Annotated in this window: 105 protein-coding genes (1 of these 105 running past the window's edge); 53 read left to right on the top strand and 52 right to left on the bottom strand. The window is 70.8% G+C overall.

All coding sequences use genetic code 11. The features are described from left to right. Positions 1-516 precede the first annotated feature (516 nt). From HCA58_RS02925 to HCA58_RS02965, 9 genes are all read left to right on the top strand, one after another. Positions 517-912, top strand: a complete 396-nt coding sequence (locus HCA58_RS02925; RefSeq protein WP_169596189.1) for a transcriptional regulator — start codon at positions 517-519, stop codon at positions 910-912. A gap of 304 nt (positions 913-1,216) precedes the next feature. Next, positions 1,217-2,809 (top strand): FtsK/SpoIIIE domain-containing protein, encoded by a 1,593-nt coding sequence (locus tag HCA58_RS02930; RefSeq protein ID WP_169596190.1) that lies wholly within the window; start codon positions 1,217-1,219, stop codon positions 2,807-2,809. Then, positions 2,806-3,054 (top strand): hypothetical protein, encoded by a 249-nt coding sequence (locus HCA58_RS02935; protein ID WP_169596191.1) that lies wholly within the window; start codon positions 2,806-2,808, stop codon positions 3,052-3,054. Before HCA58_RS02930 ends, HCA58_RS02935 begins: the two co-directional genes overlap by 4 nt. A 5-nt stretch (positions 3,055-3,059) precedes the next feature. Next, positions 3,060-3,251: a hypothetical protein gene (locus tag HCA58_RS02940; RefSeq protein ID WP_169596192.1), complete on the top strand. Its 192-nt coding sequence runs from the start codon at positions 3,060-3,062 to the stop codon at positions 3,249-3,251. Continuing rightward, entirely contained in the window at positions 3,248-3,793 is a 546-nt protein-coding gene (locus HCA58_RS02945; RefSeq protein ID WP_169596193.1) for a DUF2637 domain-containing protein, read from the top strand. The genes HCA58_RS02940 and HCA58_RS02945 overlap by 4 nt, the downstream gene beginning before the upstream one ends. Next, a complete protein-coding gene (locus tag HCA58_RS02950; protein WP_169596194.1) occupies positions 3,790-5,538 on the top strand; it encodes a replication initiator in 1,749 nt (582 codons plus the stop codon). Before HCA58_RS02945 ends, HCA58_RS02950 begins: the two co-directional genes overlap by 4 nt. A 2-nt stretch (positions 5,539-5,540) precedes the next feature. Next, positions 5,541-5,720 carry a helix-turn-helix domain-containing protein gene (locus HCA58_RS02955; RefSeq protein WP_169596195.1) on the top strand — a complete coding sequence of 60 codons (180 nt, stop codon included), beginning with the start codon at positions 5,541-5,543 and terminating at the stop codon, positions 5,718-5,720. Further along, entirely contained in the window at positions 5,720-6,916 is a 1,197-nt protein-coding gene (locus tag HCA58_RS02960) for a tyrosine-type recombinase/integrase (protein ID WP_169596196.1), read from the top strand. Before HCA58_RS02955 ends, HCA58_RS02960 begins: the two co-directional genes overlap by 1 nt. 129 nt (positions 6,917-7,045) lie before the next feature. Beyond that, the gene (locus HCA58_RS02965; protein WP_169596197.1) at positions 7,046-7,636 is read left to right on the top strand and encodes an HNH endonuclease; all 591 of its coding nucleotides are present in this window, start codon (positions 7,046-7,048) and stop codon (positions 7,634-7,636) included. Between the two features lie 142 nt (positions 7,637-7,778). Here HCA58_RS02965 and HCA58_RS02970 read toward each other — a convergent pair whose 3' ends face one another. From HCA58_RS02970 to HCA58_RS02985, 4 genes are all read right to left on the bottom strand, one after another. After that, positions 7,779-8,222 carry a hypothetical protein gene (locus HCA58_RS02970; RefSeq protein WP_169596198.1) on the bottom strand — a complete coding sequence of 148 codons (444 nt, stop codon included), beginning with the start codon at positions 8,220-8,222 and terminating at the stop codon, positions 7,779-7,781. Between the two features lie 303 nt (positions 8,223-8,525). Then, positions 8,526-8,996 carry a roadblock/LC7 domain-containing protein gene (locus HCA58_RS02975; RefSeq protein WP_346775856.1) on the bottom strand — a complete coding sequence of 157 codons (471 nt, stop codon included), beginning with the start codon at positions 8,994-8,996 and terminating at the stop codon, positions 8,526-8,528. Further along, on the bottom strand, positions 8,993-9,364 hold the full coding sequence (locus HCA58_RS02980) for a hypothetical protein (protein ID WP_169596199.1): 372 nt from the start codon (positions 9,362-9,364) through the stop codon (positions 8,993-8,995). Before HCA58_RS02980 ends, HCA58_RS02975 begins: the two co-directional genes overlap by 4 nt. A 254-nt stretch (positions 9,365-9,618) precedes the next feature. Further along, entirely contained in the window at positions 9,619-10,128 is a 510-nt protein-coding gene (locus tag HCA58_RS02985; protein ID WP_169596200.1) for an NUDIX domain-containing protein, read from the bottom strand. A gap of 446 nt (positions 10,129-10,574) precedes the next feature. On the opposite strand from HCA58_RS02985, the gene HCA58_RS02990 reads away from it, so the two are divergent. After that, on the top strand, positions 10,575-10,775 hold the full coding sequence (locus HCA58_RS02990) for a hypothetical protein (RefSeq protein WP_169596201.1): 201 nt from the start codon (positions 10,575-10,577) through the stop codon (positions 10,773-10,775). A gap of 115 nt (positions 10,776-10,890) precedes the next feature. Then, positions 10,891-11,589: an NADPH-dependent F420 reductase gene (gene npdG, locus HCA58_RS02995; RefSeq protein ID WP_169596202.1), complete on the top strand. Its 699-nt coding sequence runs from the start codon at positions 10,891-10,893 to the stop codon at positions 11,587-11,589. A 171-nt stretch (positions 11,590-11,760) separates the two neighbouring features. On the opposite strand, the gene HCA58_RS03000 is transcribed toward npdG, so the two are convergent. The 4 genes from HCA58_RS03000 to HCA58_RS03015 all read right to left on the bottom strand — a co-directional run bounded on the left by HCA58_RS03000 (position 11,761) and on the right by HCA58_RS03015 (position 15,901). Beyond that, positions 11,761-12,243 carry a hypothetical protein gene (locus tag HCA58_RS03000; protein ID WP_169596203.1) on the bottom strand — a complete coding sequence of 161 codons (483 nt, stop codon included), beginning with the start codon at positions 12,241-12,243 and terminating at the stop codon, positions 11,761-11,763. 40 nt (positions 12,244-12,283) lie between these two features. After that, positions 12,284-13,045 (bottom strand): hypothetical protein, encoded by a 762-nt coding sequence (locus tag HCA58_RS03005; protein WP_169596204.1) that lies wholly within the window; start codon positions 13,043-13,045, stop codon positions 12,284-12,286. A 76-nt stretch (positions 13,046-13,121) separates the two neighbouring features. Next, positions 13,122-13,967: a 3-methyl-2-oxobutanoate hydroxymethyltransferase gene (gene panB, locus HCA58_RS03010; RefSeq protein WP_169596205.1), complete on the bottom strand. Its 846-nt coding sequence runs from the start codon at positions 13,965-13,967 to the stop codon at positions 13,122-13,124. Positions 13,968-14,110: 143 nt separating this feature from the next. Then, positions 14,111-15,901 (bottom strand): NAD+ synthase, encoded by a 1,791-nt coding sequence (locus tag HCA58_RS03015; protein WP_169596206.1) that lies wholly within the window; start codon positions 15,899-15,901, stop codon positions 14,111-14,113. 205 nt (positions 15,902-16,106) lie between these two features. Between HCA58_RS03015 and glnA (HCA58_RS03020) the strand changes: the two genes are divergently transcribed. Together glnA (HCA58_RS03020) and HCA58_RS03025 are read left to right on the top strand one after the other, a co-directional pair. Then, positions 16,107-17,456 (top strand): type I glutamate--ammonia ligase, encoded by a 1,350-nt coding sequence (gene glnA / locus HCA58_RS03020; RefSeq protein WP_169596207.1) that lies wholly within the window; start codon positions 16,107-16,109, stop codon positions 17,454-17,456. A gap of 140 nt (positions 17,457-17,596) precedes the next feature. Next, positions 17,597-18,022, top strand: a complete 426-nt coding sequence (locus HCA58_RS03025) for a DUF350 domain-containing protein (protein WP_169596606.1) — start codon at positions 17,597-17,599, stop codon at positions 18,020-18,022. Positions 18,023-18,235: 213 nt separating this feature from the next. Here HCA58_RS03025 and HCA58_RS03030 read toward each other — a convergent pair whose 3' ends face one another. Together HCA58_RS03030 and HCA58_RS03035 are read right to left on the bottom strand one after the other, a co-directional pair. Further along, the gene (locus HCA58_RS03030) at positions 18,236-18,793 is read right to left on the bottom strand and encodes a hypothetical protein (RefSeq protein WP_169596208.1); all 558 of its coding nucleotides are present in this window, start codon (positions 18,791-18,793) and stop codon (positions 18,236-18,238) included. 129 nt (positions 18,794-18,922) lie between these two features. Further along, positions 18,923-19,798, bottom strand: a complete 876-nt coding sequence (locus HCA58_RS03035) for an LD-carboxypeptidase (RefSeq protein WP_169596607.1) — start codon at positions 19,796-19,798, stop codon at positions 18,923-18,925. A 213-nt stretch (positions 19,799-20,011) separates the two neighbouring features. Between HCA58_RS03035 and HCA58_RS03040 the strand changes: the two genes are divergently transcribed. Then, the gene (locus HCA58_RS03040; protein WP_169596209.1) at positions 20,012-20,779 is read left to right on the top strand and encodes a type 1 glutamine amidotransferase; all 768 of its coding nucleotides are present in this window, start codon (positions 20,012-20,014) and stop codon (positions 20,777-20,779) included. Further along, the gene (locus tag HCA58_RS03045; protein WP_169596210.1) at positions 20,779-23,868 is read left to right on the top strand and encodes a bifunctional [glutamine synthetase] adenylyltransferase/[glutamine synthetase]-adenylyl-L-tyrosine phosphorylase; all 3,090 of its coding nucleotides are present in this window, start codon (positions 20,779-20,781) and stop codon (positions 23,866-23,868) included. The genes HCA58_RS03040 and HCA58_RS03045 overlap by 1 nt, the downstream gene beginning before the upstream one ends. Before the next feature lie 77 nt (positions 23,869-23,945). On the opposite strand, the gene HCA58_RS03050 is transcribed toward HCA58_RS03045, so the two are convergent. After that, complete coding sequence (locus tag HCA58_RS03050) at positions 23,946-25,598, bottom strand: hypothetical protein (RefSeq protein WP_169596211.1); 1,653 nt, start codon at positions 25,596-25,598, stop codon at positions 23,946-23,948. A gap of 44 nt (positions 25,599-25,642) precedes the next feature. On the opposite strand from HCA58_RS03050, the gene mptB (HCA58_RS03055) reads away from it, so the two are divergent. After that, positions 25,643-27,055: a polyprenol phosphomannose-dependent alpha 1,6 mannosyltransferase MptB gene (mptB, locus tag HCA58_RS03055; RefSeq protein ID WP_346775857.1), complete on the top strand. Its 1,413-nt coding sequence runs from the start codon at positions 25,643-25,645 to the stop codon at positions 27,053-27,055. Between the two features lie 148 nt (positions 27,056-27,203). Further along, the gene (gene mptB / locus HCA58_RS03060) at positions 27,204-28,724 is read left to right on the top strand and encodes a polyprenol phosphomannose-dependent alpha 1,6 mannosyltransferase MptB (RefSeq protein ID WP_169596213.1); all 1,521 of its coding nucleotides are present in this window, start codon (positions 27,204-27,206) and stop codon (positions 28,722-28,724) included. Between the two features lie 79 nt (positions 28,725-28,803). Here mptB (HCA58_RS03060) and glnA (HCA58_RS03065) read toward each other — a convergent pair whose 3' ends face one another. Continuing rightward, complete coding sequence (gene glnA / locus HCA58_RS03065; protein ID WP_169596214.1) at positions 28,804-30,228, bottom strand: type I glutamate--ammonia ligase; 1,425 nt, start codon at positions 30,226-30,228, stop codon at positions 28,804-28,806. A 352-nt stretch (positions 30,229-30,580) separates the two neighbouring features. On the opposite strand from glnA (HCA58_RS03065), the gene HCA58_RS03070 reads away from it, so the two are divergent. Continuing rightward, positions 30,581-30,916: an RDD family protein gene (locus tag HCA58_RS03070; protein ID WP_240955482.1), complete on the top strand. Its 336-nt coding sequence runs from the start codon at positions 30,581-30,583 to the stop codon at positions 30,914-30,916. Between the two features lie 53 nt (positions 30,917-30,969). Here HCA58_RS03070 and HCA58_RS03075 read toward each other — a convergent pair whose 3' ends face one another. From HCA58_RS03075 to HCA58_RS03090, 4 genes are all read right to left on the bottom strand, one after another. Continuing rightward, a complete protein-coding gene (locus tag HCA58_RS03075) occupies positions 30,970-31,659 on the bottom strand; it encodes a DUF4191 domain-containing protein (protein WP_169596216.1) in 690 nt (229 codons plus the stop codon). Positions 31,660-31,816: 157 nt separating this feature from the next. Beyond that, positions 31,817-32,803 (bottom strand): lipoyl synthase, encoded by a 987-nt coding sequence (lipA, locus tag HCA58_RS03080; RefSeq protein WP_169596217.1) that lies wholly within the window; start codon positions 32,801-32,803, stop codon positions 31,817-31,819. Between the two features lie 138 nt (positions 32,804-32,941). Beyond that, positions 32,942-33,586: a lipoyl(octanoyl) transferase LipB gene (gene lipB, locus HCA58_RS03085; protein ID WP_169596218.1), complete on the bottom strand. Its 645-nt coding sequence runs from the start codon at positions 33,584-33,586 to the stop codon at positions 32,942-32,944. A 48-nt stretch (positions 33,587-33,634) separates the two neighbouring features. Beyond that, entirely contained in the window at positions 33,635-35,455 is a 1,821-nt protein-coding gene (locus HCA58_RS03090) for a DUF2079 domain-containing protein (protein ID WP_169596219.1), read from the bottom strand. 73 nt (positions 35,456-35,528) lie between these two features. Between HCA58_RS03090 and HCA58_RS03095 the strand changes: the two genes are divergently transcribed. Then, positions 35,529-35,765, top strand: coding sequence for a hypothetical protein (locus tag HCA58_RS03095; protein WP_205807484.1), 237 nt, complete (start codon positions 35,529-35,531; stop codon positions 35,763-35,765). 319 nt (positions 35,766-36,084) lie between these two features. On the opposite strand, the gene HCA58_RS03100 is transcribed toward HCA58_RS03095, so the two are convergent. The 3 genes from HCA58_RS03100 to HCA58_RS03110 form a co-directional block, all read right to left on the bottom strand. Next, the gene (locus tag HCA58_RS03100) at positions 36,085-36,984 is read right to left on the bottom strand and encodes a TIGR01777 family oxidoreductase (RefSeq protein WP_169596220.1); all 900 of its coding nucleotides are present in this window, start codon (positions 36,982-36,984) and stop codon (positions 36,085-36,087) included. A 136-nt stretch (positions 36,985-37,120) separates the two neighbouring features. Beyond that, positions 37,121-38,446 carry a low temperature requirement protein A gene (locus HCA58_RS03105; protein ID WP_169596221.1) on the bottom strand — a complete coding sequence of 442 codons (1,326 nt, stop codon included), beginning with the start codon at positions 38,444-38,446 and terminating at the stop codon, positions 37,121-37,123. A gap of 45 nt (positions 38,447-38,491) precedes the next feature. Then, the gene (locus HCA58_RS03110; RefSeq protein ID WP_169596222.1) at positions 38,492-39,070 is read right to left on the bottom strand and encodes a TetR/AcrR family transcriptional regulator; all 579 of its coding nucleotides are present in this window, start codon (positions 39,068-39,070) and stop codon (positions 38,492-38,494) included. Between the two features lie 138 nt (positions 39,071-39,208). Here HCA58_RS03110 and HCA58_RS03115 point away from each other — a divergent pair, with 138 nt between their 5' ends. Further along, positions 39,209-40,153, top strand: coding sequence for an SDR family NAD(P)-dependent oxidoreductase (locus tag HCA58_RS03115; protein ID WP_169596223.1), 945 nt, complete (start codon positions 39,209-39,211; stop codon positions 40,151-40,153). 155 nt (positions 40,154-40,308) lie between these two features. Here the strand turns inward: HCA58_RS03115 and sucB are convergent, their stop codons facing one another. Then, positions 40,309-42,114, bottom strand: a complete 1,806-nt coding sequence (gene sucB / locus HCA58_RS03120; protein ID WP_169596224.1) for a 2-oxoglutarate dehydrogenase, E2 component, dihydrolipoamide succinyltransferase — start codon at positions 42,112-42,114, stop codon at positions 40,309-40,311. A gap of 72 nt (positions 42,115-42,186) precedes the next feature. Beyond that, positions 42,187-43,578, bottom strand: a complete 1,392-nt coding sequence (gene lpdA / locus HCA58_RS03125) for a dihydrolipoyl dehydrogenase (RefSeq protein ID WP_169596225.1) — start codon at positions 43,576-43,578, stop codon at positions 42,187-42,189. Positions 43,579-43,758: 180 nt separating this feature from the next. On the opposite strand from lpdA, the gene HCA58_RS03130 reads away from it, so the two are divergent. Continuing rightward, positions 43,759-44,088, top strand: a complete 330-nt coding sequence (locus tag HCA58_RS03130; protein ID WP_169596226.1) for a hypothetical protein — start codon at positions 43,759-43,761, stop codon at positions 44,086-44,088. Positions 44,089-44,145: 57 nt separating this feature from the next. Here the strand turns inward: HCA58_RS03130 and HCA58_RS03135 are convergent, their stop codons facing one another. Continuing rightward, positions 44,146-45,717: a leucyl aminopeptidase gene (locus HCA58_RS03135; protein WP_169596227.1), complete on the bottom strand. Its 1,572-nt coding sequence runs from the start codon at positions 45,715-45,717 to the stop codon at positions 44,146-44,148. 163 nt (positions 45,718-45,880) lie between these two features. On the opposite strand from HCA58_RS03135, the gene gcvT reads away from it, so the two are divergent. Continuing rightward, the gene (gene gcvT, locus HCA58_RS03140; protein ID WP_169596228.1) at positions 45,881-47,005 is read left to right on the top strand and encodes a glycine cleavage system aminomethyltransferase GcvT; all 1,125 of its coding nucleotides are present in this window, start codon (positions 45,881-45,883) and stop codon (positions 47,003-47,005) included. 19 nt (positions 47,006-47,024) lie between these two features. Here gcvT and HCA58_RS03145 read toward each other — a convergent pair whose 3' ends face one another. From HCA58_RS03145 to HCA58_RS03160, 4 genes are all read right to left on the bottom strand, one after another. Continuing rightward, a complete protein-coding gene (locus tag HCA58_RS03145) occupies positions 47,025-48,314 on the bottom strand; it encodes a DUF2314 domain-containing protein (protein WP_169596229.1) in 1,290 nt (429 codons plus the stop codon). A 68-nt stretch (positions 48,315-48,382) separates the two neighbouring features. Beyond that, positions 48,383-49,156, bottom strand: coding sequence for an adenosylcobinamide-GDP ribazoletransferase (locus HCA58_RS03150; RefSeq protein ID WP_169596230.1), 774 nt, complete (start codon positions 49,154-49,156; stop codon positions 48,383-48,385). Then, positions 49,146-50,966 (bottom strand): bifunctional adenosylcobinamide kinase/adenosylcobinamide-phosphate guanylyltransferase, encoded by a 1,821-nt coding sequence (gene cobU, locus HCA58_RS03155; RefSeq protein WP_169596231.1) that lies wholly within the window; start codon positions 50,964-50,966, stop codon positions 49,146-49,148. The genes HCA58_RS03150 and cobU overlap by 11 nt, the downstream gene beginning before the upstream one ends. 77 nt (positions 50,967-51,043) lie before the next feature. Continuing rightward, positions 51,044-51,250, bottom strand: coding sequence for a hypothetical protein (locus tag HCA58_RS03160; RefSeq protein WP_169596232.1), 207 nt, complete (start codon positions 51,248-51,250; stop codon positions 51,044-51,046). Between the two features lie 243 nt (positions 51,251-51,493). Here HCA58_RS03160 and HCA58_RS03165 point away from each other — a divergent pair, with 243 nt between their 5' ends. Both HCA58_RS03165 and HCA58_RS03170 read left to right on the top strand, forming a co-directional pair. Further along, complete coding sequence (locus tag HCA58_RS03165; RefSeq protein WP_169596233.1) at positions 51,494-51,694, top strand: hypothetical protein; 201 nt, start codon at positions 51,494-51,496, stop codon at positions 51,692-51,694. Then, a complete protein-coding gene (locus HCA58_RS03170) occupies positions 51,694-52,485 on the top strand; it encodes a site-2 protease family protein (RefSeq protein ID WP_169596234.1) in 792 nt (263 codons plus the stop codon). Before HCA58_RS03165 ends, HCA58_RS03170 begins: the two co-directional genes overlap by 1 nt. 57 nt (positions 52,486-52,542) lie before the next feature. On the opposite strand, the gene HCA58_RS03175 is transcribed toward HCA58_RS03170, so the two are convergent. The 5 genes from HCA58_RS03175 to nadA form a co-directional block, all read right to left on the bottom strand. Beyond that, positions 52,543-53,541 (bottom strand): aldo/keto reductase family protein, encoded by a 999-nt coding sequence (locus HCA58_RS03175; RefSeq protein ID WP_169596235.1) that lies wholly within the window; start codon positions 53,539-53,541, stop codon positions 52,543-52,545. Positions 53,542-53,699: 158 nt separating this feature from the next. Beyond that, positions 53,700-57,359, bottom strand: a complete 3,660-nt coding sequence (locus tag HCA58_RS23310; RefSeq protein WP_240955466.1) for a WG repeat-containing protein — start codon at positions 57,357-57,359, stop codon at positions 53,700-53,702. Positions 57,360-57,780: 421 nt separating this feature from the next. Next, positions 57,781-58,386: a DUF3043 domain-containing protein gene (locus tag HCA58_RS03185; RefSeq protein WP_169596236.1), complete on the bottom strand. Its 606-nt coding sequence runs from the start codon at positions 58,384-58,386 to the stop codon at positions 57,781-57,783. 95 nt (positions 58,387-58,481) lie between these two features. Next, entirely contained in the window at positions 58,482-59,837 is a 1,356-nt protein-coding gene (murA, locus tag HCA58_RS03190; protein ID WP_169596237.1) for a UDP-N-acetylglucosamine 1-carboxyvinyltransferase, read from the bottom strand. 226 nt (positions 59,838-60,063) lie between these two features. Continuing rightward, positions 60,064-61,239, bottom strand: a complete 1,176-nt coding sequence (nadA, locus tag HCA58_RS03195) for a quinolinate synthase NadA (protein ID WP_169596609.1) — start codon at positions 61,237-61,239, stop codon at positions 60,064-60,066. A gap of 67 nt (positions 61,240-61,306) precedes the next feature. Between nadA and HCA58_RS03200 the strand changes: the two genes are divergently transcribed. From HCA58_RS03200 to HCA58_RS03210, 3 genes are all read left to right on the top strand, one after another. After that, positions 61,307-62,446, top strand: a complete 1,140-nt coding sequence (locus tag HCA58_RS03200) for a glycerate kinase (protein ID WP_169596238.1) — start codon at positions 61,307-61,309, stop codon at positions 62,444-62,446. A gap of 153 nt (positions 62,447-62,599) precedes the next feature. Continuing rightward, positions 62,600-62,968: an iron-sulfur cluster insertion protein ErpA gene (gene erpA, locus HCA58_RS03205; protein ID WP_013735179.1), complete on the top strand. Its 369-nt coding sequence runs from the start codon at positions 62,600-62,602 to the stop codon at positions 62,966-62,968. A 159-nt stretch (positions 62,969-63,127) separates the two neighbouring features. Beyond that, positions 63,128-64,105: a carbohydrate kinase family protein gene (locus HCA58_RS03210; RefSeq protein ID WP_169596239.1), complete on the top strand. Its 978-nt coding sequence runs from the start codon at positions 63,128-63,130 to the stop codon at positions 64,103-64,105. Between the two features lie 89 nt (positions 64,106-64,194). Here HCA58_RS03210 and HCA58_RS03215 read toward each other — a convergent pair whose 3' ends face one another. Then, a complete protein-coding gene (locus HCA58_RS03215; protein WP_169596240.1) occupies positions 64,195-64,419 on the bottom strand; it encodes a sulfurtransferase TusA family protein in 225 nt (74 codons plus the stop codon). Beyond that, positions 64,416-65,567 (bottom strand): aminotransferase class V-fold PLP-dependent enzyme, encoded by a 1,152-nt coding sequence (locus HCA58_RS03220; RefSeq protein ID WP_169596241.1) that lies wholly within the window; start codon positions 65,565-65,567, stop codon positions 64,416-64,418. Before HCA58_RS03220 ends, HCA58_RS03215 begins: the two co-directional genes overlap by 4 nt. Before the next feature lie 193 nt (positions 65,568-65,760). On the opposite strand from HCA58_RS03220, the gene coxB reads away from it, so the two are divergent. Both coxB and HCA58_RS03230 read left to right on the top strand, forming a co-directional pair. Further along, complete coding sequence (gene coxB / locus HCA58_RS03225) at positions 65,761-66,732, top strand: cytochrome c oxidase subunit II (RefSeq protein WP_169596242.1); 972 nt, start codon at positions 65,761-65,763, stop codon at positions 66,730-66,732. 10 nt (positions 66,733-66,742) lie between these two features. Continuing rightward, entirely contained in the window at positions 66,743-67,171 is a 429-nt protein-coding gene (locus HCA58_RS03230; protein ID WP_169596243.1) for a cytochrome c oxidase subunit 4, read from the top strand. 96 nt (positions 67,172-67,267) lie between these two features. Here HCA58_RS03230 and trpD read toward each other — a convergent pair whose 3' ends face one another. The 3 genes from trpD to HCA58_RS03245 form a co-directional block, all read right to left on the bottom strand. Continuing rightward, positions 67,268-68,314, bottom strand: a complete 1,047-nt coding sequence (gene trpD, locus HCA58_RS03235; RefSeq protein ID WP_169596244.1) for an anthranilate phosphoribosyltransferase — start codon at positions 68,312-68,314, stop codon at positions 67,268-67,270. An 83-nt stretch (positions 68,315-68,397) separates the two neighbouring features. Further along, entirely contained in the window at positions 68,398-68,793 is a 396-nt protein-coding gene (locus tag HCA58_RS03240) for a hypothetical protein (protein ID WP_169596245.1), read from the bottom strand. A 178-nt stretch (positions 68,794-68,971) separates the two neighbouring features. Beyond that, complete coding sequence (locus tag HCA58_RS03245; RefSeq protein ID WP_346775869.1) at positions 68,972-69,889, bottom strand: cytochrome c oxidase assembly protein; 918 nt, start codon at positions 69,887-69,889, stop codon at positions 68,972-68,974. A 183-nt stretch (positions 69,890-70,072) separates the two neighbouring features. On the opposite strand from HCA58_RS03245, the gene HCA58_RS03250 reads away from it, so the two are divergent. The 5 genes from HCA58_RS03250 (at position 70,073) to HCA58_RS03270 (ending at position 75,171) form a co-directional block, all read left to right on the top strand. Next, positions 70,073-70,672 (top strand): heme-copper oxidase subunit III, encoded by a 600-nt coding sequence (locus tag HCA58_RS03250; protein WP_169596246.1) that lies wholly within the window; start codon positions 70,073-70,075, stop codon positions 70,670-70,672. A gap of 73 nt (positions 70,673-70,745) precedes the next feature. After that, a complete protein-coding gene (locus HCA58_RS03255; RefSeq protein ID WP_169596247.1) occupies positions 70,746-71,585 on the top strand; it encodes a cytochrome c in 840 nt (279 codons plus the stop codon). 11 nt (positions 71,586-71,596) lie between these two features. Beyond that, positions 71,597-72,682 (top strand): Rieske 2Fe-2S domain-containing protein, encoded by a 1,086-nt coding sequence (locus tag HCA58_RS03260; RefSeq protein ID WP_169596248.1) that lies wholly within the window; start codon positions 71,597-71,599, stop codon positions 72,680-72,682. Continuing rightward, positions 72,679-74,298, top strand: coding sequence for a ubiquinol-cytochrome c reductase cytochrome b subunit (locus tag HCA58_RS03265; protein WP_169596249.1), 1,620 nt, complete (start codon positions 72,679-72,681; stop codon positions 74,296-74,298). Before HCA58_RS03260 ends, HCA58_RS03265 begins: the two co-directional genes overlap by 4 nt. Positions 74,299-74,466: 168 nt before the next feature. After that, on the top strand, positions 74,467-75,171 hold the full coding sequence (locus HCA58_RS03270; RefSeq protein WP_169596250.1) for a DUF4142 domain-containing protein: 705 nt from the start codon (positions 74,467-74,469) through the stop codon (positions 75,169-75,171). Positions 75,172-75,218: 47 nt separating this feature from the next. Here the strand turns inward: HCA58_RS03270 and HCA58_RS03275 are convergent, their stop codons facing one another. From HCA58_RS03275 to HCA58_RS03295, 5 genes are all read right to left on the bottom strand, one after another. After that, positions 75,219-75,506 (bottom strand): Lrp/AsnC ligand binding domain-containing protein, encoded by a 288-nt coding sequence (locus HCA58_RS03275; RefSeq protein WP_169596251.1) that lies wholly within the window; start codon positions 75,504-75,506, stop codon positions 75,219-75,221. 129 nt (positions 75,507-75,635) lie between these two features. After that, positions 75,636-76,523, bottom strand: a complete 888-nt coding sequence (locus HCA58_RS03280) for a sugar phosphate nucleotidyltransferase (RefSeq protein WP_169596252.1) — start codon at positions 76,521-76,523, stop codon at positions 75,636-75,638. After that, positions 76,520-77,062, bottom strand: coding sequence for an NUDIX domain-containing protein (locus HCA58_RS03285; protein WP_169596253.1), 543 nt, complete (start codon positions 77,060-77,062; stop codon positions 76,520-76,522). Before HCA58_RS03285 ends, HCA58_RS03280 begins: the two co-directional genes overlap by 4 nt. 73 nt (positions 77,063-77,135) lie before the next feature. Then, positions 77,136-78,923, bottom strand: coding sequence for an HD domain-containing protein (locus tag HCA58_RS03290; protein ID WP_169596254.1), 1,788 nt, complete (start codon positions 78,921-78,923; stop codon positions 77,136-77,138). Positions 78,924-79,052: 129 nt separating this feature from the next. Then, a complete protein-coding gene (locus HCA58_RS03295) occupies positions 79,053-80,807 on the bottom strand; it encodes a DEDD exonuclease domain-containing protein (protein ID WP_169596255.1) in 1,755 nt (584 codons plus the stop codon). Positions 80,808-80,934: 127 nt separating this feature from the next. On the opposite strand from HCA58_RS03295, the gene HCA58_RS03300 reads away from it, so the two are divergent. The 3 genes from HCA58_RS03300 to HCA58_RS03310 all read left to right on the top strand — a co-directional run bounded on the left by HCA58_RS03300 (position 80,935) and on the right by HCA58_RS03310 (position 84,905). Continuing rightward, on the top strand, positions 80,935-82,365 hold the full coding sequence (locus tag HCA58_RS03300; protein WP_169596256.1) for an NYN domain-containing protein: 1,431 nt from the start codon (positions 80,935-80,937) through the stop codon (positions 82,363-82,365). Positions 82,366-82,524: 159 nt separating this feature from the next. Continuing rightward, on the top strand, positions 82,525-83,784 hold the full coding sequence (locus HCA58_RS03305; protein WP_169596257.1) for a M48 family metallopeptidase: 1,260 nt from the start codon (positions 82,525-82,527) through the stop codon (positions 83,782-83,784). Then, entirely contained in the window at positions 83,781-84,905 is a 1,125-nt protein-coding gene (locus tag HCA58_RS03310; RefSeq protein ID WP_169596258.1) for a glycosyltransferase family 4 protein, read from the top strand. The genes HCA58_RS03305 and HCA58_RS03310 overlap by 4 nt, the downstream gene beginning before the upstream one ends. Positions 84,906-84,927: 22 nt before the next feature. Here HCA58_RS03310 and HCA58_RS03315 read toward each other — a convergent pair whose 3' ends face one another. The 5 genes from HCA58_RS03315 to HCA58_RS03335 all read right to left on the bottom strand — a co-directional run bounded on the left by HCA58_RS03315 (position 84,928) and on the right by HCA58_RS03335 (position 91,824). Beyond that, complete coding sequence (locus tag HCA58_RS03315; protein ID WP_169596259.1) at positions 84,928-86,712, bottom strand: bifunctional diguanylate cyclase/phosphodiesterase; 1,785 nt, start codon at positions 86,710-86,712, stop codon at positions 84,928-84,930. Beyond that, positions 86,663-87,472, bottom strand: coding sequence for an SAM-dependent methyltransferase (locus HCA58_RS03320; protein WP_169596260.1), 810 nt, complete (start codon positions 87,470-87,472; stop codon positions 86,663-86,665). Before HCA58_RS03320 ends, HCA58_RS03315 begins: the two co-directional genes overlap by 50 nt. 167 nt (positions 87,473-87,639) lie before the next feature. Continuing rightward, the gene (locus HCA58_RS03325) at positions 87,640-88,308 is read right to left on the bottom strand and encodes a response regulator transcription factor (protein ID WP_088972416.1); all 669 of its coding nucleotides are present in this window, start codon (positions 88,306-88,308) and stop codon (positions 87,640-87,642) included. 7 nt (positions 88,309-88,315) lie between these two features. Further along, entirely contained in the window at positions 88,316-90,010 is a 1,695-nt protein-coding gene (locus HCA58_RS03330) for a GAF domain-containing sensor histidine kinase (protein ID WP_169596261.1), read from the bottom strand. 14 nt (positions 90,011-90,024) lie between these two features. Then, complete coding sequence (locus HCA58_RS03335; protein WP_169596611.1) at positions 90,025-91,824, bottom strand: long-chain fatty acid--CoA ligase; 1,800 nt, start codon at positions 91,822-91,824, stop codon at positions 90,025-90,027. A 145-nt stretch (positions 91,825-91,969) separates the two neighbouring features. Here HCA58_RS03335 and HCA58_RS03340 point away from each other — a divergent pair, with 145 nt between their 5' ends. From HCA58_RS03340 to HCA58_RS03365, 6 genes are all read left to right on the top strand, one after another. Beyond that, on the top strand, positions 91,970-92,425 hold the full coding sequence (locus HCA58_RS03340) for an SRPBCC family protein (RefSeq protein WP_169596262.1): 456 nt from the start codon (positions 91,970-91,972) through the stop codon (positions 92,423-92,425). Positions 92,426-92,465: 40 nt separating this feature from the next. Next, positions 92,466-93,158, top strand: coding sequence for a hypothetical protein (locus HCA58_RS03345; RefSeq protein WP_169596263.1), 693 nt, complete (start codon positions 92,466-92,468; stop codon positions 93,156-93,158). Positions 93,159-93,225: 67 nt separating this feature from the next. After that, positions 93,226-94,173 carry an ROK family glucokinase gene (locus tag HCA58_RS03350; protein WP_169596612.1) on the top strand — a complete coding sequence of 316 codons (948 nt, stop codon included), beginning with the start codon at positions 93,226-93,228 and terminating at the stop codon, positions 94,171-94,173. Next, a complete protein-coding gene (locus tag HCA58_RS03355) occupies positions 94,174-94,878 on the top strand; it encodes an endonuclease/exonuclease/phosphatase family protein (RefSeq protein WP_169596264.1) in 705 nt (234 codons plus the stop codon). It abuts the gene before it with no gap. 92 nt (positions 94,879-94,970) lie between these two features. Further along, positions 94,971-96,377 (top strand): NAD(P)-binding domain-containing protein, encoded by a 1,407-nt coding sequence (locus HCA58_RS03360; RefSeq protein WP_169596265.1) that lies wholly within the window; start codon positions 94,971-94,973, stop codon positions 96,375-96,377. Further along, a complete protein-coding gene (locus tag HCA58_RS03365; protein ID WP_169596266.1) occupies positions 96,374-97,192 on the top strand; it encodes an alpha/beta fold hydrolase in 819 nt (272 codons plus the stop codon). Before HCA58_RS03360 ends, HCA58_RS03365 begins: the two co-directional genes overlap by 4 nt. Before the next feature lie 44 nt (positions 97,193-97,236). Here HCA58_RS03365 and HCA58_RS03370 read toward each other — a convergent pair whose 3' ends face one another. The 3 genes from HCA58_RS03370 to HCA58_RS03380 form a co-directional block, all read right to left on the bottom strand. Further along, positions 97,237-98,652, bottom strand: a complete 1,416-nt coding sequence (locus HCA58_RS03370; protein WP_169596613.1) for a trehalose-6-phosphate synthase — start codon at positions 98,650-98,652, stop codon at positions 97,237-97,239. Positions 98,653-98,826: 174 nt separating this feature from the next. Further along, on the bottom strand, positions 98,827-99,672 hold the full coding sequence (locus tag HCA58_RS03375; RefSeq protein ID WP_169596267.1) for a DUF308 domain-containing protein: 846 nt from the start codon (positions 99,670-99,672) through the stop codon (positions 98,827-98,829). Between the two features lie 476 nt (positions 99,673-100,148). After that, positions 100,149-103,718 carry an adenylate/guanylate cyclase domain-containing protein gene (locus HCA58_RS03380; protein ID WP_346775870.1) on the bottom strand — a complete coding sequence of 1,190 codons (3,570 nt, stop codon included), beginning with the start codon at positions 103,716-103,718 and terminating at the stop codon, positions 100,149-100,151. Between the two features lie 160 nt (positions 103,719-103,878). On the opposite strand from HCA58_RS03380, the gene HCA58_RS03385 reads away from it, so the two are divergent. Next, positions 103,879-104,088, top strand: coding sequence for a hypothetical protein (locus tag HCA58_RS03385; RefSeq protein ID WP_169596268.1), 210 nt, complete (start codon positions 103,879-103,881; stop codon positions 104,086-104,088). Between the two features lie 68 nt (positions 104,089-104,156). On the opposite strand, the gene HCA58_RS03390 is transcribed toward HCA58_RS03385, so the two are convergent. Continuing rightward, entirely contained in the window at positions 104,157-104,849 is a 693-nt protein-coding gene (locus tag HCA58_RS03390) for a Crp/Fnr family transcriptional regulator (RefSeq protein ID WP_093401197.1), read from the bottom strand. 263 nt (positions 104,850-105,112) lie between these two features. On the opposite strand from HCA58_RS03390, the gene HCA58_RS03395 reads away from it, so the two are divergent. The 5 genes from HCA58_RS03395 (at position 105,113) to HCA58_RS03415 (ending at position 108,984) form a co-directional block, all read left to right on the top strand. Next, on the top strand, positions 105,113-105,625 hold the full coding sequence (locus HCA58_RS03395; RefSeq protein ID WP_169596615.1) for a polyadenylate-specific 3'-exoribonuclease AS: 513 nt from the start codon (positions 105,113-105,115) through the stop codon (positions 105,623-105,625). A gap of 150 nt (positions 105,626-105,775) precedes the next feature. Further along, positions 105,776-106,804, top strand: coding sequence for a 6-phosphofructokinase (locus tag HCA58_RS03400; RefSeq protein ID WP_169596269.1), 1,029 nt, complete (start codon positions 105,776-105,778; stop codon positions 106,802-106,804). 68 nt (positions 106,805-106,872) lie between these two features. Then, entirely contained in the window at positions 106,873-107,691 is an 819-nt protein-coding gene (proC, locus tag HCA58_RS03405) for a pyrroline-5-carboxylate reductase (protein WP_169596270.1), read from the top strand. A 180-nt stretch (positions 107,692-107,871) separates the two neighbouring features. Next, positions 107,872-108,222 carry a DUF2203 domain-containing protein gene (locus HCA58_RS03410; RefSeq protein ID WP_169596271.1) on the top strand — a complete coding sequence of 117 codons (351 nt, stop codon included), beginning with the start codon at positions 107,872-107,874 and terminating at the stop codon, positions 108,220-108,222. Positions 108,223-108,417: 195 nt separating this feature from the next. Continuing rightward, complete coding sequence (locus tag HCA58_RS03415) at positions 108,418-108,984, top strand: GNAT family protein (protein WP_169596272.1); 567 nt, start codon at positions 108,418-108,420, stop codon at positions 108,982-108,984. 277 nt (positions 108,985-109,261) lie between these two features. On the opposite strand, the gene HCA58_RS03420 is transcribed toward HCA58_RS03415, so the two are convergent. Continuing rightward, positions 109,262-109,750 carry a glutathione peroxidase gene (locus tag HCA58_RS03420; RefSeq protein WP_169596273.1) on the bottom strand — a complete coding sequence of 163 codons (489 nt, stop codon included), beginning with the start codon at positions 109,748-109,750 and terminating at the stop codon, positions 109,262-109,264. 213 nt (positions 109,751-109,963) lie between these two features. On the opposite strand from HCA58_RS03420, the gene HCA58_RS03425 reads away from it, so the two are divergent. The 4 genes from HCA58_RS03425 (at position 109,964) to HCA58_RS03440 (ending at position 114,908) form a co-directional block, all read left to right on the top strand. Continuing rightward, a complete protein-coding gene (locus HCA58_RS03425; RefSeq protein WP_169596274.1) occupies positions 109,964-111,577 on the top strand; it encodes a glycosyl hydrolase family 18 protein in 1,614 nt (537 codons plus the stop codon). 154 nt (positions 111,578-111,731) lie between these two features. Continuing rightward, on the top strand, positions 111,732-112,214 hold the full coding sequence (locus tag HCA58_RS03430; RefSeq protein ID WP_169596616.1) for a hypothetical protein: 483 nt from the start codon (positions 111,732-111,734) through the stop codon (positions 112,212-112,214). Positions 112,215-112,301: 87 nt separating this feature from the next. Continuing rightward, a complete protein-coding gene (locus HCA58_RS03435) occupies positions 112,302-113,708 on the top strand; it encodes a 3-deoxy-7-phosphoheptulonate synthase class II (RefSeq protein ID WP_169596275.1) in 1,407 nt (468 codons plus the stop codon). 171 nt (positions 113,709-113,879) lie between these two features. After that, on the top strand, positions 113,880-114,908 hold the full coding sequence (locus HCA58_RS03440) for a GntG family PLP-dependent aldolase (protein WP_169596276.1): 1,029 nt from the start codon (positions 113,880-113,882) through the stop codon (positions 114,906-114,908). Positions 114,909-114,955: 47 nt separating this feature from the next. Here HCA58_RS03440 and HCA58_RS03445 read toward each other — a convergent pair whose 3' ends face one another. Continuing rightward, on the bottom strand, positions 114,956-115,343 hold the 3' portion of the coding sequence (locus HCA58_RS03445; RefSeq protein WP_169596277.1) for a deoxyribonuclease IV. The gene runs 521 nt beyond the window's last position; only the last 388 of its 909 coding nucleotides appear in the window; the start codon falls outside the window, past its right edge — the gene reads right to left on this strand; it ends in the stop codon at positions 114,956-114,958.

The raw sequence follows: 115,343 nt of genomic DNA on the forward strand, positions 1-115,343 counted from the left end.
ATCGAAGAGGTCCAGCTGCTGCGACGCTATGCCCAACGTCATCCCAGCAAACTACCCGAAATAGATTCAAAACGATGGCCGCCACGCCGATGGCAGCCATCGTTTAACACCAGTCACCTAGGGCCTTGCTGAGTTCTCCCAACGCCTCAACCGTCGTGTCGTCGACGCCTGGCGGACGCGAGTGGTCCTTGCCAAAGCTGTCGTTTCCCCACTACCCACGCGCCCATCGCCGCATTCGCTTACCGCAGCCGCGGACGTCAACCCTCCGATGCTTTCGTCCTCTCGCCACTAACCAGTACGAGTAACTGCGTACAGAGTGTGCGATATAGACCGAAGGGGCCATCGGCGTCAGGAAGAGCTGGGCGCGACGTCTCAGGGCGAATCCCGCTGGCCACGTCACTTTGCAGGGCGCCGACCGGCGACCACGTGCGGGAAGCTTGTTGACTTGTCTGCCAAGTGCCGTCTACCTTGGACCTCGCAACTTGGCAGACAAGTCAACAAGTTGGAGGGTGGGCGATGGCTCTGCGTGGCGGTACGAGGTTCGCCGTGCGGTTCGAGGACGTGTTCCCGGCGGGGTGCGCGTTGGTGCCCGAGTCGTTGGGTGAGGTCGAGGACTACGACGAGAAGACGGGCCGGCGGTCCCCGACGAAGGACAAGCTGACTGGCCAGCGGGTGTGGCAGGTCCGGGTGATGGATCTTGACCCTGAGCTGGGCAAACGGTCGCGGGAGACGACGGTGAAGATCTCGGCGGACTACCAGCCGGTGCCGCCGTCGGGTGCGCCGTTCGAGGCGGTGGAGTTCGACGGCATGACGGTGACGCCGTACGTGGCGAACAACGGTCGGATGGCGTATTCGCTGCGGGCGACCGGGTTGCGGGCTCCGGTGGTCGGCGGCAAGAAGGCGGCGGCGTAGCCGTTTCAGGTGGGGGCGGGGCTGTCTGGTCTTGGCGGACGGCAGCCCCGCCCCCTGGTGTCTCTTCCCCTGCTCTGTCGAGAGAGGTCGTGACTGTGTCCAAGGGTAGGCGTCGGGCTGGCCGTGGCTGGCCTCGGTGTGTCGCGTGTCAGGTCCGGTTCGCACCATCCACCGGTGTTGACGGTCGGTGTGGGTGCTGCGCCGGGCAGCTCGTTCTTCCGTTCCCGCCGGTGCGTGACGCTGCGGGCCGGTTCGTGTCGCTGCGGGGTGCCTGATGTTCGGGCGGCCTCGCGGTGACGTAGTGATGACTTCGGCCGGGGACCTGGTGGTGTTCCGGCCGAAGCGGTTCGCGCTGCCGATGTGGGCGGTGCTGCTCGGGCTGGTGCTGCGTTGGTCCGGCCGGGCCATCTGGTGGTGCCTGCGGCATCCGGTGGCCACCGGCTCGGCGGTGCTGGCGTTGTGGCTGTTCGTCGAGTTCGGCTGGTCGGGGCTGGTGATGCCGTTGGTGTTGGGGTCTGCGGCCTCGGCGGTGTGGCGGTGGCGGGACGAGTCGTCCTGGTGGACCTGGCTCGCGGGTCCGCTGCTCGGCGCGTTTCGGCGGGTGTTCGTCTATCGGCGGGTGTGGCGGGAGGCCATGACGCTGTGCGGGCTCGCCGAGACGTACGACCTTCGGCCGGTTCTGCCGCAGTTGCTGCGGGTGCGGTCGGATCAGGCGCTCGACGTGTTGACCGTCCGCATGGTGCGGGGCCAGACGCCGGAGCAGTTCCAGGCGGTCAGCGCCAACCTGGCGTACGCGTTCGGCCGGCGACACGTCCGGGTCTATTCGGAACGTCCCGGCGACCCACCGACCCGTACCGGGCACGCGGCATGGTTGCTGCGTCTGGTGGACCGGGTGCGGTTCCGGGATCGGCCGACGCTGGTTTACCTGGCGGTGGTGCGTACCGACGCGCTGCGCACGGTGGTGCCGCCGTTCGACGTGCCGGCGGTGCCGGACTTCACCGCGCTGCCCCTGGCCCGGCGGGAGGACCTGCGTCCCTGGTCGCTGCACCTGCTCGCCACGCATGTTCTGGTTGGTGGGGCGACCCGTTCCGGTAAGGGGTCGGTGTTGTGGTCCCTGGTGCGGATCCTCGGCGGCGGGATCGCCTCCGGTCTCGTGCGGCTCTGGGTGATCGACCCGAAGGGCGGAATGGAGTTCGCGCTCGGCCGTCCGATGTTCGCCCGGTTCGCCTGCAAGTCCTTCGAGGCCATGGCCGACCTGCTCGACGAGGCCGTCACGGTGCTGAGGGAGCGGCAGACCCGGCTTGCGGGCACGGTGCGGGTGCATACGCCGACGGAGGCTGACCCGCTGGTCGTGGTCGTCGTCGACGAGATGGCCGCGCTGACCGCGTACCTGCAAGATGTCGAGCTGCGGAAGCGCATCGCCTCGTCGCTGGGGCTGCTGCTGTCCCAGGGTGCCGGGGTCGGTGTCCTGGTGGTGGCGGCGTTGCAGGATCCGCGTAAGGACGTGCTGCCGTTTAGGGACCTGTTCCCGACCCGCATCGCGCTCGGCCTTACCGAGGCGTCCCAGGTCGACATGGTCCTTGGTGACGGTGCCCGCACCCGAGGCGCCCTGGCGGACCAGATGCCCCGGTGGGCGAAGGGCGTCGGGTACGTGATCCTCGACGGCACCCCCGACCCGATGCGGGTCCGCTTCTCGTACGTCTCCGACGACGACATCCGCGACATGGCCCGCCAGTACCCGGCCCCCGTCGACGCGGCGGACATCCTCGCCCAAGTCGGCCGGGAAACCGCCCCCGAACCGACTCGGCCACCGCTGCCGCGTACGCCGTCCGGGCCGCTGCTGCCCGAATCGCTGCGCAACCTCCTCGATCGCGACACCAGGGGTGAGGGCCGATGACCGCGCCCGGCCGCCGCTTCTACCGGCTGCGTACCCCCGAACCGGTCACCGCCGTGTCCGTGCGCGTCGACCCGGAGCGGCCTGACCCGTACCCGGTCTATCTCGCGGTCGGTGCGGGCCGACGCCGCATGTCCCTGACCCCCGACGAGGCGTGGGCGCTGTGGCGCTGCCTCTCCGAAGCGGTCGCCTCGCTCGGCACCCCACCTGACTACATCCGTACCGACATCCGACCCGCCCGGAGGTAACCGCCGTGAACACCCTCACCCGCGTCTTCAACCGGCTCCGGCGTCCGCTACACATCCGGCTTGTCGGCCCCGCCCACCAGACCGCCGCCGCACTGCACGGCGTGGCGCAGATGGTCGACCGCCGCCCCGACATGAACGGCCGACGCATCCGCATCGACCTCACCATCCGCGAGACGCCGCTGGAGGAATGGCGATGACCGCCCGCACGGAATCCGCGGTACGCCTGGTGATCCTGCTCGCCATTGGCACCATGGCCGGCGCCGCCGCCTTCACCCACGTTCACGACCTGTCCGTTGCCCACGGCCAACCGCACTGGATCGGCTGGGCCAACGCCGTAGCGGTCGAGCTGATGGCGATCTACCTCGGCCTAGAGATCCGTGCCCGGCGTCGCACCGGCCGCCCGGTTGGTCTGGTCGGCTCGCTCCTGGTGGCGTTCGCGCTGCTCTCCCTCGCCGCCCAAGTAGCGGGCGCTGAACCGTCCGTGTGGGGGTGGATCGTGGCGGCGGTGCCATCGCTGGCGTTCCTCGCCCTGGTCAAGGTCGTTCTCTCCAACAACCCGGTCACCCCACCGGCCGTCGAGCCGAACCCACCGACTGTGTACCGGTCCGATGAACCCGCGCAGGCCACCGAAGTCGAACCCGCTCGCCTGGCCGAACCGACGCCGTCCGTCGTTCCGGCGGTGCTGCCGCCCCGTGCTGTCCAGCCGAATCGGCCGCACGTCGTCGGGATCATCCGATGACCGCTGCGACCTTGCCCGGCCTCGAACCCGCCCCGACCCCGGCTGCATCACCTCGGCCGGGGTCGCGGGCGGCCCGCATGGCACTACCCCGCTCCGTCGACGTCCTCAAGGAAATCGCCGCCGAGTACGGCGTCTGCGTCCGCCCCCTCGCGATGCGTCGCACCGACCTGAACACCGGCCTGACCGAGGTCATCGACCTGCCCTGCGGCGCGACCCGGGAAGACAAGTGCGGCCCGTGCGCAAAGAAGAACCGCCGACTGCGGCAGGCCCAGATCCGGGAAGGCTGGCACCGCGACGACGAACCACTACCCCCACCTGAACCGGCGACCGAGGAACAGAAGGCGTTGGTCCTGCTGCGCGGGCACCTGGAGTTCTCCCGCGACGAGGCATCCCGGGCCAGCCAATGGGACCAGGTTGACGACCTCGACGAGGCGATCCGCGAAGTAGAAGAGGCGATCACGGCCGAAGGACTCCGGGGCCGCGTCGCCCCGCCACACGCCACCGGCGACGACCAGGACGACGAGGACAACGGCCGGCGTCGCAAGCGTTCCACCCGCCGTCGACAGGACGCACCGGACTTGCCTCGGCGCAAGGTCGAGCGACGCACCGTCGGCCGCACCTACACCGCCCCGGACGGCACCGCCTACCGGCCGTCGATGTGGCTCACGCTCACCCTCGACTCCTACGGCCCGGTCCGACCCGACGGCACCCCGCTCAACCCAGACAGGTACGACTACCGCCGCGCCGCCTGGGACGCCGTCCACTTCCCCCGGCTGCTGGACCGGTTCTGGCAGAACCTGCGCCGCTGTGAAGGATGGAACGTCCAGTACGCCGGCTGCGTCGAGCCCCAACGCCGACTCGCCCCCCACGCGCACTTCGCCATCCGGGGCACCATCCCGCGCGACGTGCTGCGTACCGTGGCGGCGGCGACCTATCACCAGGTGTGGTGGCCCAGCGTCGATGTCCAGCGGTACACCCTCGACCGCCTCCCGGTCTGGGACGAGCAGGCTTCCGCGTGGGTAGACCCGGACAGCCGCGCGCCGCTGACCACCTGGTCGGAAGCCCTCGACGCCATCGACGACGACCCGGACGCGGAACCCGTGCACGTCGTGCGCTTCGGCTCCCAGGTCGACGCTCGCGGCGTCATGCCCGGCACCGAGGACGCCGAGCGGACCATCCGCTACGTCACGAAGTACATCACCAAGCACACCGGAGACGTTCACAAGATCACCACCGACCGGCAGCGGGCGCACCTCGACCGGCTCTGGCAGGAACTCCAGATCACCCCCTGCACCGACCGCTGCGCCAACTGGCTGCTCTACGGCATACAGCCACGCAAGGCGAACGCGAAACTCAAGCCGGGTCGCTGCAAGGGCAAAGTCCACCAACGAGACACCCTCGGTATCGGCGGCCGGCGCATCCTCATCTCCCGCGACTGGTCCGGCAAAACCCTCTCCGACCACAAACACGACGTACGCGCCTGGGTACGGGCACTGCTCGGCGTCAGCGTCGGCCTCGAAGGTGTCGACGACCAGGGCGCCACCGTCGAACCCGTCCGCCACGCCTGGGAACTCGCCCGACCCGACGACCCCGACGTCGGACCGCTGGCACATCGGCTGCTTCGGGCGATCGGCGAACGTGCCCGCTGGCGCTCCGAACTCCTCGCCGCCAAGGACCGCGCCGCCCAGCTCCCGGGCACCGAATCGACGTCGGGCACGAACGGCATGACGGGTGAGGGGCAGTGACGGTGGCGCACGATGGGCTCTGGACGATCCGGGACGTGGCGGCGTACCTGCGGATACCGCCCGAGACGCTGTACCGCTGGCGCAAGGTGAAGTACGGTCCGCCGGCGGCTCGCGTCGGTCGACACCTGCGGTACGAGCCGGAAGCGGTCCGATCCTGGGTACGTGAGCAGGCGGCAGCCTGATGGGACACGTAGAGGATCGTTGGTACAAGACGCTGCGCCACCCGGGCGGGCAACGGGAGCGGGTCAAGACGGAACTGTTCGGCAAGGGCCTGCGCTACCGGGTTCGCTACATCGGCCCGGACGGCAAGGAACGCAAGAAGTCGTTCCCGGACCGGGCCAAGCGGGACGCTGAGGCATTCCTCGTCTCCACCGAGTCGGACAAGCTCAGGGGCTCGTACGTCGACCCGAAAGCCGGCCGGATCACCTTCGCGGAGTACGCCGAGAACTGGCTACGGACACGCTCGTTCGACGAGTCGACCAGGGAGAGCACCGAGTTTCGGGTACGCAAGCACCTGCTGCCATTCTTCGGCTCGGAGCACCTGGCGTCGATCAAGCCGGGCCATATCCGAGAGTGGGACGCGAGCATGGTCGGCAAGCTGGCTCCGGCGACTCGGGCCGTGGTCTTTGCTCACCTGCGGACCATCCTCGGCGCGGCCGTCGACGACGAGCGGATCGCCAAGAATCCCTGTTCGGCAAAGTCGGTCAAGCCTCCACGACCGGTTCAGCGTCGGGTGGTGCCCTGGCGGTACGACCAGGTTTCGGCAATCCGCGGCGGCCTCGCCCAGCGCTACCGCCCCATGGTCGACCTGGGGGCCGGCTGCGGTCTGCGGCAGGGGGAGATCCTGGGCCTCGGGGTCGACGACATCGACTTTGACGCCGGCTGGGTCCACGTCTGCCGTCAGGTCAAACTCGTCTGCTCCCGGCTCGTCTTCGGGCTACCCAAGAATGACCGCGACCGTCGGATACCGCTGCCCGACTCCGTCGCCCAGGTGCTACGCCAGCACATCGACGACTTCGCCCCGGTGTCGCTCACCCTGCCGTGGGAGGACCCGGCCACCGACGAGCGGGTCACGGTCCCGCTGCTGTTCACCACCACCCGGCGCGGCGCGATCAACCGACGCACCTTCGACAACAAGAGCTGGCGTCCCGCCGTCGTGGCAGCGGGCATCACGCCGACCCGCGCCACCGGGATGCACGCACTACGCCACTTCTACGCCTCGTCGCTGCTCGACGCGGGGGAGAGCATCAAGGCCCTCGCCTCGTACCTCGGCCACGCCGACCCCGGTTTCACCCTCCGCGTCTACACCCACCTGATGCCCGCCAGCGAGGAACGCACCCGCAACGCGATCGACATGCTGTTCGGCAATGCGTTGTGAGTAGATGCGCCTCCGCTTGCCGCTGCCGCACACCGTTCGCTTACCGAACTGCGTCGTAGGCGTCGGCTAACGTCCCGCCAGGCAATGAACCCACATGGGGAGGATTGGATGAGGCAGAGTCGCGGAGCGATGCCCAGCCTCTATCGAATAGCCGAGCACTGGATGTCGCGATATGAGGCCGTTTTTCCTGATCTGTATGCGCACTGGATCGGCTGGGGCGAGCCGTTCTGCTTTAGGTGTAGTTGGTTGGCACCCGTCGACTACAGGCAGGGAAGCCTTGCTGCGGTGTGGGGCTCGGCAGGTGGATGGCTGGAGAGAGCGCATCTGCACGACTGGGCGCTCGGCGGATCGAATGAGCCGGAGAACTTGGTGCCACTGTGCCGGCAATGCCACGACATCATGCCGGAGTTCTCCTGCAGGCAGTCGGCGATCTCCTATGTTTGCGACGGTGTGCGGAAGAACAGTTGGTGGCAGTTCTATACAGATGGGGCATTCGGTGCAGATGCCGGTTTTCCCAACCCCCCTTCCAAAGCCAAGCTGCTGCGTGATGCCTACGTGCGCTTCATCGAGATTGAGAGGCTGGTCGCGGCGGCCACCAAGGGTGATGAGAGCGCTGTGGCCCGGGTGCGAAGGCTGATTAATGACGAGTCCTGGCCGGCCCGTTCGCCGGGAGTGCGCGATCTTCCGGCCACGGACTCGGGCGCCCTGGCGACGCCCTGAGCGGGTGCATGGCGAACGAAACGCCTGCTCAGGGCGCGAATCGCGTTCATAATCCGGCGTACAGGTCGACTCGTCCGTCGCCCACCAGATCAGAAGGGGCTGCGCGGGCAACGGGCGCCATGTGTATGGAAGGGCAGCCCCGTCACTTTTGCGGTGTGGCTTCGTGTCCCGGTCTTCCGTGGGTACGCCGACGTTCCTTCATTTCCGCCTCGTAGATGTGCCGCCGCCCGCCGGCCAGTGTCTCCCGTGCGTACCGCTCGATCTCCTGGAATGTTGCGTAGTAGCCGTCGTCGAATTCTTCGACGATCTGGAAGGTCCAGCGGCCGGGTAGCAGGTTGCGACCCAACAGCTCGTGCTGGACTCGGTCAGCGACGTCCTTGTGCCCGGCGTGGTGGAGCAACGTGACCACTCGATCCAGGGTGAGGTCCGCGCCTCCTACCAACTGATGCGCCGAGTAGAGGTGTCCGCGTACGCGGTGGATGGTTTCGAGGGCTTTGCTCAGCTCGCCGAGCGCTTCGACGGTGGTGTCGTCGACGCCTGCGAGGCGGGAGTGCTCGTCGTCTACTGACCTGTTGTCGTGTGCCATTGCCGCCCAGTACCCACGGTCGCGCCTGACACGCGTACGGTTCGGCTTGCAGCGCTGTGGCTTTCTCCCGCTGGGCCGGCGGCGGTTACGCGTCGGCAATGTCCACCTCTGGTTCATTGCCGACGCGATCCGCCGCTACGTCGACACCTCACCGTGCCGAGTCGTGGTCGGCGGATCAGCCGAGTATCAACGGCTGCGGCACGCTGTACGGTCCACTTCCGGTGGCGCCGGGCGCGAGTCCTCGTCCTGACGTGAGTTCGACTCGTCACCGGTCGTGTCGGGCCCCGGTTTTCGGGGCAGCGGTCAGTGCGGGTTGATGAGTTTGGCGAGACGTTCGGCTACTGGAGGGGCGTGCAGATGCAGCCGGGCGACATTGATCGCGTCGGCACCGACGACGGAGAGCAGGGCGTGCGGGCCGACGGCGTACACGGAGAAGTGGCCGGCCTCGTTGCGGACGGTGGACTGGCGGAACTCGCCCTGGCCGAGGCGGAGGCTGACCTGTCGGCCGAGGCCGAAGGTAGCCGCCGCCATCGCGGCCAGGTCGTCGGGGTTCAGATTGTCGGGTACGTCGTGGGTGATGAGCAGGCCGTCGACTCCGCCGAGGACACTTCCCTGCAATCCGGGGATCTGGAGGCGCAGCTCGTGCAGTTCGGTGCCGATCGCCGGGTACGGCAGTGTGGGGTCACCGGCCAGCGACGGTGGGAGCTGCACCGGCGGCGGAAGATCCTGCCGCTGCGGGGTGCGGCGGGGGAGGAACATGTCGCCGGTGCTCACAGGTCCAGCTGCTCCTCGATGGTACGCAGCTGGTGCCGAGCGAGCGCGAGGTTCGACCGGGCCTTGCTCAGCATGAGGTAGAGGAACAGGCCCTTGCCGTTGGAGCCGGTGAGTGGCCGGATGATGTGGTACTGACCGCCGAGGGTGATGAGCATGTCCTCGATCTCGTCGTTCAGCTTGAGCATCTCGATGGTGCGGATCTTGGCGCGCACCACGTCGGTGTTGCCGGCGGCGGCGACGGTGAGGTCGATCTCCGGGGTGCCGCCGGCGACGCCGAGGGTCATTCCGCTGGTGTAGTCGACGAGCGCGGCACCGATCGCGCCGTCGATCGTCATGGCGTTCTTCAGGGCGGTGTCGAGGTTTGCCACGTGCCTCTCCATGTTCGGGGCGAGCTGTGTTTCCGCACCGGCACGGTCTTCCGGTGAGGAAATCTCGCACGAGACTTGCACACGTAGTCTCCCATCCGCACCTCACGCAGCGCGAATGGGCTGAACGGGCCACGGTGGGTGACCACCGGGGTGGTCCGTCGCACCCTCGCCGCGGCCGTCGTCTTCACCGGTGCGCCCTGTCGCTGACCCGGTCGAACGCTGCCGGCCCGACCCGGCCACTTCGCAGAAACGGCTCAGACGTACGCCAGCTCGCCGGGCTCCCCCCACAGTGTCCCGGCGGGCAGGAAGAACGCCGATGCCTCCCCGCCGAGGGCATGCCGGATCACCAGTCGGGCGTGTTCGTCCAGATCGGGCAGCTGCCCCGGCGGGAACCACCGTACGTCCAACGACTCGTCGTCGTTGACCCGCGCCTCGCCGCTCAGCAACCGGCAGTGGAACCCGAGATTCAGGTACTCGCAGCAGTCGCCGTTCGGGTACCTGCGCGGGTGTGACACCGCGCTGCTGAGCCGCAGAGGCTCGACCTCCAGGCCGGTCTCTTCCAGCACCTCGCGGACGACGGCGGTGGCTGGCTGCTCACCCGGCTCGACGAAGCCGCTCACCACCGACCAGCGACCGTCGTCGGCGCGCTGGCCGAGCAACAGTTCACCCGCGTCGTTGCGGACGATTGCACTTACGCTGGGTAGCCACAGTAGGTCGTGGCCGACGTGCTTGCGCATCCGCAGGATGTAATCCGGTACGCCCATTCAGAGACCTTAGCCCGACCAGGTGCAGATGCCCTCCGCCGGGTCGTGACTGGCCGATTCGGTGGCGGATCAACCCGTGTTTGCTGGGTCAACGCGGCGTCGACGCGTTTGCTGGATGCCTCGTCGAGTGTCCTTGTCGGCTCGTGCCACTCATGCCCGGCCCCCGCCCGCCGGCCAAGGTCGATCGGTGGGTGAGCGGCGAGAACAGACCGTTCTTCATGTACGGAGAGTGGCCGAAGGGGTGGCAACCGGTGTGTGGCGGCGGCGAACGCGGGGCCTCCGCAGCCGGCTACCGCGGCGGAGGCTGCCGGCGAGCGGCGAACGGTGGTCGGGTCGAGTGTTCGCCGCTCAGGATCGACGCCGCGAAGCGACGTCTACTGTGGCAGGAACTGGTGACTTATCGGGTTCCGGTGGCGGGCGACCATCCCCGGGTGCACAGTGAGGCCATGGGAGACAGCGGACGTGGACGCTACTACTGGTGTACGCGGCACCACCGGGTCGAGTCCGGTGTTGACGTGTGCCCGGCGCGGCACGTCCTCGGCCCCTACGACTCGGTCGCCGACGCGGAGAACGCCCTGCAACAGGTGCGGGACCGCAACGAGGCGTGGGAGGCCGAGGACGCCCGCTGGACCGGGGACGAGCACTAGACGGCACGGGACAGCCGCCTGGTGGCCGCCGACCCGGCCCGCTGGCCGCCGCAGCGGGCATTGTCACAGCACCGGGCGCTGCTACGCGGCCAGCGGATTTGCGAGGATGACGACCATGGCATACGACCCGAGCACGCTGCCCGACGTTTCCGGGCTCACCATCGGCATCATCGGTGGCACCGGCGACCAGGGCCGAGGGCTCGCCTACCGGTTCGCCCGGGCCGGACTGACTGTGCTCGTCGGTTCCCGTTCCGCGCAGCGGGCGGTCGAGTCAGCGGCCGAGATCGCCGCCCTACCCGGCGTGCCGACCGGCGGGAGCGTCACCGGCGCCGACAACGCCGAGGTGGCGCGGCGCAGTGACGTCGTGATCATCGCGGTGCCCTGGGACGGGCACGCCGACACGGTGGGCGCGCTCGCCGAACCACTCACCGGCAAGATCGTCATCGACTGCGTCAACCCGCTCGGCTTCGACAGGCAGGGCCCCTTCGCGCTGCCGGTGTCGGAGGGCAGCGCCGTCCAGCAGGCCGCCGCGCTGCTGCCCGGCTCCCGGGTGTGCGCGGCGTTCAACCACGTCAGCGCTCCGCTGCTGGCCGACCCTGAAATCGACCGCATCGAGCTGGACGTGCTGATCTGTACCGAGGAACGCGAACTGGTCGACGTCGTCGGTGCGCTCGCCGCCCAGATCCCCGGCATGCGTGGCATCTACGCCGGGCGGCTGCGCAACGCCCACCAGATCGAGGCGTTCACCGCCAACCTGATCGCCATCAACAAGCGCTACAAGGCGCATGCGGGCGTCCGCGTCACCGACCTCTGATCCCACGCGTCGCGCTCGTCGTCGGCTTCGTCGATCGGCAGCCTCACCGATCAGCTGATGCTTGTGTTTCGTACAGCACCGCCGTTGGTGCCCCCGCCGGGCAGGATCCGGACAGCGGGGGTACCAACGGCTGATGGGTGTGGCTTGCGGATCAGGGCAGCTACTGGCGGGTCAGAACGTGCCGCCGGCCGCCTCGCAGGCCGTGCCGAGCGAGTTGCCGGCCTTGTCGAAGTCCGGGTTGTCGGCGGCCGTGCCCGGGTCCGCGGCGTTGGCGGCCTTGCCGGCCTCCGCACCGAACTGCTCCAGCGCGGCGACGACCTCGCTGTCGCTGGCACCGGTGGCGGCCGTCTGGGTCACCTCGTTCTGCAACTCGGACAGGACCTTCTTGAACAGCTCCGGTGACGGCTCGGTGCCGGAACTCACCGCGGCGATGAGGTCTTCCTTCATCTTGTCGCTTGCCTGCTTCGCCGCCTCGCAGAGCTGCTTGTCGTCGACGGCGTCGGCCGTGGACGGAGCCGGGGCGGGTGCGGTGGAGGTGGCGACTGCCGACGGTGCGGTTCCAGCGGTCGGGGTGGCATCCTCGCCACCGCAGGCGGCCAACGTCAGCAGTGAGGCGCAGGCCAGGGACAGGAAAGAGACACGAACTCGATTCACGAGCGGGTACGATAGCTGACTGTGGAGGATGTCGCCCGCCCTATTCGGCATTTAGGCGCGGCACCCACCAGTCGCCGAGCAGTTGACCGAGCATGAGCGACAGTATGCTGCCCAGAATTGTGGCGGCAACTCCGACGGCGACACCCAGGACGCCGCTGTCGCGCCCACCCGGACCGGTGCGCGGGGAGGCGGAAGGCGCCCAAGGGTGTTCCCGGGCCAGCCACGCGAGGATCCCGAGCCCGAACGGCACGAGACAGACTAGCCAGAACCAGAACCACCGCGTACCCAGCACCGGAGCGGGACCGGCCAGCAGGACACCGAAGGTGATCGCGGCCGCAGCGAGACCGGTGCCGCCGACGACCTGTCCGAGTGGCTGGAGAACGCCACTGCGCCCCTCCAGACCCGCTGCCTGTACCTGTTGGGCGAGGCCGACCGCGCCCGGCCCGGCATAGGCCGACCGGTCTATCGCACCGGTAAGCGTTACCTGATCGAAATTGGTGGTGTCGGTCCACCGAATTCGGCCATCAGGCGTACGCCACGCGAAAAAGGGACCGAGAGCGCCGGACGACTCCAGGTCAGAGGTGCCGAACCACGGTCGTCGCTGGTTGGCGTCCCACCGGTCACCCCACTGGTAGGCCACCACCCGGCCGGAAGCCAGATCGGTTGTTGCCGCCTCGTAATCGTGCTGTCGAGGAGCCGTCCACCAGGCGATCCCGGCACCGAACAGCCACAACGCGACGATGCCGAGCCGTAGAGCCGCCCACCGGCGTCCACCGCGAACAGCTGGTTTCCCATCGATCATGACCGAATCATCGCAGCGGGTGTCCAGCGCCGGTCCGCCGCCGCGCGGGTCGCTCGGCGGCGGACACCAGGCAGGTTCAGAAAGTGTGTTCGGCGGCGGGGAACTCGCCGGAGCGGACCTCGTCGGCGAAGCGGCGGGTGGCCTCGTCGAGCGTGTCGGCAAGTGCGGCGTAGCGTTTCACGAAGCGTGGTGCCTTGCCGGTGCGCAGGCCCGCCATGTCCTGCCAGACGAGCACCTGGGCGTCGGTGTCCGGGCCGGCGCCGATGCCCACCGTCGGTATCGGCAGTTCGGCGGTGACCCGCTTGGCGACGTCACCGGGCACCATTTCGAGCACCACCGCGAAGGCACCCGCCGCGGCGACCGCCCGTGCGTCGGCGAGGACCTCGTCGGCGGTCTCGCCCCGGCCCTGCACCCGGTACCCGCCGATGGTGTGTTCACGTTGCGGAGTGAAGCCGATGTGCGCCATCACCGGGATGCCGGCACCGACGACCGCCTCGATCTGCGCGGCACAGCGTTGGCCGCCCTCCAGCTTCACGGCGTGACAGCCGCCCTCCTTCATGAACCGCACGGCGGTACGCAGCGCCTGGGTCGGCCCCTCCTCGTAGGACCCGAAGGGCAGATCACCGACGACCAGGGTCTGCCGGGTGGCCCGGACGACCGCCCGTACCAGCGGCAGTAGTTCCTCGGCGGTCACCGGCAGGGTCGTCTCGTAGCCGTACACGTTGTTCGCCGCCGAGTCGCCCACCAGCAGCACCGGGATACCGGCGGCGTCGAAGATCGAGGCGGTGTACTGGTCGTACGAGGTGAGCATCGACCATCTCTCGCCGCGCTCCTTGGCGGCGAGCAGGTCGCGGGTACGGACGCGACGGGTGGCCGGGCCGCCGTACAGGGCGGGCACCTCGGCCGGAGTGGACTCCACCACGATGTTCTCCTTCCTCGAGGCCGCGTACGCGGTCCCCGGGCTCTGCCGCGATCGTCGCACCGTGCGGGCCGTCGGCGGCAGGGCGCAGTGGAGGATGTCACTCCGCTGGGTCGCCTGGACCGGCTCAGCGGCCCGGAGCCCGGTCAGCCGGTCTCACGCCACCGGTTGGTGACCGGCAGCCGTCGATCCCGACCGAACGCCTTCATGGAGATCTTCGTACCCGGTGCCGACTGGCGGCGTTTGTACTCGGCGGTATCCACCAACCGCAGTACCTTGTCGACCACCGCCGGATCGTGGCCGTCGGCGATCAACCCGTCGCGGCCGAGGTCACCGTCGACGTAGCCGATCAGGATCGGATCGAGTACGTCGTACTCGGGCAGCGAGTCGCTGTCGAGCTGACCGGGGCTCAGTTCGGCGCTCGGCGGCTTGCCGATCGAGTTCTCCGGGATCGGTGGCGTCAGCCCCAGCCGCGCCGCCTCGGCGTTGCGCCACGTGGCCAGTCGCCAGACAAGTGTCTTCCACACGTCCTTGATCGGGTTGAAGCCACCGACCGAGTCGCCGTACAGGGTCGAGTAGCCGACCGCCAGCTCACTCTTGTTGCCGGTGGTCAGCACCAGGTGGCCCTCCTGGTTCGACAACGCCATCAGGATGACGCCGCGTACCCGTGCCTGGAGGTTCTCCACCGCGACCCCGGACAGTGACATGTTCGCCAGGAAAGTGTCGACCATCGGCTGGATCGGCTCCACCCGGAAATCCAGGCCGGTCCGCTTGGCCAGGTCGGCCGCGTCGGAGCGGCTGTGCTCCGAGGAGTGCTGGCTGGGCAGGGAGACACCTACCACCCGGTCGCTGCCGAGCGCGTCCACCGCGATCGCCGCCACCACCGCGGAGTCGATTCCGCCGGAGAGCCCGAGCACCACCGAGGGGAAACGGTTCTTCTCGACGTAGTCCCGCAGGCCGAGCACCAGCGCCTGCCACACCTCGGCCTCGTCGGCCACCGGCTCGATGAGGCCGCCGGTGACGGCCGGGCCGCGGGGTGAGGGCGGGAGCGACCCGACGGTACGCCGTACCACCCGCAAACTGTCGCTGCTGCGCCCACCGTCGGCGGCCCGGCTGTCATCGATCGCCGCGCTGTCGGCGGTCTCGTCGGCAGTGGGCAGGTCCACGTCGTGCACGAGCAGATGCGTGACGAACTGTGGCGCCCGGGTCAGTACCGTCCCGTCCGCCGTGACGATCATCGAGTCGCCCTCGAAGACCAACTCGTCCTGACCGCCGATCATGTTGACGTAGGCGATGGTGGCACCGGCCTCGGCGGCCCGCCGCCGGACCACCGGCAACCGCAGGTCGTCCTTGTTCAACTCGTACGGCGAGCCGTTGATGTTGACCACCAGCCCCACCCCGGCGCGTCGGGCGGCGGCGAACGGCCCACCGGCCTGCCACAGGTCCTCACAGATGGTCAGCGCCACGTCCACCCCACCGATCCGGACCACCGTGAGCATGTCGCCGGGTACGAAGTAGCGGTCCTCGTCGAAGACGCCGTAGTTGGGCAGGTGGTGTTTGAAGTAGGTGGCGACCACCTCACCGCGGTGCAGCAGGGCGGCGGCGTTGCGGGCGCCCCGGCCCGGCTCGGCGTCCGCGCTGACCTGCGGCGGACCGTCAGCGTCCAGGTAACCCACCACGACCGGTAGGTCGCCCAGACCGTCGGCGGCCAGATCGGCGGCGAGCCGGCTGACCGCCGCCTGGGAAGCGGCCACGAAGGACCGCCGGAAGACCAGGTCCTCCACCGGGTACCCGGTCAGCATCATCTCCGGGAACAGGACCAACTGGGCGCCGGAGCCGGCGGCCCGGCGAGTCCACGCGCGGACGAGACCGGCGTTGCCGGTGAGGTCACCGACACTGGGGTTGACCTGGCACAGGGCGAGACGCAGGGTGGGCATGTCCTCATCTTGCCCCAGCGGCAGGGGCGCGGACACGTCGGCGTGGGGCAGTACGGCCCGACCGGACCGCCGGTCGGGACGGGACGGGACGCAGGGGCTGCGCGTCGGTTAACGTCTGCGTAATCGGGTCGGTGGAGACTGGTCGGTCATGGTCGGGCAGAGTTCGTCCGACGGCGGACATAGCGCGTCGCGGAAGGTTGGGGAAGTGGACCGTCAGCAGGAGTTCGTCCTCCGTACGCTGGAAGAGCGGGACATCCGTTTCGTCCGGCTGTGGTTCACCGACGTGCTCGGCACGCTCAAGAGCGTGTCGGTCGCCCCAGCCGAGTTGGAGTCGGCCTTCGAGGAAGGCATCGGCTTCGACGGCTCAGCCATCGAGGGTTTCGCCCGGGTCTTCGAGTCGGACATGGTCGCCATGCCGGACCCGACCACCTTCCAGGTCTTCCCGTTCGAGGGCGGGGTCAGTGGCGAGAGTGCCCGGATGTTCTGCGACGTCCTGCTGCCCGACGGTGGCCCGTCCTGGGCGGATCCCCGACACGTGCTGCGGCGCGCGCTGTCCCGGGCGGCGGAGAAAGGCTTCACCTTCTACACCCACCCCGAGATCGAGTTCTTCCTGCTGGAGAACGGGCCGATGGACGGCTCGGTGCCGGTGCCGGTGGACACCGGCGGCTACTTCGAGCACACCACCCACGCCGTGGCGCGGGACTTCCGCCGCCAGGCGGTGCTGTCGCTGGAGCGGATCGGCATCTCGGTGGAGTTCAGCCACCACGAGGTCGCCCCCGGCCAGCAGGAGATCGACCTGCGCTACGCCGACGCGCTCACCACCGCCGACAACATCATGACCTTCCGGCACGTGGTCAAGGAGGTGGCGCTCTCCACCGGCGTGCAGGCAACCTTCATGCCGAAGCCGTTCACCGACCAGCCGGGCAGTGGGATGCACACCCACCTGTCGCTGTTCGAGGGGGAACGCAACGCCTTCCACGACGCCGGTGACCCGATGAAGCTGTCCAAGGTGGCCCGGGCGTTCATCGCCGGGCTGCTGGCCCACGCCCGCGAGTACACCGCGGTCACCAACCAGTGGGTCAACTCGTACAAGCGGCTGTTCCCGCAGGCGCTGCCGGACCGGGTCACCGAGAGCCCCGCGTACGTCTGCTGGGGGCACCTGAACCGCTCCGCCCTGGTGCGCGTCCCGGCGTACGGCAAGCCGAACTCGGCCCGGGTGGAGATCCGCTCACCCGACTCGGCTGCCAACCCGTACCTCGCCTTCGCGGTGCTGCTCGGCGCCGGGATGAAGGGCATCGAGCAGGGGTACGAGCTGCCACCGGGCGCCGAGGACGACGTGTGGGCCCTGACCAGCGCCGAGCGGCGGGCCATGGGCTACGAACCGTTGCCGGAGAACCTTTCCGAGGCGATCGACGTGATGGCCGGTTCGGAGCTGGTCGCCGAGGTGCTCGGTGAGCACGTCTTCGACTTCTTCCTGCGGAACAAGCGGGCCGAGTGGGAGCAGTACCGCCGCGAGGTCACCCCCTACGAGCGTCAGCACTACCTGTCGCTGTAGTCGCTGCCCGGGCCCGCCGGCCGGTGTAGCCGTTCGTTCAGGCGGGCCCGCCGCCGGGCTGCCGGGCATTGCCTGGTGCCGCTATCGTCTCGATCACCGTGCCGGCACTCGCCGGCCGGAGACTCGTCGGGAGGCAGTCGGTGCTGGAGGATCTGCTCAGCGGAGCCTGGCAGAGCGTGGTGTTCGGGGTCGTCGGAGTGGGCCTGATGGCCGCCGGCTTCGTCCTGGTCGACCTGCTCACCCCGGGCAAACTGCGGGACCTGATCTGGGTGCGGCGCAACGCCAACGCCGGGCTGTTGCTCGCCGCGAACCAGCTCGGCGTCGCCGGCATCGTCTTCACGGCGATCCTGACCAGCTACAGCGACTTCGCCAAGGGACTGGCGTCGACGGTGATCTTCGGGCTGATCGGTCTCGGCATCATGGCTCTCGCCTTCTTCGTGCTGGACCTGATCACGCCCGGCAGGCTCGGTGAGGTCGTCTGCGCCGACGAACCACATCCGGTGGCCCGGGTCAGCGCCGCCAGCCACTTCGGCGCCGCACTGATCGTCTGCGCCTGCATCGCCTGACGTCGACTCGCCCCGCCCCAGTCCGGCTCGCATGTCGCGTCGTCCCGGGCATTCTCCGGCCCCGGAGACCGCGGTGTGCCGCATGCCGCGAGCGAGCGGGGCCGCTTCCAGTCGGCGGTCGGTCCGGGCGGGCTTCGCGGGCCGACGGGCCCCCGCCGTGACGAGCGGGGCTTCGCCCGGGTACGTCACGGCGGGGTCCGGTCGGCTGAGGTGTCACTTGTCGGCGGACTCGGCCTTCCCGCCCCGGGCAGCCGGTCCGCCGCCACCGAGCACGCCGGCGTCGACGGCCTCGGTGATGACGTCGGCCTGCTCCTGGGTGAGCTTGCCGTCCTCTACTGCCTGGGCGAGCCGCTCGGCCAACGCCTCCTTGCGTTCCTCGGTCGACGGCGGCGTCCGGCGCTCGCCGTCGCCCCCCTCGCGACCCTCGCCCCGCCCCTGAGGCCGACGCTTGTCCTCGCCGTCCGGGCGGCCCTGAGGTCGGCCCTCGCCGTCCGGGTGGTCCTGGGGCTGGCGCTGCTCGCGAAGCTTTTCCAGCGCCTCGGTCACCTGCTCGGTCGACACCCCCAACTCCTCGGCGAGTGCCTCGGCGAACTGCGCGTGCCGTTCGGCCCGTTGCTCCTTGCCGTCGCCCTGGTTCTCGCTGCTCGCGCTGGCGCTCGGAGTGGCCTGGTCGTCGGCGAGCGCAGCGGTGGGAGCGGCGATCCCCACGCCGAGTACGCCCGCGGCTGCCAGCCCGGCCAGCAGGTGCTTCTTCGAGATCGTGCGGGACATCGTTCCTCCAACTCGTCGGTGATGCGATGACGTCACCGACAGTGACGAGCGGGGCTGGGTTGGAACCGTGGTGAGACTGTCAGCCGGCTGGCAATTCTGCCGCTGAAACAGGACATAAAGTGCAAAGGGTCAGCGGACGGCAGCGACCGTGGTGAGGGTGCCGGCGTCGGCGTCGAGGCTCGCCCGAGTACCGACCGGGACGGTGAGCTGACCAGGGCCGTGACCGATCGGCAAGCCGCCGAGCACCGGTACGCCCAGATCCCCGAGGTGTTCGACGAGCACCTCGGCCACCGTGACGTCCCAGCCGTCGGCGCAGTCGGTGAACTGTCCCACCGCCACCCCGGCCAGCCCGTCCAGCACGCCTGCCCGCCGCAACTGGGTCAGCATCCGGTCGACCTTGTACGGCGGTTCCTGCACGTCCTCCAGCAACAGCACGGCACCGGTCAGATCCGGCATGTCCGCAGTGGCGAGGGAGGCCACGACCAGGCAGAGGTTGCCGCCCAGCAGCCGCCCGGTGGCTCGCCCCGCCACGCGTACGCCGAAGGTCTCCGCACCGTCGACCGCGTGCACGGTGACCGGATCGGTACTCGTCATCGCGGCGTGCAGGGACTCGGCCGAGGCAAGCGGGGTGCGCTCGTCGCGCCAGGCTGCCCCGGGACCGTGCACTCCAGCCAGTCGGGCACCCCGCCAGAGCGCCAGGTGCAGCGCGGTGATGTCGGAGAACCCGGTCACCACCTTCGGGTCACGGCGTACCGCAGCCATGTCGATCGAGTCCACCACCCGCTGCGCCCCGTATCCGCCCCGGGTACAGATCACCCCGCGCACCTGCGGATCGGCGAACGCGGTGTTCAGGTCGGCAGCCCGCAACGCATCCGTACCCGCCAGGTAGCCCTGTCGGGCGTAGACGTTGGGGGCGAGTACCGGCCGTAGTCCCCAGCCGGTGAGCAGTTCCACGCCCCGGGCCACCCGGTCCGGGCGGGTCGGTCCGGACGGCGACACTAGCATCACCGTGTCGCCGGGGCGCAGGGCAGGCGGGCGTAGCACGTCGTCGAAGGTGGTGCGGTCGGGCACAGCGGAAGTGTAGAGCGGCACGCGGCTCCGCCAGACTTGTTGCTCCGATGTCCATGACCAGGCGGATGCGCGTGGCGACGGCGCGCTACCGAAGCCGGCCGGTCCCGCCCGCCAGACGGATCGGTGCGACCGGATAGCCTCGACGACGTGACAACCGCGCTGGTGATCGAGAACGACCCGACCGACGACCCGCGCCGGCTGGGGGAGTGGCTGACCGAGGCCGGGCTGGAGCTGACGATGCTCCGTCCACACGCCGGCGACGCCCTTCCCGCCGACCTGGACGGGTACGCCGCCCTGGTGGTGCTCGGTGGTGATCAGCAGGCATATCCGCTCGCCGACGGAGCGCCGGGGGCGCCCTGGTTCCCGGCCGTGGAGAAGTTGCTCCGCAAGGCGGTACGGCACCGGCTGCCGACCCTGGGAATCTGCCTCGGCGCGCAGTTGCTCGCCACCGCCCACGCCGGTGCTGTCGATCGCAGCCCGACCGGGCCGGAGGTCGGTCCCGCCGTGGTCGGCCGGCGGGACGCGGCCGAGACCGACCTGCTCTTCCGGTACGTGCCGCTGATCCCCGACGTGCTGCAGTGGCACGTCGACGAGATCACCGAGTTGCCCGCCGCTGCCACTCTGCTGGCGGCCTCCACCCGCCATCCCCACCAGGCGTTCCGCCTCGGCGACCGGGCCTGGGGACTGCAGTTCCACATCGAGTGTGACACCGCGATGATCGCCGAATGGGCCACCGACTCGGTGCTGCTGGCCGAGCTGGGCTACGACCCGCAGCTGGTGATATCCGCCTGCGCCGCGGTGATGGTCGACGTCGAGGAGGTCTGGCAGCCGTTCGCGGCGCGGTTCGCCGCGCTCGCCCTCGGCGAGTTGGACGACGACAGGTCACGTCCCAGCCTGCCCCTGCTCGGGCACTGATGGGCCGGTCGACCAGCGCCACCGGCCGCCTGGCCCGCTACGGTTTCGGTGTCACCGGCGACGACGCGGGAGCCCGCGCCGCCGACCTGCTCGGGCCGGACGGGCTCGACCTGTGGCGTGCGCAGAGCCAGGAACCCACCGGCGAACAGGCACAGGAGCTGCTCACCGCGCTGTCCCGGGTCGCCGACCCGGATCTGGCGTTGCGTCAGCTGCACCGACTCGTCGAGGCGGAGCATCGTGCGGCGGGCGGCCTGAACGGCGCAGCCGGACGTGGCGGCGCCGACGGGAGTCAGGACGACGACGTGCGCGTGGCCGCCGCCGGAGGCATCGGAGCGGGATCGGCGCTACTCGGCGCGCTGCACGACGATGCGGGGCTGCGTCGCCGGCTGCTCGCCGTGCTGGGCGCCTCTTCGGCACTCGGCGACCACCTCGTGGCCAACCCCGACCAGTGGTCGATGCTGCGCACCGAACCGGACGGTCTCGCCCCGACCGCAGACGGCCGGCTCGACCTGTCTGGCGCGGGCAACCCTGTCGCTGTGCTGCGGCGGGCGTACCGGCTGGCGTTGCTGCGGGTCGCGGCGGCGGACCTGACCGGCGGGCGGGGCCTGGAGCAGACCATGGCCGCGCTCTCGTCGTTGGCGGACGCCACCCTGTCTGCGGCGTACCGGATCGCCGTGGCGGAGCTGCCCGCCGGCACCCGGGAGCCGCGCCTGGCCGTCGTCGCGATGGGCAAGTGCGGCGGCGGTGAACTGAACTACGTCTCCGACGTCGACGTGATCTTCGTCGCTGCCGAAGACGACGATCTTGTAGCGGCCACCACCGTGGCCACCCGGCTGATCCACATCTGCGGGATGGTCGCCTGGCCGGTCGATGCGGCCCTGCGCCCCGAGGGCAACCGGGGACCGCTGGTACGCACCCTTGCCAGCCACCTGGCGTACTACCGGCGCTGGGCGCGGACCTGGGAGTTCCAGGCGCTGCTCAAGGCCCGCCCGGCCGCCGGTGACCTGGCGCTCGGTCAGGAGTGGATCGATGCGCTGGCCCCGCTGCTCTGGCAGGCGGCCGAGCGCCCAGAGGCGGTCGAGGACGTCCGGGCCATGCGCCGCAGGATCATCGACAACATCCCGCCGAAAGAACAGGAACGTGAGATCAAACGCGGCCCCGGTGGGCTGCGCGACATCGAGTTCGCGGTGCAACTGCTGCAGCTGGTGCACGGCCGGGGCGACGAGAGGTTGCGGGCACCCGGCACCATCCCCACCCTGCGGGCGCTGGTCAACGGCGGCTACGTCGGGCGTGCCGACGGCGAGGCACTGCTGCGCGGCTACCGGTTCCTGCGCAGCGTCGAGCACCGGCTGCAACTGCAGGGACTGCGGCGTACCCACACCGTGCCGACCGAGCCGGGCGCGTTGCGGTGGCTCGCCACCGCGCTCGGCTACACGGCCACGCCCGGCCGCAGCGCCGTCGAGGAGTTCCGCGCCGAGTGGGTCCTGCACGCCACCGAGGTACGCCGACTGCACGCAAAACTGCTCTACCGGCCACTGCTGGAGTCGGTGGCCCGGGTACCGGCCGACGGGCTGCGGCTGACCCCGCAGGCGGCCCGCAACCGCCTGGAGATCCTCGGCTTCGCCGACCCGGCCGGGGCGTTGCGTCACCTCGAAGCACTCACCGGCGGAGTGAGCCGTACCGCCGCCATCCAACGCACCCTGCTGCCGGTGCTGCTCAGCGAGTTCGCCGACGCACCCGAGCCCGACCGGGGGCTGCTGAACTACCGCCAGGTTTCCGAGTCCCTCGGCAGCACCCCCTGGTACCTGCGGCTGCTGCGCGACTCCGGGCCGGTGGCCCGCCGGCTGGCGCGGGTGCTCTCCTCCTCCCGGTACGTCGCGGATCTGCTGACCCGCGAACCGGAGGCGCTGCGCCTGCTGGCCGAGGAGAGCGAACTGAGTTCCCGCCCCCGCGAAGTGCTCTTCGACGGTCTCACCGCCGCCGCAGCCCGGCACACCGATCCGGTCGAGGCGATCCGGGCGGTACGCGCGCTGCGCCGCCGCGAACTCCTCCGCCTCGCCTGCACCGACGTACTCAGCCGCGCCGGCTCGCTGGCACCGGTCCGGCCCGACAACGGCCGGACCACGCCCGCCCTGGCCGACATCACGGCGGTCGGCACCGCACTGTCCGACGTCACCGACGCGACCCTCACCGCCGCGCTGCGGACCGCCCAGGCCGCCCAGCCGGCCATGCCGGGACTCACCTTCGCCGTGATCGGGATGGGCCGGCTCGGTGGGTACGAGTCGAACTACCTCTCCGACGCCGACGTGCTCTTCGTCTACGAGCCACCCGAGGGGGGCAACGAGAGCGAGGCGAGCGCGGCCGCCCACGCCATCGCCGAGGAGTTACGGCGGCTGCTCGGCATGCCCGCACCCGACCCGCCGCTCGGTGTCGACGCCGACCTGCGACCCGAGGGCCGGCAGGGGCCCCTGGTCCGCAGTCTCGCCGCCTACCAGCAGTACTACGCCCGCTGGTCGCGGGTGTGGGAGGCGCAGGCGTTGCTGCGCGCCCGCTGCGTCTGCGGTGACGGCGAACTGGGCACCCGGTTCGAGAAGATGATCGACCCCATCCGGTACCCGGCCGGCGGGCTGACCCGCGAACAGGTCATCGAGATCCGACGGATCAAGGTGCGGGTGGAGACCGAACGGTTGCCCCGCGGCGCCGACCCGGCCACCCACACCAAACTGGGCCGGGGCGGCCTGGCCGACGTGGAGTGGGCGGTCCAACTGCTCCAACTCCGACACGCGGGTGCGCACCCGCAGCTGCGCGGTACGCGTACCCTCGACGCGCTCGCCGCCGCCCGGGAAGCGGGCCTGCTCGACCCGGCGGACGCCGAGGCGATGACGGCCGGCTGGACCCTCGCCGCGCAGGTACGCAACGCGCTGATGCTGGTCCGGGGTCGGGCCGGCGACCAGTTGCCCCGGCACGGCGTGGAACTGGCCGGCGTGGTCCGGCTGCTCGGCCGGGACGACCCCGGCGAGTTCCTCGACGAGTACCTGCGCACCGGCCGCCGCTCCCGCGCCGCCACCGAACGTGTCCTGGATGCCTGACCGCCGCACAGTGGCGGGCTGTGGGCGGAGGTGGCCGGGTGCCGCACCACCCGCACGGTCAACCGTGTGTCGGGCGATCATCCGGTGAGCGTGTACGTACCCGCCCGTGGCACCGTTACGGCCGTCCACTGTTCGTCGGCCGCGAGGGTCGCGCCGCCCGTCACCGTCAGCCATGGGTTGTGGCGGATGCGGACCAGGACGACGCTCGCCTCGACGGCGCGGAACGTTACCGAGCTGGCGTCCTGGCGGAGCAGCTCGCCAGGGTCGGCGACCAGTGGAGTCGGATCGACCACGCCGTACAGTCGCCAGTGCCGGGCTGACCACACCTCGGTCAGGTACGGCAGGCCGCCGCTGACCAACTCGGCCTCAGCCCGGCCTACCCAGGACAACGGTGCGTCCGGCACCGCCACGTACTGCACGGCGTTCTCGGAGAGCCACGCTCGGTAGCTCTCCGCCGTCAGCGGAACACCGGTACCCCGGGCGCCGGGCACGGTGGTGAAGAACAGCGGATTGCGGTCGATGTCCGCCTGCCGCAACCAACCCCGGGCCAACGGGATGCCGCCAAGTCTGGCGGCCTCCCAGTAGTTGCGGGTGGGTGGCACCTCCAACCGACCGCTGACACCGCGACGATCCAGTTCGGCGCGCAGCGGGGCGAAGTAGCTCGGATCGCTGGCCGGGTCGCCGATGCTGCGCAGGTCGGCGGGAACCACCGGCGGCTGCCACCAGCACACCGCTGCCAACAACGTGACCAGCATGACGGGCCTGAACGTTCCGGACCGCAGTGGTCGGGCAAGCCAGGCGGGTTCTCGGGCGGCTGCGGCCAGGACAGGTAACGCGAACATGGTCGTGAGCCGGGTGGCGTTCAGCCCGACCGGCGTGTGCACCAGCGCTGCCGTGACCACACCGACCGCAGCCAGCAGAGCACCGACCCGCACCGATCGGTCGGCGATCAGAGCGGCTACCAACAGCGCCGTCACCATTGCCCGGACCGTGTCGGTGCGACTGATGTTCATCCAACCGCCGTCGCCGAACAGCAACGCCGTCACTGCCAGCGGCAGGGCCGCAGCGACGGCGATCGTCAGCCCGTCGGTGTACCGGCGCGACAGCAGCAGCGCGACACCGGCGAGACCGCAGAACAGCCCGGCCACCGGGCTGGTTGCCGACGCCAGAAGCGCTGCTGCTCCGGCCAGTGCGAGCGGTCGCCAGCGGTCAGCTGCACTCGGGCGGGCACCATCTCCCCCGGATCGGTCAGCGTGGCCGGCGGAGGCGCCGGTGTTGCCTCGGCTCGAGTTGGTGTCCGATCCGACGCGCCAGGTGAGGGCGAGCAGGGCGACGAGTCCGAAGGCAACCCCGAGACCGTAGGTGACCCGACCGGAGACCAGGTTGCCGGCGATGGTGACCACCCCGACGAGGCTGCCGAGCAGTGGCCGGGGCACCCGGGTACGGACCAGCAGCGCGGCGAAGACGGTTGCTGCCGCGACCAGGGCCAGCGCGCCGGTGACGCGTACCCCGAGCAGGGCCATCACCGGTTGGGCAAGCAGGCTGTAGCCGAACTGCTGGACCCCGCCGTACCACCGCAGGTCGACCAGGGTGGGTCCGTGCGCGGCGAAGAACTCCGCGCGGGCCACCTGCGCCGCCAGGTCCGAACCCATCGGCGGGAGGATGAGGTACGCCACACCGAGCGTCCCGGAGAACGCGGCGGACAGCGCCACCACCCGACTGCCCCGCATGCCCACCTCCGTTCCGCGCTCACGGTACTGGCAGCATGGCGGGCGTGCCCCATCACCTCGTGCGCTGGACCGGACTGGCCGGATCGATCATGCTCTCGGTGGCGGCGTTCCTCGGCGGGGCGTTACCCGACGGGGACCTGCGACCCAATCCGGTCAAGATCTGGCTTGGCCCGAACGGGCCGCTGATCATCGGGCTGTGGTTGTTCGGTACCGCGGCCATGGCGGTGGCCTGGTGGGCGCTGCGTGACCGGGTGCCGTCGGCGCGGTGGGTCCTGGTCACCGCCGGGCTGTGGGCGCTGCCGTTCCTGTCCACTCCGCCGCTGGGCAGCCGGGACGCCTACGCCTACGCCTGCCAGGGGGCCAGCTACGCGGGCGGCATCAGCCCCTACGAGTACGGGGTCTCCACGCTGCCCTGCCCGTGGCTGGACACCATGTCGTTCATATGGCGGGACACCCCGGCACCGTACGGGCCGCTGTTCGTGGTGCTTTCCGGCGCGGTGGTCGCCGCGACGGGTTCACTGATCGGCAGCATCGCGCTGTTCCGGGTGCTCGCGGTGGCCGGCGTGCTGCTGACCGCAGCCTGCCTGCCGGTGCTGGCCCGTCGGTGCGGCGTGCCGGTCGGTCGCGCCCTCTGGCTCGCCCTGGCCAGCCCGCTGATCGGGGTGCACCTGATCTCCGGCGTGCACAACGACGCGTTGATGGTCGGGCTGATGGTGGCCGGCCTGGCCGTGGTGGTCGGCCGTCCCGGGCGGCCCTGGCCGCTGGTGGCCGGCGGCGTCGTGCTCGGCCTGGCCGCCGGGGTCAAGGTGACCGCGCTGGTGGTGGTCCCGTTCGCGGCGCTCGCCGCGATCGGTGGCGGCTTCTCGCTGCGTGCGCTGCTGCGCCACGGGACGCCGGTGGTCGGCGGTGCCGTGGCCACGCTGTTCGGGGTGACCCTCGCCGCCGGGCTGGACCTCGGCTGGATCACCGGGCTTTCGCACGGCAACGAGGTGGTCGCCTGGACGTCGCCGTCGACCGCCGTCGGGCAGACCATCGGTTACCTGGTGCTGCCGTTCGGCCTGCACATCGACGCGCTACCGGTGACCCGGGGTATCGCGGTGCTGGTGCTGGCGGCGCTGCTGGTGTGGCTGTGGTTCCGGGCCCGCCACCGGGAGCCGCTCTGGCATGCCGCGTTGGCGTTGACCGCGACGGTGGCGCTCGCCCCGCTGTTCCATCCCTGGTACTGGTTCTGGCCGCTGGCGCTGCTCGCCGCCACCGCGCGGCGTACCTGGTGGTTCAGCGCGGTGACCGTCTACGCCGCGTTCCAGGTGCTGGCCGACGGCACCGGCCTGCCTCGCTACACCAAGACGGTCGGTGCGCCGCTGATGACGCTGTTCGTGATCGTGGTGGCGGTCCGCTTGGTACGGTCGGCGAAGGAGACCAGGAGGGCGGCCCGTGCACCGGCGCCCGCCGGGTAGGCCCTCACCGCGGGTGTTGCTGATCACCGCACTGGAGGCGAGGTAGCGCCGGTTGGGCGATCCCGGCATCCCTTCCCACCGTCGTTTCCGCCCCGCCAGCGTCGGGCGAACCGGTCACTCTGCGAGGGCTGATTCGGGGGCTCGCGCCGTGGGCACCCGGGACCGGATCATCCGGTACGCCGGCCTGGTGGGGGCGCTGCTGCTGGCGGTCGCCGGGTACCTCGGCGGTGCCCTGCCCACCACACCCGACGGCGGCCCGCTGACCATCGCGTTGTGGTTGCTCGGCACGACCGCCATGGTGGGTGCCTGGTGGGCCCTGCGCACCGGTGCTCCCTCGACGAGGTGGGGGTACGCCACGACGGGGCTGTGGACGCTGCCGCTGCTGGTGACCGCCCCGCTGGGTAGCCGGGACGTCTACTCGTACGTCTGCCAGGGCTGGACCTACGCCGAGGGCGGTGACCCGTACGTCGTCGGGGTGGCTGAGGCCGGTTGTCCGTGGGTGGAGACGGTCGCGCCGGTGTGGCGGGACACTCCGGCCCCGTACGGACCGTTCTTCGTGCTACTCGCCGCGCTGGCAGTGCTGCTCGGCGGCGGTCTGGTCGGCACGGTGGTGCTGCTACGGCTGCTGGCCTTCGCGGGTGTGCTGGCGGCGGCGGCCTGCCTGCCTGGTCTGGCCCGGGCGGCCGGTGTGCCGCCCCGGCGGGCCACCTGGCTGCTGCTGGCCTGCCCGCTGGTCGGGGTGCACCTGGTGGCCGGGGCGCACAACGACGCGTTGATGCTCGGCCTGCTGCTGCCTGCCCTGCTGGTACTGGTCCGCCGGCCGGACCGGCCGGGGTCGTTGTGGTCAGCGGGTGTGCTGCTGGTGGCGGGGGTGCTGCTCGGACTGGCCGTGTCGGTGAAGGCGACAGCCGTGGTGGTGTTGCCGTTCGCGGCGCTGGCCGCCGCTGGAGGGCGTCCCGTGGTGCGGTCGCTGCTACGCGGCGGTGGCCTGCTGGCTGTCGGCGCCGTTGGCGGGGTGCTGACGCTTTCGCTGGTGGCGGGTCTCGGGTTCGGCTGGATTGACGGGCTGGGTCGCAGCGGGGACACCGTGCAGTGGACCTCGCCGCCGACCGCCGTCGGCATGCTCGTCGACTACGCCGGGGAGTTGTTCGGCCGTCGCCTCAACGCGGTCCCGTTGACACGTCTTGCCGGGCTGGCTGTCCTGGCCACGGTGCTTCCTCTCCTCTGGTACGGCACCTGGCGTCTTCTTCGCCAGCCACGAACTTTCCTACCCCGGCCCCTCGCTCCGCCGGACGCCGCCCCTCGCGCAGTCGGGTTGATCATGCGGTTGGTGGCGGTGGTGGACGCTCACCGGGACGCCGATCTGATCGACGCCTGGCGGGTGTGGCGGTGCCGAGTGGTGTTGGGGGGAGCGGGGGTCGCGTTGGCGGCCACAGTGGCACTCGCGCCGGTGTTTCACCCCTGGTACGCGACGTGGCCGCTGGCGGTCCTCGCGGTGACGGCGACCCGTACCGCCTGGTTCGTGCTGCCCTGTGCGCTGGCCGCGTTCCTCGCTTTGCCGGACGGCACCAATCTGGCCCGGTTGACCAAGGCTCCCGGCGCGGTCGCGATGACGGTCCTGCTCGCTGCGATCATTTGGTCTTTCTGCCGCCGCAACCGGTCACCTTGACGCCGGTAGCACGGCAGGGGTGACATGCCGCGGGCCGGCTCCGCGGTGCGGAGCCGGCCCGATCGGTGCTGACCGATGATCAGCAGTCGAAGTACATCGCGAACTCGTGCGGGGTCGGGCGCAGACGCACCGGGTCGACCTCGTTGGCCCGCTTCCAGTCGATCCAGGTGGAGATCAGGTCAGGGGTGAAGACGCCACCGTCGAGCAGGTAGTCGTGGTCGGCTTCGAGGGAGTCGAGCACTGCCGGCAGGGAGCCCGGAACCTGCTTGACGTCACCCCACTCCTCCGGCGGGAGGTCGTAGAGGTCCTTGTCGATCGGCGCCGGCGGCTCGATCTTGCTCTTGATGCCGTCCAGGCCGGCCATCAGCATCGCCGAGAAGGCGAGGTAGACGTTGGCCGACGGGTCCGGCACCCGGAACTCGACCCGCTTGGCCTTCGGGTTGCTGCCGGTGACCGGGATACGCGTGCAGGCAGAACGGTTGCGCTGCGAGTAGACCAGGTTCACCGGTGCCTCGAAGCCCGGCACCAGGCGACGGTACGAGTTGACCGTCGGGTTGGTGAACGCCAGCAGCGACGGCGCGTGGTGCAGCAGACCGCCGATGTACCAGCGGGCGGTGTCGGACAGGCCGGCGTAGCCGGTCTCGTCGTAGAACAGCGGCTCACCGCCCAGCCAGAGGCTCTGGTGGGTGTGCATGCCGGAGCCGTTGTCGCCGAAGAGCGGCTTCGGCATGAAGGTGGCGGTCTTGCCGGCGGCCCAGGCCGTGTTCTTCACGATGTACTTGAAGAGCTGGAGCTGGTCACCGGCGTGCAGCAGGGTGGAGAACTTGTAGTTGATCTCCGCCTGGCCGGCGGTGCCGACCTCGTGGTGCGACCGCTCCACGGTGAAACCGGTGTCGATCAGCCGGCGGACGATCTGGTCACGCAGGTCGGCGTAGTGGTCGACCGGCGGCACCGGGAAGTAACCGCCCTTGTACGCGGTCTTGTAGCCGCGGTTGCCGCCCGCTTCCTCCCGGCCGGTGTTCCAGGCGCCCTCGATCGAGTCGATGTAGTAGAAGGCCTGGTGGGCGGAGGTCTCGTGGCGGATGGAGTCGAAGATGTAGAACTCCGCCTCCGGGCCGAAGTAGGCGGTGTCGGCGATTCCGCTGGCGGCGAGATAGGCCTCGGCCTTCTTCGCCACGTTACGCGGGTCACGCGAGTACGCCTCGCGGGTGAACGGATCGTGGATGAAGAAGTTCAGCGCGAGGGTCTTCTGTGCGCGGAACGGGTCGATGAAGGCAGTGGCGACGTCCGGGAGCAGGAGCATGTCCGACTCGTGGATCGCCTGGAAGCCGCGGATCGACGACCCGTCGAAAGCGAGACCGTTGGTGAAGAAGTCGTCGTCGACGGACTCCACCGGCAGGTTGAAGTGCTGCATGACGCCGGGCAGGTCACAGAAACGAACGTCGACGAACTTCACGTCCTCGTTCTTGAGGTAACGCAGGAGTTCCTCGGGATTGGCGAACACTCGTCCTCCTGGCACGTCCACGGATAGCTAGGCTTCTGGCGACGCTATGGCCGTGCGGTTGCTCGACCATGTCTCCAGTGTTTCTGCCGTGTTACGTCCCTCGCGTTGGGTCACCTCGGTTGGCCGACCCGGACGCCCCAACCCAGGGAACGGGTCCGGCTGTGTCAGTGTAGTGAAACTTGGTGGTATTTGTCCGGTTTGGCGCCCTGTGCCGGGGCAACCCGGCGTAGACCCCGCCGAACGTCGGCCCGTCGCCGGGGCCGCCGCGGCGCTGGCTAGGCTCGTGCAGGTGACCACCCAGCCACCTCCCTCGCCGCCACCCGCCGCGGATCCCGACTTCGTCCCGGCCGACCTGGGGCGTCGATTCGGGGCGCTGGTCATCGACTGGATTCTCTGTCTGCTCGTGTCCGGCCTGTTCGCCAGCCCGGCCCGGGACGCCTGGGCACCCGTACTGGTACTGATCCTGCTTGATGGTCTCTTCCTGGGCCTGTTCGCCCAGACACCGGGCATGTACGTGACCCGCGTCCGGTGCGTGGACTGGTCCGACGGTGGTCGGATCGGGCTGCTCCGGGCGCTGCTGCGTGGTCTGCTGCTGGCCCTGGTCGTCCCCGCGCTGCTGATGGACCAGCACCGGCGCGGCCTGCACGACCGCCTCGTCGGCTCGGTCATCGCACCCGTTCCGCGCTGACCCGGCGCCCAACAGGCGGGTGGGCGCGGACGCGGCCGAACAGGGGTAGCGGATCAGCGGCCCCGCATCTGGCGGAACGCGCCGCGCGGCGGGCGGAGGTTCTTCGGGATGGCGCCCTTGGGCATCTGCGGGCGGGCAGTGAGCGCCTTGAGGCGCTTGTCCAAGGAGTTGACGTCCTTGCCGCTGAGGTTACGGGGCAACCGCATCAGCGTCATCCGCAACTTGCGGATCGGCAGCTCGCCCTCGTCCTGCCCGATGACGTAGTCGTACAACGGGGCGTTGCCGATCACCTTGGCCAGCCGGCGCTTCTCCTGGCCGAGCAGACCACGGACCCGCTGCGCGTTGCCCTCCGCGAGCAGGATCACCCCGGGGCGGCCGATGACCAGGTGCACCATGTCCATCTGGGTGGTCGAGCTCACCGCAGGGGAGACCCGCCAGTCTCCGCGCATGTTCTCCATGATCTGCGCGGCGGCTCCCGGCTGCCCCTCCGCCGCGTTCATCATCGCCCGGTTCGACCGGAGATTGAGCACGATCAACAGGCAGAGCAGGGCGAACAGGATGCCCAACGGCAACCAGAGCCAACCCCAGAGTGCGACCGCCACCACGGTCAACGCGAGCGGGATCAGCACCGCACCGGTCGCCATCGGGGCGAACCACTTGTCCTGCTTGGCGGTGAAGCGGAACACCAACCCGATCTGCTTCAGCCGCTGGCCGAACGAGACCTTCTCCTGGGGCTTTGCCATGGCGTCGAGTCTAGTGGTCGCCCACCGCGCTGCTGATCCGCGGCCGGTCGGTGCACCCCGCGAACCCGCGCGGGCATCAGCGACCTGCCCTGGTGCTCGCCGAACCCGTACGCCCCAGACGACGACCCCGGGGGGTGGGATCGACGAGGTGGGAGGCTCAGGAAGCGGACACGGGCTCGCGGGCGGCGAGGGCCTGCTGGTACAGCCGGCCGGCGCGGTAGGAGGAACGCACCAGCGGCCCGCTCATCACACCCGCGAAGCCGATCTCCTCGGCCTCCTCGCGCAGCTCGACGAACTCCTCCGGCTTGACCCAGCGCTGCACCGGATGGTGCCGGGGAGAGGGGCGGAGGTACTGGGTGACGGTGATCAGTTCGCAGCCGGAGTCGTGCAGGTCACGTAGGGCCTGGGAGACCTCGGACCGTTCCTCGCCCATACCGAGGATCAGGTTGCTCTTGGTGACCAGCCCGTCGGCCCGGGCCTGCCGGATGACGTCCAGGGACCGCTCGTACCGGAACGCCGGCCGGATCCGCTTGAAGATCCGCGGAACCGTCTCCACGTTGTGCGCGAGCACCTCCGGCCGGGCACCGAAGACCTCGGCGAGCTGCTCGGGCACCGCGTTGAAGTCGGGTATCAGCAGCTCCACACCACAGCCCGGTTGCAGGGCGTGGATCTGCCGCACGGTCTCGGCGTAAAGCCAGGCACCGCCGTCGGGCAGATCGTCGCGGGCGACGCCGGTGATGGTGGCGTACCGCAGTCCCATCGACACCACCGACTCGGCGACCCGGCGTGGCTCGTCGGCGTCGAACTCGGCCGGCTTGCCGGTGTCGATCTGGCAGAAGTCGCAGCGTCGGGTGCACTGGTCACCGCCAATGAGGAACGTCGCCTCGCGGTCCTCCCAACATTCGTAGATGTTGGGGCAGCCGGCCTCCTGGCACACCGTGTGCAACCCTTCGCGGGAAACCAGCCCGCGCAGCTGGGTGTACTCCGGGCCCATCTTGGCCTTGACCTTGATCCACGGCGGTTTGCGCTCGATCGGCGTCTCGGCGTTGCGTGCCTCGATCCGCAGCAGCCGCCGCCCCTCCGGGGCGGGAGTCGCGGTACTCGCGGCCTGGCCGGTCGTCAGCGCGGAGTGCTCGATCGTCACAAAACGAGCCTACGCCGGACGGCGGCGGTCGATGAACGGCGGGCGACGGCCGTCACCCCGGAAAACCTGTGACACCGGACACCGCCGCCGCACGGAAGTGCCGACGCCTGCGATAGCGCAACGGCGGGTGCCGTTGGGTCAGGAGGTGGGCAGGAGGGTGGGGAGGTGACGTTCGACCACGGGGAGGACGTCGCTGACGGCGACGGGGCGGTTCAGCTCGGCGGTGAGAGAGGTGACGCCGGCGTCGCGGATGCCGCACGGCACGATCCGGTCGAAGGACGCCAGGTCGCAGTCACAGTTGACCGAGAAGCCGTGCAAGGTGACTCCCCGGGCGACCCGGATGCCGATCGCCGCGACCTTCCGCTCGGGGCCCCGGGCGTCGGCCGGCACCCACACCCCGCTGCGCCCCTCGACCCGCCCGGCGGCCAGACCGAACTCGGCGCACACGTCGATCAGCAACTGCTCCACCCGTCGCACGTAGGCGACCACGTCGACCGGGTCGGGCAGACGCAGGATCGGGTAGCCCACCAACTGCCCCGGGCCGTGCCAGGTGATCTTGCCGCCCCGGTCCACGTCGATCACCGGGGTGCCGTCGACCGGACGGTCCCACGGCTCGGTGCGCTTGCCCGCGGTGTAGACGCTCGGGTGTTCCAGCAACAGCACGGTGTCACCCTGCCCGCCGGTGACCACCGCCTCGTGCAGGCGCCGCTGTTCGTCCCAGGCGGCGGCGTAGTCGAGGACACCGGCGCGTACGGCCGTCAGGCCGGAGGTCGTCACGGTCACCTGTCCAGCCTAGACCCGTACCCCGCTGGTCACCGGTGGTGAGCCGGATCACCGGCGGACCCGCCACACCCAGACGTCGTCGACCCGCTCCGGTTCGCCGAAGAGCAGGACCAGGGTGCGGCGGACGGCCTCCTCGTCGACCGGCCACTTGGCACCGTGCACCTCCTCGGCGAGCACCACCGTCTCGATCCGCCAGTGCTCCAGGTCGGCGCGTACCTCCTCACGGGTGCCCTCGGTGACGATCGGCGGCAGCCCGGTGCGGGCCGCCTGGTCCAGCAGCGCGCCGAACGGGCGCGGCACCGGACCGATGCGTCCCCGGTCGTCTGGGCCGCCGGGTCCGAGGAAGAAACCGGACGGAATGGCGAATTCTCCCTGCCGGTTCGCCAGCGCGTACGCCTGCCAGCGCTGACCGTCGGGGTATACGTCAAGGGCGAGTGGCGCCGGGGTCAGCACCCCGCCCGGGGAGACGTGTTCCCGCCAGGCACCGGACGTGATGAACCGTGGGATCGGCTCGCGTTCGCTGGTCAGTAGTGGTGTGGGGAACAACGGCACCAGGGACACCGCGAAGCCGGCCGCCCAGGCCACCGCCGCCGGGCGTGACAACGGTCGTCGTCGCAGCCGGTCCAGCGCGTACGCCAACAGCAGGCCGAGGACCGGCGTCACCACGAGCGCGAACCTCGCGGGCAGGGCCGCGTTCACCACCGGTAGGTGTCCGAGCAGGTCGAAGGGCATCGGCAGGTCGGTACGCCGACCGTCGACCTTGGCCACCGGACCGAAGGAGAGTGCGGTGAACACCACCGCCACGATCCCGAGGGCCCACAGGGTCGCCCGGCGGCGCGCGTCACCGTCACGCCACAGCAGTACGAAACAGCCGACGGCGAGCACCAGTAGCGGCAGCCCGAAGAACGAGTTCTCCTCGGTGGGATTCGGTGCCAGCGAGGTGCCGCTACCAGCCTCGCCGGCAAGCGACCGGCGTGGATAGGCGGCGTACGCGGCGATGTCCTCGGAATGGATCACGGCGTCGAAGCCGGTGCCGTGGAACCGCTGCGGCCCGGCGAAGTGCAGCCACAACGGGTAGGCCAGCAGTACCCCCGCCACCACCGCGGTCGCCGCGAGCCCGCGCAGGAACGAGGGCAGTACGGCGCGGGCCTCGGCCCGGTTCGCCGGGTGCAGCGCCCAGACGGCGACGAAGAGGCCGAGCGCCAGCGCGGTGAAGAACAGCCCCTCGGCGGCGATCGAGAAGGCGACGGCGACGAGTACGCCGAGGATGGCGCCGTCGCGTAGCGAGTGTCCCGGCCGGCGCAGCGCGAACAGCCGCCACACCAGCAGCGGCACCAGCCACCCGGCGGTCCAGTTCAGGTGGGCGTTGGCGTGCGAGACCATGCCGGGGGAGAAGCCGACGAACAGCCCACCGACCGCGGCGGCGAGCGGGCTGCGGACCAGGTGCCGGGAGAGCAGCCAATACCAGGCGACGGCGGTTGCGGCCAGGTTGAGGGTGAGGATCACCAGGAAGGTGGCCGGCGGTCCGATCAGGTACGTCAGCGGAGCGAAGACCGCCGCGTACACCGTGATCGAGGTGTTGACCGCGAGGTTGACCCCGTCCGGGACGTTGATCAGGTACGTGAAGAGAGGGTTGTCGCCGTGGGTCAGCGCGTGCCCGCCGAAGGCCAGCAGCCACTCGAACAGCGCCTGGTCGCTTGAGTTGACGGTGATCGCCCGTCCGTTCGGGTCGATCCACAACCCGCTGGTCACCCAGACCGCGAGCGCCAACGCGACCAGCACCACGATCAGGTCGGTACGGCGGTCGCGAGTGACCGTCGACGGCGACGGTGAGGCGGGCGCGGACGCCACGGACGGGGAGGTGGGCACCTAGCGGACGTTACCAACCGCACCGGGACACGCCGGTCAGACCCGGCACCTCCAGATGCGAGGAAGAGCTCTTGTGCACCGCACCCGTACCCGGCTCGCCGGTGCGCTGGCCGGGCTGGCCCTGACTGCCACCATGCTGGTGGCCGTCGCCGCACCCGCCCAGGCCGCGTCGCTGACCCAGGTCACCGGCTTCGGCTCCAACCCCGGAAACTCGCCCTGTACGCGTACCGGCCGGACAACCTGCCCGCAGGTGCTCCGGTCGGGCCCGGGGTGGGGTGAGGCGCTCTCCACCAAACAGATGGTGGATTAAACGCGGTCGGCTTCGTCACGGTGCACCGGGTCGCCGGCCTGGGGCACGTTACCCCCGTCGACCCGGGCTCCGGCCTGGAGCAGTGCGGCACCGCCGCAGCGCTGGACACCATCTGCTCGACGTACCACGACGCGGCCTTCGCCCTCAACAGCGCCCCCCGAGCCCCCCCACCCCCTTACCCCCCCAACCCCTCGCGTTGATCATGAGGTTGACGGCAGTAGTCGATCTTCCAACGGCCGTCAACCTCATGATCAACGCGAGGGGGCGCGAGGGGGCGCGAGGGGTGGGGGGCTCGGGGGGTGGGGTGAGGTGGGTGGGTTTAGGGGTGGAGGGCGGCCTGGAGGGCGGTGGGGAGGTCGGGGTGGCGGAAGACGAACTGGGCTCGGTTGAGGACGCCGGGGAGTACGCGGGTGCTGGTGAGGGCCTCCTGGGCGAAGCCGCCGAGGGCGACCTTGAGGGCCAGGGCCGGGATCGGGATGACCGCCGGGCGGTTCAGTTGGCGGGCCAGCTCACGGGTGAACTCGGCGTTCGTGACCGGGGCCGGGCCGACCACGTTCACCGGCCCGGCGATGTCCGCCCGGGTTAGCAGAAACGTGGTCGCGTGGAGCCAGTCGACCATCGAGATCCACGGCACCCACTGCCGGCCGCTGCCGAGGCGGCCCGCGATGCCCAGCTTGAACGGCAGCAGTTGCGGCTTGAGCAGCCCACCGTCGCGATGCAGCGGCAGCCCGGTACGCAGCCGCACCACCCGTACCCCAGCGTCCTCGGCTGGCCGGGTGGCCGCCTCCCACACCCGGGCCACGTCGGCGAGGAACCCCTCACCGGCCGGCGCGTCCTCCTCGACCACCCGGTCGCCGGTGTCGCCGTACCAGCCGATCGCCGAGGAGTTCACCAGCACCTCCGGCCGGTCGACCGCGGGCAGGCCGGCGATCGTGGTGGCCAGGGTGCCCGTGCTGTCCACCCGACTGGATCTGATCAACCGTCGGTAGCTGTCGTCCCAGCGCCGGTCACCGACACCCGCACCGGCCAGGTTGACCACCGCGTCGGCCTCGGCGACCACCGCCGGGTCCAGCTGGGCAGCCGACGGCGACCACTGTCGCTCGTCTGCTGTGCGCGGTGGTCGTCGCACCAGCCGGGTCACCTGGTGCCCGTCGGCGACGAGCAGGTCGACCAGCCGGGTGCCGAGAAAGCCGGACGCGCCGGCCATGAGGATCCGCATACCCCCATCTTCGGGTACGCGCGGCGACCCGGTCCGGTCGAGTCGGTCACGCTGGCGTGGTGGCCCCGTTCGGACGAACACCGCTGACCGAAGACGCAAGGCGGCGTCCCGTCCTGGCAGCGAGACGGGGCGCTTCCTACGTCGTGCCGGGGGGTTGGTCGTGCCAGCGGGCGCGGTAGGTGGCTTCGTGAGCCTCGTGGGCGGTGCGTTCCTCGAAGACGACCGCGCGTAGCGTGTGCCGGGCCTCGGACATCAGTACCACCTCGGCGAGGACCAGACCGACGCAGATGGCGGTGAGCAGACCGAGGGTGGCCAGGCCGGGCAGCGGCTTGGCGATCGGGATGGCGGCGAGTAGCACCATCAGGGTGCCGACCCGGGTCCAACTCAGTGTGTGCAGGGTGCGTAGCTGGAAGAGCATGTTGCCGAGCAGGTAGAGGAACACTCCGCCGAACAGCAGCGGCACGTCTGGGCCCTGTGCCGGCTCGCTGACCGGTAGTCCCGGCTTGGCGATGTCGTGGAGGATACCTTCGGCGCCGAGGGCGAAGGTGATGATTCCCGCGATCATCGGCAGGTAGAGGTAGGCGTAGGCGTCGCGGGCCATCAGCACCCGTGCCTGGCCGAGGGTGGCGTGCAGGGCGATCCGGGCGGCCGGGCCGATCAGGTCGTAGTGCACCCACCAGAGGGCGGCGGTGAAGACGATGCCGAGCCCTGCGGCGACCACCCCGGGCAGGGTCGGTGACTGGCCGAGCAGGTTACTGCCGAGACCGACGGAGATCACCGATTCGCCGAGGGCGATGATCAGGATCAGGTCGTACCGTTCGGTCCAGTGTTCCGCCGAGGTCACCCGCCAGCCCCAGGTGCGGATGAGCAGTCCACTGCCGTACTGGAGCAGTACCACGGTCACCCAGAGTCCGTACCGGACGAGTTCGGCCAGCCTGGCGTCGGGGATGTGCGCGGGCAGCAGGGCGGCGACCAGCAGCAGGAAGGTGCTCAGGGTCAGTTCGGGAAGGAAGCGGAAGAAGTGTCGGCGTTCGGTCGGGTTGTCCTTGATGATGTGCAGAAAGAGCCCGAGGTGCACGACACGGATGACCACGTAGCTCACTGCGACGACGACCGGCCCGGCCTCGCTGGTGCGCGGAACCATGAACGCCTGCGGCAGGGCGAGGGCGAAGCTGAACAGCGCGGCCATTCCGACGACCATCAGCACCGGCACGAAGCCTTCGCCGATACGGATGCGGGTGGCCACCATCGTGTGCACCACCCAGCACCACCAGAGCACGGCCAGCACCAGCGCGGCGTGCAACAGTTGACTGCCGCTGATGTTGGCTGCCGTGGCACGGGCGATGATGAAGAACGAGAAGACGAAGACCAGGTCGAAGAAGATCTCGAACTTGTCGACTCGGGTACCGGGTGCGATGCCGACGGCGGGACCGAGCCGCCCCCGCCAGCCTGCGTCGCCCACGCCCTGAGTCTGTCAGCGGCGACGCGGGTGTGATCCCGTTTCGGGTCAGCCCGGCTGGCGGTAGCGGAGGCCGTCCATCAGCAGATTCAGCAGGCGTCGGGCCTGGTCACGTTGCTCCCGGCCGCCGGCGACGAGCGAGACCCCGCTGAGCCCGGCGAGGACGTCGCCGGGGTCCACGTCAGGGCGGATGGTGCCGGTCGTCGCTCCCGCCGCGAGCAGACGGGTCAGGGCGGTGAGTAGCCGGTCCCGGCTCTGTGCGAACGGGTTGGTGCCGGCGGCGATCACCAGGCGCAGCGCGTCGGCCATCTCCCGCTTGGTGGAGAGGTAGTCGATGAAGAGGTCCATCCAGGCCCGGGTCGCCGCTTCGGGAGGCAGCTCTTCGAGCAGTTCGGCGGCGGAGTCACAGAGCCGTTCCAACTCGTTGCGGTAGGCGGCCTCGACCAGCGCCTCACGGGTGGGAAAGTGCCGGTAGAGCGTACCGATGCCCACCCCGGCGTCGCGGGCTATCTGCTCCAGGGTCACGTCCGCACCGTGGCTGGAGAACGCGCGGACGGCCGCCTCCAGCAACCTGTGGCGGTTTCGCTGCGCGTCGGCGCGTAGCGGGCGGGTTGGCTGCTCCGGCACGTCTCCTCCTGAGGGGCGGCCTCCGCCCGGGGTGGCAAACGGAGGAGACTCCGGTTAGCCTGGTCGGTAACGGAGGATCCTCCGTTTCTTATCGTGGCGGCGAGTTCGACCGCCGTACCTCTGCGACAAGGATGGAACATGACCATCGGCACACCTGTCAGCACCCCGTTCAACGCGGCTTCCACCGCGCTGGACGTCGTAGCCGGCGTCGACCTCACCGGACGCCGGGCCATCGTCACCGGCGGAGGTTCAGGCATCGGCATGGAGACCGCGCGAGCGCTCGCATCCGCCGGCGCCCACGTCACCATCGCCGTCCGCAAGGCCGTGCAGGGAGAGCGGGCAGCTGCGGACATCACCGGCACGACCGGCAACGATCGAGTCACCGTGGCCCCACTCGACCTGGCCGACCCGGCCTCGGTGGCCGCCTTCGCGGCGAACTGGGACGGGCCACTGCACATCCTGGTCAACAACGCCGGCGTCATGGCCTCACCCGAGCTGCGTACCCCGCAGGGCTGGGAGATGCAGTTCGCCACCAACCACCTGGGACACTTCGCGCTCGCCACCGGACTACGCCCGGCACTCGCTGCCGCCCGGGGCGCCCGGATCGTCTCGGTCAGCTCGGCGGCGCACCAGAGGTCGCCGGTCGTCTTCGAAGACATCCACTTCGAGCGCCGAGCCTACGAGCCGTGGGCCGCGTACGGGCAGTCCAAGACCGCGAACATTCTGTTCGCCGTTGAGGCGAGCCGGCGGTGGGCCGACGACGGCATCCTGGTCAACGCACTGCACCCCGGAGTCATCCACACCAACCTTCAGCGGCACCTCAGCGGGGAGGAACTGACCCGGTTGCGCGCCCAGAGCGGTCCGACCGCGCCCTCCTGGAAGACCCCGGAGCAGGGCGCCGCCACCTCGGTCCTGCTGGCCGCCTCGCCCCTGCTCGACGGTGTCGGCGGTCGCTACTTCGAGGACTGCCAGCCGGCCGCACCCCACCAGCCGGGCACCCGCGCGGGCGTCGCCGACTACGCCCTCGACCCCGAATCCGCCCACCGCCTCTGGAACCTGAGCACCAACACCCCCACTCCCTGACCCACCCTCCCCACCCCCACCCCACCCTGGCGGAAGGCCGCGTCGATCATGAGGTTGGCGGCACATTCTAAGATCAAGAACGCCGCCAACCTCATGATCAACAAGTGGGTCGGTGGTGGGTGGGCCGGGGCGCCCTGCTGGTGCGCTGGGGAGGGTTACAGACCCAGTTCGGCCTCGAAGTTGCCGGCTTCCAGGCGCTCCTTCACCGTGGTGAGGAAGCGGGCCGCGTCGGCGCCGTCGATGAGGCGGTGATCGTACGACAGGGCCAGGTAGACCATCTGGCGTACCGCGACGACCTCGCCCAGATCGGGGTCGTTCACCACCACCGGACGCTTGACCACGGCACCCGTACCCAGCATCGCTGCCTGCGGAGACGGAATGATCGGGGTGTCGAAGAGAGCGCCCCGGCTGCCGGTGTTGGTGAGCGTGAAGGTCGCGCCGGCAAGGTCGTCCGGGCTGATCTTGTTGGTCCGGGTCCGCTCGGCCAGGTCGGCGACCCGCTTGGCGATACCACCCAGGTTGAGGTCACCCGCGTTGCGGATGACCGGCACCAGCAGACCCCGTTCGGTGTCCACCGCGATGCCGAGGTTCTCGGCGTCCGGGTAGGTGATCGTCCCGGCGTCGAAGTCCATGCTGGCCTGGACGATCGGGTACGTCTGGAGTGCCTCGATGGCCGCGAGGGCGAAGAACGGCAGGAACGACAGCTTGACGCCGTGCCGCTGCTGGAACGACTCCTTGGCCTGCGTCCGCAACTTGGCGACCTTGGTGACGTCCACCTCGACAACGGTGGTCAGCTGCGCCATCTCGTGCAGCGACGACACCATTCGCTTGGCGATCGCCGCGCGGATGCGGGGAAGCTTCTCCGTGGTACCCCGCTTGGCGCTCGGCTGCGGCTTGGCGGCAGGCTTGGTGGGAGCCCCCGCAGCCGGCTGCGCCACCGGAGCCGGTGCTGCCTTGGCAGCCTTGGCAGCCTCGGCTGCCTCCAGTACGTCCTGCTTGCGGATCCGTCCGCCGACCCCGGTGCCGTTGACCGAAGCGAGATCCACGTTGTGCTGGCCGGCCAGCTTGCGCACCAGCGGCGTCACATAACCGGCCGCCTGCTCACCGCCGTTGGACGGTGCTGCCGCGCGCTGCGGAGCGACGGGTGTCGGGGGCTGCGCAGCCTGTTCGGCCTTGGCCGGCTCCTGCGCGATCTCGGCCTCGGCAGCCGGCTCGTTGTACGACATGCCCGGCGTCGGCTCCGAGACCTCGGGCTTCGGTTCCGGCTTCGCCTGCGGCCCGGGCTCCGGCTTCGCCTCCGCTGCTGGCTTCGGCTCCGGCTTCGACACGGCTGGGGCGCCACCGGCGGCACCGACCACGGCCAGGGTCGCACCGACCTCGGCGGTCTCGTCCTCGGCGACCGTGATGTCCAGCACGGTACCGGCGACCGGGGACGGGATCTCGGTGTCGACCTTGTCGGTGGAGACCTCCAGCAGCGGCTCGTCGACCTCGACGGATTCGCCGACCTGCTTCAGCCAGCGGGTGACAGTACCCTCGGTGACGCTCTCGCCCAGGGCCGGCATCTTCACCGGGGTGCCCTCACCCGACGGCGCCTCGGCGGCCTGCGCCGGCTCCTCGACGGCCGACTGCTCCGCTTCGGCCTGCGGCTCCGCCGCCGCCGCGGTGGCCTGCTCGGCGGGGGGCTCCTGCTGCTTCGGGGCGGCTCCGTCGCCGGCCGACTCGCCCTCGCCGGAGATCACCGCCAGCTCGCTGCCGACCTCGGCCGTCTCGTCCTCGCCCACCACGATCCGGGTCAACACCCCGGCCGCCGGGGACGGGATCTCGGTGTCGACCTTGTCGGTGGACACCTCAAGCAGCGGCTCGTCGACCTCGACGGTGTCACCCTCCTGCTTGAGCCAGCGCGTGACGGTGCCCTCGGTGACGCTCTCGCCGAGCCGGGGCATGGTGACCGATACCGGCATGTTCTCCAGACTCCTTCATTTCCCTGGTGGGGGGAGCGTCGCCCGTCGCCGGGCGCCGCGGGTACGTCGTGCTCAGGCGTGCGCGTGCAGCGGCTTGCCGGCGAGAGCGAGGTGTGCCTCGCCCAGGGCCTCGTTCTGCGTGGGGTGGGCGTGCACGAGCTGTGCCACCTCGCCCGGGTACGCCTCCCAGTTGTAGATCAGCTGTGCCTCGCCGACCAGCTCACCGACCCGCGCGCCGACCATGTGCACGCCGACCACGGGGCCGTCCTCGACCCGCACCAGCTTCACGAAACCGGCCGTCTTGAGGATCTGGCTCTTGCCGTTGCCGCCGAGGTTGTAGTTGTACGTCTTGACCTTGTCGGCGCCGTAGTGCTCCTTGGCCTTCGCCTCGGTGAGGCCGACCGACGCCAGCTCGGGATCGCTGTAGGTGACCCGGGGAATGCCCGCCTCGTCGATCACCGCCGGGTTCTGGCCGGCGATCTCCTCGGCGACGAAGATGCCCTGCTGGAAGCCGCGGTGAGCGAGCTGGAGACCGGGCACGATGTCACCGACGGCGTAGACGTTCGGCACGTTCGTCCGCAGCCGCTCGTCGGTGAGCACGTAACCCCGGTCGACCTTGACGCCCTGCTCCTCGTAGCCGAGATCGGCGGTGTTCGGGCCCCGGCCGACCGCGACCAGCAGCAGCTCGGCCTCGATGGTGTCGCCACCGGCGATGGTCACCTTCACACCGTTGTCAGTCTTCTCGACCTTCTCGAACGGTTTGCCGACCTTGAAGTTGATCTTACGTTTACGGAAGGCCCGTTCCAGCGCCTTCGACGACTCCTCGTCCTCGGCGGCGACCAGCCGGGGCAGGGCCTCGATGATCGTCACGTCCACTCCGAAGGACTTCCACACGCTGGCGAACTCGACGCCGATCACACCGCCGCCGAGCACGATCGCCGACGTGGGAACCCGGTCCAGGGTCAGGGCGTGGTCGCTGGTGATGATCCGCTCACCGTCGACCTCCAGGCCCGGCAGGCTCTTGGCGTACGACCCGGAGGCCAGCACCACGTTACGGCCGGTGTACCGCTTGCCGTCCACCTCGACCGTGTTCGGAGCGACCAACCGGCCGTGCCCCTCCACAATCGTGATCGACTTGTTGCCCTTGAGCATGCCCTGCAGGCCCTTGTAGAGCCGCGAGATCACGCCGTCCTTGTACGAGTTGACCCCGGCCATGTCGATGCCGACGAGCTCGGCCTTCACGCCGAACTGCTCCGACTCGCGGGTCTGGTCGGCGATCTCAGCGGCGTGCAGCAGTGCCTTGGTCGGGATGCAACCGTTGTGCAGGCAGGTGCCTCCGAGCTTGCCCTTCTCCACGAGCGCGACGGAGAGGCCCAGCTGGGTGGCGCGCAGGGCGGTCGCGTAACCGCCGCTACCACCTCCGAGGATGACGATGTCGAAGGTTGCGTCGTTCGGCTCGCTCACGTCCAACTCCCAGGTCGCTTCGCTGCATCGGGGGTCACGGCGGGGTAACACGGACACACCCCACCTCGGCCATCTTGTCACCACCTCGTCGCACCCGCGTACCGAGGTGCCCAACGACACGTTGTCGCCACGTACCCTTGGCTCTGCCTTCGATACGCCACGACTGGGGGAGACGGCTCGGTGGGACTGTTCCGGCGAAGTAAGCGACCACGCGCGGCTGACCCTGACCGTAGGGCCAATCGTGCCGATCTGGAGCACCTTGAGAACTTTGTTCATACCCGCAAGGGCGTCGAGGCATACATCGAACCGCGTACCACCGTCACCGAGACCACGGTCATCCTGATCGCCGACGACGGCGAGTGGACCCGACGCCGGATCGACGGGCCGGACGGCGCCCGGCGGTTCGCGTACCGACTGAGCATCCCGATCTACGACGTGGCGTTGATGGGCTACCCGCAGCGGATGCGTGACTACAACGAGCGCCGCAAACGCCGTCCCGAGCAGTACTGAGCCGGGCCCGGAAGGGCCCCTTACGCCAGGCGGCAGCGAGGGACCCTTCCGTGCGCCTCAGCCGTTGGCGGCGACGTCGTCGATCAGGTGCAGCAGGGTACGGACCGGGACGCCGGTGCCGCCCTTGGACCAGTAACCGGTGGCCTCGCCCGGATGGTACGACGGGCCAGCGATGTCGATGTGCGCCCAGGCGACGTCGTCGGTGACGAACTCGCGCAGGAACACACCGCCCTGGAGCATGTGACCGGCCCGGTCCATGCCTGCGTTCACCTGCGAGATGTCGGCGACGTCGGAGTCCATACCCTTGCGCACGTCATCCGGCAGCGGCATCGGCCAGGCGGGCTCGCCGACCGTGTCACCGGCGTCGCGGACCCGCTCGCACAGCTCCGCCGTGCCCATCACACCCGCGACCCGCTTGCCGAGTGCGACGACCTGACCACCGGTCAGGGTGGAGGTCTCGAAGAGGTAGTCGCAGCCGTCGGCGCAGGCCCGCGCCATCGCGTCACCGAGAATCATCCGGCCTTCGGCGTCGGTGTTGAGCACCTCCACCTTCTTGCCGTTGAACATGGTGATCACGTCGCCGGGTCGGTACGCGGTCGCCGACGGCATGTTCTCGGCCATCGGCACGTAGCCGGTGACCGCCACCGGCGGCTTCAGCTCGGCCACCGCCAGCATGGTCGCGGCCACCGCCGCCGCGCCGGCCATGTCGGACTTCATCTCCCACATGCCCTGCGCCGGCTTGATCGAGATGCCACCGGTGTCGAAGGTGATGCCCTTGCCGACCAGGGCGATCCGCTTACCGGTGCCGCCGCCGTCCGGGACGTAGGTCAGCTTGACCATCCGTGGCGGCGCCTCCGACCCCTGGCCGACGGCGGTGATGCCGCCGTATCCGCCTTCGCGCAGCGCGACCTCGTCGAGCACCTCCACTTCCAGGCCAGCCGCCCGACCCGCCTCGGCGACCGCGTCGGCGAAGCCCGGTGGACGCAGCTCGTTCGGGGCGATGTTCACCCAGTCACGGGTCCGCCGGACCGCACCGGCCACCGTCCGGGCGCGGGTCAGCTCGGCCTGCGCCGCCGCGTCCGCCGCGTCCGGAACAGCCACCAGCACCTCGGCCACCGGCTCACGGCGGTTCGGCTGCGGCCGGGTCTTGTACCCGGCGAAACGGTAACCGCCGAGCAGCGCCCCCTCGGCGACCGCGCGCAGCGCGGCATCGGCGTCGGCGTCGTCGGGAAGCGGCAGCGTCAGCGCCACCCGGGCCGCACCGGCCAGGGCCCGAACGGCGGCGCCCGCCGCCCGGCGCAGCGTCTCCGGGGCGGGTGCGGCACCGCTGGGCTCGGGACCGAGGCCGACGGCGGCGAGCACCGGCGCGGTGACCGTACCCAGCGTCGCCAATTTGATCACCTCGCCTGGGCCGCCGGTCGCACCGAGAAGGGCCAGCGTCTCGGTCAGCTTGCCGTCGAAGGCGGCGGCGATGCTCTCGGCGCCGCTGGCGAGCAGCAGGGTGCCGGCGGGGCCGCTGGTGGCGTCCTGCTCGCCGGTCGTACTGTGCAGGCCGATCACGATCGCGTCGACGGCTAGCTCGGCGGGGTCGGTGTCGACCAGGCTCAGGGTGGTACTGGGCGATGTCACGGAGGCTGCTCCCGGGCGGGCCGGGCCGGTCGCGTGGTGGCGTACCGGCGGTGGAGTTCCCCGACGGATGATTTACCCGCCGGACGTCATTGCTGCCCCGCCGGTTGATCCGGCGGTCCCGCCGATGCTAACCAGCCCGCCGCGTGCCGGTAAGTTGCCACCCATGACCGAGGTGACCACCGACGCCGCCGCGACCCGGCTGCGTCGTTCTCCGCTGGCCGGCCGGCACACCGCGCTCGGCGCCAAGTTCGCTCCGTTCGGTGGCTGGGAGATGCCCCTGGAGTACGCCGGGGGTGGAGTGCTGCGCGAGCACACCGCGGTGCGAACGGGGGTCGGCGTGTTCGACGTGTCGCACCTGGGCAAGGTGCGGGTCACCGGGCCGGGGGCGGCGGAGTTCGTCAACGCCTGCCTCAGTAACGACCTGGGCCGCATCGGGCCAGGTCGGGCGCAGTACACCCTCTGCTGCGACGAGGCGACCGGTGGCGTGGTGGACGACATCATCGCCTACCTGCACGCCGACGACCACGTCTTCCTCGTTCCGAACGCGGCGAACAGTGCCGAGGTGGTGCGTCGGCTGCGCTCCGCCGCGCCACCGCAGGTCACGATCACCGACGAACACCAGGGGTATGCCGTACTGGCGGTGCAGGGGCCCCGGTCGGCAGAACTGCTGAGCGGGCTCGGCCTGCCCACCGGCCACGGGTACATGAGCTTCGCGCCGTCGGTGTTCGGCGATGTCGAGCTGACCGTGTGCCGGACCGGCTACACCGGCGAACTGGGCTACGAGCTGGTTGTTCCGGCCGGCGACGCGGCGACGGTGTGGGACGCGTTGTTCGCCGCCGAGCCGGCGCTGCGGGCGTGCGGCCTGGCCGCCCGGGACACGCTGCGCACCGAGATGGGGTATCCGTTGCACGGGCAGGACCTCTCGTTGGAGATCACGCCGGTGCAGGCCCGCACGGGTTGGGCGGTCGGCTGGGACAAGCCCGCCTTCTGGGGCCGCGACGCGCTGGTCGCGGAGAAGGCCACCGGCCCGGCGCGTACGCTTCGCGGTCTGGTCACCGCCGGCCGTGGCATTCCCCGCCCCGGCATGGCCGTGTACGCGGGCGACACCTGCGTCGGCACGGTGACCAGCGGCACCTTCAGCCCCACCCGCAAGCAGGGCATCGCCCTTGCGCTGATCGACACCGCACCCGCCGTACCCGACGGCACCGAACTGCACGTCGACATCCGCGACCGCCGCACGCCCGTCCACCTGACCCGACCCCCGTTCATCGACCCCTCCGTCACATAGCCGCCAACCTGACGGTCAACTAGTGGGGAGGCGGTTGACCGGCGTCGAGGACGGCCTGGGTCCAGCCACCCTCGATGACGCCGCCGGCGTCCAGCACAGCCCAGTCGACGACGTCGGCGGTCTCGACCACGACGGGGGAACCGATGCGCACCGTGGGGTCGCTGCTGGCGTCGTTGGCGCTGGCACCGACGATCCGGTCCGGGGAATCCCAGTCGGTCACGCCGGCCCAGAGGTACTCCGGGCCGTCGTCGCCCGGCAGCCCGTACTTGACCACCAGCTGCGTCTCCGGCGGCAGACGACCGGCGCGGAACCGGGCCCGGATGCCCGCCAGCCCGGCGCGGGCGGTGGTGATCGCCCGGCTCATCGCGTCACCCGAGCGGGCGTAGCGCACGTCGGGCTGGATCCCTGAGAAAAGGGTGGCGCAGGCGTTGGCGAAGTAACGTCCGGCCGGCCCCGGGTGCCCGGCCGGAGGGCGCAGGCTGAGGAAGGAGTCGGCCTCCAGGTCGGTGGCCGGGTCCAGTTCCAGGCGCAGCAACACCGGCGCGGTCGCACCGTGCTGCTCCGGATTGCCGTACGCCACCGCGATGTCGTGCCCGGTCACCGTGGCCAGCACCGGTAGCTGCACGAACGCCGGGACCTCCTCGCCGGCCAGCCCGTCGGTCCAGTCCCGCAGCAGGCGCCGGGCGGCACCGGTCATCACCGCGCCCCAGGCCCGGGTGAGATGGTCGGGCACCCCCTGGGCCTGCAACTCCAGCAGACCGAAGCGGCGCAGCCCCTTGGTGGTGAACCACAGCCCCTCGGCGTCCGACGAGTAGGGCACCAGTACCCAGTCGACCAGCCGAACCCGGCCCTGCTCGTCGGGTAGCGAGCGCAACGCCGCGGCCGGGTCCAGGAACTGCAGGCCGAAGACGTCCACCACGTCGCCACCGACGGTCTCGGCGACCGCTGCGGCCACCGCCCGGGCAGCCCACTCGTGGGCCGGCGGCCAGCCCGGTCGGTAGTCCGCCTGCACCACCACCAGGTGCGTCGCCGCGGCCAGCCGGTCCAGTTGTGCCTCGCTGGCCCCGAACGCGGTGAGCAGGTCCGGCGGCAGCTCGGGAAACTCGCCCACGGGACGGATGTCGACGCTCATCAGCGGACTGTCGAGCATCTGCCGGGCCAACCCGTACACCGGCTCGGCGAGCCGGCCGGCCAACGCCTGGACGGCCGTCCGGGCGGTCTTCGACGGCAGCCCCGCCGTCGGCACCAGATAGGTCGCGCTCAGCGACTCCGGAACCGGAACGGGCAGGAAATCGTCGGTGATGAGCATGTCGTCTCCCGGGATGGCCGCGCCGGTGCTGTCGTCGCAGGTACGCTACCCGGCGCCGGGCCCCCGCCTCAGGTGGACAGCACCAGTCCCAGGTAGACCAGCGTGGTGACCAGCTCGACTGCCGCGCCGAGCACGTCCCCGGTGATCCCACCGATGCGGCGAACCACATGCCGTAGCAGCCCGGCCGCGACGGCGAGCGCGGCCAGGACGACAAGCGGACCCTGCCACGGCCGTTGCGGCACCGCCGCGACCGCCAGCAGCACGACGGCGACGGTGACGGCGGCCAGCGCGACCGGACCGACACTACCGGCGACAAGCGCACCCAGCCCCTCCGGACGCGCCGCCGGCACACCGCGTCGGCAGGCAAGCGTCACCCCGAGCCGCCCCGCCGCGGTGGCCGTCAGCACCGCGACGAACACCGCAGGGCCGGGCCCGTCCACCAGCGCGGCCAGCGCGGCGGTCTGCACCAGCAGGACGAGCACCAGGGCGACCACGCCGAAGGGCCCCACGTCGGGCCTCTTCATGATTTCCAGAGCGGCCGGCCCACGTCGGTAGGACCCGAGCGCGTCCACGGTGTCGGCCAACCCGTCCAGATGCAGCCCACGGGTGAGCAGGGCGGCTGCCGTGACGGTCAGACCGGCGGCGACCAGAGGTGTGGTGGCAGCGTCCAGTAGCAGCAGCACGCCGGCCAGCGGTACGCCGAGCAACGCGCCGACCGCCGGGGCGAGTGTCATCGCCGTACCGGCGGTGGACCGGTCGACCCGGCCGACGCGTACCGGCAGGATGGTTAGGGTGGTCAGCGCCAGCCGCGCTCCGTCGCCGAGCCGAGGCTCAGCCGGCACGGGCGGCGGAGGTCTCCGCCGGCTCGCCGGCCGGCGTGGTGGTGGACGGGTCGGGGCGGGAGGGCAACGCGGCAGCCAATGCCAGCGCCGAGCGCAGCAGCGGCAGGACGGCTAGCGCATTGGCCCCCTCGCCGAGGTCGAGCCGCAGCCGGATCAGCGGATCCAGGCCGAGCACGTCGGCGGCCAGCCGGACGGCCGGATGCCCACCGTCGTCAGCCAACAGACACCAGTGCCGGGCCTGGCCGGCCAGGTCCCGGCTGATCAGCCCGGCGGCCACCCCGACCGGTCCGTCCAGCAGCACCGGAAGCCGGCGGGCGGTCGCACCCAGCAGGATGCCGGTGGCGACGGCGAAATCCCCGCCACCCAGCTCGGCGAGCACGTCGATCGCGCTGCGGGGGGAACGACGAGTGCGGTGCAGCGCGTCACGGACCGCCGCGCAGCGGGCCATCCAGGCCACGTCGTCGATTTCGCCGTCGGCGGTGACGACCCGGGCCAGCACCGCTGGCGGCTCGGCGCCGGCGGTGGCGGCCAGCACCGCCGCAGCCGCGGCCTCGCTGCCGGCGCCGCACGCGGCCAGCACCAGCAGTTCCACGCCGGCATCCGCCGCCTCCTCGGCCAGCCGCCAGCCGTAGCGCAGGGCCGACTGCACCTGCTCGGGACGCAGCGCCGGACCGTGTTCGATCGGCGCGGCGGCCGGGGCGTCCACCACCTGGAGGCTGGCTCCGCTCTCGGCGGCCAGCCGGGCGAGTACGCCCTGCCCCGCGCTGGCCTGCCCGGCCCGGCGGGCAGATTCACCGGCCACCGTTCCGGCGGCGACTCCGCCGGCGTGATCGCCGTGCACCAGCAGCACCCGTACCGACCGCCAGGGTGTCGGGGTCGGGGTGCCCTGGGTGGCGGCGGCGAACGAGAGCACCTGCTCCAGCGCGCCGAGCCCGTTGCCGGGTACGTCCAGGCCGGACAGCCGGTCGACGGCCTGCGGTCCGGTGTACTCGTCGGGCATGGGCAGTTCCATGCCGGGCTGGATGACCAGGCCCGTCGCGGCCACCGGAAGTGCCATGGTCGGTGCGGTCCAGCCGGTGCCGGTGCTTTCGGCGGCGGGCTCGGTGGGCACCTGCGGGTCGGTCACCGGCGGCGAACCGGGCAGCGGGGCACCGCTGGAGGTGACCCGCGGTTCGCCGGCCGGCCCGGCCTGGGCGGGCACGGTGGCGCTGGGCGCCGGCGGGACAGCGCCGGCCGGTGGTGAGTCGGCGGATGGGGGTCGGCTGGCGGCAGGCTTCAACCGGCACGGCTGACCGGCGACCACCAGGACCACCGTGTCGCACACGTCCGCGACGGCGCGGTTGACCGCGCCGAGCGCGTCGGTGAACGCCCGGCCCAGCGGTGTGGTGGGCACCAGGGACAGCCCGACCTCGGGGCTGACCAGCACCAGCCGCGCGGCGCAGGACCGCACGGCGGTGGCCAGTTCGTCGATGGTGGCGGTGTCGTCGGCCGGCTGGTGAGCCGGGTCGAGCAGGACCGTCACCCAACCGCCGAGGTCGTCGACGAGCAGGGTGTCCTCCGGCCGGGCGGTGGAGATCACGTCGGCGAGGCGACGCGGGTCGACCGCGGTCTCCTCCGTGCTCCAGGTCGCTGGCCGGCGGGCGCGGTGCGCGGCGAGACGCGCGGCCCACTCGGGGTCGTCACCCTGGTCGGCGGCGGTGGCCAGGTAGCGGACCGTGGGCGCGTCGGCGACCAGGGACTCGGCGAACTCCGACTTGCCGGACCGGATGCCACCGAGGACCAGAAGCGTGTTCCACCCGTCTAGGGACATGCTGCGTACCTTACGTCCAGCGCCGTGGCCGGGGCATCGCAGGTGCGGACACCGTACCGCCGCCCCGGCAGGCGCGGTCAGCGCCGCTCGGGGGCCTGGTACAGGAAGTCGTTGGGGTTGACGTTCGCCGGTTTCGGATCCTCCTGCCAGGCGCCTTCACCAGGGCGGGCCTGCAGGGCGTCGATCAGTTCCGCCCGGTCCATCTCCCGGGCCCCGTCGATTCCGCCGCGTACCGCGATGTCGCGCAGTTCCGCCGTGTCCATCTGCGGGATCGGTGTCGTCATCGTCGCCTCCTGCGTGTGTGCCGGACTGCGTGTCGGACTCCGCAAGGACATACCCGGTCACGGCAGCATCAGTCGCACCCGCACGGCAGAGCCGGTGGCGTTGGCGGCCCCGCTCCCCCCCCCCCCCCCGTGACCGGTACCGGCAGTGGATCGACGCCCGTGGCCCGGCCGGCGGCGCTGCGGTACGACTACGCTGGCGAAGGTCCGCCCCAAGGGGCAGCAGCGGCGAGGGGAGACGCGCACATGGCGTGGAGCTGGCGGTACGAGGGCGCGAACGGCGAGTCGGTCGACGGCCCGGTCGAGTCGTTCGGTAGCCAGGCGGATGCCGAGTCGTGGATCGGTCAAAGCTGGCGGGAACTCGCCACGTCCGGCGTCACCTCGGTCGCGCTCCTCGAAGACGATCGGGTGGAGTACCGGATGAGTCTGCTGCCCGTGGCGGAGTGATGACACCGAGGGACGCCGAGTCGCTGGTGCTCGGGGTGCCCCGGGCCGCCTTCCGGCCCAGCCCGGTCTTCCTGGCGCTCGTCGCACTGCTGGTGGCGAGCGCCGTGTCGACCTGGCAGGGCATCGGCAACGTCCGGCTCGCCGTGTTCGGGTTCGTCGTCTCCGGTTGGCTGGTCTCGCTCTGCCTGCACGAGTACGCCCACGCCGTGGTGGCGTACCGCAGCGGCGACCGGGGGGTGGCCCACCGCGGTTACCTCACGTTGAACCCGCTGAAGTACAGCCACCCGCTGCTGTCGATCGCGCTGCCGGTGGTGGTGGTGCTGCTCGGCGGCATCGGCCTGCCCGGCGGTGCGGTCTGGGTGGACCGGCATGTCATCCCCGGGCGGTTGCGGCACACTCTGGTCAGCCTCGCCGGACCGGCCACCAACGTCCTGTTCGCGCTCGTCCTGGTGGTGGTGCTGCGGTCCGGTGCGAGCGGCGGCGGGCCGGTGGAATTCTGGGCGGCGGTGGCGCTGCTGGCGTTCCTCCAGGTCACCGCGAGCCTGCTGAACCTGCTGCCGGTGCCGGGGCTCGACGGCGGGAACATGATCCAGCCATGGCTGACCGCGCCGTACCGGCGCATGTACGACCTTTTCGCGCCGTACGGGTTCATCTTGCTCTTCGCGTTGCTGTGGAACCCGACGATCGGCGGCTGGTTCTTCACCGCCGTCTTCGCCATCGGCGACCTGCTCGGCCTGCCCCCATGGCTCTACGCGACCGGGCTCGACCTGATTCGCTTCTGGCAGGGCTGAGCACCGGGGCGAGGCCCCGCCCGGCCGGCGTACGGCACGTCGGCCGGGCAGGATGGGTCAGGGTCGCTCGGCCGGTGACTCGGTTCGCGCCGGGTCCCGCTCGGTCACCGGTTCGACGATCTCGTCGATTGCCTTGAGCAGGCCGGCGTCGAGCTTAACCCCGGCCGCCTTGACGTTGTCGTGGACCTGCTCGGGGCGGGAGGCCCCGATGATGGCCGACGACACGTTGGGGTTCTGCAGCACCCAGGCGACGGCCAGCTGGGGCATGCTCAGCCCGGCCTGCTCGGCCAGCGGCTTGAGCTGCTGCACCCGGGTCAGCACGTCGTCGGTCAGCCACTTGGCGATGAAGCCGGCACCGGACTTGTCGTCGGTGGCCCGGGAGCCGGCCGGCGGTGGTTGGCCGGGCAGGTACTTACCGGAGAGCACCCCCTGGGCCATCGGCGACCAGACGATCTGACCGAGGCCCAGCTCCTCGCAGGTGGGCACGACCTCGCTCTCGATGACCCGCCAGAGCATCGAGTACTGAGGCTGGCTGGACACCAGCGGGATGCGTAGGTCACGGGCGAGACCGTGCGCCTCGCGGATCTGCGACGCCTTCCACTCGGACACGCCGATGTAGTGGGCCTTGCCGGAGTGCACGACGTCGGCGAACGCCTCCATCGTCTCTTCCAACGGGGTGCTGTAGTCGTACCGGTGGGCCTGGTAAAGGTCCACGTAGTCGGTACGCAGCCGGCGCAGCGATCCGTTGATCGACTCCATGATGTGCTTACGGGACAGGCCCCGGTCGTTGCGGCCCGGACCGGTGGGCCAGTACACCTTGGTGAAAATCTCCAGGCCTTCGCGCCGCTCCTGCTGGAGCGCCCGGCCCAGGACGTCCTCGGCGCGGGTGCCGGCGTACACATCGGCGGTGTCGAAGGTGGTGATGCCGGCGTCGAGGGCGGCTCGTACACAGGCGAACGCCGCTTCCTCCTCCACCTGCGAACCATGGGTGATCCAGTTGCCGTACGAGATCTCACTGACCATGAGGCCGGAGCGGCCCAGGTGTCGGAATTCCATGCTCCGACCCTAGCCCGCCCGGTCGCATCAGGCAGGTGGGCGGGTCATCAGCCAGCGTCGGCAGGCCGTGCGGACCGGGCCGGGTCGCCGCCGACGGTGCCGGCCCACCGCCACCCTCGGTGCGATGGCGATGGCGATGGCCCGCGCCGGTCGCCGCCTCAGAGCACCGGGTTGGCGTCGGCCAGTAGTCCGTCGATCTCGGCGACGACAGCGTCCGGGTGGTGGAACATCGGGTCGATGAGCGACCCGCCCCGACGGTCCAGCGCACCCCAGTTCCCGGCGCTGTTGGTGGCCAGGAAGGCGACCGGGTGGATCAGCAACGCCGGGTGCGCCGGTGCGACGACCACCTGCCCGCTACGGTCCACCACACCCTTGCGGCCGGCCAGATCCACCACGGCCAGTCCCTCTTCGGTGAAACCGTCGACCTGGTGGCCGTCGGACAGGGTGGTGTGGAAACCGTGGTAACGGGTCGGAACCACGATCCGACCGGTGCGGTCGACCGCACCCCAGCCCTCCCGACGTACCACCGCCACGCCTTTGTGGAAGGGCCGCACGTCGGCGAATCCCGGCGGCACGGCCACCGCACCGGTGGCGTCGACGGCGTGCCAGCCACTGTCGTCGCGTACCACCCAGGCGAGACCGTCGGAGAACGGTCGTGCCGCCAGGTAGGCCGGTTCGAGTACCGTCTCACCAGCCAGATTGATCAACGACCACCGGTCCGTCTGCGGCTCGCGTACCCAGGCCAGACCGTCCCGGAACGGCTGTGCCTCCGCGTACCGGGCGGGCACCAGCATCTCGCCCTCGGCGTCGGCGTAGCCCCACAGGTCCTGGCCGCCGTCGCGGGCCGGCACCGGAGCCCGGTCCCGCTCCAACACCTCGTCCCAACTGCGCGGGTACGGCCCGAAGCCGCTCTGTTCGGCGCGGGCGGCGACCGCGTCGAGGCCGATGCGGACCCGGTCGAGCAGTTCGGCGTCCTGCTCGCCACGTAGGTCCAGAGCGCGCTCGAAATGGTGGCAGGCCTCGATGAGTCGACCCTGGTCGTAGCAGCAGCGAGCGGAGTGCTCGTGCAGGGCGGCACGGAGCCGGTCGGGTAGCTCGATCGAGTTGGCCTCCGCGAACAACCGGTCGGCCTCGGCGAACTCGCCGCGCCAGCGCAGTAGGTGGGCCAGCCGGGCCTGGGCGAGCGCGGTCCGGCGCAACTCGCCGGTCGCCTCGGCGTAGGTCAGCGCCATCCGGCCGTCGGCCAGCGCGTCGTCCAGGTCGTCGAGCACCCGGGAGGCCACCGCACGTAGGCTCAACAGCCGGGCGCGGGACCGGTTGTCCAGGGCCGAGGCGAGTTTGTCGGTGAGCCGCTCCCGGATTTCCCGTAGTTCCTCCGGATCGTCCACGACCTCTCGCAGCGTCACTGGGTCGAGGCGCCAGCGGAAGTGGGCCAACACCTGTTCGGGGTCGGCCGGTGGTTCTGGTGCTGGCTCGCCGTCGTCTGTGTCCTCGGGCCCCTGCCCGTTGTCGGCCGGCACGTCGGAGTCCGTGGAGCCGGCGACCGAGGGGTCCGGTCCGATCCCCTCGTCCGCTGACTCTCCGTCGCCGAGCCCACCGGACACGGCGTGGTCTGGACGATCGTCGGTGTCGCCGGGTCCGGTGCCGTTGCCGACCAGAGCCCGGTCGTCGGAGGACGGCTCCGCCGGCGGCAGGTGGGCCGGTGGTGCCGACATCGGTACGGCGGAGGCCGGTGGTGCCGACATCGGTACGGCGGAGGTCGGGGGTGCCGACATCGGTACGGCGGAGGCCGGTGGGTCGAGGTCGGGTTCGTCGGTGGGGGTGTGGGCCGGCGGTACCAGATCCGACGGTGCCGACATCGGGGGTGCCGACATCGGGGGTGCCGACGCCGGGGGCGTGGCCTTGGCGGGCGGGTCGGTGGCGGGCCCGAACCAGCCCTGCGGACCATCGGAGGCTGGTCGGGTCGGTGTGGGCGGCTCGGGTGCCGGCGGAACGTGACGGGCGGGCTGGTGGACCGCTGGTGGCGTCGGCACCTCGGAGCCGCCGCCGCTCCGGTCGGTACGGAGCACCGGTGGCCTGAACGCAGCCGGGTCGGCGACGGCCCTGGACAACTGCCCCGACGGCGCGGAGACGGGTCGCTGGTGGGGTGGTGCGGAGACGGGGAGGTGACTGGGGGGCGCGGAGACCGGGTGGTGGCCGGGTGGTGCGGAGACGGGCGGGGCGACGGGCGGTCCAGCGGCCGGCGATGACACCGGTGCCGGTGGTGCCGAGGTGACGACCGGCTGATCGTGCAGTGGCGCCGGACGGACCTGGTGTTCGTGCAACGGCGCGGGACGTACCTCGTGCTGGTGCAGCGGCGCCGGTCGGACCGCGTCGCCGGCCGGTGCCCGGTCGGCGACGGCGGGTGCACCACCCGGCTGCGGATAGCCACCCTCCGGCTCAAGGCGCTGCGGGGCGGGGGAGACGGGGCGGGCCCGGCCGGCCGCGGGTGAGACGGGGTGATCCGGCACCACCGACAGATGACGGCGGCGCGGGTCCTGGTCGGGTGTTCCGGAGACGGGCCGGTCGGGGTCGGGCAGCACAGCGGCCGACCGGTCGACAAACCGATCGGGGCCGGAACCATCGGGAGCCCTGTGCTGCCGGCCAGTTCCCTGCTCCGGCGGGACTGGCCGCTGGTACTCGCGATGGTCTCGGCCGCTGCTGGGGCGCAGCGGTCCAGGCGCCGGCCAGGGCAGGTCGCCGTGGGACGCCGTGCCGGGCGGCTGCTGGTCCGGCGGGGGCTCCGGGCGGGCCTGCCGCCGCTTCCGGTCGGGGCGGATCCACCCGTCGGGCGCGGTACGGGTCGGTTCGTCGTCGACGTAGCCGTCCGGGTAAGGCGCGGCGTCCGGGTCCCCACCGCCGACGACGAAGTCGCTGTGGTGGCCGCTCACGACCAGCTCATCGGCGCCGGCGGGCTGCCCGGGGTGGTGACTCCATTGGTAGCGGGGACGAGGTGCGGCGTCCTCGGGTGTTCGGCGGTCGACACCGTCCCCCGAGTGCTGCGGGGGAGCGGGCCGCCGCATCTGCTCGTCCGCCTCCGGGACCCAGCCGGACACCGGACGGGCGGCTGGGGAAACCGGTACCCCGCGCCGGTGCTCGTCCCGACCGGTCGGCTCGTCGCGGCGGCGGGGCCGGTCCGCGTACGGCTCGGGTTCGCGCTGGCCCCGACGCTGCGGTCCCGGTCGCGGATACCGGTTGTCGCGGTGGTCCGGATCACGCCGTTCGGGCGGCTGCCGGCGGGTGTACCGCTCCGGGTCGGGTCGGGCGTACCGGTCGGGTTCGCGCTGGTCCCTGCGGTCCACGTGACGATCCGGGTCGCGTGGGTCCCGGCGTACAGGTACACCGTTCTGCGGGCCGAACTCCGACCAGACGACCCCGTCGCGCCCCCGGGCAGGACCACCGTACGGCGCACGCTGCCCCTCGGGACGTGTCCGCTCCATCCGGAGACCGGACGGCACCGACCGGTCGTACGGATGCGAGCCGTTCGGGCCCTCGGCGGGCCGACGGTCGGGGGTTTCGTGCCGGCCGGGTCGGCCGTCCGGTTCGTCGTTCCAGGATCGTCCGGTGTACGTGCCGTCGGGGCGGGTCGGCGCGAGCGGCGGCACCTCGGCGCGGCCGACAGCGCTCGCACGACCCCGTGCCGGCGGTGGCTGGTGCTCGACGCCGATGTCACCCGGATATCGTTGGCCAGGGAACTGCGGCTGCCATTCACCCGTCGGCTCGACGACCCAGGACGGCTCGGCGGGATCGTGCCACCGGTCGGCGTAGCCGCGACTCATCCGTCGGACCTGTCGCTACGGCCGCCACGCCGCCGGGCGGCGACGTGGACTGCTCGCGGCACGGCGACGAGCCCGCGACGTACAGACGGTCCGCTGCGCCCCGTGTCGTACGCCAGGGCTGAAGCCCGCCCGCTCACGGTCGCGCCCCGGTGGTCGGCTCGCGTCCGCTCGCTCACGGCGATGTCACCTCGTCGGAAATGGTCGCGCTGGGCACCCCGGAAGCCGGCGAAGCTGCTTGTCCGGGCACCGGATGGCTGCGCATGGAGGGTAGCGGCGCGGGCTTGGTCACCGCCACTGCGGCACCCTCATCAACCCAAACGTTACCCTATTGATCCGGACATTTGTGTCTATGCCGGTATCGGTCTTCTAGGCACGCCAGACACACGGTCCGCCGCCCTGCCCGGAGTGTGTCCGGTAGCGGTCAGACCTGGTCGCCGATGGCGACCCGTGGCTCCGGCGTACGCAACTTGCGGAAGGTGATCGCGCGCATGATCGCGTAGAGGTACAGCGACCCCATCCGCTGGGTCGACTTCGGGAACCGCTCGCGGACCAGCTTCTTGATCCTGCGTGAGATGAGCACCGAGTCGACCACCACGCCCAGCGCCAGCGCGCCCCAGAGCAGGTTGGAAACCAATCGGATCACCGGCGGCATCGCCTGGTTCGAGCCGATCAGCACCACCAGGGCACCACCGAAGAACCAGGTGCCGACAGTACGCCGGGAGTCGACCACGTTGCGGGCCAACAGCCGCTCCGGACCCCGGTCGCGCGGACCACCCTCACGCCGGAACTCCGCTGCCGCCTCGGCGCGACGCTCCCGGCGCAGCGCCTTCGCCTCATCCTTGCTCAGCGGCTTCGTCGACCCGGCGGGGCGCCGACCGGTGACGGGACGCTTCGGCGTCTCCCGCCCCTTCGCCGGGGTGTAGGCACGGGACCGCGCGGTGTCAGCCGTCTCCTCCTGCGCCGGGTTCAGCGGCTCGGTGGCGGGATCGGCGAGGTCGGCGGACTTGCGGCGAAACAGCGACGGCACGCGGCAAGGGTAGCCAACGTCGCGCGCCCGGTGCACATCGCGGTGCGGTGGGCGCGCGACAGAGGCGACAGCACCGGCGTCAGCGGCCCGGTCGACTACGGTCGTTCCACGTGCGCGCCCAGATCGGCGAGCTTGGCCTCGAAGTCCTCGTAACCCCGGTTGATCAGGTCGACGCCGTAGACCCGGGAGGTGCCTTCGGCGGCCAGCGCGGCGATCAGGTGGCTGAAGCCCGCCCGCAGATCGGGAATGACCAGGTCGGCGGCGTGTAGCTTGCTCGGACCGGCGATCACTGCGGAATGCTTGAAGTTGCGCCGACCGAAGCGGCACGGGGTGCCGCCCAGGCAGTCCCGGTAGACCTGGATGTTCGCGCCCATCGAGTTCAGTGCCTCGGTGTAGCCGAGGCGCTGCTCGTAGACCGTCTCGTGGACGATGGACAGCCCGCGGGCCTGGGTCAGGGCCACCACCAGGGGTTGCTGCCAGTCGGTCATGAAGCCCGGATGCACGTCGGTCTCCAGCGCGGTGGCCTGCAGTTCACCGCCCGGGTGCCAGAAGCGGATGCCGCCCTCCTGCCCCGGCCGGCCCAACCGAGGAGGCCGGGTGTCGGTCACCTCGTACTCGCCGCCGACCGAGCGGAAAACGTTGAGGAAGGTCATCATGTCGGCCTGCTCGGCGCCGAGCACCTCGACGTGGCCACGGGTGGCCAGCGCCGCCGCGGCCCAGCTCGCCGCCTCGATCCGGTCCGGGATCGGCCGGTGGGTGTAACCGTGCAACCTCGGTACGCCCTGAATCTCGATCACCCGGTCGGTGTGCACCTTGATGATCGCGCCCATCTTCTGCAGGACACAGATCAGGTCGACGATCTCCGGCTCCACGGCCGCGTTGCGCAGTTCGGTGACGCCCTCGGCCATCACCGCGGTCAGCAGCACCTGCTCGGTAGCGCCCACACTCGGGTAGGGCAGCGCGAACTTCGTACCGTGCAGTCCGTTCGGCGCGGACAGGTGCAGCCCCTCGGGAGTCTTGTCGACGGTCGCACCGAACTCCCGCAGCGCCTGCAGGTGGAAGTCGATCGGTCGCGGGCCGATGTGGCAGCCGCCAAGATCCGGAATGAAGGCGTGCCCGAGGCGGTGCAGCAGAGGTCCGCAGAACAGGATCGGGATCCGGCTGGAACCGGCGTGCACGTTGATCTGATCGGTACTGGCGCTCTCCACGTTCGCCGGGTCGAAGACCAGCTCGCCGTCCTCGTCGCCGTCGGTGACCTTCACACCGTGCAGGCCGAGCAGACCCCGAACGACCTCGACGTCGCGGATCTTCGGCACGTCGAACAGCCGGCTCGGGCCGTCGCCGAGCAGTGCGGCGACCATCGCCTTCGAAACCAGGTTCTTCGCGCCGCGCACGCGGATCCGCCCTTGCAGCGGAGTGCCTCCGTGTACGACCAGGACGTCGTCGGTCAACGCAACCTCCAGCGCGTGCGTGCTGCCGTTCCGATGGATGGGACACCACCGGTTCGCTACCCGGGCCGCGGTCGCGCGCAAACGCCCGCACCCGCGTGTGTCGTCGCCCGGCAGCATAGCCCTCTGTGATGAGAATGGATCCGGTCACGTCGTCCCGAGGGCATATATCGGTGATCCGGCACTTTTGCGTGCGTCGTGTGTCACTGAGCGTGAAGACCGATCGAGGTCAGGCTCCGGGTAGCGCGAGCATCTGGTCGAGCGCTACCCGGGCGTGGTGCGCGGTGTCGGCGTCGACCGTGATCCGGTTGACCACCCGAGAGGCGACCAGTTCCTCCAGCGCCCAGACCAGGTGCGGCAGATCGATCCGGTTCATCGTCGAGCAGTAGCAGACCGCCCGATCCAAAAACACGATCCGCTTGTCGGGGTGGGCCAACGCGAGCCGGCGGACCAGGTTCAGCTCGGTGCCGACGGCCCACGCGGAACCGGCCGGAGCGGCCTCGATGGTCCTGATGATGTACTCCGTCGACCCGACCAGGTCGGCGGCCCGTACCACCTCGTGCCGGCACTCCGGGTGCACCAGCACGTTCACTCCCGGCACCCGCTCGCGGACATCGGTGACGCTGTCGAGGGTGAACCGACCGTGCACCGAGCAGTGCCCGCGCCAAAGGATCATCTTCGCCTCGCGCAGCTGCTCTGCGGTGAGGCCGCCGTGGGGCTTGTGCGGGTCGTACAGGACGCAGTCGTCGAGGGAGAAGCCCATCTCCAACACCGCGGTGTTACGGCCCAGGTGCTGATCGGGCAGGAAGAGCACCTTCTCGCCCTGCTGGTACGCCCACTCCAGGGCCCGTCTCGCGTTCGACGAGGTGCAGACCACACCGCCGTTGCGCCCGACGAAGCCTTTGATGTCGGCCGAGGAGTTCATGTAGGTGACCGGGACGGTGCGCTCCGCCAGACCCGACCCGGTGAGCACGTCCCAGGCGTTCTCGACCTGGGGCAACGCGGCCATGTCGGCCATCGAGCAGCCGGCGGCCAGGTCGGGGAGCACGACCTGCTGGGCGTCGGAGGTGAGGATGTCCGCGCTCTCGGCCATGAAGTGCACGCCGCAGAAGACGATGAATTCGGCCTGCGGCCGGGCTGCGGCCTCCCGCGCCAGCTTGAACGAGTCACCGGTCACGTCGGCGAACTGGATCACCTCGTCGCGTTGGTAGTGGTGCCCCAGCACGAAAACCCGGTCGCCGAGAGCGGCCTTGGCCGCCGTCGCGCGGGCCACCAGGTCAGGGTCGCTCGGCGCCGGCAGATCGCCCGGGCACTCCACACCACGTTCGGTGGCGGGGTCGCTGCCGCGGCCGAGAAGCAGCAGCGCAGTGGCGGTGTTGGAGGGCTCAACCCAGGTCGACGTCACGACACCATGCTCCCACAGCAAGACCGCCATGCCGCCCGTGCCGGTGTGGGCTGCCACACTGCCAGTCATGCGCGTACTGCTCTGCCCGGACAAGTTCGCCGGTACGCTGCCGGCCTCGCAGGTGGCCGCGGCGGTGGCCGAGGGTTGGCGAGAGGTGGCACCCGACGACGACCTGCTGGTCAGGCCGCTGGCCGACGGGGGGCCGGGCTTCCTCGACGTGCTCGCCGAGGCGCTGCCCGGCCAGCGGGTACCGGTGCCGACGACCGATCCGTTGGGCCGCCCCGTCGTCGGTGAGATGCTGCTCACCGACGATGGCGCGGTCGCCTGGCTGGAGAGCGCACAGGCATGTGGGCTCGACCTGCTCGCCACCACCGAGCGTGACCCCCGGGCGGCAACGTCGTACGGTCTGGGTCTGCTGATCGGTGCCGCCGTCGAGGCCGGCGCTGGCACGGTGGTGGTCGGGCTCGGCGGCTCGGCGACGAACGACGGTGGCGCGGGCATGCTCGCCGCCCTGGGTGCGGTGGTGCTGGACGGCACCGGCGCGGCCCTGCCGTACGGCGGTGCGGCGCTGGCCGCGGCGGCGAAACTCGACGGAACGCCCCGGTTGCGCGACGCCCGGCTGATCGCCGCCACCGACGTCGACAACCCCCTGCTCGGACTGCACGGCGCGAGTAACGTCTTCGGCCCGCAGAAGGGTGCCGATCGGACCGACGTCCTGCTGCTCGACGCCGCCCTCGGGCGCTGGGCCGAGGTGCTGGAGCGTGACCTGCCCGGTTGTCCCAGCGGGCTGGGAACGCTGCCCGGTGGTGGCGCCGCCGGTGGGGTAGGTGCCGCGCTGCTCGCCCTGGGCGGGCGGTGTGAATCCGGCATCGGGCTGGTCAGCCGGGCCGTCGGACTGGACACCGTGCTCGACGAGGTCGATCTGGTGGTCACCGGGGAAGGCCGGTTCGACCACCAGTCGCTGCGCGGAAAGGTGGTCGCCGGAGTGGCCGGGGCCGCACGTGACCGGGGCGTACCATGCGTGGTGCTCGCCGGGCAGGTAAGCGCCGGTCGGCGGGAAGCGGCGTCGGTCGGGGTGACCGACTCGTACAGCCTGGTGGAGCACTTCGGTGGTGAGGAGCACGGCGGGTTGGCCGCCGCGTTGGATCGGCCGGCCCAGGGGCTGCGTGAGCTGGGCGCGCGGCTTGCCCGGCAGTGGAGCCGCTGACCAGGGTGCCCATCGAGTGCCTGGTCACGCCGCCCGGGTGGCGAAGCCACCGGCGGCCTACAATCGAGAACTGGACCACTGTGGGAATCGCTGACCGGCGGCTGACGTTGGCCAGGTGAGGACCACACCGACGCGCCGCAGGGAGAATTCCACGTGACCACGCCAGCGCAGACCGAGTCGACCGAGGCCAAGGCCCCCACGTCCGTCGTCCTCACCGACGTCGCGGCGCAGAAGGTCAAGGCCCTGATCGAGCAGGAGGGCCGCGACGACCTGCGGCTCCGGGTCGCCGTGCAGCCGGGCGGCTGCTCCGGCCTGCGGTACCAGCTCTTCTTCGACGAGCGTTCGCTCGACGGTGACGTCGTGACGGACTACGACGGCGTCGAGGTCGTCGTCGACCGGATGAGCGCGCCCTACCTGGCCGGCGCCACCATCGACTTCGCCGACCGGATCGACGCTCAGGGCTTCACCATCGACAACCCCAACGCGGGCAACTCCTGCGCCTGCGGAGACTCCTTCAGCTGAGTCCGGTTCGTCGGCGCACGGCGGCACGGCCCCTGCGGCCGTGCCGCCGTGCGCGTTCGCGTGTCCCGGCCGCCGCCCAAGAGGTCGAGACGAGTGGTCGCCCATCGGTGGTGGTGCCGGTAGGCTGATCGGGCTCTGCTGCCGATCCCGAGGGTTGCCATGAAGATCGCCGTGACCGGCTCGATCGCCACCGACCACCTGATGAGCTTCCCGGGGCGGTTCGCCGACCAGTTCATCGCCGACCAACTGCACAAGGTCTCACTCTCCTTCCTGGTGGACGATCTGGTGCTGCGCCGGGGCGGCGTGGCGGCGAACATCGCGTTCGGCATGGGTCAACTTGGCCTCCGGCCGGTGCTGCTCGGTGCGGTCGGTGCCGACTTCGCCGACTACCGTTCCTGGCTGGAGCGGCACAGCGTGGACTGCGACTCGGTGCACGTCAGCGAAATCGCCCACACCGCCCGCTTCGTCTGCACCACCGACACCGACATGTGCCAGATCGCCTCGTTCTACGCGGGGGCGATGAGCGAGGCCCGCAACATCGAGCTGCACCCGGTCGCCGAGCGCCTCGGCGGGCTGGACCTGGTCCTTGTCGGCGCCAACGATCCGGAGGCGATGCTGCGACACTCCACCGAGTGCCGCGAGCGTGGCTACCCGTTCGCCGCCGATCCGTCCCAGCAGCTCGCCCGGATGCCCGGCGAGGACGTGGTGGCGCTGATCGACGGCGCCGACTACCTGATGACCAACGACTACGAGAAGTCGCTGCTGCAGACCAAGGCCGGTCTCTCCGACGACCAGTTGCTCGACCGGGTGAAGATCCGGGTCACCACGCTGGGCAAGCACGGGGTGGAGATCGCCGGGCGGGACATCGAGACTATCCACGTGCCGATCGCGCGGGAGACCCGGGCGGTCGACCCGACCGGTGTCGGCGACGGCTTCCGGGCCGGCTTCTTCACCGCGCTGTCCTGGGGCGTCGGGTTGGAACGGGCCGCCCAGGTCGGCTCCCTGCTGGCCACGCTGGTGCTGGAGACCGTCGGCACCCAGGAATACCAGGTGCGGTGGGACGCCTTCGTCAAGCGCCTCGCCGAGTCCTACGGCGACGAGGCCGCCGACGAGGTGCGCCCGCACCTGCTCGCCTGACCGGTTCGTCCCGCTGCGCCGGCTGACCCGCCGCCCCGGCGCTCGCGCCCGACAAGCAGACCGTGACGGGTGTCGGCGGGGCCCGTGCGTCAGTGCGTGCGGCGCACGTCGTACCCGGGGCCGGGTGCGTCGCCCAGGAACTCCTGCTGGCGCATCCGGCACCAGGCGGGGACGTCCACCGCGGCAGCCGGATCGTCGGCGAGTACCCGGAGCACCGCGCCCACCGGCAGCTCCGGCAGGCGGCGCGCCAGAGCGATCACCGGCAGTGGGCAGCGCTGGCCGAGGCAGTCGAGTACGGCGTCGGGGGCGCTCACAGCCCCACCACCCCCGCCTGCTCCCGCAGTTCGGCGACGATGCCGGGCAGCTCGGTGAGGAAACGTTCCACCTCGGCCTCGGTGCTGCCGGTGTGCAGCGAGACGCGGACGTTGCCGTGCGAGAGCACACCCATCGCTTCCAGCACATGGGACGGACGAAGGGTCGCCGACGTGCACGACGAACCCGACGACACGGCGAAACCCCGCCGGTCGAGCGCGTGCAGCAGTGCCTCCCCGTCGACGTACAGGCAGGAGAAGGTGACCAGATGCGGTAGCCGGTGCACGGGATCGCCGACCACCTCCACGTCCGGCACCTCGGCCGACACCCGCGCCCGGATCCGGTCCACGAGCGAAGACAGCCGCGTCGCCTGGGCCACCGCGTCGGTCGCCGTCGCGCGCAGGCTGGCTGCCGCCGCCACCACCGCCGGCAGGTTGAGTGTGCCCGGCGTACGCCCTGACTCACGTTCGTCGGTCGGCCAGGGTGACTCCCAGCGGGTGCCCTTGCGGACCACGAGCAGTCCCACGCCAGCCGGGCCACCCCACTTGCGGGCACTGGCGGTCAGCACCGACCAACCCGGCGGTACCGGCATCCGGCCCACCACCTGCGCGGCGTCGACGTAGAGCGGCACGCCGACGCGTGTACAGGCCGCGGCGGCGGCCTCGACCGGCTGCACGGTGCCCACCTCGTGACTGGCCGCGATGAGCGTGGCTGATGCCACCCCGGCGCCGGAGACCGCCGTCGACCACCGGTCCAGGTCCAGCCGGCCGAGGCGGTCGACCGGCACCTCGACGGCCCTGCCGCCGCCGGTCACGTGCTGCTGGGCGGCGTACAGCACGGCCGAGTGTTCGATCGCCGAGTGCACCAGGACGTCGCCGGCTCGTCGGCGACCACGCAGACCACCGAGCACAGCGGTGTGCGCGGCACTGGTGCCACTGGAGGTGAAGGAGAGCTCGTCGGGGCGTACGCCGAGGGTCTCCGCCGTGGCCTCGCGTGCCGCGTCGAGCAACCGGCGCGCACGCCGCGCCGGTGAGTAGAGCCGGTCGGGGTCGGCCCAGCCATCGTCGAGCGCGGCCAGCAGCGCCTGCCGGGCGACCGGATGCAGCGGCGCGGCGGTGGCCGCGTCCAGGTAGACGGGGGAGGCAGTCACGTCTGCCCACGCTATCGCCCCGGTCCGCACCCGACCCCCTGTCGGGTGCGGACGACGACCCCAACCGGGTCCAGCCGGTCATGGTCGAGTAATCTGCGACCGTCGGTGACGCCTTTGCCGCTGGTGCGGCGGCTCCGCTCCACGGAGCCGACCGAAACGAGGACACCGCGGCGCGCTAGGGAGGCAGGACCAGGTGGTCGCAGAGAGTTCGGAGGTACGGCCGACGGCCGTACGGCACAGCGCATCCTCGCGGGCCGGTGGGCGGCGAGGGCGGCGTGCCGGGCGTCTCGCCGGGCTCGGATTCAGTGGGGCGGCGCTGCTGGTCCTACTCACGGGCTGTGACGTCGGAGCAGCTTTCGGGGGCTTCGGCTGGCCGCAGGGCGGCATCACCCCCGAGGCCCGACGGATGTACGACCTGTGGATCGCCTCGTGTGTCGCGGCGCTCGCGGTCGGCATCTTCGTCTGGGGCCTGATCTTCTGGTGCGTGGTGCGCTACCGCAAGCGCGGCAACGAGCTGCCGGCACAGACCCGCTACAACCTGCCGATGGAGTTCCTCTACACCATCGCGCCGGTGCTCATCGTGTCGGTGCTGTTCTACTACACCGCCGTGGTGCAGACCGACGTGGTGAAGACCACGAACAACCCCGACGTCACGGTCGAGGTCGTGGCCTTCAAGTGGAACTGGCAGTTCAACTACCGTGACGGCCAGGGCGTCGACGCCGGGACCACCGCCTCGGTGCTCGGCACCAGCGAGGTCATCCCGGTCCTGGTACTGCCGACCGGCCGGTCCATCCGGTTCGAGGAGACCAGCCGCGACGTCATCCACTCGTTCTGGGTGCCGGAGATGCTGTTCAAGCGGGACGTCATGCCGGGCAGCATCCGTAACGTCTTCGAGGTCTCCTCGCTGGAGACCGAGGGGGCCTACGTGGGGCGCTGTGCCGAACTGTGCGGCAGCTACCACGCCTTCATGAATTTCGAGCTGCGGGTCGTCTCGCCGGAGAATTTCGACCGTTTCCTCGCCGCCAAGCAGGACGGCGCCTCGACCCAGGAGGCGTTGACCTCGATCGGCGAGGAGCCGTACGCGGTCACCACCGAGCCGTTCGAGACGCGGCGTACCGAGAGCAACTTCAACCCGGACACCGCTCCGGCCGGCACGGGAAGCTGAGGCAACCGGCATGAAGACCGAGTGGCGTATCTTCCTGATCATCGCCGGGTTCCTGCTCTTCGCGACGTTCCTCTACGGCGGCTGGACGTGGGCCGACTCGGACGGTCGGGTCGAGTGGATCGGCACCGTGGCCCTACTGCTGTCGTTCTTGCTCTGCGCCATGTGCGGTGGCTTCTTCTGGTTCGTCTCCCGTCGCATCGACCTGCGTCCGGAGGACCGTCCGGATGCCGAGATCGCTGACGGTGCGGGCGAGATCGGCTTCTTCAGCCCGGGCAGCTACTGGCCGTTCGGGCTGGCCCTGGCTGCCGCGATCACCGGTCTGGGCCTGGTGTTCTGGCAGTTCTGGCTGCTCGGCCTCGGCGCGGTGGCTGTGGTCCTCGCCGCCTGCGGCCTGCTCTTCGAGTACTACAGCGGCACCCGGCGCACCGCCGAGCACTGAGCCACGCAACGTGCGACGGGCCCGCCCCACCGGGGCGGGCCCGTCGTCGTCGGGTGGGCGGGCCGGTATGACCTGCCCGCGGTACAGCCGGCGAGGTCACACGGCGCGGGTGACCTCGATCCAGCGGTCGAGGGTGTGGGCGGCCCGGCCTGAGTCGATCGACTCGGCGGCCCGGGCCAGGCCGGCGCGGAGCGTCTCGGTCAGGTCGCCGTCCAGAGGTCCCTGGGTGGCCAGGGCAGCAGCGGCGTTGACCAGTACGGCGTCGCGCACCGGTCCCGGCTCGCCCGCGAGCAGACGCCGGGCCACGTCGGCGTTGTGGGCCGCGTCGCCCCCGCGTAGCTCGGCGAGAGTGGCCCGGGGTACGCCGAGGTCGACCGCGTCCACGACGGTTTCCCGGACGACGCCGTTCTGGGCGATCCAGAACCGGGTCGCGGCGGCGGTGGTGAACTCGTCAAGCCCGTCCTCACCCCGCATCACCAGCACCGAGTCGCCTCGGGCCGCGAAGACGGACGCCATCACCGGAGCCATCGTCGCGTCGAAGCAGCCGACCGCGCCCGAGCGGGGACGGCCCGGATTCGTGAGCGGGCCGAGGAAGTTGAACGCGGTCGGCACCCCCAGCTCGCGGCGGACCGGACCGGCATGGCGCATGCCGGGGTGGAACCGGGCAGCGAAGCAGAAACCGATTCCGGCCTCGACCACACAGCGGGCCACCTGGTCGGGCCCGAGGTCCAGGGGAATGCCGAGAAACTCCAACAGATCGGCCGTTCCGCACGACGACGAGGCGGCCCGGTTGCCGTGCTTGACCACCCGAACGCCGGCCCCGGCCACGACCAGCGCCGTCATCGTGGAGATGTTGACCGTGTGTGCGAGGTCACCACCGGTGCCGACCACGTCGAGCGCCTCGGCGCGTACCTGCTCGGGCAGTTCGACCGGAACGGCCCGGCTCAGCATCGCCTCGACCAGCCCGGCCACCTCGGTCGGGGTTTCGCCCTTGGCCCGCAGTGCGATGGCGAAGCCGGCGATCTGGGCCGGCGCGGCCGACCCGGACATGATTTCGCCCATCGCCCAGGCGGTGTCGGTGGCGGAGAGTTCCTCGCCGCGCAGTAGCGCGGCGAGCAGATGCGGCCAGGTCCGATCGCCCATGGTGGGCCTCCCGAGCAGACGGTTGCGGGTGGGGCGGGACCGGCGCCGGCTCGCCCGGCGCCGTGGCGGTGCCGGAGTGGACGTCAGGCGGGTGCGCTCGCGCGCAGCAGCTCGGTCACCGTGGCGGCGGTGGTGACCGGGTCGAGCGGGTGGACGAGGGTGGCGTCGACCTCGGCGAAGGAGGCCAGCCAGCGGTCGGCGGCGCGGGCGATCACCAGGCAGGTGGGCGGGGCGTCTTCGCGGTCGTCCTTGATCTGCCGGGCGATACCGATGCCGCCGCCGGGGGTGGCCTCACCGTCGAGCAGCATCAGATCGATCTCGTAGTCGTCGACCAGTCGGATGCACTCGGCGTAGGTGGACGCTTCGACGAACTCGATCCGCAGGTCGGTGGAGGGTCGGGTGCCGACGGCGAGTCGCATCCGGTCCCGTACCTGCTGGTCGTCGCTGTAGAGCAGCACGGTGCACAGACGGTCGCTCATGCCGACACTCCGGTTCGTCTCGTGCCGCCCTGCGGCGCCACCGCGCCGGGCCTGGTCGGCTCGCGGCGCTCGATGGTGGCTTCCGACGGCTCCTACTTCCTGCTTTGCGTGGCCGATCGTACCGGTCTGTGTGGTGCGCGTGACACGCCGCCCCGGCGTCCCGGGTGCCGGGGCGGCCTCAGGTCGTGGCTTCCGCTGCCCGCTGGCGGGCCTCCTGGCGGTCCAGCTCACGGTCGATCCGACGCGCCTCCCGTTCGGCTTGGCGCATCCACTGCACGACCAGGACCGCGAGCATCGTCACGCTTACGAATTCGCCGCCGGCCCACAGGATCCCACCGGCGAGAACCTGGTCCTCCCACGGGTCGGCCCAGCTCAGCCCGAGCGACGGGTACCAGTCGCCGCCGAAGAGGGTGGTGCTCTGCATGACGGTCAGCCCGAGCACGGTGTGGAACGGCACCGACAGCAGCATCAGCAGCGCCCGCCCGGGGTACGGCCAGCGTCCCGGCAGCGGATCCAGGCCGAGCATCGGCCAGAAGAAGACACAGCCGGTCATGATGAAGTGCGCGTGCACCAGCTCGTGTGCCCAGGCGTGTTCCAGGGTGTGGCGGTACAGGTCGGTGAAGTAGAGCGCGAACGGGTTCACCACGAAGATGGCGAACGCCACGAGTGGGAAGGTGTAGACCCGGGCGATCCGGCTGTGCACCACCGCGAGCAGCCGCTTGCGCGGACTGGTCGGCAGGGTGCGTAGGGCGAGGGTCATCGGTGCACCCAGCGCCAGGAAGATCGGCGAGATCATGGACAGCACCATGTGCTGGACCATGTGCACCGACAGCAGCATCGTGTCGTACGTCTCCAGTCCGCTGACGGTGACCGAGGCGATACCACCGAGACCGGGGCCGAGGAAGAAGATCGTCCGGGTGATCGGCCATCGGTCGCCGCGCAACCGGAGCCGGTGTACTCCGTAGAGGTACAGGCCGGCGGCGAGGACCAGGCCGACGGCGAGCCAGCTGTCCAGCCGGGCCTCGGTGAACACTGCGGTGATGGAGAACGGCGGCGCCGCGGCCTCGGCTGCCAGCACCCCGTCGCCGGCCGTCACTCCGGTCGTGGCCGAGCTGGTCGCGGCCGGGGTCAGCGGCGGCCCGGCTGGGGAGATCGAATCGACGTGCAGCACACCAATCAGCCTAGGTCAGGCGAACCGGACGGTACCGATCGGGCCACGCCTGGCTCGGGATTCACCCCCCGCTGATCGCCGGCCGTGGTGAACGGCAATAATGACCGCGTGACTGCGGCCCCAGCCATTGACAAGAGCCGGATCCACTCGCTGACGCGTCCCAACATGGTCAGCGTCGGGACGATCGTCTGGCTCTCCAGCGAGCTCATGTTCTTCGCGGCGCTCTTCGCGATGTACTTTTCCATCCGGGCGGCGGCGCCGGAGCAGTGGGCGGAGCACACCCCGGTTCTCAACGTGCCGTACGCGACCACTTTCACGGTGATCCTGCTGCTGTCCTCGGTCACCTGCCAGCTCGGCGTGTTCGCCGCCGAGAAGGGTGACGTCCACGCGCTGCGGCGCTGGTTCACCATCACCTTCGTGATGGGTCTGGTCTTCGTGCTGGGCCAGCTCAACGAGTACCGCGAGCTGGTGCATCACGGAGTAAAGATCAACAGCGACGGCTACGGGTCGATGTTCTACCTGACCACCGGCTTCCATGGTTTGCACGTAACCGGTGGCCTGATCGCCTTCGTGATCTTCATGATCCGCTCCACCATGGGCCGGTTCACTCCGGCGCAGGCCACCGCCGCGATCGTGGTGTCGTACTACTGGCACTTCGTCGACGTCGTGTGGATCGCGCTCTACGGCATGATCTACTGGCTTCAGTGATCATGCGCGCCGCGCGCCTTGCCGCTGCTCCACCCCCCGCAACACAAGGTCCAACCGGTTAAGGACACAGGTCATGACTTCTGACAACGACCGCCGACGCGGTCTGCTCGCGCGGCTGCGCGGGCGGCCCGGGGCGCCCGGCAGGGGCCGCCGCCGGCTGGGTGCTGCGGTCCGACTGGTCGCCGCGCTGATGCTTGCCGGCGGCGCCTACACCGTCCTCGCCCCCGGCGCCGCCGCCCAGGAGAACCCGCCGCTGAGTAGCGCTGCCGCCGACGGCAAGGCGCTGTTCGACGTGAGCTGTGTGAGCTGTCACGGTCGCAACGCGCAGGGAGTCGAGGGGCGCGGGCCGAGCCTCATCGGCGTCGGTGCAGCCTCCGTGGAGTTCCAGGTCGGCTCCGGCCGGATGCCGATGGCCCGGCAGGAGGCCCAGGCGGCGCGCAAGCCGGTGGTGTTCACCCGCGACGAGATCGACCAGCTCGCGGCGTACGTCCAGGAACTCGGCGGTGGCCCGGTCGTGCCGGCCGGCGACAACCTGCACGCCGACGGTAACGTCGCGATCGGCGGCGAGCTCTACCGGATCAACTGCTCGCAGTGCCACGCGTTCAGCGGCGGCGGCGGTGCCCTCTCCTCCGGCAAGTACGCGCCGAGCCTGCGGCCGGCCACCGACCGGCAGATCTACGCGGCGATGCTCAGCGGCCCGCAGAACATGCCGGTCTTCGGCGACAACCAGATCACGCCGGAGCAGAAGGCGGACATCATCGCCTACATCCAGCAGACGCTGAAGGACGACGGCGACCCGGGCGGCCTGTTCAACCTGGGCCGGTACGGACCCTCCACCGAGGGAGTGGCGATCTTCCTCGTCGGTATCGTCGCGCTGGTCTTCGCCAGCCTGTGGATCGCGGGTAAGTCGTGAGCGGGGGGACCATGAGCAGCCACACCGGGCAGCCGACCCTGCCGGGCGGGGAACCGCTCGACGTGAACGACCCCCGACTGAGCCGGTTCGACATCGTCCGCGAAGGCGCCCGCCGGGACGACATCGAGATCGTCCACTACGAGCCGCAGGTGGCCCCGGGCACCAAGGCCGAACGGCGGCTGGTCCGCACGGTGGCGGGATTCTTCCTGCTGACCGGTTTGGCGGCGACCGCCTTCCTGGCGGTCTACATCTGGTGGCCCTGGGAGTACGAGCCGGGACGCGGCGGTGACAAGCTCTACACTCCGCTGCTCGGCGTGACCCTCGGCGTGGCTCTGCTCGCGGTCGGGTTCGGCATCCTCACCTGGGGCAAGAAGCTACTGCCCAAGGAGGTGTCGATCCAGGATCGGCACGTGGGTGCCCCATCCTCCGAGGATCAGCGGCTCACCAGCGAGACCATGGCGTATATGGCCGACGAGCTGGGGGTCAAGCGTCGGCCGCTGCTCGGTGTGTCGCTGCTCGCCGGTCTCGCGCCGGTCGCCGCGGTCGCCGCAGCCCCCCTCGTCGGCGGCCTGATCTCCGACCCGCACAAGGACAACCAGCTGATGACCACGGGGTTCACCCCCCGGGACGGCCAGAAGATCCGGCTGGTCCGCGAGGACGGCCGGCCGATCCGTCCGGCCGACATCAGCGCCGGTGGCCAGATCACCGTCTTCCCGGGCGTCGAGCACGGGGTGAGCAACCAGTACGCCGACTCGCCCACGCTGCTGATCCACCTGCGCGAGGAGGACGCCGTGGAGTCGCGGCGCAACAACGAGCGCGCGGGCCACGACGGTTACATGTGGGGCAACTACGCGGCGTACTCGAAAGTGTGCACGCACGCCGGTTGCCCGGCGAGCCTGTACGAGCAGCAGACCAACCGGCTGCTCTGCCCGTGCCACCAGTCACAGTTCCTGATCACCGACAATGCCAAGCCGATCTTCGGTCCGGCCAGCCGGAGGTTGCCTCAGCTGCCCATCGAGGTGGATGCTGAGGGTTACTTCGTGGCGAAGTCCGACTACACCGAAGCTGTCGGGCCCGACTTCTGGGAGCGGCCGTGAAGCGGCGAAAGTTCGACGTGGCAGCGGTGCCCGGCAACGCCGCACGGGCGGTCGACGACCGCTTCGGTGTGGCCACTCCGCTGCGCCGACTGCTCAACAAGGTCTTCCCGGACCACTGGTCCTTCCTGCTCGGCGAGATCGCGCTCTTCTCGTTCGTCGTCCTGCTGCTGACCGGTGTCTTCCTGACCTTCTTCTACGAGCCGGCGATGACCGAGGTCATCTACAACGGCAGCTACGCCCCGCTGCGGGGTACGCCGATGTCGGCCGCGTACGCCTCCACCCTCGACATCTCCTTCGATGTCCGTGGTGGCCTGATCATGCGTCAGATGCACCACTGGGCGGCGCTGCTGTTCATGGCCGCGATCGTGGTGCACATGCTGCGGGTCTTCTTCACCGGTGCGTTCCGTAAGCCGCGCGAGACCAACTGGATCATCGGCTCGTTGCTGTTCTGGGTTGGCTTCCTGGCCGGCTTCACCGGCTACTCGCTGCCGGACGACGGCCTGTCCGGCACCGGCCTGCGGATCGCCTCGGCGATCATGCTGTCCATTCCGGTGATCGGCTCCTGGGTGACCGCGGCGGTGTTCAATGGTGAGTTCCCCGGCACGATCATCATCAGTCGGTTCTTCATCGCCCACGTGCTGCTCATCCCGGGGCTGCTGATCGCGCTGATCAGCGTGCACCTCGGGCTGGTGTTCACGCAGAAGCACACCCAGTGGCCGGGGCCGGGCCGGACGAACGGCAACGTGGTCGGCGAGCGGATGTTCCCCCGCTACGCGATCAAGCAGGGCGGCTTCTTCATGGTCGTCTTCGGTGTGATCGCGTTGATGGGCGGCCTGTTCCAGATCAACCCGGTCTGGCTGTTCGGCCCGTACGAGGCGTGGGTGGTCTCGGCCGCCAGCCAGCCCGACTGGTACGTCATGTTCCTCGACGGCTCGACCCGGTTGATGCCCGACTGGGAGATCACGATACCCATCGGCGAGGGATACGTGATCCCGCCGTTGTTCTGGCCGACGGTGGTGCTCCCCGGCATCCTGGTGGCGATATCCCTGTTCTATCCCTTCATGGAGGCCCGCCACCTGAAGGACTACCGCAGCCACAACCTGCTCCAGCGTCCCCGTGACGTGCCGTTCCGCACCGGCCTCGGCGTCATGGCCGTCACGTTCTACGTGATCCTGACCCTGTCGGGTGCGAACGACGTCATCGCCGACAAGTTCCAGATCAGCCTGAACGCGATGACCTGGGCCGGTCGGATCGGTCTGTTGCTCCTGCCACCGCTCGCGTACTACGTCACCTACCGGATCTGCCTCGGCCTGCAGCAGCACGACCGGGAGGTGCTCGCCCACGGTGTGGAGACCGGCATCATCCGGCGGCTGCCGGACGGGCGGTTCGTCGAGGTGCACCAGCCCCTCAGCGCGGGCAACGGACACGGCGAGCTGGATTACGCCGGTTGGGTGGTACCGAAGAAGATGAACCGACTCGGTGCGCTCGGGCCGGCCATCCGGGGCTTCTTCTACCCGATCGAGAGGCCGGTCGAGGCTCCGGTCTCGCCGGGGCACCCTCCGGTCGAGCCGCGCCCGGAACGGGAAGAGGTCACCAGCGGGGAGACCCGTCCCTGAGATTCGTCAGCAACAACGTGACGTGGCGCCCGCCGGACCTGCCCCGGCGGGCGCCACGCCCGTTTCGTCGTGCGGACGCTGTCACCGCTTCCCGTCCACGCCGGATCGCAGGAATAACCCCGGTCAGCCGGGTATCCGTGCGGTCCAACGTCTCAACGGGGAGGAAGCATGTTGGGTATCAAACGCCTCGGCCTGCTGGCCGCGCTGGTGCTGGTGGGCGTCGCGCCCGCCGCCGCGGCGCAGGCGGCGCAGCCGTCGGAACAGGACACCCAGTACCTGCAGGCGGTCCACCAGGTCAACATGTACGAGATCGCCGCCGGTGAGCTGGCCCAGGAGAAGGGCCAGAACCAGCAGGTCAAGGAGCTGGGGCAGCAGTTCGTCACGGACCACACCGAGCTGGACCAGTCGGTGCAGGACCTGGCCGGGCAGCTGAACGTCGAGCTGCCGACCGAACCCACCACCGACCAGCAGGACGCTCTCGACCAGCTGAACAACGCCAGCGGTGAGGAGTTCGACAGGCTCTGGGTGACCCAGAGTCTGGCTGGACACGTCCAGGCCATCCAGGCCACCCAGACGGAGATCTCGCAGGGCACCGAGCCGCAGGTGGTCGAGTTGGCGCAGACCGCGCTGCCGGTCCTGCAGGCGCACTACGACGCCCTGGTGATGTTGGCCGAGGAACTCGGCATCCCGGTCCCGGAGACCAGCCCGAGCGGCACGGCCAGCCCGGGTGGCACCGTTCCGGCTCCGGGCGGCACCACGCCGACCCCTGGTGAGACCTTCACCGAGGAGGCGCCGGTTCCGGGTGGCACCGTCACCGAGGCGCCGGTTCCGGGTGGCACCGTCACCGAGACCCCGGTTCCGCAGCAGAGCTGACCGGGCGGTACGCACCGGGCCGGTCCACCCCGCCAGGGTGGGCCGGCTCAGTCGGCGCTGCCCAGCCCGATGGCGAAGGCGTCCTCCAGGTCGTGCCGGGAATACGCGCGGAAGGCGATGTGGGACTCGGTGTTCAGCACACCCGGCACCTTGGAGATGCTGCCTGCGATGATCCCGGCGATCTCGTCGAACTCGCGGACGCGGACCATGGCGATCAGGTCGACGTGCCCGGCCACCGAATAGACCTCGCTCACCCCCGACAGGTTCGCAAGTGCCTCGGCCACCTCGGGTATCGAGTCGGTGGCGCAGTCGATCAGCACGATCGCGGTGATCACGGGATTCTCCGTTCGTCGGCGTCGCCGCTCATGCTAGTGCGGTGTCCGAGAGCCTCGGCGGTCGTCGTCGGGACCGGCGCGACCCGGTGAACCTGTCCGGACGCCACACGGGGTGGTCCCGCCGCAGGATCACCTCGTCGAGACGGTCAGGCCGGCGCCGACGCGAATCACGTCGCGTAGCTCCTCGTCGGCGCCGACGAGAGCGTCCGGCCAGATCACGCTGCGGTTGACCGCCCCCGCGACGGTGGCGCCCGCGCCCACGACCGAACGTCGGCAGGAGCCGGTTACGGTGGCGGTCGGATCGATGAGACAGCTTTCACCCGCGGCGTGCAGGTTCGCGGCGAGGTAGTCACCGGGGGTGCCCGTGTCGATGAAGGTGCCCCGGTAACCGACAACGGTCAGCCGGCCGGCGGCTTCGGCCGGACGCCATACCGCGCGTACCAGGTCACCGAAGGTGGCGGGCAGGTCACGTACCAGCCGCCACGGCAGCAGGGAGAAACCGGTGAAGACGTGACCGTCGAAGGTGCCCGCCGCGGTCGGGTCGGTTGCCGGCTGGCCGAGCAGGCGCACCGAGTCGCCGTCCCAACCGGCCAGCAGCGCGGCGATGTCGGGGCCGGGCGGGGCCGTCGGGTCGGACAGGTAGGCGTCGGCGTTGCCGACGAGCACACCACGGCCGTCGATCCAGTCCCGTAGCCGTCCCACCCCGCCCGCAGTGCCGAGCGGTGTGCCCGGCTCCACCGAAAGGTGCGCCCGCGCCCCCACCCGACGCACCACCTGATCGCCCAGATAACAGGCGTTCACCGCGATCGCCGCCGGGCCGCTGAGACCGAGACCGGCTAGCCGGGTGAGTGCCCTGTCCAGCAGCGGCACGTTGCCCACCGGGCAGAGCGCCTTGGGTACCCGTTCGGTGAGTGGGCGCAGCCGGGTGCCCGCACCGGCGGCGAGCACCACCGCGCAGATCGGGCCTGGGTGCGTGACGGGCCGGTGGCTGACCGGCGGGCCCTCGGCTCCGGTCATGGTGTCGTGTCGGGTAGCGGTGGGGGGAACTGCCCGGCCAGCGGACCGATGTCGTAGTAGGCCAGTAGGCGGGTGGTCGGCCAGGTCAGCTTCGGCAGGTCGTCGAGCGGGTGCCAGGCGGCCTCGAAGACCTCGGCGCCGTCGACGACCAGTCTGGTGCTCGATGCCGGCACCTCGGCGGTGAACACCACGTCCACCCACCCTTTGGCGTGCACGATGGCGTTGGGTACCGCCGGGGTGAGTCGGGTGGGGGAGAGCTGGACCCCGGTCTCCTCGTACAGTTCCCGAGCGGCTCCCACCGCCGGGTTCTCGCCACGTCGCAGCAACCCCGCAGGCAGGGTCCATCCCCGACCCGGCGGCTGCCGCAGCAGCAGCAACCGTCCTGCGCCCGTGGTCTCGCTGTCCCGAAGCAGGGTGACGGCGCCGACGATGTACTTCGGTACGGCCATCCGGACCAGCCGACGTCGGACCGGCAGCGGCAGCCGGTAGAAGACCTGGTACGCGACGGCGCGCCCGGTGCGGCGGGTACGGGGGATCATGGTTCCAGGCTAGTTGCCGTGAGGTGCGCTCGCGCCACGAGGACCGCGCCGAGCACCACACGGGCCAGGGTGGTCACTGACGGTGGTCGACCAGGTCGATGAGTTGGCGTACCACGGCGTCTGGCTCGATGACCCGGTCGAAGACCGCGACCAGCAGAGTTTCCAGATCCGGATAGCCGAGTTCCTCCGACAGCCGCAGCAGCGGCAGGTCGCTGGCCAACCCCCGGTTGTGCTGGCGCAGTGCCAGCCCGATGGTGGCGCGACCCAGGCGTACCTTGTCGCTGATCGAGATACCCGGCTCGCTGTGCTCGGCGAACCACCTGTTGATCTGCATCTGCGCGTGCGGCGACTTGACGAAACCCAGCCATTCGCGGCGTGGCCCACGCGGGGCCATCTTGGCGTCGAGGCTGCTCTCCTCGTCGGTCTCGGTGAAGATCTCCACCACGTCACCCTCCTCAAGTTCGGAGGAGAGCGGTACCAGTCGACCGTTGACCCGGGCCGCCAGGCACCTGTCGCCCCGGTCGGTACCCAGTTCGTAGGCCAGGTCGACCGGGGTGGCGCCGGCCGGCAGCACGATCTGTCGCCCGTCGGCGACAACCTGGATCTGCGCCTCGGACAGGTCGCAGCGCAGCGAGTGCAGAAACTGGGCCGGGTCGGCCGCATCCTGTTCCCAGTCCAGCACCCGGCGCAGCCAGTCGAGCTGCCCCGAGCGGGCGGTGGCCGTGCCGGAGCGGGGAAAACGGAAGTCGGTGGCGACTCCGTACTCAGCCGCGCGGTGCATCTCCGTCGTGCGGATCAGCACCTCGACCGTACGGTTCTTCGGCCCGCAGACGCTTGTGTGCAGGGAGCGGTAGAGGTTGTTCTTCGGCGAGGCGATGAAGTCCTTGAACCGGCCCGGCACCGGCCGCCACAGGCCGTGTACCGCACCGAGCGCCGCGTAACAGTCGGTGGCCGGGCCGTCGACCACGATGGTGATCCGGGGCAGATCGAACGGGGTCGTGTGGCCACCGGCCACCGTGTCCTTCCAGATCGAGTAGAGGTGCCGGGGCCTGGGGGCGACCTCCGCGTCGACCCTGCTGCGCCGCAGTGCCACGCGGGCCCGCGAGACCACGTCGGCGAGGTAGCCGTCCCAGCCGGGCCGGTCGTGCACGTGCCGCGCGATGCGGGCGTGCTCGTCCGGTTCGAGGTGCAGCAGCACCACGTCGTCCAACTCCCGCTTCAAGGTCTGGATACCCAGCCGGTCGCAGAGCGGTACCAGCACCTCCTGGGTCTTACGGGCGATCCGTTCGCGTGAGGCGGCCGAGCGGACGCCCAAGGTGCGCATGTTGTGCAGCCGGTCGGCGAGCTTGATGATGAGTACCCGGACGTCCTTGCCGGCCGCGATGATCATCTTGCGGATGGTTTCCGCCTCGGCGGCTTTTCCGTAGAACGCCTTGTCGAACTTGGTCACCCCGTCGACCAGGTGGGCGACCTCGTGGTCGAAATCCTCGGCGAGGGCCTGCAACGTGTAGCGGGTGTCCTCCACCGTGTCGTGTAGCAGCGCCGCGACCAGCGTGGTGGTGTCCATGCCGAGTTCTGCGCAGATCTGTGCGACCGCCAACGGGTGGGTGATGAACGGTTCCCCGCTCTTGCGGAACTGGCCGCGGTGCATGTTGTCGGCGATGGTGTAGGCGCGTCGCAGCACCGCCGGATCGGCACCGGTATGGATGGTGCGGTGGGTGCGGACCAGCTGGCCGACCGGTTCGGTCTCGGCGGTCGGCCAGGTCAGCAGCGAACGAAGCCGTCTGGTCAGGGGCAGCTCGCCGGACTGTGTCGGGAGCGCACCGCCCAGGGCGCCGCCGTGTCCGGCGTTGACGTCCACCTGGGACACCCCCTCACGCCTGCTGCACCACCACCGTATTCCGGCAAGCGGGCGCAGGCCCTCGAAACGGGCAGGACTGCACTCCCTTAACAGAGTAAGTGAGTTGACGTAGTCCGATCGGACAGTAGCTCATGAGCGTTCGGACCAGAGTTGTCGGGATGCCGCATTCTCAGCCTTGGTCAACAGGTCGCGGAACCGTGCCGCACCGCCCACGGGCGAGGACCAACCGGCGGACATCTCCACCAGCCGGGTATCCGGTCGTTCCAACCAGGACAGGATCCGTTCCGACTCCTCCGGGCTGGCCGCGGGGACCGGGCCGTGCCCCGGCGGCACCGTCTCGGCGGTGGCCCGGATGACGGCCAACGTCGGTCGAGGATGGACCCCGGGCGGGGACACACCCGCCCCGGCGAGGCGGCCGTGCCGCACCAACGCCAGCTCCCAGCCGCCGCCGGCCGCCGGATGGGCGGCGGCCACCTCGGCCAGCCCACTCAACCCGGCGAGACGTTGCATACGTACGGTGGCCCGCAGCACCGCCGCGAGGCGGGAGCGCAACGCGGCCGCCTCCTCGTAGCGTTGGCCGGCCGAGAGCGCCTCGATCCGGGCGAGCAGGGCGTCCACCACCGGCTGTGGATCGCCGGTGGTGGCGGTGGCGAACGGCGTCACCGCGCGGGCGTCGTACTCCTCGGGGGAGATCCGGTGCTCGCACGGTGCCGGGCAGCGGCCCAACTCTGCCAACGCGCAAGCCGGCGTCACGGTGCGCAACGACAGCCGGTGGGTGCACTGACGCAGCGGCACTGCGTCGTGGAAGCCGGCGGCGGCCAACTCGGCGGTGCGCCGCGAGGTGAACGGGCCGAGGTAGGCGCGGTCACCCGCAGAGATCTCCCGGACCACCGACAGCCGGGGGTACGGCCCGTCGGTCAGCTTCAGCCAGACCACCCGCTCCGGAAACTTCGACCGGCGGTTGTACGGCGGCGCGTGCGCCGCGATCAACCGCAGCTCCCGCACCTCGGCCTCCAGTGAGTGCGCACACTCGACCGCCTCCACCCGTACCGCGGCGGCCAGCATCTCCGAGATGCGGGCGCGCTTCTCCGAGGCGGTGAAGTAGCTGCGAACCCGGGTGGCGATGTCCCGGGAGGTGCCGACGTAGAGTGCCCGGTCGTCGGCGGCGCGGAAGATGTAGACGCCGGGGGACCGGGGCAGGCCATCGGCCAGGTGCCGCTTGCGGCGCTGTGTAGGGGTGACCGCGCGGGCGAACTCGATGGCGTCGCCGATGGTGTCGACCCGGTGCCCGCCGAGGCGCCCGATGAGCCCGTGCAGCACGTCGACGGTCGCCTTGGCGTCGTCCAGCGCCCGGTGGGTCGGCTGGGTGGCGGCCCGGAAGTACGCGGCGAGGGTGCCGAGCTTGCGATTGGGCACCTCGTCGCGCAGCAGAACCCGTCGGGCCAGCGCCGCCGTGTCCAGCACCCGCGGGTTCGGCCAGCGGTAGCCGTGCTTCGCGCAGGCCGCTTTGAGGAAGCCGACGTCGTACGGCGCATTGTGGGCGACCAGCACGGCGTCCGAAACGAACTCCAGGAAGCTCGGCAGTACCTGCTCGATCGGCGGAGCCGGCAGCAGCATCGCCTGGGTGATGCCGGTCAGCACGGTGATGAACGGTGGAATCGGCACCCCGGGGTTGACCAGGGTGGCCAGCACCCCCAGTTCCTCGCCGCCGCGCACCTTCACCGCGCCGATCTCGGTGATGCCACCACTGTCGGGAGCGCCACCGGTCGTCTCGAGATCGACCACCACGAACGTCGTCGCGTACAGCGGCAGCGTCGGGTCGACGCCGTCCACGATCGGGTCGAGCCCGGCCAGCGCCGGCTGCCGGAACTCCTGTGCTGCCATCCGCGGCACCGTAGCGGCCCGGTGCGACACTCGCGCCCCACCGGTCCCACAGGTGACCACAGGTCTAGGATGAGAGATCGGCTCACTCACCGGGCGGTGGGCCCGGTCGCGGTGGGAGACTTGCCACATGCCCCTCACCGAGCCGCACGACGACAACCTCCGGCAGGAGGAGCAGGTCGTCGCGGTGCCCGCGGCCGGTGACAGCGCCGCCGCCGGCTCGGGGACGGACACCGGGCCGGCGGACCCAGGGCCGCCGGAGCCGGAGCCGAGCCTGCCCGAGCCGGTGCGACAGCGGATCGTCTCGCTCACCGCCGCCGTGTTGCCCGGCCTGCCTGCCGACGAGGTACCCGTACCGCTGCGCCGGGTGGCCAAGTTCGCCCCGAACCGGCGCGCCCGGCTCGGCGCGCGGGCGATAGCCGCCCAACTCGCCGCCGATCCGCTGTTCCGGCAGCGGGCCACCGCGCGGGTTCTGGCCGACGCCGGTGACCTGGGTGCCGCTGTGGTGCAGGGCACCGCTCCCGCCGCCGCGGATCCGGTCGAGGTGGCCGCCCTGGCGTACCTGGCCCGCCCGCCGGGCTGGCGTGAGCTGATCGAAGCCAGTGGGGCGGCGGTCCGCGCCGAGGCGGACACGGCGGTGGTTGCCGAACTGGTCCGGCAGGCCGAACAGCGGGCCACCCGGGCCGAACACGATCGGGCGGTGGCCCGGGTCGAGGCCGACAAGCTACGCGACGAGTTGGCCCGGGTGCGCGAGGAACTGGGCCAACTGCGCGAGGAGGCCCGGCAGCTGGCCCGAACGCTACGGGAGAGCCAGGCCCGGGAGCGTAGGGCGAACGAGCTGCTGGCCACCGAGCGGGGCCGGGCCAACCGGGCCGCCTCCGACGCGGACGCCGAACTGCGCCGGGTCCGGGCCCGGCTGGCCGAGGCCGAGGCCGTGGCCGGGGCGGCCCGCAGCAGCGCCAAGGAGGCCCGTTCGGTCGACGACGCGCGTCTGTGGCTTCTGCTGGAAACGATCGGTCAAGCCGCCGTCGGGCTACGCCGTGAGCTGGCCCTCGATCCGGTCGACAAGCTGCCAGCCGACTTCGTGGCCGATTCCTTCACCGACTCTCCCACCGCCACCGCAGCCGTGGCCCGTGCCCAGGACACCGACGACCCGGGCCGGCTGGACCAGCTACTGGCGCTGCCCCGGGCGCACCTGGTCGTCGACGGCTACAACGTGACCAAACGCGGCTTCGGCGACATGTCCCTGGAACAGCAGCGCAAGCGGCTGATCAGCGGCCTCGGTGGAATCGCCGCCCAGACCGGTGACGAGGTCACCGTGGTCTTTGACGGTGCCGAACGGGTGCACGGCCTGCCACCGGCGCCGCGCGGCGTTCGGGTGCTGTTCTCACGCAAGGGTGAGACCGCCGACGAGTTGATCCGCCGGCTGGTCCGTGCCGAACCACCGGGTCGTCCCGTGGTGGTGGTGTCCTCCGACCGTGAGGTGGCCGACGGGGTACGCCGGCACGGCGCGTACCCGCTGGGAGCCGACTCACTGGTACGCCGGTTGTCGCGGTCCTGAGTCCGCCGATGGTGAGTGGGCGGGCCGCCAGGCGTGGGACACGCGGGTACCGCGACATAGGATGGGCGCCCATGGCGACAGGAACGGCGGAATGAGGCGTACGGCGGGGGACTTCGTCATTCGTGTCCGCCTCGGTGTGTCGCCGGACGAGGCGTCGCGGTGAGCCCGCGAGGGTGGGCGCTGCTGACCCTGGTCGGGCTGGGCGTCGCCCTGCTCGTGGCGGCACTCGTGCTGATCCCGTGGCAGCGGCCACCAGCCCCCCGGGCCGACCAGCTAGCCGCCCTGCGTGACCTGCCCACCGGGCAGGTGGAGCGGGCCCGGCAGTTCCGGTCCGCGTTGCGTCCCGGCGGCTGGGCGGCACTCGGCGTCGGACTGCTGGTGGCCCTGGCGCTCGGGTTGACCCCGCTGGGCAGTCGCCTCGTCGAGCTGGCCGGGCGCCCCTTCGGCGGGCACTGGACCGCGCAGGCGATCGTCGGTGGCCTGGCCGTGGTGCTGGTCGCCGACCTGGTGACGCTGCCGTTCTCGGCCTGGCGGCACAGCGTGCTCACCCGATACGGGCTGGCCACCAACGGCTGGGGCGGCTGGGCGGTGGACCTGTTCAAGTCGTACGCGGTCAGCGCCGTCATCGGCGCGGTGGCGCTGCTCGGCTTCTACACCGTCGTACGACTCGCCCCCCGATGGTGGTGGGCGTTCGGTGCGGCCGGGGCCGCCACCCTGGTGGCGCTGCTCTCCTTCGTGCTGCCGGTGCTGGTCGAGCCGGTCTTCAACCGGTTCAGCCCGATGGAGCCCTCGCCGCTGCGCAGTCAACTGATGGAACTGGCCGAACGCGACGGCGTGCCGGTGCGCGACGTGCTTGTCGCCGACGCGTCCCGACGTACCCGGGCGGTGAACGCGTACGTCTCGGGGATGGGCCCGACCCGCCGGGTCGTGGTCTACGACAACCTGCTACGCGAGGCGACGCCGGCCGAGGTGACCGCCGTGGTGGCACACGAACTGGGCCACGCCCGGGATCGGGACGTGCCGGTGGGCACCCTCACCGGCGCGCTCGGTGCCGCCGCCGCCGTGGTGGCGCTCTACCTGATCGGCTCCTGGCCGCCGCTGCTGCGCCTGGCCGGCGTCGACTCGGTGGCTCAGCCTCGGGCGTTCGCGCTGCTGCTCGCCCTGGTGACGGTGGCTGGAGTGGTCTTCGCCCCGGTGCAGGCGTTGATGTCGCGGCGGGTCGAGGCTCGCGCCGATACGCATGCGCTCGCGTTGACCGGGGACCCGTCGGCGTTCGAGTCGATGCAGCGGCGGTTGTCCGCGATCAATCTCGCCGACCCAGATCCGCCCCGCTGGGAGTACCTCTACTCGGCCTCCCATCCGTCCACGGTGGAGCGGATCGCCGCCGCCCGCGCCTACGCCCGGGAGGTCGGCCGGTGAACCGCACGTTGCTGGTGACGAACGACTTCCCGCCCCGGCCGGGTGGAATCCAGTCGTTCGTGCACAACCTGGCGGTGCGCCAACCGGCCGGCTCGGTGGTGGTGTACGCGTCGCGCTGGGCCGGGGCGGACAAGTTCGACGCCGACCAGCCGTTCGAGGTGGTGCGGGAGCGCACCACGATGTTGCTTCCCACCCCGCTGGTGGCGCGTCGGGCCGCCCAACTGGCCCGGTCGTACGGGTGCGACACGGTCTGGTTCGGTGCGGCCGCCCCGCTCGGCCTGCTCGCCGCCGGGTTGCGTCGGCGGTCCGGGATCCGGCGAGTGGTGGCGCTGACCCACGGGCACGAGATCGGTTGGGCGGCGCTGCCGATGGCCCGGGCGGCGCTGCGGCGCATCGGTCGGGACACCGACGTGGTCACCTACCTGGGCGAGTACACCCGCACCCGGCTGGCCCGGGCACTCGACGGGCTGACCGAGCTACGGCGGCTCGCGCCCGGGGTGGACACCGACGTCTACCACCCGTCCGTCGACGGGACCGCGGTGCGGCACCGGCTCGGCCTGACCGACCGGCCGGTGGTGGTCTGCGTGTCGCGGCTGGTGCCGCGCAAGGGCCAGGACATGCTGATCCGGGCGATGCCGTTGATCCGACGCCGGGTGCCCGACGCGGCGTTGCTCGTGGTCGGTGGTGGTCCGTACCGCACCACGCTGACCCGGCTGGTCCGCCAGACCGGGGTGGAGCGGGACGTCGTCTTCACCGGTTCGGTGCCCTCGGTCGAACTGCCCGCACACTACGCGGCCGGCGACGTCTACGCCATGCCGTGTCGTACCCGCAACCGGGGCCTGGACGTCGAAGGGCTCGGCATCGTCTACCTGGAGGCGTCGGCGACCGGGCTGCCGGTGGTGGCCGGCAACTCCGGTGGCGCCCCGGACGCGGTGCGTCAGGGTGAGACGGGCTACGTGGTCGACGGTCGGGATCCGGCGGAACTCGCCGACCGAGTGGCCACCCTACTGGCTGATCGGGACCTGGCCCGGCAGTTCGGCGCGGCCGGCCGGGCGTGGGTGGAGCGGGAGTGGCGTTGGGAGACGCAGGCCCACCGCCTGGCGACGCTGCTGGCCGGTTGAGACCGGGCGGCTGCGGGTTGACTCAGCGGATGCGGGCAAGGATCTGGTCGGGGGAGGCGGGACGGCCGAAGTGCCAGCCCTGACCGGCGTCGCAGCCGATCGCCCGCAGTCGATCGGCCTGTCCGCCGGTCTCCACCCCCTCGGCGGTCACCGTCAGGTCCAGCGCGTGCGCCAAAGAGACGAGCGAGGCGAGGATCCGCTCGTCGGCGTGGGCCTGCGGGGTGCGCAGGCCACGGACGAACTCACCTGCCACCTTCAACTCGGTCACCGGCAGGTTCCGGAGGTAGGCCAGGTTGCTGTAGCCGGTACCGAAGTCGTCGATGGCGATCCTGATGCCCAGGTCGGCGAGGGCACGAAGGGCGCGTACCGGTTCCTCGGAGGTGGTCATCATCGCGCTCTCGGTGATCTCGAGTTGGAGCCGGTTCGGTGACAGACCGGTTCGCCGCAACAACGCCTGTATCTCCTGCACCAGACCGGGTCGGCGGATCTGGCGGACCGCGAGGTTGACGCTGACGTACGGGGGGCGGCCCGAGCCACCCACCCAGCCGACCGCCTCGCGGCACGCCTCGGCGAGCACCCAGCCACCGAGCTGCACGATCAACCCGGTCTCCTCGGCCAGGCTGATGAAGCGGTCCGGGCTCAGCACACCCAGTCGCGGGTGCCGCCACCGCACCAACGCCTCGACACCCAGCAGCGAACCGTCGTGCAACGAGGTCAACGGCTGGTAGTCGAGGAAGAACTCGCCCCGTTCCAGGCCTGCGGGGATGGCCGCGCTCAACTCCTGGCGGGCCTGTTCCCGGCTGTCGCGCTCCGCGTCGTACAGGGCCCACCCCGCGCCTCCGGCCGACTTGGCCCAGTGCAGGGTGCTGCCCGCGGCCCGCATCAGATCGTCAGGTGAGGTGCCGGCGATCCGCCGCTCCACGACGCCCACGCTGGCCGTGACGGTCACGTCGTGCCCGTCGACCACCACCGGCTCGGAGAGTGCAGCCAGTGCCGCCTCGGCGACGGCGACCACGTCCCCGGTACCGGTGGACCGTTCGACGAGGACGACGAAGCCGTCCCCACCGAGCCGCGCGACCAGGTGCGGTTCGACGGCTTGCCGCAGTCGCCGCGCCGCCGCCACCAGGGCGCGGTCGCCGATCTGGTGCCCGAACGAGTCGTTCACCCGCTTGAACCGGTCCAGGTCGAGGAAACACAGCCCTACCCGGCAGCGACCGTCTCCCGACCCGTCGACGGCGGCGGCGAGACGCTCGGCGAAGAGCGTCCGGTTCGGTAGCTCGGTCAACGGGTCGTGGGTGGCCTGGTGCCGGAAGCGGGCCTCGCTGGCCCGGAGGGCCTGCTCGGCCTGCGCACGGGCGGTCATCGCGGCACGCCTGATGGATTCCTGCTCATCGAGGGTCCGGTCCCGCAGTGCTCGGGCGTAGCCGGTGGCGACCGCGCCCAGCAGCCGTGCCATCCGGTCCTCGACGTCGTCGGCGACCAGGTCGAGATCGCGGATCAGCCGAAGCTGGATCACCTCGACGGTCCGGCCGAGTGCCTCGGCGGAGGCGACGTGCGAGGCGACCAACTCGTCGGCGACCCGATGCCCCACCCGCAGGTCGAGCGGCTCCGCCCGCAGTGCCTCGGCCAGCAGGTCGGTGAGCCGCTGCAGCAGCGTCTCCAGTTGGGCGTGCGTCATCGGCAGATAGCTGGTGCCCACCACCGCCTTCGCCCAGGCGCGGGCGAACACGCTGGTGCAGGGCTGGTCGCCCGACGGCTCACCCACCGAGGCGTCCGACCCCGCCGAGGAACACCGCCCGTTCGGCATCCTCGGCGCTCTCCGGGGTCTCCGGACGCCACTGCGGCACCCACACCACGCCGGGCTCGACCAGCTCGAAGCCGTCGAAGAACCCGGTCAGCTCGGCCCGGCTGCGGATCCACAACGGGCTGTCGGTACGCCGGTAGACCTCTTCGGCCTCGGTCCGCTCGGCTTCGTCCCGGCCGTCGTCGCTGGCCTGGGACAGGACCAGGTAGCTACCGGGGGTCAGTGCCGCCCGCAACGTTCGCAACACCTCGGTGGGCCGGTCGTCGTCGGAGACGAAGTGCAGGACCGCCACCACCAGCACGGCAGTCGGTTGGGAGAAGTCGAGCATCGCGCGTACGTCGGGGTGGGTCAGGATCCGGTCGGGGCGGCGCAAATCCTCCTGGACGACCGCAGTGTGGTCGTTGCCGGCCAGGATCTCCCGACTGTGCGCCACCGCGACCGGGTCGACGTCGACGTAGACCACCCGCGAGTCGGGGGCGTGCCGTTGCGCGATCTCGTGCACGTTGCCCACGGTGGGGATGCCGGAGCCGATGTCGAGGAACTGCCGGATGCCGGCGTCGGTGAGGAACTGCACGGCCCGGCGAAGGAAGGCACGGTTGGCCTGGGCCATCAGGGGTGCCTGCGGTACCGCCGCGACCATCGCGCGGGCGGCCGCCCGGTCCACGGCGAAGTTGTGTGAGCCGCCGAGATAGTAGTCGTACATGCGGGCGACGCTGGGGCGTTCGACGTCGATTGTCTCGGGTGCCCAGTCCGGCCGCTGCAAGTGCCCTCACCCCTCCGCACACCATCGGCGACAACGCCGCCCCGGCGGGTATTCTGCCCCGACTTCGCATGGGAGGCCATAGCTGGTACGTGCCAAAGATCGATCAACGCGAAGATCCGTGTCCCCGCCGCGTGGCGAGGCACGGATCCTCATCGGTGTCGCGCCGGTCAGAACTTCGGGGCGTCCGGTGCCTCGAGCAGACCGAGCCGCAACGCGGTCATCAACGCCTGAGCCCGGTTGGCCGCGCCGAGCTTCTCGTAGAGCTTCGAAATGTGGGTCTTGGCGGTCGACTCGCTGACGAACAGCTGCTTGGCGATGCCGGCGACGCTCATTCCGTCGGCGAGCAGCCGCAGCACCTGACCCTCGCGAGGAGACAGCTGCGGGCCGGACGGGGCGAGGCGCCGCTTCATCGCCTCGGCGAGGTCGGCGGCGGTGAAAGCGCTGGGGGAGGAGGCGGCGTGCCGGGCGGCGGCAACCACCTCGTCGGCCGGCGCGGTCTTCGGTACGAATGCGCTGGCACCGGCCTCCAGGGCACCGAAGAGCTGGTCGTCGCCGGCGTACATGGTGAGTACCACGATGCCCATCGTCGCGCTGGACTTGCGCAGCGCCCGGGTGGCCTCCAGACCACTGCCGTCGGGCAGCCGCAGATCCATGATCACCACATCCGGCTGTAAGGCACCCGCCTGCCGGACACCCTCCGCCGCCGTGGCGGCCTCGCCGACGACCTCGAACTGCCGATCGCGCTCGAATGCGTGCCGCAGGCCTTTGCGGATCAGGTCGTGATCGTCGACAAGGAGGACCTTGGTCCGGGTTGCCGGTGTCGGGCTTGTGGTCATCCTCGGCTTACTCCCCTTCTGCTGCGGCGGCGACACCGCGAACGTTATCGCGTCGGGGCGGTGAACCGAGCACCACCGCGACGGTCGTCCCACTCGGCTGTCGCGGCCTGATCTCCAAGCGGCCTCGGATACGTTCCGCTCTCTCAGCCATGATCGCAAGACCATAGTGCCCGTCCGGGCGCTGGTCACCCATGCCCTGACCGTCATCCGACACTTCGATCTGCGCGTACGGGGGATCGACCTCGCAGGTGACCCAGAGATTAGCCGCTCCCGCGTGCTTGCGCGCGTTGGTGACCGCCTCCTGGGCGATGCGCAGCAGCTCGGCCTCGGTCGCGGCGGGAAGCCGGGCGGTGGACTCGTCCAGGGACAGGTGCACCCGCAGGCCACCGGAGGCACCGACGGTACGGGCGTACTCGGCGATCGCGGCGGCGAGGCCACCGTGCCGGTCCACCTCGCTGCGCAACTCGAACAGGCTCAGCCGTAGCTCGGTGATCACCCGGGTCACCTCCTGGCGCAGCAGGCGCAGTGACTCGGCGGTCTCCTCGGCGTCGTCGTGCACGGTGGCCAGAGCGTTGTCGATGCCGTAGCCCACCATCACCAACTCCTGGGCCACCCCGTCGTGGATCTCCCGGGCCAACCGTTGCCGCTCCTCGTTGGTGGCCAGCGAGCGCACCTCGTCGAAGAGCAGGGCGGCCTCCAGACGCAGCGCGGCCGGGCCGGTCAGCCCGGTCACCTGCGCCACCACCGGGGGCGGGTAGGCCTGCGCCGTGTCCGTCTCCAGCACCACCAGACCCACCGTGCGTAGTCCGGCCACCAGCGGCACGATAAGTGCCGAGACCTCCCCACCGAGGTGCGACCGGGACTGCGAGCGGGCCGAAGTCTGTGACTGCTGACTGGCCCAGGCATCGGCGATGGCCGAGTCCGCGTCGATCGTGGTTTCCCAGTCGACCCGGTCCGCACCGAGTTGGGCGAGCACCACGAGCCGGCCACCACCGCTGGCGGAGAGCACCGCACCCCGGTCGGTACGGGCCACCGAGCGCAGTTCCTCCAACAGGTGCTCGGAGATCCCACCGGGGTCGAGCGTGGCACCGGGCAGTTGGCGGGCCACCGTACGCAGCTGGGTCAGCAGCCGGGTCGCCTCGGCGTACGGCTGGGGTTTGCTGTCGTGGCGGGCCTGCATGACCCGGTGCAGTGTGCCGGCCGCGTAGAGGCCGAGGGTGGCCAGGATCAGCCACTGCGCGCAGACAGCGAGATAGCCGGGCTGACTGAGCTGGCGGACCCCGCCGACCTCGGTGACCGCGCCGGCGAGCACCAGACTGCCGGCGGTCACCGCGATCAGTGCCGCGCCCTCACCGAACCGGCGACGCAGCGCCGTGACGGTCACCGGTACGGCCAGGTAGGGCAGCACGGCGGAAGCCCCCAGCCCGCCGATCTGTCCGCCGACGGTGGCCACTGCGGCGATCTGGCTGGCCGCCAGCCCGAGCACCATCACCTCTGCCACCCGGCTGAGCGGGCCGACAAGCCGGTGCTGAGGCGCCAGCATCGCCGGCAGCCCGGCCAGTGCCAGCAGGACGATCCACCACAGTTGGGTCACGTCACGGGTGGCGAAGAGGGTCAGGACAGCGACCAGCGTGAGCACGACGACGCGCGCCGCCGCAGCGAGCGGGTGTGAGCGGGCCAGGGCGGATGTGGAGGCGGGCACGTGACGGATCGTAGTCAGCCGCGGTAGATGTCGGCGATTTCCGACGCGTACGTCTTGTGTACGACCTGACGCTTGACCTTCAGCGACGGAGTCAACTCCCCGGTCGCCTCGGTGAAGTCGTGCGGCAGCACCCGGAAGACCTTGATCGCCTCGGCCTTGGAAACCGACTGGTTGGCCCGGTCCACGGCGGCCTGGATCTCCGCGCGGATCCCCTCGTGCTGGCGCAGCGTCTCGATCCCGGTGTCGGCCGGCAGCCCGGCCGACTCCAGCCACGCCGGCAGCGCCTCCTCGTCGAGGGTGATCAGCGCGGCGATGAAGGGCTGCCGGTCACCCACCACCACGCACTGGCTGACCAGGCGGTGTGCCCGGACCTGATCCTCGAGCACGGCGGGGGCGACGTTCTTGCCGCCGGCCGTCACGATGATCTCCTTCTTCCGGCCGGTGATGGTCAGGTATCCGTCACCGTCGAGCGAGCCCAGGTCGCCGGTGCGGAACCAACCGTCGGAGGTGATCGCCTCGGCGGTGGCCGCGTCGTTGTGCCAGTACCCCTGGAAGATGAGATCGCCGACGATGAGGACCTCGCCGTCGTCGTCGATGCGGATCGTCACACCCGGCAACGGCCTACCGACGGTGCCCATGCGGGTGAACCCGGGCAGGTTGGCCGCGGCGGCCGGGGAAGTCTCGGTCAGACCGTAGCCCTCGCAGACGGTCACGCCGACGCCCCGGAAGAAGTGACCGAGCCGGGCGCCGAGTGGTGCGCCGCCGGAGATGGCGTCCCGGCAGCGCCCGCCGAGCGCGGCCCGCAACTTGCCGTAGACGAGCCGGTCGAAGAGCGCGTGCTGGATGCGCAGGGCCAGGCCGGGCCCGCCGGGTGACTCCAGCGCCTCGCTGTACGCGATGGCGACCGCCTCGGCCCGGGCGAAGATCTTGCCCTTGCCGTCGGCCTCGGCTTTCTGCTTGGCGCCGTTGTAGACCTTCTCGAAGACCCGGGGTACCGAGAGTACGAAGGTCGGCTTGAACTCCTGCAACTCGGCGACCAGGCTCTTGGTGTCCGAGCAGTGCGCCATCGTGGCCCGGGCCTGCACCACACCGATCTGGATGAGCCGGGCGAAGGCGTGTGCGAGCGGCAGGAACAGCAGCGTCGACGCGTTCGGCCCGAACAGGTTCGGCAGCACCGGGACGGCGTTGGCGATGTCGGCGTACATGTTGCGGTGCGTCAGGACGCAACCCTTCGGACGGCCGGTGGTGCCGCTGGTGTAGATGATCGTCGCCACGTCCGAGGAGCGCATGTTCGCTCGGCGGCGCCCGATCTCGGTCGGCTCGACCTCGGCGCCGGCGGCCATCAGGTCGTCCACCCCGCCCAGGTCGATCTGCCAGACGTGCGACAGCGCGGGTAGCTGGTCGCGGACGCCGGCCACAAGTGTGGCGTGCGCGGTCGTTTCCACCACCACGGCGACCGCGCCGGAGTCACCCAGGATCCAGGCCGCCTGCTCGGCACTCGACGTTTCGTAGATCGGCACGGTGACCGCGCCGGCCGCCCAGACGGCGTAGTCGACGAGCGTCCACTCGTACCGGGTGCGGCTCATCAGCGCCACCCGGTCACCCGGCTGCACCCCGGCGGCGACCAGCCCGCGAGCGACCGCAGCCACCTCGTCACGGAACTGTCGGCAGGTCACGTCGGCCCAGCCTCCCGCAGCGTCGCGGCGGACGAACTGCACCGCGTCGGGTGCGGTCTCGGCGTTGTCCCAGACCGGATCGGTGAGGTTGGCCGAATCGCCGACGGTGACGATCGGCGGGACGGTGAACTCGCGCACCTGCACTCCCTCGTGCTCGCGGGACCCGGTGGGGCCGCCACCTGCGCCGGTGGCCTCGTCGAAACCTACCTGCCCGGCCGTCCGGGAGCACATCGCAGGTGGGCGCAGCGGCACGCGGGCGGTCACCGGACGGTAGCCTCCCACCATGGCGGACTCCTCCACCCAGTCGATCATCATCGGTGCGTCACCGGACCGGGTGGCCGCAGTCATCTGTGACTTTCCGAGCTACCCGGAGTGGACCGACGCGGTCCGTGTCGCGGAGGTGGTCGAGGAGTACGAGGACGGTTACGCCAGCCAGGTCCGTTTCGTTCTCGACGCCACCGTGATGGCTGACGAGTACGTGCTGGCCTACGCCTACGCCGAGGACCTGTCCCGGATCGAGTGGCACCTGGTGGCCCCGTCGAAGATGCAGAAGGCGCAGCGCGGCTCGTACGACTTGGCGGCCGGTACCGACGGGAGCACCACCGTGACCTACACCCTGGAGGTGGAGCTCGCGGTCGGGATGCTCGGCATGTTCCGCCGCAAAGCCGAAAAAATGATCATGGATGCCGCGTTGAAGCAGCTCAAGCGCCGGGTAGAAGCATCCGGTGCGGCGCAGTGACGCGTCCGGCGACCCGGCCGCCGGGGTAGAGGAGCCCAACATGGGTGCGAAAGAACCGGGCACGGCCCGGGAAGAGGCGGAGCGGCTGGTAGCCACTCTGCTGGCCACCGTACGGATGGCCGCCACCAACCCGGCGGCGACGCCGCTGGGCCCGCTCGGCGGGCTCGTGGCCGGTGTCCTCGGTCACAACGACGCCCCGGGTGCCACTCCCGGTGGCGCCAGGAGCGGGTTCGCCACCGGAGGTGCCGAATGCTGCGTCTGCCCGGTATGTCGGGGCATCGCCGCCCTACGCGATCCGAGTCCCGAGTTCGCCGAACGGCTGGCCACCGGCACCGGGGACCTGGCCGCTGGCCTGGCCAGTTTCCTACGCGCCTTCGCTCCGGCCGAGTCGGTGGTGGCCCCGACGTCCGGGCCCGCCGCCGGGGCCACCACCGACCCGTTCGACGACCACGTGTGGCGCGAGGCGACCCGGACCGGGCATGATTCTCAGCCGGCACCGGAGCGAGACGTCTGGGCCGCCGCGACCCGGGCGGACGACGTCGCCGTCCCGGCAGCCGCGCCCGTCGACGCCGCCGGGTCGGTCACACCGGCCGCACGCCGGGCGTCGACCGAGCGTCGTGTGGTGCCCGTATCCCGGGTACCCGAGGGCGAGCCCGCACCGGGTGACGAGGCCGCACCGGACGGCCGTACCGTGCCCGGCGCACGGCAGGACGCACCAGGCGACGAGGCCTGACCACGGACGACCCGCACCACCGGTGAAGACAGGTGCGCGGGTGGCACAGCAGAGGGGAGTGGCAGCGGTGACGCTGACCATCGGAGTCGACGTCGGTGGCACCAAGGTGGCCGGCGGTGTCGTCGACGACACCGGTACGGTCCTCGTGCAGGCCCGCCGAGACACCCCCGCCGACGACGTCGGCAAGACCCGCGACGTCATCATCGAGTTGGTCGCGGAACTGGCCACCGGCCACGACGTCCAGGCGGTGGGCATCGGCGCGGCCGGTTGGATCGACGCCAGCCGTTCCACGGTGCTCTTCGCACCCAACCTGGCTTGGCGCGAAGAGCCGCTGCGGGCGTACGTCGGCGCGGCGGTCGGACTGCCGGTCATCGTGGAGAACGACGGCAACGTGGCCGCCTGGGCGGAGTTCCGTTACGGCGCCGCCCGTCACGCCGAAGACTCGATGGTGATGTTCACGATCGGCACCGGCGTCGGCGGCGGCATCGTGCTCGGCGGTGAGCTGGTCCGCGGCGCTCACGGCATCGCCGCCGAACTGGGCCACATGCTCACCGTCCCCGACGGCCACCAGTGCGGCTGCGGCCGACTCGGCTGCATCGAGCAGTATGCCAGCGGCAGCGCCCTGGTCCGCTTCGCCAGGGCCGCCGCCCGGCAGGAGCCGCAGCGGGCCGCCGCCCTGCTGGAACTGGCCGACGGGGAGGCCGAGACGATCACCGGGCCGATGGTCACCGCCGCCGCAAAGTCGGGCGACCCTGTCTCAGCCGAGGCTTTCGCGCAGGTCGGGCGCTGGCTCGGCACCAGCCTGGCGGACATGGCGCAGATCCTCGACCCGCAGATCCTGGTCGTCGGCGGTGGCGTCATCGACGCCGGTGACCTGCTGATGGGACCCACCCGTCGCTCGTTCACGGAGGCGTTGGCCCAGCGCAGCCGGCTGCCGGTCGCCGAGATCCGCCCGGCCGAGCTCGGCAACTCCGCCGGGGTCATCGGCGCGGCCGACCTGGCCCGGCGGATCTAGGTGGCCGCGCACGGCGTGCCACTGCGCGTGTTGTCCTACAACGTCCACGGCCAGCGGGACGACACCGTCGCGCTGGCCAGGGTGGTGCGCGAGACGGCACCGGACGTGGTCGTCGTCCAGGAGGGGCCGCGCCGGTTCCGGTGGCGGGAGAAGTCGGCCGCGTTGGCCGAGTCGTTCGGCTTGGTCGTCGCCACCGGCGGCCTGCCGTCGTTGGGCAACCTGGTCTTCACCAGCCTCCGGGTGCGGGTGACCGGGACCCGCTGCCGGCGGTTCCCGCTCACCCCCGGCCGGCACCTGCGCGGCGCCGCGTACGCCGACTGCCGGGTGGGCACCTCGGCCCGGTTCACCGTCGCTGGATCCCACCTGTCCACCGACCCGGCGGAGCGTCCCGGTCAGGCCGGGCTGTTCAAGCAGGACCTGGCCGCCGCGCCGTACCCGGTGATCGCCGCCGCCGACCTCAACGAGGAACCGGGCGGACCGGCGTGGCACACCGTCGCCGACGGGCTGATCGATGCGGCGGAGGCAGCCGACCGGGCCGACCGGCTCACCTACTCGTGCGCTGATCCCCGACGGCGCATCGACGCGCTGTTCGTCGACGCGCGGATCGCCGTGATCGACTACGACGTGGTCGACACTCCCCTTGCCCGGCGGGCCAGCGACCACTTCCCGGTCCTCGTCGACCTGCTGCTGCCCGCCTCCGCCTGACACCGGCGCTGCGCCGGGCTGGACATCCCGCTCCGTTGTGGAGAGGATTTCGCGCGACCCGGCACTCGTGCCGAGACGAAGGAGATCCCCCGGTGCCCACCTCCACCGAGCCCGGCCGTCCAGATCCGCAGACGAACACGCTCTCCCCCGGCCACGACGGCCGCCCGGTCTCCGACCGGGGTGACACCGTCTGCGTCATCGGCGCCGGTGCCAGCGGCCTGACCGCCGTCAAGAACCTCACCGAGCACGGCTTCGGGGTCGACTGCTACGAACGCGAGACCGGCGTCGGTGGTGCGTGGAACTGGCGGCACGACCGCAGTCCGGTGTACGCGAGCACCCACCTGATCTCGTCGCGGCCGTTCACCCAGTTCCCGGACTTCCCGATGCCCGACCACTGGCCGGACTACCCGCACCACCGCCAGCTGCTCTCCTACTTCGAGCGCTACGCCGACCATTTCGACCTGCGCCGGCACATCTGGTTCGGCACCGAGGTGGTACGCGTCGAGCCGGTCGACGACGACCGGTGGGACGTCACCACCCGCAGCACAGGCGGCTACGGCCCCGAGCGCACCTCCCGGTACGCGGCCGTGGTGGTCGCCAACGGGCACAACTGGTCGCCGAAGCTTCCCCGGTACGAGGGGCTCGAGCAGTTCCGCGGTGAGGTCATGCACGCCTCGTCGTACAAGGACTCGGCGCAGCTGCGCGGCAAGCGGGTACTGGTGGTGGGGGCCGGCAACACCGGCTGCGACATCGCCGTGGAGGCCGCCCAGCAGGCGTCCCGTTGCTGGCACTCCACCCGCCGTGGCTACTGGTACGCCCCGAAGTACGTCTTCGGTCGCCCTGCCGACCAGGTCAACGATCTGCTACTGGCGCTGCGGGTGCCGCTGCGGGTCCGGCAGTGGCTCTACCACCGGACACTGCGACTGACCGTCGGTGACCTGACCCGCTTCGGCCTGCCGAAGCCGGACCACCGGGTGTACGAGACCCATCTGATCGCCAACAGCCTGCTCGTCTACCACGTGGGCCACGGCGCGATCACCCCGGTGCCGGACATCGAGCGGCTCCACCCGCACTCGGTGGAGTTGACCGACGGCCGGCAGATCGACCCGGAACTTGTCGTCTTCGCCACCGGCTACCTGCCGCGCTTCGAGTTCCTCGACGGCAAGATCCTCGGCGACGACGAGGGCGTCGGACGGCCCCGGCTGTGGCTCAACGCCCTCGTGCCGGACCATCCCACGCTCGCGGTGACCGGGCTGCTCCAACCGGACTCCGGCATCTTCCCCCTGGCTCACTGGCAGGCGGTGCTCTTCGCCCGGCTGCTGCAGACACGCGCCAGCGCGCCGCAGCGGGCTGCGGCCTTCGCCGCCCGGGTCCGCGCCGGGGCCGGCGAACGCTACTCGGGGCAGGTCAAGGACTCGACCCGGCACTGGTTCGAGGTCGGGCACGCCGACTACCTGCGCGCGCTTGAGCGCGCCCTACGCGAGCTGGAGAGCAAGTGACCGAGCGGGTGATGCGCAGCTGGGAGTGGGCGCGGCCGGTGCGCCCGGTCCGGCGTGAGGTGCTCAGTGCCGTTCCGGAGTTGGAGGAGGGGCGGCCACCGCTACTGTTCGTGCCGGGTTTCGGCCACGGTGCCTGGGCGTACGCCGAGCACTGGCTCGGACACGTCGCGGCCCGCGGCTTCGGTGCCCACGCGGTGAGCCTGCGTGGGCACGGCGGCAGCGACCCGGCGCCGGAGGCGACCCTACGGGCGTACGCCCACGACGTGGTTCAGGTGGCGGCGAGCCTGCCCCGCCAGGCGGTGCTGGTGGGGCACGGTGCCGGTGCCCTGGTGGTCGCGCACGCCCTGGCCCGCTACCCGGCCCGGGCGGCGGTACTGGTGGCGCCGGTGTGGGGTGATTGGGTGACCTTCGGCGCCGCGTTGCGTCGCAATCCGTTCGGTACCGTGCCGGCGGTCTTCGGTGCCGGGCTCCGGCTCCACCGCAGGCAGCTGTTCAGCCGTGAGCTGCCCGACGCCGACGCCCAGCGGCACGCCGCAAGGCTGGGCCGGGCGGGCCGACGAGCCCAGTGGCAGCTGCTGACAGGTGCCGATCCGGAACCGGCGGTGGGCGACCCGCCCGTGCTGGTGCTGGGCAGCCCGGACGACCGGGTGGTGCCGGCTGCGGCGCTGACCCGGGCCGCGCGGCGGTACGGTTCGGCTCCGCTGCTTTTTCCCGGTATGGGGCACGACCTGATGCTCGACGCCAGGTGGCGGGAGCCGATCGACGCGATCCTCGACTGGCTGGTCAAGGATCCGGCCCGCGACGACCTGGGCTGAGACGTCGCGTTTTGCTGAAGCGCCGTGGGCGTGGTGGGCCGAACTCAGCCGCCGCCGAGGTGGGCGAGCATCGAACCGCTCTGGTCCAGGGTGGCCAGATAGGAGCGCGCCCAGGCCCGGATGTCGTGCTCGTGCAGGTGCGCACGCATCGCTCGCATCCGTTCGCGTACGTCGGCGGGGTTGGCCCGCAGGGCCGCGAGCAGGCCCTGCTTGAGCCCTTCCAGGTCGTGTGGATTGACCAGGTACGCCTGCGGCAGCTCGGCGGCAGCCCCGGCGAACTCGCTCAGCAGCAGCGCGCCGGTGTCATCGACCCGGGCGGCGACGTACTCCTTGGCGACCAGGTTCATGCCGTCGCGCAGCGGGGTCACCGCCATCACGTCGGCGACCCGGTAGAGCGCGGCCAGCTCGGCGCGGTCGAATGGCTGGGTGAGGTAGTGGATGGCGGGCTCGCCTACCCGGCCGAACTCCCCGTTGATCCGCCCGACCTCCCGCTCTACCCGGTCCCGGAGGATCTGGTACTGGCTGACCCGTTCCCGGCTGGGCACCGCCACCTGCACCAGCACCGTGTCGCGGACCTTGACGTGCCCGCCGGCCAGCAGTTCGCTGTACGCCTTGAGTCGCTGCTCGATGCCCTTCGTGTAGTCCATCCGGTCGACGCTGAGGATCACGTGGTCGGGGCTGCCCAGGTCGTGACGCAGCCGGCGAGCCCGGTCGGCCACGTCCGGACGGTCGGCCAGCGCGGCCATCTCCACGGTGTCGATCGACACCGGGAACGCACCGATGCGTACCACCCGGTCCTCGACCCCGATCCGTCGGTCGGTGGCCGGCAGCCCCAGCACCTTCGTGACCAGTTGGGCGAAGTTGTGTGCCGCCTGGGCGCGCTGGAAGCCGATCAGATCGGCACCGAGCATCCCGCGTAGCAGCTCGGCCCGGCGGGGCAGTTGCATGAACAGCTCCGGTGGCGGAAAGGGCACATGCAGGAAGAAGCCGATGCGCAGGTCGGGCCGGAGGGTGCGGAGCAGCCCCGGCACCAGTTGCAGGTGGTAGTCCTGCACCCAGATGACCGCGCCGGACTCGGCGACCTGCGCGGTGGCCTCGGCGAATCGCCGGTTGACCCGGAGGTAGGCGTCCCACCAGCGCCGGTGGTGCTGCGGCTGTTCGACCGCGTCGTGATAGATCGGCCAGAGGGTCGCGTTGGCGAAGCCCTCGTAGTGGTCGCGCAGGTCGTCGCCGCTGAGCGGGACGGAGTGCATCCGTACCCCGTCGATGTCGGGCAGTTCGGGTGCGGGGCCGGTCCCACCGGCCCAGCCGACCCAGGTCGCGGGGGTGTGGCGCAGCAACGGGTGCAGCGCGCTGACCAGCCCACCGGGGCTGCGCCGCCACTCGCACGCGCCGTCGGGCGCCACGCTGTCGTCGATGGGTAGGCGGTTGGCCACCACCACGAGGGAACTCTGTCGCATCTCGGGCATTCCGATCAGCAGGGGAGTGACCGCCACGAGGGGGAAGAAACCGGGCAGTCGGCGGGTGTCGTGACGTGCTGCGGTATTCCTACTGACAGTAAGTTACACCACTGTTACGCGCGTCGGCATGGGCGGTCGTCGTCCCGGTATCCGGACGGCTACCCTGCGCGCCACTCAGACGACAGCGCCGTCGTCCGGGTCGCGGTCGTCGGCGTCCCCGGGCCGCAGCCGCCACACGAGGGTGACGAAACCGGCGAGTATGGCCGTGAAACCGAGCAACGTCACGATGCCCTGGTCGGCCGGGAGCAGGCCCGGGAAGAGGAACAGCGTGAAGCCGAGCAGCACAGCGAGGATGCCAGCCATCGCGAACTTCGACACGCGGGGCAACGGCGGTGGCGGCGGCGGTACGTAGCGCTCGTCGTCCGGGTCGTCGGGCAGGTCCCCACCGAAGGTGTCCAGGCCGTCCAGCAGCGACGGCCCCTCCCCGTCGCGGGGACCACGTCCCAACGAGACTCCGGAGACGTCGGCGGCGTACGGCAGCCGGCGCACGTCGGTGGCGGTCGGGCCGGGCTCCTCGGTGCTCGGCCGGGAAGCGGTGGCCGTGCCGCCGCCGCGCCCACTGGGGTCGTCCACGTTCTCGGCGGCGGGCCACGGGTGCTCACCGGCGTCCGGTGGGGCGTGGAACCCGGCGACGATCCGTTCCCACTCGGCGTCTATGTCCGGTTCGCCACCGGCGCGAGCGTCACCGGTCTCGTCGGCGAGCTGGCTGAGGTAGTCGCGGGCGGTGCTCAGGTGCGAGCGGTCCACGTAGAGCCGGTCCACCGGTCGCGGCGGCACGGTGGTGGTGCGGGTGACCGGGTTCAGGTCGGCCGACGGTTGCAGGTAGGCGGCGATCCCGCCAGCGGCCAGCACGTCGAGCAGGTGCTCGCCGACGCGCGGGTCGACGTCGCCGGCGATCGCGTACTCGCTCGCGTCGAGACCGTTGTCCCGCCGTCCCCGGCGGGCCCCACCCGCTGACACCGGACCACCCTCCTCATCGCGCCTCCGGCGCGTTGCCACACACCCCGTGCCCTGAATCGTGACACGTCGAGGGCGGGTTCGGGGAGTGCCTTGTGGCGCGGCGTACGCCCGACCCCTTCGGGCCCCCTCGCCGCGACCGTGCCTAACACACCGCTCGCCGGCCGGGCAGCGACACAGGGTGACGGCAACCCTGGGTGCCGAAGTCCCGCTCGACCCGGCGGTACCCAACGGCCCATGTGTTCGGCGTCAACCGGCGCACAGCTGCCTGACCAGGTGCGGCAGCAGCGGTCGAAGCCGGCACGGACTGCCGATCAGCATGAAAGGTGCACAAGCGCGAGGGCTGACGCCAGAACAAGATACGGCAAGTGAGGAGACAGATGGAGGTAGATCGACACCGAACGTGACGGCGGTTTCGGGTCGAGGGCCCATCGCTGCGGGGCGTCAGGCGGCACCGGGTGCCTCGGGATCCGCGACGGTCAGCAAGCGAGGGTCTGTGCGACGTCGGCGGTCGGGTGGGCCAGAGCGAGCAGGCCCGGAGCGGCGTTGCGGTGCGCGAAGGCACGCAGTTCGGCCAGGGGTACGCCGGCCGCAGCGTGATCGCCGGCAGCCGTCAGCTCGCGTACCGCGAAGGTCAGCGCCAGCATCCGATCGGTGACATCGGGGATGCCGGCATAGATCTGGGCGGCGGTCAGATGCAGCTCGGCGGCGTGCCGATGGTTGTCGTCGAGCCCAGCCAGCGCGCCGGTCACACTCCGCAGCGCCGCCTCCGACCAGGGCGTACGGTGACCAACCTGGCCGAGCATCGCGCGTACCCGGACAGCGGACTTGCGGCCGGCGAGGCTGGCCGCCCAGCCAGCCGCAGCGATCCACTCGCCGCTGGCCAACGCCGGTACCGCCGTCCACGACTCGGCCAGCTCGTCGATCAGCGCGGCGGCCTCGTCGACGCGACCCTGCACCGCCCGGCACAGCGCCCCCATCGCGAGCATCGTCCAGTGCGGCCGGTGGAAGCCGCTGCGCCGGGCGATGTCCAACGCGGCGGCCACGTCGTCGCATTGTGGTGTGCCGGCCGGCGAACCGTCCCCCGGCGGCCCCGGCGGCACCGGCTGGCCGCGCAGCACCAGCAGGCACGACCGCAGGCCGCGTACCTGCATGTCCCAGCTGCCGGTCGGGGTGTCCACGAACGCCTCGGCGGCGTCGATCAGTCGGCCGAAGTCCCCGTCGAACCAGGCCCGCATCGCCTCGGCGGAGTAGCTGGTGCTCAGGTTCTGCCCGCTTGCGGTGCGGGCCGGCGCAGCCGAGAGCAGAGCGTCGGAGCGCAACCAGTCCCCCTCCTCCCGTACCGCGTAGGCGAGGTTCTGGGTGGCCCGGGGCAGCGCGATCAACTGACTGGACCGGCCGAACTCCACGATCGCGTACAACTCGTCGAGTCCGGCCCGGTCACCGGCCTGATACCGGGCGGTGGCCGCGGTGATCCGGGCGTTGGTGCGGATCTCGGTGAGCCCGAGTCGTTCGCCGATCTCCGCCGCCGTGTCGGCCGCCGCCACCGCCGGATCACGCTCGTAGTTCAGCATGTGCAGCCGCCCCAGCTCGGCGAAGGCGTCGGCCTTCTGCGCGCTGTCGGGCAGCGGGTCGAACAGCCGCACCGCCCGGTGCAGGCAGGCCAGTGCCGCCGGACGGTCGGCCCGCAGCCAGGCCGCCTGACCGAGCAGCGTCCAGGCCCGCGCCGCGCAGGCCTCGTCGCCGTGCGCGTGCAGTCGCTCGGCGAGCGACTGCACCTGCTCCGGCCCGCCACCGGAGAGGAAGGCGTTGCCGTCGCGGTGGAATGAGATCTCGGTACTGAGCAACTCCAGCTGGAGTCGACCCACCGGATCGGAGTCGTCGACCAGACCGAGCGCCCGGGCCGCGTGGCCAGCGGCGGCGTCCAGCCCGTGCAGCGCGTACGCCCGACGTGCCGCCCGGTGCAGCGCGGCCCGGGCCGGCGCCGCGTAACGGCGGGTCTCCATGCCCAGCGAGCGGGCAATCTCGTGCGCCGCCCAGCGGTGGTGTGCCAGCACCTCGGCCAGGTCGGTCTCCCGGCTCTGGGACAGCGTGTCCAACCAGTCGGCGGTGCGTTCGTGCCGGGCCACCCGCTCGGCTCGGGGTAACCGCTGGTAACACACGTCGCGGACCAGGACGTGTCGGAAGCGGTACTCCGGCTGACCGGCCATCGTGGAGGCGGCCTGTTCGTGGACGAAGTCCCGCTGTTCCAGTCGACGCAGGGCACGCTCGACGGATTCGACCGGCTGTCCGACGGCGGCGGCCACCGCACCGGGCCAGAACTGCACTCCGACGACCGCGGCGGCCAGCAGCACCGCACGGTCCTTCGCGTCGAGCAGGTCGACCCGATTGGCGATGACCGCGTGCACACTCTCCGGCATCGGCAGATCCAGGTGCCTCTCCAGCGACCAGCCGCGCCCGGACTGCCGCAGGGCGCCCTGCTCGATAAGCATCCGGACGTACTCGTGGGCGTAGAGTGGATTGCCGCCGGCCACCTCGATCAGCGGGGTCAGCAGGTCGGCGGGGAACGCGGCCTGGCCGAACATGTGGGTGTACAACGCGGCGATGCCGGTGTCCCGCAACGGCGGCAGGGCGATGGTGACCGAACCGGTGATGGTCCCCGCCCAGCTCGGATCGCGGTCGACGAGCTCGGGGCGGGCGGTGCACAGCAGCAGCAGCGGTACGTCCCGGGCCGCCGCGCCCAGCAGCTCCACGAAACGCAGCATCGCGTCGTCGGCCCAGTGCAGGTCCTCGAAGACCAGCACGGTGGGGCGGCTGGCGGCGAGGGCCAGCAGGAACCGTCGCCATGCCGATTCCGCTTCCTCCGCGGGCAGTGGGTTGCCGGCCAGCCCGACAAGCGGACGCAGCGCGTCGGCCACCCGTTCCCGCTCTGCGACGCCGACCAGCCTGCTCACGGCGGCGGCGAGGCGTTGCGCGGCGCTGGCGGCCGGATCGGTGTCCAGGATGCCCGCCTCGGTCTTGACGATGTCGGCAAGCGCGGCGAACGTGACGTTCTCACCGAACGGTGGACACCTGCCGATCCGCCAGGTCAGCGGCTCGTCCACCAGCCGGCCGGTGTGCCGGTGCAGCTCACGGACCAGCCGGCTCTTGCCGATGCCGGCCCGACCGAAGACGGTCACCACCTGGGGTCGGCGGTCGCGCAGGCTGCGGTGCAGGGCGTTGATCAGCATGCCCAGCTCGTGCTCCCGATCGATCAGGGGAGTGGTGTCGGACTCCCGATCGGTGGGCTGCCGGCGGATGGCGGACCGGGCCAGCCACACCTCGGTCGGTGCGGACCGGCCGCGCAGGGTGATCGGGGGTCGCCCGTCGTACCGGATGGTGTCCCGGGTCAGCGCGTGAGTGGCACCGTCGACAAGAACCCCGCCGGGTGGCGCCGCGGACTGCAACCGGGACGCGGTGTTGACCACGTCTCCGGCGACGATCGCCTGACCACCGTCGCGGGCGGCAGCCACGTCGACGAGGGCCTCCCCGGTGGCCACCCCGACCCGGAAGCGCAGTCCTTCCGTGCCGGTGGGCGTGAAACGGGTCAGTACCCGCTGTAGTTCCAGCCCGGCCCGGACACACCGCAACCCGTCGGTTTCGGTGGCCACCGGCGCACCGAACAGCGCCATCACCGCGTCGCCGATGTACTTCTCCACCACGCCGCCGTACTGACCCACCACCCGACGGACGGCGGAGAAGAAACCGGTCTGCATGCCGCGGACCAGCTCCGGATCGGCCCGCTCTACGTACGGGGTGAAGTCGATCAGGTCGACGAAGAGCACGCTGACCCGGCGACGATCCTCCTGGCTGGTGGGGCCGGACAGGTCCGTGCCGGTGCGAGGTGCGCCGCAGGAGGTGCAGAAGGCCACGTCCGGCGCGAGGGGGCGCAGGCAGTGCGGACAGACGGCAGCGAGTTCCGCGCCGCAGCCACCGCAGAAGCGGTCGCCCTCGGCAGCGGTACGTCCACAGCGGTCACACTGCGCGGCGATGACACCCTCCAGTGGCAGGCCCCGACGCCTCGGGGCGCAGCGTCGAGTATCCCTGTCCGCCGCACTGTCGGGTACCGGGCTGTTGGCTTGTGGACACTCAGCCGGGCAGCTCCCGCCGCTTCGGAACGGCTAGATTCAGGCGGCCGATTCGTTGACCGCCGATCAGAAGGACAGCTCCATGGTGTACGTGATGCTGAAGAGTGACTGGACCGACGGTAGCGGGGTCGCCCACTCCGCGGGTGACTCGGTGGACGTGGACGCCGCGACCCTGGCGCAGTTGCAGGCGCAGGGCATCGTCGGCGAGGTGCCCGGCGGTGGCAAGGACGGCACGGACTGGGCCGGTCCCGGTGGCACCGACTGGGCCGGACCGGGCAGCACCAAGCCCTGACCGGGGGGCAGCGACGGGCGGGCCGGGACGATCGTCCCGGCCCGCCCGCCTTCGTCGGTGCCGGTCGCTCAGCGTTCGTTCATGCCGGCCCGGCGGCGAAGAGCGGGCACGTCGGTGACCACGATCCGCCGACCCTCGGTGCGCAACCAGCCCCGGTTGGCGAACGAGCCGATCGCCTGGTTGACGCTCTGCCGGGAACCACCGGCCATCTCGGCGAGCTGACTCTGGTTCAGCTCGATGGTGATCATCGGCGCCTGGCTCTCGCCGGCGAGTCGGACCAGCGTCTTGGCCACCCGGCCAGGCAGGTCGAGGAAGACGTGGTCGGCGTTCTGCTCGGTCAGCCGGCGGATCAACGCGCCGAGGGACCGCATCACCGCGTCGAGGATCCGCGCATTCGAGTGGACCAGCTCCATGAAGGCCGGCCGGGACAGTGCCAACGCGGCGGTGTCCTCGATCGCCTCGGCCGAGGTCGACCTGGTCGAGGCGTCCAGCAGGGACACCTCACCGAGCACGTCCGGCGGGCGCATCACGGTCAGGATCGCCCGTTCGCCGGTGGGGGCGGTACGGAACACGGCCACCGCGCCCCGGCGCAGGATGATCAGTGACTCGCCCGGGTCGTTCTCCACGAACAGCAGCTGACCCTTGCGGTACGTCCGGGGCACCGCGGCAGCGACCACCCGCTGGCGAACCTCCGGTTCGAGCCCGGCGAACATGTCCACGCCGGTGAGCGCGTCACCCGGCTCCGGCAGGCGCATCTCCACGGCCCCACCCCTCCCCCGGTCAAGGACCCCAACTCGCTCACCGGGTGAGCCTGAAGGCCCTGACGAGGTGATCCGACACCCGTTCGGCGTCCGGCAGCGGTAACACATCAGATCATGACGGTCCGGTCGCGTGCTGTACACCCCTCAATTCACTTCCGTGACCGGTTCGAGCCGGGTGTGGCGCTGCGACGACGGCTGGAAGCGCTCCCGGTGTCGCCGACCCGATCGACGGGCCGCGACGACGATCGGCGAGGATGGTCGCGATGGCCTACCGCTACTTCTACGACTGCGAGTTCATCGAGGACGGCCGGACCGTCGAACTGGTCTCGATCGGCGTCGTCGACGAGTACGACCGCGAGTTCTACGCGGTCTCCACCGAGTTCGACGCGTCCCGCGCGGTGCCCTGGGTGCGTCGCAACGTACTCGACAAGCTGCCCTCCCCGGCCGACCGGGCGTGGCGGTCCCGCGAGCGCATCCGCGATGACCTGTACGACTTTCTTCTCGAGCCGATCCGGGGACGTCCGGGCGAGGAGGTGGAACTGTGGGCCTGGTACGCGGCGTACGACCATGTGGCGTTGGCGCAGTTGTGGGGCGCGATGCCGGCGCTGCCCCGGGAGATACCCCGCTACACCAAGGAGCTGCGGCAGTTGTGGGACGACCGGGGGCGGCCCCCGTTGCCGACCGCTGCGGCGGCCCGGCACGACGCGCTGGTCGACGCCCGGCACAACCTGGCCCGCTGGCGGGCGATGACCGTCGGGACGGCTACCGGCCGGTAGTGGGGCGCTCTCCGAGCCGTACCGGGCGGCGACTACAGTTCGTAGGGACGGCCCGCCCCGGGCCGGCAACGGTGCCGAGGGTCCGCGCTGACACATATCCTGGGGCTTGATCGGGCTTGACCAGATGCTCCCCAGGAGGATGAGCAGATCATGCGTATCGGCGTGCTCACCGGCGGCGGCGACTGCCCAGGTCTCAACGCGGTCATCCGGGCGGTGGTCCGTAAGGGCGTCGCCAGCTACGGCCACGAGTTCGTGGGTTTCCAGGACGGTTGGAAGGGCCCACTGGAGGGGCTTTCCCGCCCGCTCGGCATCGCGGAGGTCCGTGGCATCCTGCCCCGGGGCGGCACGATCCTCGGCTCCTCCCGGACCAACCCCTTCAAAATCGAGAACGGCGTCGAGCAGATCAAGGACAACCTTGCCGCGCAGGGCGTCGACGCTCTCATCGCCATCGGCGGTGAGGACACCCTCGGCGTCGCCACCAAGCTGCACGAGCTCGGCGTCAATGTGATCGGCGTGCCGAAGACCATCGACAACGACCTCGGCGCGACCGACTACACGTTCGGTTTCGACACCGCCGTCAACATCGCCATGGAGGCGATCGACCGGCTGCACACCACCGCCGAGAGTCACCACCGCACCCTGGTGGTCGAGGTGATGGGCCGGCACGCCGGTTGGATCGCCCTGCACGCGGGTCTGGCCGGCGGCGCCAACGTGATCCTGCTGCCGGAGCGGAACTTCGACGTCGAGCAGGTCGCCGGGTACGTCGAGAAGCGTTTCCAGCACCAGTACGCCCCGATCGTCGTGGTCGCCGAAGGCGCCCAGCCGCTGGAGGGCCAGATGGTCCTGCAGAATCAGGAGCTGGACGCGTTCGGGCACGTGCGGCTCGGTGGCATCGGCCAGTGGCTGGCCGAGCAGCTGGAGGCCAAGACCGGCAAGGAGGCCCGCACCGTCGTGCTCGGCCACATCCAGCGTGGCGGCACCCCCACCGCGTTCGACCGGGTGCTCGCCACCCGGCTGGGGCTGCAGGCCATCGACGCCGTCCACGAGGGCGACTGGGGCAAGATGGTCGCGATGCATAGCACGAACATCGTCCGCGTTCCGCTCGCCGACGCCACCGCCGAGCTGAAGACCGTTCCGCTGGAGCGGTACGCCGAGGCCGAAGTCTTCTTCGGTAGCTGAACGTCGTCCGGCGTCGCGGCGGGCCACCGGGCCCGCCGCGACGCCGGCTCACGAAGGGGGTACGCCAGTTGTCAGCCGGGGCGCACACGATCGCGGTGATCGGTGCGGGCAAGATCGGCGAGCTGGTGCTCTCCGGGCTACTGCGATCGGGTTGGCCGGTGGACCGGCTGCGGGCGACCGCCCGCCGGCCGGGCCGAGCCGAGGAACTCGCCGCCCGCTACGGCGTCCGGGTGGTCGACAACCTCACCGCCGTGCACGAGGCCGAGGTGCTGGCTGTCTCGGTGAAACCGCAGGACGCCGCCGCACTACTTGACGAGATCGGGCCCAACGTTCCTGCCGGCAAGCTGCTGGTCTCACTCTGTGCCGGCCTACCGAGCGGTTTCTTCAGCCGCCGGTTGCCCGAGGGCATCCCGGTGGTGCGGGTGATGACCAACACCCCCGCCCTGGTCGACCAGGCGATGACCGCGATTTCCGCCGGGGCGTATGCCACCGGTGAGCACCTGGCGTTGGCCGAGGAGATGTTCAAGCCGCTGGGCGTCACGATCCGGGTACCCGAGTCCCAGCAGGATGCGGTGACGGCCCTGTCCGGTTCCGGCCCGGCGTACTTCTACCTGCTGGTCGAGGCGATGACCGACGCCGGCATCCTGCTCGGCCTGCCCCGCCAGGTGGCGCACGACCTGATCGTGCAGACCGCGATCGGGTCCGCGGTGATGCTGCGCGACTCCGGTGAGCACCCGGTGAAGCTGCGCGAGGCGGTCACCTCACCCGCCGGCACCACCATTTCCGCGATCCGCGAACTGGAGAATCACGGCGTCCGCGCCGCCCTGCTGGCCGCCCTGGAAGCCGCCCGCGACCGCGCCCGCGAACTAGCCACCCAAGCCGACTAACCCACCCCACCCACCCCACCCACCCCACCCCACCTATCCGGCGTTGATCATGAGGTTGGCGGCGGGAGTTGATCTTAGAACTGCCGCTAACCTCATGATCAACGCCGGATAGGTGCTTTTGGGGTGTACCGGAGGGTGGTGGGGGGTCGGGGTGGCAGGCGGGTGGCGCATACTGGCGCGGTGTTCACTCTCGCCCAGGCCCGGCACCTGGTGGCCACCCTGCGTCCTCGGATCGACGAACTGATCCGGGCCCGGGCCGACCTGGCCGAGTTGCAGGCCGACCTGGCCGGCCACGGGCTCAGCGCACTCGGCGGCCGAGCCGAGGTCAAGGGCCTGGAGGCGCGGCTGTACGCGGTCCTCGACGAGATCCAACAGCACGGTATCGAGGTCAAGAGCACGGCACCGGTTCTGCTCGATTTTGCCGGTGAACGTGAGGGCCGACAGGTGCTCTGGTGCTGGTTGGAGGGCGACACCGACGTGCGCTGGTACCACCGCGCCGATTGTGGCTTCGCCGGCCGCCGCCCGATCTGACCCTGGCTCGGCCGGAGCCCGCAGCGCCCGCTCACCCGTCGTGCCGACCCGACAGCTGCCGGGTCGCAACGACCCGCAGACGTGCGGTGCACCGACCGGCAGTGGGCGGCACGGGAGGCACCGGCTGGGACGGAGACGCGAGAGTGGCTAGTCTCTGCCGGTGAGTGGAGGCGCGATGCGGCGAGGTGGGCGCTGATGTTCACCATAGCGTTGGGTGAGGACGCCGAGCTGCGACCGTTGAACCCGTGGCACGCCGAGGAGTTCCTGGGCAATCTGGACCGGGCCCGGGAGCACATCTCGCCGTGGGTGTCGCCGTCCTTCGTGGCCACCGACCTCGACGGGGCGCGGCAGGTGCTTCGGCGTTACGCCGACCGGTGGGCCCGCGACGACGGGGGCATCTGGGGGATCTGGTCGGGCGGCATCCTGGTCGGCGGGGTGTTGCTGGTGTCGCTCGACGCGGCGACCGGGGTGTGCGAGGCGGGTTGCTGGCTGGAACCGGCCGCCGAGGGGCGGGGGCTGGTGACCCGGGCGGTGGGACGGCTCATCGACTGGGTGCTCGTCGAGCGTGGGCTGCACCGGGTGGAGTGGCGCACCGATGCAGGCAACGTGCGCAGCATCGCGGTGGCCCGTCGGCTGGGCATGCGCCGCGACGGTGTCCTGCGGGAGATGTTGCCGGGGCTGCGGGGCCGCGTAGATCTGGAGGTCTGGTCGGTGCTGGCCCCCGAGTGGCGGGCCTGGCGCGCCGGCACCGCGTCGCGCTGAGTCGAACGGCAGTTCGCGGGCGGGGTGCGGGCCTGCGGCCGGGTCAACCGGCGTCCGCGAGCGCGGCGCGCAGCATGCCTGCGCCGGCCGGGGTTTCCCTGGTCCCAGTTCGCCGGGTCGGTGGAGTAGATGACGCCGTAGGCCGGGGTGTCCGGCTGGAAGCGCCAACTGTCGGCGAGGGTGCCCACGTCCACCGACCATGCAGTTTGGGTCGTTTCAAAGGGTGTGAAAGCCCTGAAAGGGCGACCACAACTGCATGATCGACGAGGCGGGGGGCTTACGCGGGGAGGTTCTTGTCGATCGCGGTTCGTAGGGCGGGGTCGTCGGGGGTGACGGTGGGGGCGAAGCGGGCGGCGACGGAGCCGTCGGGGGCGACGAGGAACTTCTCGAAGTTCCAGCGGACGTCGCCGGTGTGACCGTCGGTGTCGGCGGTGTCCACCAGGGCCGCGTACAGGGGATGACGGTCGGGGCCGTTGACGTCGACCTTCTCGGTGATCGGGAATGTCACGCCGTAGTTGACCGCACAGAACTCGCTGATCTCCGCCGCGTTGCCCGGCTCTTGGCCGGCGAACTGGTTGCACGGCACGCCGAGCACGGTCAGTCCACGATCGGCGTGCTCGTCCTGAAGGGCCTGCAGGCCCGCGTACTGCGGGGTGAGGCCGCAGCGGGAGGCGACGTTGACGATTAGTAGGACGCGTCCTCGGTACTGCGCGAGGTCGGCCGGGCCGCCGGTGAGGGTGCCGATCGGAATGTCGAAAACGGTCATGTCCGGAGGCTACCGCCGGGTTCACATCCGTGGGCGGAGTGGGTGCCGGCCAGGTTACCTGTCGGTACCCGGGCTGTGGCCGGCGGTGATGTGGTTGCGTCGGATCGACTCCCCTGGTCTCGATCGATACATGTACATCTTGACGAAGTGGTTGCCGGTGAGTAGCGTCTCCTCATCATTTAGGAAAGTTTACTAACTGTTTGGAGGTGCCACATGAAGAGGTCGCTTCGCCGGGCCCTCTGGGTCGGCGCCGTGGTCGCGGTGACCGTCGCCACGGTCCCGATGGCTTCGGCGTTCGGCGCCGCAAGCGTGACCACCTCGTTCACCCGGGTGTCGGACTGGGAAACGGGGCACGAAACCCGGGTCACCATCACCAACGGGTCGAACGCCAGCGTCAGCACCTGGCGTGTCGAGTTCGAGCTGCCCCCGGGCACCAGCATCGGCAGCTCCTGGGACGCCGACGTCACCCGCGACGGCAACCGCTATGTGGCGGTCAAGAAGAGCTGGGCCGGTGCGCTCGCCCCGGGCGCCTCCTTCAGCTGGGGCTACAACGGCACCGGTGCGTACCGGGCACCGCTGAACTGCACCATCAACGGCGCTTCGTGCGGCGGCGGCAGCACGCCGCCGACCACCACCGCACCGCCCACCACGACCCCACCCACGACCACGCCCCCCACGACCACGCCCCCGACCACCACGCCGCCGAACCCGGGCGCGCAGAAGGTGGTCGGCTACTTCGCCCAGTGGGGCGTCTACGCCCGCAACTACCACGTGCGGAACATTCACACCAGCGGCTCGGCGGCGAAGCTGACGCACATCCTTTACGCCTTCGGCAACACCACCGGCGGGCGCTGCACCATCGGGGACAGCTACGCCGACTACGAGAAGGCGTACACCGCGGCGGAGAGCGTCGACGGAGTCGCCGACACCTGGGACCAGCCGCTGCGCGGCAGCTTCAACCAGCTGCGCAAGCTCAAGAAGATGTACCCGAACCTGAAGGTGATCTGGTCGTTCGGCGGCTGGACCTGGTCCGGCGGTTTCACCCAGGCCGCACAGAACCCGACCGCCTTCGCCGAGAGCTGCTACAACCTGGTCGAGGATCCGCGCTGGGCGGACGTCTTCGACGGCATCGACATCGACTGGGAATACCCCAACGCCTGCGGCCTGACCTGTGACGCCAGCGGCCCGAACGCGTTCAAGAACGTGGCCGGGGCGCTACGTTCCCGGTTCGGCGCGAACAACCTGGTCACCGCCGCGATCACCGCCGACGGCAGCAACGGCGGCAAGATCGACGCCACCGACTACGCCGGTGCCGCCGCGCACCTCAACTGGATCATGCCCATGACGTACGACTACTTCGGCGCCTTCGCTCCGCAGGGTCCCACCGCTCCGCACTCGCCGCTCTACTCGTACTCCGGTATCCCGCAGCAGGGCTTCTGGTCCGACGCGGCGGTCCAGAAGCTCAAGAGCAGGGGCATCCCGGCCAACAAGTTGCTGCTCGGTGTCGGCTTCTACGGCCGTGGCTGGACCGGCGTCACCCAAACCGCGCCCGGTGGCGCTGCGACCGGGCCGGCACCCGGCACCTACGAGCAGGGCATCGAGGACTACAAGGTGCTCAAGAACACCTGCCCGGCAACCGGCACCGTCGCCGGCACGGCGTACGCCAAGTGCGGCAGCAACTGGTGGAGCTACGACACCCCGGCGACCATCGGCGGCAAGATGACGTACGCCAAGAACCAGGGCCTCGGTGGCGCGTTCTTCTGGGAGCTTTCCGGTGACACGAGCAACGGTGAGCTGATCGGCGCCATCAAGGGCGGCCTCGGCTGAGCCGACGGCCGACGCACCACCCACACGACGGGGAGGGGGCCCCGCACCGGCCCCTCCCCGTCCGGCGTGTCCGGGGCGATCTCGAAGCCCGGATGGCGGTGTGACAGACTCGCCGCTCGACCGTGTCTCGATGTCCGTGTCGAGGGAGATGACGATGGTGGTCACGTACCGGCGTCCGGCGATCGCCGCTGCGCTGCTCGTCAGTCTGCCGTTCGTGCTTGTCGGCTGTGGGCCTGTCGGTGGCGGGACCGAGGCGGAGCAGCCTGGACGGGCGCCGGCCGAGGAGGCGGTGCTGAAGTCCCGTGAGCGGGTGCAGGCGTACCTCGACGCGATGGCAGCCAAGGACGTGGCCGCCGGTCGCAGCCAGCTGTGTGCGGTGCTGCACGATGCGTTCGACGCCGCCGCCACCGCGCCGAACGGCGACTTCGCCGACCACTTCGAGGTGTCGAAGTCCGAGATCACCGATATCCGACCCGGTCCGTCCGGCCAGCAGGTCAGCACTGCGGTCACGGTTACCGTCAGCAAGAAGAAGGCGACCCGGCCGCTGCTGTTCACCGTGACCCGTGACGGGCTGGACTGGTGCATCGCCGACGAGCGGCCCGGCGCGCACAGTCCCGCCGCGACGCCCACCCCCTGATCTGCGGGGTCGTCGAGGATCGTCCATCTGCCGGAACCCGGCCCCTCGCCGGTCGACCACCCGGCTGGTCGCCGTACGCTGAACAGCATGCGCCATGAGTGGCATCAGTTGAGTCATCCCGCGGTGGGCAGCCCGGTGCTGCAGACCAGCCGCCCGACTGTCGACTCCGCCGAGGACGAGGCTTTCGGCCTGGACCGTTGGCGGGAACTGCCGCGCGCCCAGACTCCGCCCTGGCCGGACGAGACCCAGGTCGCCGAGGTCTGCAAGGTGCTCGACACCGTACCGTCGGTGGTCGCCCCGTACGAGGTCGACCAGTTGCGTCAGCGTCTGGCACTGGTCTGTGAGGGCAAGGCTTTCCTGCTGCAGGGCGGTGACTGTGCGGAGACCTTCGCGGACAACACCGAGAGTCACCTGCTGGCCAACGCCCGCACGTTGCTGCAGATGGCGATCGTGCTGACCTACGGTGCCTCCCTGCCGGTGGTGAAGGTGGCCCGGGTGGCCGGTCAGTACACCAAGCCCCGGTCGCTGCCGACCGACGCGCGAGGGCTGCCGGCCTACCGCGGCGATATGATCAACTCATTGGAAACCACACCGGAGGCGCGGGTCGCCGACCCGCAGCGCATGATCAGGGCGTACGCGAACTCAGCCGCCGCCATGAACATGCTGCGTGCCTACCTGGCCGGCGGGCTGGCTGACCTGCATGCGGTGCACGACTGGAACAAGGGCTTCGTGCGCAACTCCCCGGCCGGCGAGCGGTACGAAGCGATCGCCCGCGAGATCGACCGCGCCCTCGCGTTCATCCGCGCCTGTGGGATGACCGACGATGAGGCGCTTCGCACCGTCACCCTGTACTGCTCGCACGAGGCTCTTGCGTTGGAGTACGACCGGGCGTTGACCCGGGTCTCCGGTTCCCGGCCGTACGGGCTTTCCGGGCATTTCCTGTGGATTGGTGAGCGCACCCGGCAGATCGACGGCGCGCACATCGACTTCATTTCCCGCATCGCCAACCCGATCGGTGTGAAGCTCGGTCCGACCACGAGTCCGGACGAGGCGATCGAGTTGTGCGAGAAGCTGAACCCGGACAACGTCCCGGGCCGGCTCACCCTGATCAGCCGGATGGGTAACCACAAGGTCCGGGAGGCGCTGCCGCCGATCGTGGCCAAGGTGACCGCCGCCGGTGCCAAGGTGGTGTGGCAGTGCGACCCGATGCACGGCAACACCCACGAGTCGTCGAACGGCTACAAGACCCGCCACTTCGACCGGATCGTCGACGAGGTTCTCGGCTACTTCGAGGTGCACCGTGGCCTGGACACCCACCCGGGTGGACTGCATGTCGAGCTGACCGGCGAGGACGTCACCGAGTGTCTGGGCGGTGCCCAGGGCATCGCCGACCTCGACCTGCCCGGCCGCTACGAGACCGCCTGTGACCCTCGCCTGAACACCCAGCAGTCGTTGGAACTGGCTTTCCTCGTCGCAGAGATGCTCCGTGGCTGACGCGAGGAGTGAGCTTGCGAGCCCCGCAGTCGGCGGCCGGGAAGGGATCGCTGTGGCTGACGCGAGGAGTGAGCTTGCGAGCCCCGCAGTCGGCGGCCGGGAAGGGATCGCTGTGGCTGACGCGAGGAGTGAGCTTGCGAGCCCCGCAGTCGGTGGCCGGGAAGGAGTGCCGTGGCTGATCTGATCGACCTGCGTTCGGACACGGTGACGCGGCCGACCGCCGCGATGCGGCAGGCCATGGCCGATGCGGACGTGGGTGACGACGTCTACGGCGAGGACCCGACGGTGCGGGCGCTGGAGGCCGAGGTCGCCGCGATGTTCGGACACGAGGCGGCGTTGTTCTGCCCGAGCGGGTCGATGGCCAACCAGATTGCCCTGCAACTGCTGGTGCCGCCCGGTGCGGAGCTGCTCTGCGACGCCGACGCGCACGTCGTCACGTATGAGATGGGGGCCGCTGCCGCGTACGGCGGGATCACTTCGCGGACGTGGCCGCCGGTGGGCGCCCAGGTCGACGCGGACGTGGTGGCCGGGATGGTACGTCCCGACGGTTTCTGGGCGGTGCCGACCCGGGCGATCGCGGTGGAGCAGACCCACAACCGTGGCGGCGGCGGGGTGATTCCTCTCGACACGCTGCGTGAACTGCGTCGGGTCGCTGATGCCGGGCAGTTGGCGCTGCACTGCGACGGTGCGCGGATCTGGCACGCCCATGTCGCCGACGGGGTGCCTCTGGCCACCTACGGCGCGTTGTTCGACTCGCTGTCGGTCTGCCTGTCCAAGGGCCTCGGTGCTCCGGTGGGTTCACTTGTCGTCGGCGCCTCAGACCGGGTCGAGCAGGCCCGGGTGATCCGTAAGCGGATGGGCGGTGGGATGCGTCAGGTAGGCATCCTGGCCGCTGCCGGGCGGCACGCGCTGACCCACCATGTCGATCGGCTCGCCGAGGATCATGCGAAGGCGGCTCGGCTGGCTGAGGCGATCGTGCCGTTCGGGGTGCTGGCCACTGCGGTACGCACCAACATCGTGCCGCTGGATCTGACGAAGGCCGCGTTCGACGCGCCCGCATTGGCCGCCGCCGCACGCGCCGAGGGCGTACTGGTTTCGGTGCTCGGGCCCCGTACCGCCCGTCTGGTCACCCACCTGAACGTCACCGACGCGCAGATCGACCGAGCCGTGGCCACTCTCACCCGCATTCTCCGCGACTGACCCGGCCACGTCGTCGATCTCGAAGTTGGCGGGGTGTTCGAGTTCTCTCAGCGCGGCCGGCCGACGTCGTTACCGGAGGGCGGGGGTGGGAGCAGGCGGCGGAGGGTGGTGATGTCGGCGGCGTGGCCCTCGTGGCGGTCGGTGGGGGTTTCCACGAGCACGGGGACGCCCGCCGTGGCGGGGTGACGCATCAACTCGGCGAACGCGGGTTCGCCGATCATGCCTTTGCCGATGTTCTCGTGCCGGTCCCGCGTGGAACCGCACAGGTCCTTGGAGTCGTTGGCGTGTACCAGCTTCAGCCGGTCCGCTCCGACTGCGCTGACCAGGGTGTCCAACGTGGCGGTCATCCCACCTTCGGCGGCCAGGTCGTGCCCGGCAGCCCAGGCGTGGCAGGTGTCGAAGCAGACACCGAGCCACGGGTGTCGATCCACCGTG

It is taken from the genome of Micromonospora sp. HNM0581, assembly GCF_012726175.1.
Lineage (GTDB): Bacteria > Actinomycetota > Actinomycetes > Mycobacteriales > Micromonosporaceae > Micromonospora.

What these genes read in the sequence shown, in the direction of transcription:
- HCA58_RS03115 (WP_169596223.1), top strand. Translation starts at nt 39,209, where the DNA reads ATGACCATCGGCACACCTGTCAGCACCCCGTTCAACGCGGCTTCCACC.
- HCA58_RS03270 (WP_169596250.1), top strand. Translation starts at nt 74,467, where the DNA reads ATGTTGGGTATCAAACGCCTCGGCCTGCTGGCCGCGCTGGTGCTGGTG.
- HCA58_RS03420 (WP_169596273.1), bottom strand. Translation starts at nt 109,750, where the DNA reads ATGACCGTTTTCGACATTCCGATCGGCACCCTCACCGGCGGCCCGGCC.
- HCA58_RS02985 (WP_169596200.1), bottom strand. Translation starts at nt 10,128, where the DNA reads ATGGGCGTACCGGATTACATCCTGCGGATGCGCAAGCACGTCGGCCAC.
- HCA58_RS03075 (WP_169596216.1), bottom strand. Translation starts at nt 31,659, where the DNA reads ATGGCAAAGCCCCAGGAGAAGGTCTCGTTCGGCCAGCGGCTGAAGCAG.
- HCA58_RS02965 (WP_169596197.1), top strand. Translation starts at nt 7,046, where the DNA reads ATGCCCAGCCTCTATCGAATAGCCGAGCACTGGATGTCGCGATATGAG.
- HCA58_RS03030 (WP_169596208.1), bottom strand. Translation starts at nt 18,793, where the DNA reads ATGTCCCGCACGATCTCGAAGAAGCACCTGCTGGCCGGGCTGGCAGCC.
- HCA58_RS03300 (WP_169596256.1), top strand. Translation starts at nt 80,935, where the DNA reads ATGCCCCTCACCGAGCCGCACGACGACAACCTCCGGCAGGAGGAGCAG.
- HCA58_RS03435 (WP_169596275.1), top strand. Translation starts at nt 112,302, where the DNA reads ATGCGCCATGAGTGGCATCAGTTGAGTCATCCCGCGGTGGGCAGCCCG.
- HCA58_RS03315 (WP_169596259.1), bottom strand. Translation starts at nt 86,712, where the DNA reads ATGCCGAACGGGCGGTGTTCCTCGGCGGGGTCGGACGCCTCGGTGGGT.
- HCA58_RS03240 (WP_169596245.1), bottom strand. Translation starts at nt 68,793, where the DNA reads ATGAGCGACCGTCTGTGCACCGTGCTGCTCTACAGCGACGACCAGCAG.
- HCA58_RS03100 (WP_169596220.1), bottom strand. Translation starts at nt 36,984, where the DNA reads ATGCGGATCCTCATGGCCGGCGCGTCCGGCTTTCTCGGCACCCGGCTG.
- HCA58_RS03035 (WP_169596607.1), bottom strand. Translation starts at nt 19,798, where the DNA reads ATGCTAGTGTCGCCGTCCGGACCGACCCGCCCGGACCGGGTGGCCCGG.
- HCA58_RS02930 (WP_169596190.1), top strand. Translation starts at nt 1,217, where the DNA reads ATGACTTCGGCCGGGGACCTGGTGGTGTTCCGGCCGAAGCGGTTCGCG.
- HCA58_RS03370 (WP_169596613.1), bottom strand. Translation starts at nt 98,652, where the DNA reads ATGCGACAGAGTTCCCTCGTGGTGGTGGCCAACCGCCTACCCATCGAC.
- npdG (WP_169596202.1), top strand. Translation starts at nt 10,891, where the DNA reads ATGGCATACGACCCGAGCACGCTGCCCGACGTTTCCGGGCTCACCATC.
- HCA58_RS03260 (WP_169596248.1), top strand. Translation starts at nt 71,597, where the DNA reads ATGAGCAGCCACACCGGGCAGCCGACCCTGCCGGGCGGGGAACCGCTC.
- HCA58_RS02970 (WP_169596198.1), bottom strand. Translation starts at nt 8,222, where the DNA reads ATGGCACACGACAACAGGTCAGTAGACGACGAGCACTCCCGCCTCGCA.
- HCA58_RS02990 (WP_169596201.1), top strand. Translation starts at nt 10,575, where the DNA reads ATGGGAGACAGCGGACGTGGACGCTACTACTGGTGTACGCGGCACCAC.
- HCA58_RS03050 (WP_169596211.1), bottom strand. Translation starts at nt 25,598, where the DNA reads ATGCGGGGCAGTCGGGTGGTGGCGCTGTCCGCCGCGTTCTCCGGGACG.
- HCA58_RS03045 (WP_169596210.1), top strand. Translation starts at nt 20,779, where the DNA reads ATGGGCCGGTCGACCAGCGCCACCGGCCGCCTGGCCCGCTACGGTTTC.
- HCA58_RS03210 (WP_169596239.1), top strand. Translation starts at nt 63,128, where the DNA reads ATGAAGATCGCCGTGACCGGCTCGATCGCCACCGACCACCTGATGAGC.
- gcvT (WP_169596228.1), top strand. Translation starts at nt 45,881, where the DNA reads ATGACCGAGGTGACCACCGACGCCGCCGCGACCCGGCTGCGTCGTTCT.
- HCA58_RS03415 (WP_169596272.1), top strand. Translation starts at nt 108,418, where the DNA reads ATGTTCACCATAGCGTTGGGTGAGGACGCCGAGCTGCGACCGTTGAAC.
- HCA58_RS03280 (WP_169596252.1), bottom strand. Translation starts at nt 76,523, where the DNA reads ATGACCGGAGCCGAGGGCCCGCCGGTCAGCCACCGGCCCGTCACGCAC.
- HCA58_RS03400 (WP_169596269.1), top strand. Translation starts at nt 105,776, where the DNA reads ATGCGTATCGGCGTGCTCACCGGCGGCGGCGACTGCCCAGGTCTCAAC.
- HCA58_RS03340 (WP_169596262.1), top strand. Translation starts at nt 91,970, where the DNA reads ATGGCGGACTCCTCCACCCAGTCGATCATCATCGGTGCGTCACCGGAC.
- HCA58_RS02935 (WP_169596191.1), top strand. Translation starts at nt 2,806, where the DNA reads ATGACCGCGCCCGGCCGCCGCTTCTACCGGCTGCGTACCCCCGAACCG.
- HCA58_RS03395 (WP_169596615.1), top strand. Translation starts at nt 105,113, where the DNA reads ATGGCCTACCGCTACTTCTACGACTGCGAGTTCATCGAGGACGGCCGG.
- HCA58_RS03005 (WP_169596204.1), bottom strand. Translation starts at nt 13,045, where the DNA reads ATGATCGATGGGAAACCAGCTGTTCGCGGTGGACGCCGGTGGGCGGCT.
- HCA58_RS03255 (WP_169596247.1), top strand. Translation starts at nt 70,746, where the DNA reads ATGACTTCTGACAACGACCGCCGACGCGGTCTGCTCGCGCGGCTGCGC.
- HCA58_RS03230 (WP_169596243.1), top strand. Translation starts at nt 66,743, where the DNA reads ATGAAGACCGAGTGGCGTATCTTCCTGATCATCGCCGGGTTCCTGCTC.
- HCA58_RS03285 (WP_169596253.1), bottom strand. Translation starts at nt 77,062, where the DNA reads ATGATCCCCCGTACCCGCCGCACCGGGCGCGCCGTCGCGTACCAGGTC.
- HCA58_RS03295 (WP_169596255.1), bottom strand. Translation starts at nt 80,807, where the DNA reads ATGGCAGCACAGGAGTTCCGGCAGCCGGCGCTGGCCGGGCTCGACCCG.
- HCA58_RS03425 (WP_169596274.1), top strand. Translation starts at nt 109,964, where the DNA reads ATGAAGAGGTCGCTTCGCCGGGCCCTCTGGGTCGGCGCCGTGGTCGCG.
- HCA58_RS03170 (WP_169596234.1), top strand. Translation starts at nt 51,694, where the DNA reads ATGACACCGAGGGACGCCGAGTCGCTGGTGCTCGGGGTGCCCCGGGCC.
- HCA58_RS03430 (WP_169596616.1), top strand. Translation starts at nt 111,732, where the DNA reads ATGGTGGTCACGTACCGGCGTCCGGCGATCGCCGCTGCGCTGCTCGTC.
- HCA58_RS03015 (WP_169596206.1), bottom strand. Translation starts at nt 15,901, where the DNA reads ATGCCCACCCTGCGTCTCGCCCTGTGCCAGGTCAACCCCAGTGTCGGT.
- HCA58_RS03345 (WP_169596263.1), top strand. Translation starts at nt 92,466, where the DNA reads ATGGGTGCGAAAGAACCGGGCACGGCCCGGGAAGAGGCGGAGCGGCTG.
- trpD (WP_169596244.1), bottom strand. Translation starts at nt 68,314, where the DNA reads ATGGGCGATCGGACCTGGCCGCATCTGCTCGCCGCGCTACTGCGCGGC.
- HCA58_RS03145 (WP_169596229.1), bottom strand. Translation starts at nt 48,314, where the DNA reads ATGCTCATCACCGACGATTTCCTGCCCGTTCCGGTTCCGGAGTCGCTG.
- HCA58_RS03385 (WP_169596268.1), top strand. Translation starts at nt 103,879, where the DNA reads ATGGTGTACGTGATGCTGAAGAGTGACTGGACCGACGGTAGCGGGGTC.
- HCA58_RS02950 (WP_169596194.1), top strand. Translation starts at nt 3,790, where the DNA reads ATGACCGCTGCGACCTTGCCCGGCCTCGAACCCGCCCCGACCCCGGCT.
- cobU (WP_169596231.1), bottom strand. Translation starts at nt 50,966, where the DNA reads ATGTCCCTAGACGGGTGGAACACGCTTCTGGTCCTCGGTGGCATCCGG.
- HCA58_RS03175 (WP_169596235.1), bottom strand. Translation starts at nt 53,541, where the DNA reads ATGGAATTCCGACACCTGGGCCGCTCCGGCCTCATGGTCAGTGAGATC.
- HCA58_RS03160 (WP_169596232.1), bottom strand. Translation starts at nt 51,250, where the DNA reads ATGACGACACCGATCCCGCAGATGGACACGGCGGAACTGCGCGACATC.
- HCA58_RS03200 (WP_169596238.1), top strand. Translation starts at nt 61,307, where the DNA reads ATGCGCGTACTGCTCTGCCCGGACAAGTTCGCCGGTACGCTGCCGGCC.
- HCA58_RS23310 (WP_240955466.1), bottom strand. Translation starts at nt 57,359, where the DNA reads ATGAGTCGCGGCTACGCCGACCGGTGGCACGATCCCGCCGAGCCGTCC.
- HCA58_RS02960 (WP_169596196.1), top strand. Translation starts at nt 5,720, where the DNA reads ATGGGACACGTAGAGGATCGTTGGTACAAGACGCTGCGCCACCCGGGC.
- HCA58_RS03325 (WP_088972416.1), bottom strand. Translation starts at nt 88,308, where the DNA reads ATGACCACAAGCCCGACACCGGCAACCCGGACCAAGGTCCTCCTTGTC.
- HCA58_RS02925 (WP_169596189.1), top strand. Translation starts at nt 517, where the DNA reads ATGGCTCTGCGTGGCGGTACGAGGTTCGCCGTGCGGTTCGAGGACGTG.
- HCA58_RS02945 (WP_169596193.1), top strand. Translation starts at nt 3,248, where the DNA reads ATGACCGCCCGCACGGAATCCGCGGTACGCCTGGTGATCCTGCTCGCC.
- HCA58_RS03165 (WP_169596233.1), top strand. Translation starts at nt 51,494, where the DNA reads ATGGCGTGGAGCTGGCGGTACGAGGGCGCGAACGGCGAGTCGGTCGAC.
- sucB (WP_169596224.1), bottom strand. Translation starts at nt 42,114, where the DNA reads ATGCCGGTATCGGTCACCATGCCCCGGCTCGGCGAGAGCGTCACCGAG.